Annotated in this window: 113 protein-coding genes, 4 tRNA genes and 3 rRNA genes (2 of these 120 cut by a window edge); 30 read left to right on the forward strand and 90 right to left on the reverse strand. The window is 63.7% G+C overall.

The window, feature by feature from the left end:
* The 6 genes from WNM05_RS20635 to WNM05_RS20660 form a co-directional block, all read left to right on the forward strand.
* Positions 1-1,123, forward strand: partial view of a hypothetical protein gene (locus WNM05_RS20635; RefSeq protein WP_434630490.1) — the 3' portion only. The gene continues 698 nt to the left of window position 1, outside the view; 1,123 of the gene's 1,821 nt are visible here — the last part of the coding sequence; its start codon lies beyond the left edge, outside the window; the stop codon is at positions 1,121-1,123.
* Positions 1,123-1,473, forward strand: a complete 351-nt coding sequence (locus WNM05_RS20640; protein ID WP_434630492.1) for a type IV pilus modification PilV family protein — start codon at positions 1,123-1,125, stop codon at positions 1,471-1,473. Before WNM05_RS20635 ends, WNM05_RS20640 begins: the two co-directional genes overlap by 1 nt.
* Before the next feature lie 96 nt (positions 1,474-1,569).
* Positions 1,570-2,586 carry a ubiquinone anaerobic biosynthesis protein UbiU gene (ubiU, locus tag WNM05_RS20645; protein WP_434630495.1) on the forward strand — a complete coding sequence of 339 codons (1,017 nt, stop codon included), beginning with the start codon at positions 1,570-1,572 and terminating at the stop codon, positions 2,584-2,586.
* A 2-nt stretch (positions 2,587-2,588) separates the two neighbouring features.
* Positions 2,589-3,536 (forward strand): U32 family peptidase, encoded by a 948-nt coding sequence (locus WNM05_RS20650; protein ID WP_434630497.1) that lies wholly within the window; start codon positions 2,589-2,591, stop codon positions 3,534-3,536.
* Entirely contained in the window at positions 3,523-3,951 is a 429-nt protein-coding gene (gene ubiT / locus WNM05_RS20655; RefSeq protein ID WP_434630500.1) for a ubiquinone anaerobic biosynthesis accessory factor UbiT, read from the forward strand. The genes WNM05_RS20650 and ubiT overlap by 14 nt, the downstream gene beginning before the upstream one ends.
* Positions 3,952-4,032: 81 nt before the next feature.
* On the forward strand, positions 4,033-4,788 hold the full coding sequence (locus WNM05_RS20660; RefSeq protein WP_434630504.1) for a GGDEF domain-containing protein: 756 nt from the start codon (positions 4,033-4,035) through the stop codon (positions 4,786-4,788).
* 49 nt (positions 4,789-4,837) lie between these two features.
* Here WNM05_RS20660 and WNM05_RS20665 read toward each other — a convergent pair whose 3' ends face one another.
* Entirely contained in the window at positions 4,838-5,809 is a 972-nt protein-coding gene (locus WNM05_RS20665) for a LysR family transcriptional regulator (RefSeq protein ID WP_434630506.1), read from the reverse strand.
* A gap of 739 nt (positions 5,810-6,548) precedes the next feature.
* On the opposite strand from WNM05_RS20665, the gene WNM05_RS20670 reads away from it, so the two are divergent.
* On the forward strand, positions 6,549-7,346 hold the full coding sequence (locus tag WNM05_RS20670; RefSeq protein WP_434630509.1) for a LuxR family transcriptional regulator: 798 nt from the start codon (positions 6,549-6,551) through the stop codon (positions 7,344-7,346).
* Here WNM05_RS20670 and WNM05_RS20675 read toward each other — a convergent pair.
* Positions 7,267-7,920, reverse strand: a complete 654-nt coding sequence (locus WNM05_RS20675) for an acyl-homoserine-lactone synthase (RefSeq protein WP_434630512.1) — start codon at positions 7,918-7,920, stop codon at positions 7,267-7,269. The genes WNM05_RS20670 and WNM05_RS20675 overlap by 80 nt on opposite strands.
* 241 nt (positions 7,921-8,161) lie before the next feature.
* Here WNM05_RS20675 and WNM05_RS20680 point away from each other — a divergent pair, with 241 nt between their 5' ends.
* Positions 8,162-9,517 carry an aldehyde dehydrogenase family protein gene (locus tag WNM05_RS20680; protein WP_434630514.1) on the forward strand — a complete coding sequence of 452 codons (1,356 nt, stop codon included), beginning with the start codon at positions 8,162-8,164 and terminating at the stop codon, positions 9,515-9,517.
* A gap of 35 nt (positions 9,518-9,552) precedes the next feature.
* On the opposite strand, the gene WNM05_RS20685 is transcribed toward WNM05_RS20680, so the two are convergent.
* The 3 genes from WNM05_RS20685 to WNM05_RS20695 form a co-directional block, all read right to left on the reverse strand.
* Positions 9,553-10,998, reverse strand: a complete 1,446-nt coding sequence (locus tag WNM05_RS20685) for a hypothetical protein (protein ID WP_434630516.1) — start codon at positions 10,996-10,998, stop codon at positions 9,553-9,555.
* A 74-nt stretch (positions 10,999-11,072) separates the two neighbouring features.
* A complete protein-coding gene (locus WNM05_RS20690) occupies positions 11,073-11,810 on the reverse strand; it encodes a GNAT family N-acetyltransferase (RefSeq protein ID WP_434630518.1) in 738 nt (245 codons plus the stop codon).
* Positions 11,800-12,192, reverse strand: coding sequence for a rhodanese-like domain-containing protein (locus WNM05_RS20695; protein ID WP_434630520.1), 393 nt, complete (start codon positions 12,190-12,192; stop codon positions 11,800-11,802). The genes WNM05_RS20690 and WNM05_RS20695 overlap by 11 nt, the downstream gene beginning before the upstream one ends.
* A gap of 94 nt (positions 12,193-12,286) precedes the next feature.
* Here WNM05_RS20695 and WNM05_RS20700 point away from each other — a divergent pair, with 94 nt between their 5' ends.
* Both WNM05_RS20700 and WNM05_RS20705 read left to right on the forward strand, forming a co-directional pair.
* Positions 12,287-13,741 (forward strand): PLP-dependent aminotransferase family protein, encoded by a 1,455-nt coding sequence (locus tag WNM05_RS20700; protein WP_434630523.1) that lies wholly within the window; start codon positions 12,287-12,289, stop codon positions 13,739-13,741.
* Positions 13,738-14,238, forward strand: coding sequence for a DUF523 domain-containing protein (locus WNM05_RS20705; RefSeq protein WP_434630525.1), 501 nt, complete (start codon positions 13,738-13,740; stop codon positions 14,236-14,238). The genes WNM05_RS20700 and WNM05_RS20705 overlap by 4 nt, the downstream gene beginning before the upstream one ends.
* Before the next feature lie 124 nt (positions 14,239-14,362).
* Here WNM05_RS20705 and rrf read toward each other — a convergent pair.
* From rrf to WNM05_RS20730, 5 genes are all read right to left on the reverse strand, one after another.
* A 5S ribosomal RNA gene (gene rrf, locus WNM05_RS20710) occupies positions 14,363-14,477 on the reverse strand.
* Positions 14,478-14,631: 154 nt separating this feature from the next.
* Positions 14,632-17,520 (reverse strand): 23S ribosomal RNA (locus WNM05_RS20715).
* A 254-nt stretch (positions 17,521-17,774) separates the two neighbouring features.
* Positions 17,775-17,850 (reverse strand) — tRNA-Ala (locus WNM05_RS20720).
* A 122-nt stretch (positions 17,851-17,972) separates the two neighbouring features.
* Positions 17,973-18,049 (reverse strand) — tRNA-Ile (locus WNM05_RS20725).
* Between the two features lie 192 nt (positions 18,050-18,241).
* Positions 18,242-19,777 (reverse strand): 16S ribosomal RNA (locus WNM05_RS20730).
* The 16S, 23S and 5S rRNA genes sit together here with 2 tRNA genes alongside, the layout of an rRNA operon.
* Positions 19,778-20,168: 391 nt before the next feature.
* On the opposite strand from WNM05_RS20730, the gene WNM05_RS20735 reads away from it, so the two are divergent.
* Complete coding sequence (locus tag WNM05_RS20735; RefSeq protein WP_214756824.1) at positions 20,169-20,804, forward strand: pyrimidine 5'-nucleotidase; 636 nt, start codon at positions 20,169-20,171, stop codon at positions 20,802-20,804.
* A gap of 68 nt (positions 20,805-20,872) precedes the next feature.
* Here the strand turns inward: WNM05_RS20735 and WNM05_RS20740 are convergent, their stop codons facing one another.
* The 5 genes from WNM05_RS20740 to WNM05_RS20760 all read right to left on the reverse strand — a co-directional run bounded on the left by WNM05_RS20740 (position 20,873) and on the right by WNM05_RS20760 (position 25,939).
* A complete protein-coding gene (locus WNM05_RS20740; protein WP_434630527.1) occupies positions 20,873-21,937 on the reverse strand; it encodes an ABC transporter substrate-binding protein in 1,065 nt (354 codons plus the stop codon).
* A 161-nt stretch (positions 21,938-22,098) separates the two neighbouring features.
* Positions 22,099-22,893 carry an ABC transporter permease gene (locus WNM05_RS20745; protein WP_434630529.1) on the reverse strand — a complete coding sequence of 265 codons (795 nt, stop codon included), beginning with the start codon at positions 22,891-22,893 and terminating at the stop codon, positions 22,099-22,101.
* Entirely contained in the window at positions 22,886-23,779 is an 894-nt protein-coding gene (locus tag WNM05_RS20750) for an ABC transporter permease (RefSeq protein ID WP_434630531.1), read from the reverse strand. Before WNM05_RS20750 ends, WNM05_RS20745 begins: the two co-directional genes overlap by 8 nt.
* A gap of 3 nt (positions 23,780-23,782) precedes the next feature.
* Positions 23,783-24,868: an ABC transporter ATP-binding protein gene (locus WNM05_RS20755; RefSeq protein ID WP_434630533.1), complete on the reverse strand. Its 1,086-nt coding sequence runs from the start codon at positions 24,866-24,868 to the stop codon at positions 23,783-23,785.
* Between the two features lie 459 nt (positions 24,869-25,327).
* Complete coding sequence (locus WNM05_RS20760; RefSeq protein WP_434630536.1) at positions 25,328-25,939, reverse strand: OmpW/AlkL family protein; 612 nt, start codon at positions 25,937-25,939, stop codon at positions 25,328-25,330.
* Between the two features lie 142 nt (positions 25,940-26,081).
* Here WNM05_RS20760 and ubiD point away from each other — a divergent pair, with 142 nt between their 5' ends.
* Entirely contained in the window at positions 26,082-27,557 is a 1,476-nt protein-coding gene (gene ubiD / locus WNM05_RS20765) for a 4-hydroxy-3-polyprenylbenzoate decarboxylase (protein WP_434630539.1), read from the forward strand.
* Between the two features lie 42 nt (positions 27,558-27,599).
* On the opposite strand, the gene WNM05_RS20770 is transcribed toward ubiD, so the two are convergent.
* The 5 genes from WNM05_RS20770 to WNM05_RS20790 form a co-directional block, all read right to left on the reverse strand.
* Entirely contained in the window at positions 27,600-28,184 is a 585-nt protein-coding gene (locus WNM05_RS20770) for a HutD/Ves family protein (RefSeq protein ID WP_434630542.1), read from the reverse strand.
* A gap of 64 nt (positions 28,185-28,248) precedes the next feature.
* A complete protein-coding gene (locus WNM05_RS20775; protein ID WP_434630545.1) occupies positions 28,249-28,557 on the reverse strand; it encodes a hypothetical protein in 309 nt (102 codons plus the stop codon).
* On the reverse strand, positions 28,554-30,299 hold the full coding sequence (locus WNM05_RS20780) for a M30 family zinc metallopeptidase (protein ID WP_434630548.1): 1,746 nt from the start codon (positions 30,297-30,299) through the stop codon (positions 28,554-28,556). Before WNM05_RS20780 ends, WNM05_RS20775 begins: the two co-directional genes overlap by 4 nt.
* Before the next feature lie 239 nt (positions 30,300-30,538).
* On the reverse strand, positions 30,539-30,853 hold the full coding sequence (locus WNM05_RS20785; protein ID WP_434630551.1) for a hypothetical protein: 315 nt from the start codon (positions 30,851-30,853) through the stop codon (positions 30,539-30,541).
* Positions 30,850-32,571 carry a hypothetical protein gene (locus tag WNM05_RS20790; protein WP_434630554.1) on the reverse strand — a complete coding sequence of 574 codons (1,722 nt, stop codon included), beginning with the start codon at positions 32,569-32,571 and terminating at the stop codon, positions 30,850-30,852. The genes WNM05_RS20785 and WNM05_RS20790 overlap by 4 nt, the downstream gene beginning before the upstream one ends.
* A gap of 176 nt (positions 32,572-32,747) precedes the next feature.
* Between WNM05_RS20790 and WNM05_RS20795 the strand changes: the two genes are divergently transcribed.
* Entirely contained in the window at positions 32,748-33,107 is a 360-nt protein-coding gene (locus WNM05_RS20795; protein WP_434630557.1) for a 50S ribosome-binding protein YggL, read from the forward strand.
* A 101-nt stretch (positions 33,108-33,208) separates the two neighbouring features.
* Here WNM05_RS20795 and WNM05_RS20800 read toward each other — a convergent pair whose 3' ends face one another.
* From WNM05_RS20800 to WNM05_RS20830, 7 genes are all read right to left on the reverse strand, one after another.
* Complete coding sequence (locus tag WNM05_RS20800; protein WP_434630560.1) at positions 33,209-33,787, reverse strand: YdcF family protein; 579 nt, start codon at positions 33,785-33,787, stop codon at positions 33,209-33,211.
* Between the two features lie 111 nt (positions 33,788-33,898).
* The gene (locus WNM05_RS20805; protein ID WP_434630563.1) at positions 33,899-34,138 is read right to left on the reverse strand and encodes a DUF2164 domain-containing protein; all 240 of its coding nucleotides are present in this window, start codon (positions 34,136-34,138) and stop codon (positions 33,899-33,901) included.
* A gap of 80 nt (positions 34,139-34,218) precedes the next feature.
* Complete coding sequence (locus tag WNM05_RS20810) at positions 34,219-35,211, reverse strand: hypothetical protein (RefSeq protein ID WP_434630564.1); 993 nt, start codon at positions 35,209-35,211, stop codon at positions 34,219-34,221.
* Between the two features lie 175 nt (positions 35,212-35,386).
* Positions 35,387-36,385, reverse strand: coding sequence for a hypothetical protein (locus WNM05_RS20815; protein ID WP_434630567.1), 999 nt, complete (start codon positions 36,383-36,385; stop codon positions 35,387-35,389).
* Between the two features lie 172 nt (positions 36,386-36,557).
* Positions 36,558-36,917 carry a hypothetical protein gene (locus WNM05_RS20820; protein ID WP_434630570.1) on the reverse strand — a complete coding sequence of 120 codons (360 nt, stop codon included), beginning with the start codon at positions 36,915-36,917 and terminating at the stop codon, positions 36,558-36,560.
* Between the two features lie 131 nt (positions 36,918-37,048).
* Positions 37,049-38,452, reverse strand: a complete 1,404-nt coding sequence (aspA, locus tag WNM05_RS20825; RefSeq protein ID WP_434630573.1) for an aspartate ammonia-lyase — start codon at positions 38,450-38,452, stop codon at positions 37,049-37,051.
* Between the two features lie 282 nt (positions 38,453-38,734).
* A complete protein-coding gene (locus tag WNM05_RS20830; RefSeq protein ID WP_434630575.1) occupies positions 38,735-39,643 on the reverse strand; it encodes a LysR substrate-binding domain-containing protein in 909 nt (302 codons plus the stop codon).
* Positions 39,644-39,749: 106 nt separating this feature from the next.
* Between WNM05_RS20830 and WNM05_RS20835 the strand changes: the two genes are divergently transcribed.
* Positions 39,750-40,301 (forward strand): hypothetical protein, encoded by a 552-nt coding sequence (locus WNM05_RS20835; RefSeq protein ID WP_434630577.1) that lies wholly within the window; start codon positions 39,750-39,752, stop codon positions 40,299-40,301.
* A gap of 33 nt (positions 40,302-40,334) precedes the next feature.
* On the opposite strand, the gene WNM05_RS20840 is transcribed toward WNM05_RS20835, so the two are convergent.
* The 19 genes from WNM05_RS20840 to WNM05_RS20930 form a co-directional block, all read right to left on the reverse strand.
* Entirely contained in the window at positions 40,335-42,215 is a 1,881-nt protein-coding gene (locus tag WNM05_RS20840; protein ID WP_434635177.1) for a polysaccharide biosynthesis protein, read from the reverse strand.
* 2 nt (positions 42,216-42,217) lie between these two features.
* Complete coding sequence (locus WNM05_RS20845) at positions 42,218-42,685, reverse strand: GNAT family N-acetyltransferase (protein ID WP_434630580.1); 468 nt, start codon at positions 42,683-42,685, stop codon at positions 42,218-42,220.
* Entirely contained in the window at positions 42,682-43,350 is a 669-nt protein-coding gene (locus tag WNM05_RS20850) for a sugar transferase (RefSeq protein WP_434630582.1), read from the reverse strand. Before WNM05_RS20850 ends, WNM05_RS20845 begins: the two co-directional genes overlap by 4 nt.
* Positions 43,347-44,510, reverse strand: a complete 1,164-nt coding sequence (locus WNM05_RS20855; protein WP_434630585.1) for a DegT/DnrJ/EryC1/StrS family aminotransferase — start codon at positions 44,508-44,510, stop codon at positions 43,347-43,349. The genes WNM05_RS20850 and WNM05_RS20855 overlap by 4 nt, the downstream gene beginning before the upstream one ends.
* Before the next feature lie 159 nt (positions 44,511-44,669).
* Positions 44,670-45,899: a glycosyltransferase family 4 protein gene (locus tag WNM05_RS20860; RefSeq protein WP_434630587.1), complete on the reverse strand. Its 1,230-nt coding sequence runs from the start codon at positions 45,897-45,899 to the stop codon at positions 44,670-44,672.
* Positions 45,900-45,913: 14 nt separating this feature from the next.
* Positions 45,914-46,381: a hypothetical protein gene (locus tag WNM05_RS20865; protein WP_434630590.1), complete on the reverse strand. Its 468-nt coding sequence runs from the start codon at positions 46,379-46,381 to the stop codon at positions 45,914-45,916.
* A complete protein-coding gene (locus tag WNM05_RS20870; protein ID WP_434630592.1) occupies positions 46,382-46,807 on the reverse strand; it encodes a hypothetical protein in 426 nt (141 codons plus the stop codon). It abuts the gene before it with no gap.
* Positions 46,804-47,913 carry a glycosyltransferase family 4 protein gene (locus WNM05_RS20875; protein ID WP_434630595.1) on the reverse strand — a complete coding sequence of 370 codons (1,110 nt, stop codon included), beginning with the start codon at positions 47,911-47,913 and terminating at the stop codon, positions 46,804-46,806. Before WNM05_RS20875 ends, WNM05_RS20870 begins: the two co-directional genes overlap by 4 nt.
* Positions 47,914-47,917: 4 nt before the next feature.
* Positions 47,918-49,000 carry a glycosyltransferase family 4 protein gene (locus WNM05_RS20880; protein WP_434630598.1) on the reverse strand — a complete coding sequence of 361 codons (1,083 nt, stop codon included), beginning with the start codon at positions 48,998-49,000 and terminating at the stop codon, positions 47,918-47,920.
* Positions 48,993-49,574 carry an acyltransferase gene (locus WNM05_RS20885; RefSeq protein ID WP_434630600.1) on the reverse strand — a complete coding sequence of 194 codons (582 nt, stop codon included), beginning with the start codon at positions 49,572-49,574 and terminating at the stop codon, positions 48,993-48,995. Before WNM05_RS20885 ends, WNM05_RS20880 begins: the two co-directional genes overlap by 8 nt.
* Complete coding sequence (locus WNM05_RS20890) at positions 49,571-50,833, reverse strand: lipopolysaccharide biosynthesis protein (RefSeq protein ID WP_434630603.1); 1,263 nt, start codon at positions 50,831-50,833, stop codon at positions 49,571-49,573. Before WNM05_RS20890 ends, WNM05_RS20885 begins: the two co-directional genes overlap by 4 nt.
* Positions 50,834-50,846: 13 nt before the next feature.
* On the reverse strand, positions 50,847-51,944 hold the full coding sequence (locus tag WNM05_RS20895) for a DegT/DnrJ/EryC1/StrS family aminotransferase (protein ID WP_434630605.1): 1,098 nt from the start codon (positions 51,942-51,944) through the stop codon (positions 50,847-50,849).
* Positions 51,945-52,042: 98 nt separating this feature from the next.
* The gene (locus WNM05_RS20900) at positions 52,043-52,621 is read right to left on the reverse strand and encodes an acyltransferase (protein WP_434630607.1); all 579 of its coding nucleotides are present in this window, start codon (positions 52,619-52,621) and stop codon (positions 52,043-52,045) included.
* A 17-nt stretch (positions 52,622-52,638) separates the two neighbouring features.
* Positions 52,639-53,175 (reverse strand): DUF4337 domain-containing protein, encoded by a 537-nt coding sequence (locus WNM05_RS20905; protein ID WP_434630613.1) that lies wholly within the window; start codon positions 53,173-53,175, stop codon positions 52,639-52,641.
* 57 nt (positions 53,176-53,232) lie between these two features.
* Positions 53,233-54,297, reverse strand: a complete 1,065-nt coding sequence (locus WNM05_RS20910; protein WP_434630616.1) for a Gfo/Idh/MocA family protein — start codon at positions 54,295-54,297, stop codon at positions 53,233-53,235.
* A gap of 161 nt (positions 54,298-54,458) precedes the next feature.
* On the reverse strand, positions 54,459-55,763 hold the full coding sequence (locus tag WNM05_RS20915) for a nucleotide sugar dehydrogenase (RefSeq protein ID WP_434635179.1): 1,305 nt from the start codon (positions 55,761-55,763) through the stop codon (positions 54,459-54,461).
* 170 nt (positions 55,764-55,933) lie between these two features.
* On the reverse strand, positions 55,934-56,677 hold the full coding sequence (locus tag WNM05_RS20920; protein ID WP_434635180.1) for a polyamine aminopropyltransferase: 744 nt from the start codon (positions 56,675-56,677) through the stop codon (positions 55,934-55,936).
* A 46-nt stretch (positions 56,678-56,723) separates the two neighbouring features.
* Positions 56,724-57,689, reverse strand: coding sequence for a tRNA 2-thiocytidine(32) synthetase TtcA (ttcA, locus tag WNM05_RS20925; protein ID WP_434630619.1), 966 nt, complete (start codon positions 57,687-57,689; stop codon positions 56,724-56,726).
* An 87-nt stretch (positions 57,690-57,776) separates the two neighbouring features.
* Positions 57,777-58,535, reverse strand: coding sequence for a pteridine reductase (locus tag WNM05_RS20930; RefSeq protein WP_434630622.1), 759 nt, complete (start codon positions 58,533-58,535; stop codon positions 57,777-57,779).
* Between the two features lie 86 nt (positions 58,536-58,621).
* Between WNM05_RS20930 and WNM05_RS20935 the strand changes: the two genes are divergently transcribed.
* From WNM05_RS20935 to WNM05_RS20950, 4 genes are all read left to right on the forward strand, one after another.
* Complete coding sequence (locus WNM05_RS20935) at positions 58,622-59,779, forward strand: class I SAM-dependent methyltransferase (protein ID WP_434630625.1); 1,158 nt, start codon at positions 58,622-58,624, stop codon at positions 59,777-59,779.
* A 78-nt stretch (positions 59,780-59,857) separates the two neighbouring features.
* Positions 59,858-59,934: transfer RNA gene (locus tag WNM05_RS20940), tRNA-Met, on the forward strand.
* A gap of 35 nt (positions 59,935-59,969) precedes the next feature.
* Positions 59,970-60,046: transfer RNA gene (locus tag WNM05_RS20945), tRNA-Met, on the forward strand.
* Between the two features lie 92 nt (positions 60,047-60,138).
* A complete protein-coding gene (locus WNM05_RS20950) occupies positions 60,139-61,830 on the forward strand; it encodes a diguanylate cyclase (RefSeq protein WP_434630628.1) in 1,692 nt (563 codons plus the stop codon).
* A 12-nt stretch (positions 61,831-61,842) separates the two neighbouring features.
* Here the strand turns inward: WNM05_RS20950 and WNM05_RS20955 are convergent, their stop codons facing one another.
* From WNM05_RS20955 to WNM05_RS20975, 5 genes are all read right to left on the reverse strand, one after another.
* On the reverse strand, positions 61,843-63,483 hold the full coding sequence (locus WNM05_RS20955; RefSeq protein WP_434630631.1) for an acyl-CoA dehydrogenase family protein: 1,641 nt from the start codon (positions 63,481-63,483) through the stop codon (positions 61,843-61,845).
* Between the two features lie 112 nt (positions 63,484-63,595).
* The gene (locus tag WNM05_RS20960) at positions 63,596-64,456 is read right to left on the reverse strand and encodes an AraC family transcriptional regulator (protein WP_434630634.1); all 861 of its coding nucleotides are present in this window, start codon (positions 64,454-64,456) and stop codon (positions 63,596-63,598) included.
* 116 nt (positions 64,457-64,572) lie between these two features.
* A complete protein-coding gene (locus WNM05_RS20965; RefSeq protein WP_434630637.1) occupies positions 64,573-66,270 on the reverse strand; it encodes a hydrogenase maturation protein in 1,698 nt (565 codons plus the stop codon).
* 208 nt (positions 66,271-66,478) lie between these two features.
* Positions 66,479-68,083: a glucosaminidase domain-containing protein gene (locus WNM05_RS20970; RefSeq protein ID WP_434630640.1), complete on the reverse strand. Its 1,605-nt coding sequence runs from the start codon at positions 68,081-68,083 to the stop codon at positions 66,479-66,481.
* 38 nt (positions 68,084-68,121) lie between these two features.
* Positions 68,122-68,733 carry a hypothetical protein gene (locus WNM05_RS20975; RefSeq protein WP_434630642.1) on the reverse strand — a complete coding sequence of 204 codons (612 nt, stop codon included), beginning with the start codon at positions 68,731-68,733 and terminating at the stop codon, positions 68,122-68,124.
* A 174-nt stretch (positions 68,734-68,907) separates the two neighbouring features.
* Between WNM05_RS20975 and WNM05_RS20980 the strand changes: the two genes are divergently transcribed.
* The 10 genes from WNM05_RS20980 to lnt all read left to right on the forward strand — a co-directional run bounded on the left by WNM05_RS20980 (position 68,908) and on the right by lnt (position 77,790).
* On the forward strand, positions 68,908-69,609 hold the full coding sequence (locus WNM05_RS20980; protein WP_434630645.1) for a S4 domain-containing protein: 702 nt from the start codon (positions 68,908-68,910) through the stop codon (positions 69,607-69,609).
* A gap of 147 nt (positions 69,610-69,756) precedes the next feature.
* Entirely contained in the window at positions 69,757-70,962 is a 1,206-nt protein-coding gene (locus WNM05_RS20985; RefSeq protein WP_434630647.1) for a cation:proton antiporter domain-containing protein, read from the forward strand.
* A gap of 60 nt (positions 70,963-71,022) precedes the next feature.
* Entirely contained in the window at positions 71,023-71,403 is a 381-nt protein-coding gene (locus WNM05_RS20990) for a hypothetical protein (RefSeq protein ID WP_434630650.1), read from the forward strand.
* Positions 71,404-71,434: 31 nt separating this feature from the next.
* Positions 71,435-72,769: a tRNA (N6-isopentenyl adenosine(37)-C2)-methylthiotransferase MiaB gene (miaB, locus tag WNM05_RS20995; protein ID WP_434630653.1), complete on the forward strand. Its 1,335-nt coding sequence runs from the start codon at positions 71,435-71,437 to the stop codon at positions 72,767-72,769.
* Positions 72,770-72,848: 79 nt separating this feature from the next.
* Positions 72,849-73,136 carry a YciI family protein gene (locus tag WNM05_RS21000; RefSeq protein WP_434630656.1) on the forward strand — a complete coding sequence of 96 codons (288 nt, stop codon included), beginning with the start codon at positions 72,849-72,851 and terminating at the stop codon, positions 73,134-73,136.
* Positions 73,133-73,804 carry an HAD family hydrolase gene (locus WNM05_RS21005; protein ID WP_434630658.1) on the forward strand — a complete coding sequence of 224 codons (672 nt, stop codon included), beginning with the start codon at positions 73,133-73,135 and terminating at the stop codon, positions 73,802-73,804. Before WNM05_RS21000 ends, WNM05_RS21005 begins: the two co-directional genes overlap by 4 nt.
* Positions 73,801-74,766, forward strand: a complete 966-nt coding sequence (locus tag WNM05_RS21010) for a PhoH family protein (protein WP_434630661.1) — start codon at positions 73,801-73,803, stop codon at positions 74,764-74,766. The genes WNM05_RS21005 and WNM05_RS21010 overlap by 4 nt, the downstream gene beginning before the upstream one ends.
* Positions 74,747-75,253: an rRNA maturation RNase YbeY gene (gene ybeY / locus WNM05_RS21015; protein WP_434630664.1), complete on the forward strand. Its 507-nt coding sequence runs from the start codon at positions 74,747-74,749 to the stop codon at positions 75,251-75,253. Before WNM05_RS21010 ends, ybeY begins: the two co-directional genes overlap by 20 nt.
* A gap of 3 nt (positions 75,254-75,256) precedes the next feature.
* Positions 75,257-76,108 (forward strand): HlyC/CorC family transporter, encoded by an 852-nt coding sequence (locus WNM05_RS21020; protein WP_434630666.1) that lies wholly within the window; start codon positions 75,257-75,259, stop codon positions 76,106-76,108.
* Between the two features lie 191 nt (positions 76,109-76,299).
* Complete coding sequence (gene lnt / locus WNM05_RS21025) at positions 76,300-77,790, forward strand: apolipoprotein N-acyltransferase (protein ID WP_434630669.1); 1,491 nt, start codon at positions 76,300-76,302, stop codon at positions 77,788-77,790.
* A 61-nt stretch (positions 77,791-77,851) separates the two neighbouring features.
* On the opposite strand, the gene WNM05_RS21030 is transcribed toward lnt, so the two are convergent.
* Both WNM05_RS21030 and WNM05_RS21035 read right to left on the reverse strand, forming a co-directional pair.
* A complete protein-coding gene (locus WNM05_RS21030; protein WP_434630672.1) occupies positions 77,852-79,495 on the reverse strand; it encodes a methyl-accepting chemotaxis protein in 1,644 nt (547 codons plus the stop codon).
* 169 nt (positions 79,496-79,664) lie between these two features.
* A complete protein-coding gene (locus WNM05_RS21035) occupies positions 79,665-81,542 on the reverse strand; it encodes a methyl-accepting chemotaxis protein (protein WP_434630675.1) in 1,878 nt (625 codons plus the stop codon).
* A gap of 401 nt (positions 81,543-81,943) precedes the next feature.
* Between WNM05_RS21035 and WNM05_RS21040 the strand changes: the two genes are divergently transcribed.
* Both WNM05_RS21040 and WNM05_RS21045 read left to right on the forward strand, forming a co-directional pair.
* On the forward strand, positions 81,944-82,741 hold the full coding sequence (locus WNM05_RS21040; protein WP_434630678.1) for an MOSC domain-containing protein: 798 nt from the start codon (positions 81,944-81,946) through the stop codon (positions 82,739-82,741).
* Between the two features lie 33 nt (positions 82,742-82,774).
* Positions 82,775-83,689 (forward strand): glutaminase, encoded by a 915-nt coding sequence (locus WNM05_RS21045; protein ID WP_434630681.1) that lies wholly within the window; start codon positions 82,775-82,777, stop codon positions 83,687-83,689.
* 96 nt (positions 83,690-83,785) lie between these two features.
* On the opposite strand, the gene rplQ is transcribed toward WNM05_RS21045, so the two are convergent.
* The 37 genes from rplQ to rplJ all read right to left on the reverse strand — a co-directional run.
* Positions 83,786-84,181 (reverse strand): 50S ribosomal protein L17, encoded by a 396-nt coding sequence (rplQ, locus tag WNM05_RS21050; RefSeq protein ID WP_434630684.1) that lies wholly within the window; start codon positions 84,179-84,181, stop codon positions 83,786-83,788.
* A 24-nt stretch (positions 84,182-84,205) separates the two neighbouring features.
* Positions 84,206-85,189, reverse strand: a complete 984-nt coding sequence (locus WNM05_RS21055) for a DNA-directed RNA polymerase subunit alpha (protein WP_434630687.1) — start codon at positions 85,187-85,189, stop codon at positions 84,206-84,208.
* Between the two features lie 23 nt (positions 85,190-85,212).
* Complete coding sequence (gene rpsD, locus WNM05_RS21060) at positions 85,213-85,833, reverse strand: 30S ribosomal protein S4 (protein ID WP_114061424.1); 621 nt, start codon at positions 85,831-85,833, stop codon at positions 85,213-85,215.
* Positions 85,834-85,851: 18 nt separating this feature from the next.
* Entirely contained in the window at positions 85,852-86,247 is a 396-nt protein-coding gene (gene rpsK, locus WNM05_RS21065) for a 30S ribosomal protein S11 (RefSeq protein WP_011137709.1), read from the reverse strand.
* Between the two features lie 17 nt (positions 86,248-86,264).
* Positions 86,265-86,627: a 30S ribosomal protein S13 gene (gene rpsM / locus WNM05_RS21070; RefSeq protein ID WP_434630693.1), complete on the reverse strand. Its 363-nt coding sequence runs from the start codon at positions 86,625-86,627 to the stop codon at positions 86,265-86,267.
* A gap of 70 nt (positions 86,628-86,697) precedes the next feature.
* Positions 86,698-86,811 carry a 50S ribosomal protein L36 gene (rpmJ, locus tag WNM05_RS21075; protein WP_434630696.1) on the reverse strand — a complete coding sequence of 38 codons (114 nt, stop codon included), beginning with the start codon at positions 86,809-86,811 and terminating at the stop codon, positions 86,698-86,700.
* 36 nt (positions 86,812-86,847) lie between these two features.
* Positions 86,848-87,066: a translation initiation factor IF-1 gene (gene infA / locus WNM05_RS21080; protein WP_434630699.1), complete on the reverse strand. Its 219-nt coding sequence runs from the start codon at positions 87,064-87,066 to the stop codon at positions 86,848-86,850.
* Positions 87,067-87,089: 23 nt separating this feature from the next.
* Positions 87,090-88,409: a preprotein translocase subunit SecY gene (gene secY, locus WNM05_RS21085; protein ID WP_434630702.1), complete on the reverse strand. Its 1,320-nt coding sequence runs from the start codon at positions 88,407-88,409 to the stop codon at positions 87,090-87,092.
* Positions 88,410-88,420: 11 nt separating this feature from the next.
* Positions 88,421-88,852, reverse strand: coding sequence for a 50S ribosomal protein L15 (gene rplO, locus WNM05_RS21090; protein ID WP_434630705.1), 432 nt, complete (start codon positions 88,850-88,852; stop codon positions 88,421-88,423).
* A 3-nt stretch (positions 88,853-88,855) separates the two neighbouring features.
* The gene (gene rpmD, locus WNM05_RS21095; RefSeq protein WP_011137715.1) at positions 88,856-89,041 is read right to left on the reverse strand and encodes a 50S ribosomal protein L30; all 186 of its coding nucleotides are present in this window, start codon (positions 89,039-89,041) and stop codon (positions 88,856-88,858) included.
* A complete protein-coding gene (rpsE, locus tag WNM05_RS21100) occupies positions 89,034-89,552 on the reverse strand; it encodes a 30S ribosomal protein S5 (RefSeq protein ID WP_434630710.1) in 519 nt (172 codons plus the stop codon). The genes rpmD and rpsE overlap by 8 nt, the downstream gene beginning before the upstream one ends.
* Before the next feature lie 13 nt (positions 89,553-89,565).
* Entirely contained in the window at positions 89,566-89,919 is a 354-nt protein-coding gene (rplR, locus tag WNM05_RS21105) for a 50S ribosomal protein L18 (RefSeq protein ID WP_101709788.1), read from the reverse strand.
* Between the two features lie 13 nt (positions 89,920-89,932).
* Positions 89,933-90,466: a 50S ribosomal protein L6 gene (gene rplF, locus WNM05_RS21110; RefSeq protein ID WP_434630713.1), complete on the reverse strand. Its 534-nt coding sequence runs from the start codon at positions 90,464-90,466 to the stop codon at positions 89,933-89,935.
* A 9-nt stretch (positions 90,467-90,475) separates the two neighbouring features.
* The gene (gene rpsH, locus WNM05_RS21115) at positions 90,476-90,871 is read right to left on the reverse strand and encodes a 30S ribosomal protein S8 (protein WP_101709790.1); all 396 of its coding nucleotides are present in this window, start codon (positions 90,869-90,871) and stop codon (positions 90,476-90,478) included.
* 14 nt (positions 90,872-90,885) lie between these two features.
* Positions 90,886-91,191: a 30S ribosomal protein S14 gene (gene rpsN, locus WNM05_RS21120; protein ID WP_434630716.1), complete on the reverse strand. Its 306-nt coding sequence runs from the start codon at positions 91,189-91,191 to the stop codon at positions 90,886-90,888.
* A gap of 4 nt (positions 91,192-91,195) precedes the next feature.
* A complete protein-coding gene (rplE, locus tag WNM05_RS21125; RefSeq protein ID WP_434630719.1) occupies positions 91,196-91,735 on the reverse strand; it encodes a 50S ribosomal protein L5 in 540 nt (179 codons plus the stop codon).
* 9 nt (positions 91,736-91,744) lie between these two features.
* A complete protein-coding gene (rplX, locus tag WNM05_RS21130) occupies positions 91,745-92,059 on the reverse strand; it encodes a 50S ribosomal protein L24 (protein WP_043579388.1) in 315 nt (104 codons plus the stop codon).
* 9 nt (positions 92,060-92,068) lie between these two features.
* Positions 92,069-92,437, reverse strand: a complete 369-nt coding sequence (gene rplN, locus WNM05_RS21135; RefSeq protein WP_043579386.1) for a 50S ribosomal protein L14 — start codon at positions 92,435-92,437, stop codon at positions 92,069-92,071.
* A 203-nt stretch (positions 92,438-92,640) separates the two neighbouring features.
* Complete coding sequence (gene rpsQ, locus WNM05_RS21140) at positions 92,641-92,904, reverse strand: 30S ribosomal protein S17 (RefSeq protein ID WP_021478361.1); 264 nt, start codon at positions 92,902-92,904, stop codon at positions 92,641-92,643.
* Position 92,905: 1 nt separating this feature from the next.
* A complete protein-coding gene (rpmC, locus tag WNM05_RS21145) occupies positions 92,906-93,094 on the reverse strand; it encodes a 50S ribosomal protein L29 (protein ID WP_011137725.1) in 189 nt (62 codons plus the stop codon).
* On the reverse strand, positions 93,094-93,510 hold the full coding sequence (gene rplP / locus WNM05_RS21150) for a 50S ribosomal protein L16 (protein ID WP_011137726.1): 417 nt from the start codon (positions 93,508-93,510) through the stop codon (positions 93,094-93,096). The genes rpmC and rplP overlap by 1 nt, the downstream gene beginning before the upstream one ends.
* Positions 93,494-94,195 carry a 30S ribosomal protein S3 gene (rpsC, locus tag WNM05_RS21155; RefSeq protein WP_103317548.1) on the reverse strand — a complete coding sequence of 234 codons (702 nt, stop codon included), beginning with the start codon at positions 94,193-94,195 and terminating at the stop codon, positions 93,494-93,496. Before rpsC ends, rplP begins: the two co-directional genes overlap by 17 nt.
* Positions 94,196-94,205: 10 nt before the next feature.
* Positions 94,206-94,535 carry a 50S ribosomal protein L22 gene (rplV, locus tag WNM05_RS21160; protein ID WP_021478358.1) on the reverse strand — a complete coding sequence of 110 codons (330 nt, stop codon included), beginning with the start codon at positions 94,533-94,535 and terminating at the stop codon, positions 94,206-94,208.
* Between the two features lie 9 nt (positions 94,536-94,544).
* On the reverse strand, positions 94,545-94,823 hold the full coding sequence (gene rpsS, locus WNM05_RS21165; protein WP_011137729.1) for a 30S ribosomal protein S19: 279 nt from the start codon (positions 94,821-94,823) through the stop codon (positions 94,545-94,547).
* A 6-nt stretch (positions 94,824-94,829) separates the two neighbouring features.
* Positions 94,830-95,663 carry a 50S ribosomal protein L2 gene (gene rplB, locus WNM05_RS21170; RefSeq protein ID WP_011137730.1) on the reverse strand — a complete coding sequence of 278 codons (834 nt, stop codon included), beginning with the start codon at positions 95,661-95,663 and terminating at the stop codon, positions 94,830-94,832.
* Between the two features lie 11 nt (positions 95,664-95,674).
* Positions 95,675-95,983: a 50S ribosomal protein L23 gene (gene rplW / locus WNM05_RS21175; protein ID WP_254299340.1), complete on the reverse strand. Its 309-nt coding sequence runs from the start codon at positions 95,981-95,983 to the stop codon at positions 95,675-95,677.
* On the reverse strand, positions 95,980-96,600 hold the full coding sequence (gene rplD, locus WNM05_RS21180; RefSeq protein ID WP_434630729.1) for a 50S ribosomal protein L4: 621 nt from the start codon (positions 96,598-96,600) through the stop codon (positions 95,980-95,982). Before rplD ends, rplW begins: the two co-directional genes overlap by 4 nt.
* Complete coding sequence (gene rplC, locus WNM05_RS21185) at positions 96,600-97,244, reverse strand: 50S ribosomal protein L3 (RefSeq protein ID WP_101709796.1); 645 nt, start codon at positions 97,242-97,244, stop codon at positions 96,600-96,602. Before rplC ends, rplD begins: the two co-directional genes overlap by 1 nt.
* A 158-nt stretch (positions 97,245-97,402) precedes the next feature.
* Positions 97,403-97,714, reverse strand: a complete 312-nt coding sequence (rpsJ, locus tag WNM05_RS21190) for a 30S ribosomal protein S10 (protein ID WP_011137734.1) — start codon at positions 97,712-97,714, stop codon at positions 97,403-97,405.
* A gap of 18 nt (positions 97,715-97,732) precedes the next feature.
* Positions 97,733-98,923 (reverse strand): elongation factor Tu, encoded by a 1,191-nt coding sequence (tuf, locus tag WNM05_RS21195; RefSeq protein WP_434630733.1) that lies wholly within the window; start codon positions 98,921-98,923, stop codon positions 97,733-97,735.
* A 78-nt stretch (positions 98,924-99,001) separates the two neighbouring features.
* Positions 99,002-101,098, reverse strand: a complete 2,097-nt coding sequence (gene fusA, locus WNM05_RS21200; RefSeq protein ID WP_434630736.1) for an elongation factor G — start codon at positions 101,096-101,098, stop codon at positions 99,002-99,004.
* Between the two features lie 27 nt (positions 101,099-101,125).
* Entirely contained in the window at positions 101,126-101,596 is a 471-nt protein-coding gene (gene rpsG, locus WNM05_RS21205; protein ID WP_011137737.1) for a 30S ribosomal protein S7, read from the reverse strand.
* A 111-nt stretch (positions 101,597-101,707) separates the two neighbouring features.
* A complete protein-coding gene (rpsL, locus tag WNM05_RS21210) occupies positions 101,708-102,079 on the reverse strand; it encodes a 30S ribosomal protein S12 (RefSeq protein ID WP_011137738.1) in 372 nt (123 codons plus the stop codon).
* A 165-nt stretch (positions 102,080-102,244) separates the two neighbouring features.
* The gene (rpoC, locus tag WNM05_RS21215; RefSeq protein ID WP_434630739.1) at positions 102,245-106,435 is read right to left on the reverse strand and encodes a DNA-directed RNA polymerase subunit beta'; all 4,191 of its coding nucleotides are present in this window, start codon (positions 106,433-106,435) and stop codon (positions 102,245-102,247) included.
* 56 nt (positions 106,436-106,491) lie between these two features.
* Positions 106,492-110,664: a DNA-directed RNA polymerase subunit beta gene (gene rpoB / locus WNM05_RS21220; protein WP_434630742.1), complete on the reverse strand. Its 4,173-nt coding sequence runs from the start codon at positions 110,662-110,664 to the stop codon at positions 106,492-106,494.
* Between the two features lie 154 nt (positions 110,665-110,818).
* Complete coding sequence (rplL, locus tag WNM05_RS21225; protein WP_021479137.1) at positions 110,819-111,190, reverse strand: 50S ribosomal protein L7/L12; 372 nt, start codon at positions 111,188-111,190, stop codon at positions 110,819-110,821.
* 36 nt (positions 111,191-111,226) lie between these two features.
* A protein-coding gene (rplJ, locus tag WNM05_RS21230) for a 50S ribosomal protein L10 (protein WP_434630746.1) crosses the window boundary here: on the reverse strand, positions 111,227-111,578 show its 3' portion. Its footprint extends 146 nt past the window's final position; the window shows 352 of its 498 coding nt (coding positions 147-498); its start codon lies beyond the right edge, outside the window; it ends in the stop codon at positions 111,227-111,229.

The raw sequence follows: 111,578 nt of genomic DNA on the forward strand, positions 1-111,578 counted from the left end.
TGCGGTGGCGCGGGCCGAGGTCAAGGGCGACGTCGACATCGCGATGGGCGGCGCCCGATTCGGCGAGCTCTACACCGAGGGCTCGGTGCGCGTCCGCCAGATGGGCGGCATGGCCAGGCTGAACGCCGAGCGCGATGTCGACATCGAGGGCTGGGGCGCGCCGGTCAGCGGCGTCGTCGGAGGGCGCACCAGCTACAATCGCGGCAATCCCGACATGCGCATCGCGATAGACCCGCAGCTGAAACTGCGGCTGGAGCCGGTGCCTCGGGTCCAGGTGAAACGGCCTCGCATCGACGCCTACGACTACCGCGGCGAGGCCCATTACCTGTTCCGACGCGACGCCGCCGGCCGGATCGAAGTCGTCGTGCGCAAGATCCACGGCCTGAACGACGGCGTCTATCGGCTTGGGCTGTCGCCGGACGGCCAGCAGGCCAACTATCTGTGCCGCGATACCGACAGCCAGGGCCGTTGCCACCGCGGCGAGCCGGCGCAGCCCATCTGCCACGGCTATTCGCCGCAGAACGACTGCTTCGCCGGCAGCCGGCCCGGCCTGTGGAAACTGGGCGGCACGACGATGGCGCCGGGCGTGCTGTGGTTCGACGGCGACCTGGAAGTCGGCAACGGCAGCTACCACAACAGCTTCATCGCCAGCGGCAATATCTCGACCAGCGGCCAGCACGAGAGCTATGCCGTCAACTACGCCGGCCTCGTCGGCGTCTGCAACAACGCCGGCTTCCCCACCCTGTATCCGGAAGACTACTGCCGGCAGGGCCTGTTCAAGCCGCGGCCGATAGGCAACGCCGTGCTGCTGGCCGGCGGCTACGTCGGCGGCCGCTTCCAGGGCGGCAACATCACGCTGGGCGTGTCCACCAAGGTCTACGGCAACGTCTGGGCCGGCAATATGCTGTTCTCGGCCGGCGCCACCACGATACACGGCTACGTCAGCGCGGTGCTGCAGGGCGGCGGCGGACAGCCTCACCGCTGGGGAGGCAGCACCACGATAGACCTGCGCGAGCTGCCCGAATCCTTCCATCCCGACAGCGGCTCCGGCGACCAAGACGGCGGCCAGCCGCGCGGCCTGGCGCCGCTGCCGTACAGCTGGATGGACAGCGGAGCCGGCTGATGGAACGCCAGACCGGCTTCACCTTGCTGGAAATGATGATCAGCCTGCTGGTGCTGGCAATCGGCGTGCTCGGCCTGCTGGGACTGCAGACCGAGCTGCTGCACAGCCAGTTCGCCGCCAACGACTACAACACCGCCACCAATCTCGCGCAGTCGGCGCTGGAGCAGCGCCACCACGGTCCCGCCGGCGAGTGCGACCATGCCGGCTACGCGCCGGCGGCCGCCAGCGGCACGCTGGCGCGCTTCCAGTGCCGCAGCAGCGTCGCCAGCGGCACCGCCAATGTCGACGTGCGATGGGTGGACAGCCAGGGCGAAACCAATGTGCTGAGCCTGAGCGCGCCGGAGCGCTGAGCGTCTCGCGTCTTGGCCGGGCCCGTTGACCCAGCGCAATGGCCGCCTCGCCGCCCTCTGCTACTGTCTGCGCATTGACATTCCCCCCGACCTCCGATGCCAGCCAGACAGCAATTGCCGGAACTGGTGTGCCCGGCGGGCAGCCTGCCCGCGCTCAAGGCCGCCGTCGACAACGGCGCCGACACCGTCTACTTCGGCCTGAAGAACGACACCAACGCCCGCAACTTCGCCGGCCTCAATTTCGACGACCACACCGCCCGCGTCGGCATACGCTACGCCCGCGACCGCGGCCGGCAGGTGCTGCTGGCGATCAATACCTACGCCCAGGGCGGCGACACCGCCCTCTGGCGGCGCGCGGTGGACCAGGCCGCCGATCTCGGCGTCGACGCGGTCATCCTGGCCGATATCGGCCTGCTCGACTACGCCAGCCGCCGACATCCCGGCCTGCGGCTGCACCTGTCGGTGCAAGGTTCGGCCACCAGCCACGAGGCCATCCGGCTGATGCACGAACAGTTCGGCATCCGCCGCGCCGTGCTGCCGCGGGTGCTGACACTGGAACAGGTGCGCCAGGTGATCGCGCACAGCCCGGTCGAGATCGAGGTATTCGGTTTCGGCAGCCTGTGCGTGATGGCCGAGGGACGCTGCCTGCTGTCCAGCTACGCCACCGGAGAATCGCCGAACGGCCACGGCGTCTGCTCGCCGGCCAAGTTCGTCGAGTGGCGCAACACCCCGGACGGCCTGGACGCGCGGCTGGCCGGCATCCTGATCGACCGCTACGACCACGATCAACCCGCCGGTTATCCGACGCTGTGCAAGGGCCGCTTCGACGTCCAGGGCGACACTTATTATGCGCTGGAGGAGCCGACCAGCCTCAATGTGCTGGCCGTGTTGCCGCAGTTGCTGGCAATCGGCGTTTCCGCGATCAAGGTGGAAGGACGCCAGCGCAGTCCGGCCTATGTCGCCCAGGTGACGCGCGCGCTGCGCCAGGCGCTGGACGCCGCCGGACGAGACGGCGAACGCTACCGGCCGTCGCCGGAATGGCAACAGGCGCTGTCCAGGGTGGCCGAAGGCTGCCAGCAGACGCTGGGCGCCTACGACCGCCCGTGGAAATGACCATGGCCGAGGATGACCGCATGACCCCGATACCGCTTAAACTGTCGCTCGGCCCGCTACTGTTCTTCTGGCCGCGCGAGCAAGTGCTGCGTTTCTACGCCGACGCCGCCGACTGGCCGCTGGACACCATCTATCTCGGCGAGACCGTGTGCGGCCGCCGCCAGCTGCTGCGCAGCGGCGACTGGATCGCGCTGGCCGCCGAACTGGCCGCCGCCGGCCGCGAAGCCGTACTGTCGTGCCAGGCGCTGATCGAAAGCGAATCCGATCTCAAACGCGTGCGCAAGCTGGTCGACAACGGCCAGCTCGCCATCGAGGCCAACGACCTCGGCGCCGTCCGGCTCGCCCGCGACAAGCGGCTGCCCTTCGTCGCCGGCCACCATCTGAACCTTTACAATACCGACGCGCTGGCTGTGATGCGCGGGCTCGGCGCCCGCCGCTGGCTGCCGCCGCTGGAAATGAGCCGCGACACGCTGGCCGCGCTGCTGGCCGAGGCCGGCCGCCGCGGCCTGGACGTCGAGACCGAGGTGTTCGCCTGGGGACGGTTGCCGCTGGCCCTGTCCTCGCGCTGCTTCACCGCGCGCCATTACCGGCTGGGCAAGGACGACTGCCAGTTCCGCTGCCTCGAGCACCCGGACGGCCTGCGCCTCGCCACCCGGGACGGCCGGGGCTTTCTCGCCATCAACGGCATACAGACGCTGTCCGACGGCTGCCAGGCCCTGCTGCCCCACCTGGACGACATCGCCGCCATCGGCGCCGACCGCGTGCGCATCAGCCCCCAATCCGGGGACACCGGCGCCGTGGTCAGGGCTTTCCGCCAGCGACTGGACGGCGCGCCGGCGGCGGAACTGCTGTCCGGCCTGCGCCCCGGCGCGCCCGGCGAACTGGTCGACGGCTACTGGCGCGGCCGGGCCGGCATCCATGGACTGGAGAACGACGATGCGCGTCCCTGACTTCGCCCTGCCCGCCGCCGCGGCCCGCCTGCTGTCCCGGCTGCCGGCCTCCCCGCCCAGCCGCCTGCTCGCCGCCGCGCTGAACCGCCTCGTCGGCAGCCGCGCGCTGCCGGCCGACGCCTCCCAGCTGGCCGGCAAACGCCTGGCGCTGCAGCTGCGCGACGCCGGCCTGACGCTATGCCTAGCCGTCGACGAGAGCGGCTTTCGCGCCGGCGACGGCCAGGCCGATCTGCGGCTGTCGGCCAACTGCGCCGACTTCGCCCGCCTGCTCTTGCGCGAGGAGGATCCGGACACGCTGTTCTTCCAACGCCGCCTCGTCATAGAAGGCGACACCGAACTGGGCCTGCTGGTCAAGAACCTGCTCGACAGCGTCGACTGGAGCCAGATGCCGCTGGCGCGACTCTTGGTCAGCTGAGACGCTGCCGGGCGGCGCTCCGCTTGCCCAGCCCCCCGCGATGGACTAGCAATGAAGCTGGACCTATCGCGGATGGGGAGCATGAGAAACTACTGGCCGTTCAGCACGCGCCGCATCCGGATCGAACTGGCCCTGATCGCCTTGTTCAATCTGGCCAGCTTCCTGCTGTTCGTACACTTCGAGCTGTTCGACAAACTGGACGACTGGTTCCATCTGCATCCGGACAGCTCGCTGGACGAGGTGCTGCTGATCGGCTTCACGCTGGCGCTGTCCATGTCGCTGTTCGCCGTCCGCAGGCTGCGCGAGGCGCGTGGCCTGTTGCGGGCACTGCGCCGCCAGGCCGAACGCGACGACGTCACCGGCCTGGCCAACCGCCGCCGCGCCAATCAGGCGCTGCAAAGGGAGACCGAGCGCAGCTGCCGCTCCGGCCGGCGCTACTCGGTGCTGCTGATCGATCTCGACCACTTCAAGAGCATCAACGACCGGCACGGCCACCAGGTAGGCGACGCCGTGCTGCAACGCTTCGGCAAGGTGTTGCAGAAGCGCGCGCGCCAGCTGGATACGGTGGCGCGCTGGGGCGGCGAGGAATTCATCGTCGTCTGCCCCGAAACCGAGCTGAGCGGCGCGCTGGCGCTGGCCGAGAACATCCGCCAGCTGCTGCTGGAAACCGACTTCTCCCCGGCCTCCGCCGTCACCGCCAGCATAGGTGTCGCCACCCTCGCCGACGACGACACGCCGGACAGCCTGGTCCACCGCGCCGACATGTGCCTGTACGCCGCCAAGCAGGCCGGCCGCAACCAGGTCGTCGGCGATGCCGGCGCCGCCTCGCCGCCATGAGAAAAGGCCGGCTGTTCGGCCGGCCCTTCCCTTCTCGCTCCAGGCGGAATCAGACCACGCCGACGCCCTGCTGCAGCGCGTTGCGCTTGGCGCTCAGATCGAGTCCGGGCAGATCGGCCATGATGTCCGGATGATCGGCCAGCTTCTCCACGACGAAATCGACGAACACGCGGGTGCGCGGCGCGATGTGGTCGCGGTGCGGGAAGCAGATGTAGATCGACCGCTCCAGCGACACCATGTCGGTCAGCACCGGCTCCAGCTCGCCGCTGCGGATCAGGTGGACCACCTCGTGGCCGGGCAGTTGCGCCACGCCCATGCCGAGGCGCGCCAGTTCGGCTACCGCCTCCATATCGTTCAGCGTGTAGGTGCCGTTCACCTCCAGCGGAATGCGTTCGCCCTTGCGGTCGAATTCCCACTTGAACAAGCGCCCGGACGTCGGGAACTGGAAGTTGATGCAGTCGTAGCCGCCAAGCTCCTCCGGCGACGACGGCCGGCCGTGGCGGTCCCAGTAATCGGGCGAGGCCACCACGTAGAGCGGCATCTGAGCCAGATTACGCGCCACCATCCGGCTGTCCGGCATCATGCCGGTGCGCACGCCGACGTCGTAGCCGTCCTCGATCAGATCGCTGAAATGGTCGTCCAGGCCGAAGAACACCCGCACCTTCGGATAGCGTTCGCAGAATTCCCCCATGATGGGCAGGATGAAGCGGCGGCCGAATGAATTGGGCATGCTGACGCGCAGATGGCCGGCCGGCTCGTCGCGGCTGGCCTTCAGCTGGTTGATCGCGGAATCCAGATTGTTGACTGGACCGCGGCACTGCGCGTAGAAGCGGCGACCATCCTCGGTCAGCGTCAGCTGGCGGGTGGTGCGGTTGAACAGGCGTACTTCCAGTTCCTGCTCCAGGCGGGCGATGCTCTGGCTGATCGCGGCCGGCGATACGCCGAGCTTGCGTGCGGCGTCCGAGAAGCTGCCGTTTTCAGCCGTGGTCATGAAGACCATCAGTGCTTTTAAGGTATCCATAAGCGGGGCGATTCCTGAACTGGCATGATTGCGCATCCGGCAAGTCCGTCAGACCAGACCACAAGCACAACCGTTCACAGGATTGAATGTATTCTATTTAAAAAGCTTACATCAATCCTGCACAGTATTGAAGGTTACATTTAAAAAACCGTTATTTCGACTCCGGCTGCGCCATCCACAAATCTCACTTCCCCAACTCGTCCGGCCGGGGACGGCACCCTGTCGCCGCCCTCCCCTGCCTGCCTTAATCTTTTTTATGCAAGGTAATTATGCGCTTTAAAGCGTTTACTTGCCAGAATTTATTAGCTTTTACTTACAATTTATGCCATTTGACTGGCGCAGGAATGCGACACACCCGCATTGCCATCAATAAATGGCGGCTTTCCCGATCAGACTATAAACCCAATGACGCATATAAATTAACAAGCACTAATAGATAACGGAAAATATCGTATCGGAGAATATCAAACCATTCGACTTTTTCAGAATCAAAATCACTGACAAAAGTCAAACCATTTTGCACGCTAGCATGTTTCCATTTGTAAAAAGTGAATTTATGACAAATAAAATGATGAATTATCAGTAATTTTCCTAAGATTCTCGGCTGTACAAATTTGGTATACTCAAGGACACAAAAAACAACAATGCATATAGCCTTTCTCATACCGGGCCTTACATGCAACAAGCATGTAAGCTACTATCTGCGTGTGTAACCCACCAAACCAAGGAAGCCCCGCTCATGGTGATCTCGAAACCCATCAGTGCAAGACCGCTCCCCGCCGGCCTCACCGCGTCGCAGCAATGGACATTGCTGGAGTGGATCCACATGGCCGGGCACATCGAGACCGAAAACGAGCTGAAGGCCTTTCTCGACACGGTCTTGGCGCAAGCGCCGTCCGACCGCATCGTGCTGGCGCTGGGCAGGCTCAACCATCAGAACCAGATCCAGCGCCTGGAGCGGGTCCTCAACGTCAGCTATCCGACCGAATGGCTGGACCAGTACATGAAGGAAAACTACGCGCAACACGATCCCATCATGCGCATCCATGTCGGTCAGGGGCCGGTCATGTGGGAAGAACGCTTCAGCCGGGCGAAGGGTTCCGAGGAGAAGCGCTTCATCGCCGAGGCGGCGATGAACGGCATGGGCAACGGCGTGACCTTCAGCGCCGCGTCCGAACGCAATAATATAGGCAGCATCCTGTCCATCGCCGGACGCGAGCCCAGTCGCAACGCCGCGCTGGTCGCCATGCTGAACTGCCTGACTCCGCACCTGCATCAGGCGGCCATCCGCATCTCCAATCTGCCGCCGGCCTCGCCGAGCAATATGCCGCTGTCGCAACGCGAATACGATATTTTCCATTGGATGAGCCGCGGCAAGACCAACTGGGAGATCGCCACCATCCTCGACATCAGCGAGAGGACGGTGAAGTTTCACGTCGCCAACGTGATCCGCAAACTCAATGCGAATAATCGTACTCACGCCATTGTTCTGGGCATGCATCTGGCAATGCAACCCGCGACCGTAGCGAACGAATGACCTCCGGTTTCATCTCGCTCCAGTCGAAATAGCCGGCCATAGACAGTACCCCGCCTTCCAGCGCGCGCGGCACGCCGACCGGCCTGACCGGCAAGCCCATCGATGCCAGCCGCCGGTACATGCAAGGCTCGACCACGAAATACATCCAGCGGATGCCGTTCCATTCCGCCCACTGCCATAGGCTGCAATACAGCAATCGGGACGCCGAAGCCGTCAATCGCCCCCCCAGGCCCGCCACATCTACGGCAAAGCGCGAGACTTCGGCGCTGGATTCCCCCTTTCGCAAAACCTCGTCCGGGATCAGCAAGCGGGAAAAGTCCTTTTCCAGCATGAAACGCTCGGTTCCCGGCGTAAAACGGACGGAGCCGACCACCCGCCCGTCCCGACACATCGCCAGATTGTCCGAGATGCCGTCGTACTCGTCGCAATCCAGTCCGCTGGGACATGTCGGCAACCAGCCAAGGTTTTCCCTGAATATCCGATGCCGGAACGCCAGCAAATCCGTGGGATCGTCTCCGCTCCCAATGCGCTCGAGCACCATACCGTCCAAAGACAACGGGTAGAACTTTTTCACTGCGGCCTCCTGTTTTGCTTGTGGTTTAGGCAGGAGGAAATGTAAAACTAGTACGAAAGGCCTGAATCTGTCATATCGGACAGTTTTTCATATTAACAAACAATCTATTATGAAAAATTGTACGACCGGCACCAAGCCATCCCCCATCGCCCGGCCATGAACGCTGTTCGGTCAGCGCGCCAAGCCCGCCCTCTCGCCGGCATTTTTTGTTACATTTGGATATTTGTCTCCGCCTGAAACCATGACCGCCTTTACCAGCTGCAACCCCGCCACCGGAGAAGTCTGTTTCACCCGCCCGGCCTGGAGCGCCGCCGCCCTGGCGCACAGCCTGGCCGCGCTGCGCGCCGCGCAACACCGCTGGGCGGCGCTGACGGTGGAGGCGCGCGCCGACCGGCTGCTGGTTCTGGCCGATGAGCTGGCGCGGCAACGCGAAACGCTGGCCGGCCTGATCACGCTGGAGGTCGGCAAGCGCACCGGCGAGTGCCTGGCCGAAATCGACAAATCGGTCCAACTGATCCGTTACTACGCCGAACTGGCGCCGGAGCTGCTGCAGGCGCTGCAGATCTCCACCCAGGCCAGCCGCAGCGGCGTCGCATTCGAACCGCTCGGCCTGGTACTGGCGGTCATGCCGTGGAACTACCCGATCTGGCAGGTGCTGCGCTTCGCCATCCCCGCACTGATGTCCGGCAACGGCTGCCTGGTCAAACCCGCCCCGTCGGTGCCGCAATGCAGCCAGTTGCTTCTGGACATCGTACGTCAGGCAGGCCTGGACGTGTTGGACATGGCCTGGATAGAAACCGATCTGGTGGAAGAGGCGATACGCAGCAGCGACGCCGTCGCCTTCACCGGCTCCACCCATACCGGCAGGGTCATCGCCTCGCTGGCCGGCCGGCATCTGAAGAAAACCGTGCTGGAACTCGGTGGCAGCAATCCCTTCATCGTGCTGGCCGACGCCGATATCGAGGCGGCCGCCCGCGACGCTGCCCACTCGCGCTTCCGCGACGCCGGCCAGAGCTGCAACGCCGCCAAGCGGATGATAGTCGTGCCGGAAATCGCCGACGCCTTCGTCGCCGCCTTCTGCGCCGAGGCCGCCGGACTGCGCGCCGGCGATCCGCGCGACCCGGCCACCACGCTGTCGCCGCTGACACGCGCCGATCTGCGCGAAGCGCTGCACGCCCAGGTGCTGGACGCCTGCCACCACGGCGCGGAACTGAAGCTCGGCGGCAAAATGCCGCATACGCCGGGCTTCTTCTATCCTGCCACGGTGCTCGACCATGTCAATCCGGACTGCCGTCTCTACCACGAGGAGGTGTTCGGACCGGTGGCCAGCATCCTGCGCGCCGCCGACGAGGCCGACGCGGTCCGCCTGGCCAACGACACGCCGTTCGGACTCGGCGCCAGCGTCTACAGCGCCGACAATGATCGCGCCTGGGCCTTGGCTCGCCAGATCGAAGCCGGCAGCGTGTTCATCAACCGCCATACCAGTTCCGATCTGCGGCTGCCGTTCGGCGGGGTCAAGGCCTCCGGCTACGGCCGCGAACTGTCCGAGTTCGGCCTGTATGAATTCGTCAACATCAAGACCTACTGGCAGAAATGAACAAGGGGCCGACAGGCCCCTTGTGTTTGAACGGCTCAGTGCAGCCGCGCGACGGTCTGCGACAGCGGAATGCCGGCCTCCCGCAGACAATCGGCCAGATCGCGCCAGGACGCGTCGCGGTCCGGCGCCACGTCCGGCACGACCAGCCACGGGACCCGCGCCGCGATCTCATCGTTGCCCTTGATCCGCAGCCCCACTTCATAGCCCTGGATTTCCGGCTGGTACTCGGCCACCGCCTCCAGCTTGTCGATGCCGCCCTGGCCGGTAGCCAGCAAGGCCACGGAAATGCCCAGCCGCTTGCGGTTCCAGGCGCGCATGCCGCTGGACAGCGCCTCCCACCAGGGCAGCGGCGCGAACAACTCGGCCTCGCCGTACTCCATTTCGGCGGCGATCGCCTGCTGCACCAGCGGCATCGCCGAATCCAGCGCACGTCGCGCGAGCCTGCGCGCCTTGTCCGGCGGCAAAGCGCCGCGCTCGACCAGGAACGGAATCCAGCTCATCACCAGCTGCGGCTCGCTGGTCTTGCGCGCCGCCTCGTAAGTGGCTCGCGACGACTCGGGATCCAGCGGCGCAAAATCGCAGCCGGCATCCATCACCGGCGCCAGCTGCACCAGATCCTGGCAGGCGCGCTCGTTCAGCATGTCTATCGTGAACAGCGTCGGCGAAATCCACAGAACCGACTTCTCCGGCACCTCCAGCGCGTCGGCCAGCGCCACCTCCAGCGACTCCAGCCGCGGGAAATGCCACCACACGCCGCCCTGGCTGCGCGAAAAGGCGAACGGCAGCGCCCACAGTTCGAACGACATCACCGTGCCGTCTTGGCGGAACACCTCGGGGAAGGCCACCGCGTCGCGCGCGCTGTGCACCAGCAACTCGCGCGCGGCCGGCTCGGCCCCCAGCGCCAGTTGCGACTCGGTGAACACCGCCTGGTCGCCGGCCATCAACGCCATCTGCACCGCGGCCGCCAGCTGAACCACCTCCATCGGCTTGCCGACGGCCTGTCGGGCCTTGTCGACCAGCCGCTCGATCGCCTGCTGGCGCTCGGCCGGCGGCAGCGGCTTGGTCGGACCGGTACGCATCTCGCGCGGCTCCGGACCGGCGGCGTCGCGATCGACATAAGCCTGGTGCAGACGCTGGTAGGCCTGCACCGCCTCGTCGCAAATCTGTTGCAACTCGCCGACGCTGGGCTCGATCTCGTCGTAGAAGTTGAAGTCGAACAGTCTCAGTCGCAGATTGCAGACATAGACCGTGATGTTCTCCGCCTCGTCGTACAGCACCGCGCTGGCCAGGCCGTCGCGCTCGCGGCCGGCGAAGTCGGTGTCGTCATTGCCGATCAGCCTGCAGACGAAGGCCGGGGACTCGGTATGCACCACGTATTCGGCGCCTTCCAGCCCCTGCTCGTCGACGGCGTCGCCGAAGATGAAGCGGTTGGGCAAAAAAGGTTCGCCGCGGATACGGGCATTGCGTGGCAGGGATTTCATCAGGCAGCACTATAACGATTACAGGCATCTATTGTAGCGCCCCCCATCGTCGGCTAGAAGCGCTGCCGCGCAATTTACTCCGGCAATGCGGCAAAGCGCGTCAACGGCTTGCGCTGGCGGCCGTCCGCGTCGAAATTATCGGGGAGCAGCCAAGCCTCCAATGCCTGCCGCCGCGCCGGCCACTCCCCATCGATGATGGAGAACCAGGCGGTGTCGCGATTGCGCCCCTTGTTGACCCTGGCCTGGCGGAACAATCCCTCGAAAGTGAAACCCAGCCGCAAGGCCGCCTTCACCGAAGGCGCGTTCTGCGCGTCGCACTTCCATTCGTAACGGCGGTAACCCAGCTCGAAAGCGTTGCGCATCATCAGATACATCGCCTCGGTGGCCAGGCGGCTGCGCTGCAGGCGGGGCGAGAAATTGAGAAAACCCACCTCGATGCTGCCGTCGGCCGGCGCGATGCGCAGATAGCTGGCCAGCCCGATCGCCGCGCCGTCGCTCTGATCGACGATGGCGTAAAACTGCGGATCGTCGTTCCCGGCATTGGCCCCCACCCAGTCCAGCCAGTCGCCCAGGCTGGCAAACGGGCCATGGCCGAGATAGGTCCAGTTGGCTCCGCCCGGCAACTGGTGCAAGGCATCGAACAATTGCGAGCCATGGCGCTCCGCGCTCAACGGCTCCACGCGGCAATAGCGGCCTTCCAGTGCCTCGCGCGGCGGATGGCTCGCGCCTTGCCAGTCTACCGGCATGCCCACCATCTGGCCGTTCGCGTTCGACTCCGCCGGAAGAGCCAATGCCTTCCAATCAGCACGCATCGCACACCTCCTTGCCGCAAGCGGCCTCGCGGGTCGTCGCGTAGCCATCGCGCTTCCACCAGTCCAGCCCCCCCTGCAGTTCCTTGACCTTGAAGCCCAGCTTCGTCAGCTTCAACGCGCCCTTGGTCGAAGCGTTGCAGCCTATGCCGTCGCAGAACGCCACCAGCGTGACGTCGCGCGGCAGATCCGCGGTGCTCTCCACCGTCATCAGCCGGTGCGGCCGGCTCTGCGCGCCGGGTATCGTCTCCTGATCGTAAGCAGCGACGCTGCGGGTATCGATCAGCAACAGCGAGCGATCGCCTTCGGCAAGCGCCTGAGCGACGTCGGCCGCGTCTATCTCGTAGGCCAGCTTGGCCTCATAAAATTCCTGTTGGCTGATCATCGCCGCCCTCCCTTGTCCATGTCGGAATACTGGTATGCTAAGCGGAAAGTCATCACCCAAACAGCGCCACTTTATCTATTTTGATGGAACCACTTTGAATCACGACTGGATAGTCGCCTATCTGCAGCCCCGGCTGCTGCGGAACGACGGCGAGCATCTGTCCCGGCAGCTCTACCGCCAGCTGCGCGAACTGATACGCCAGCGCCGGCTGGCCGGCGGCAGCGCCTTGCCGTCCAGCCGCACCCTGGCGCAAACGCTGAAGCTGGGACGCAACACCGTGCTCTCCGCCTACGACCAGCTGGCGGCAGAAGGCTATCTGGAAAGCCGCCACGGCTCCGGCACCTATGTCTGCGACGCCTTTGCAGACGACCCGGCCCATTCGCCCCGGACCGATGCGCCGGCGCGCCGGCTTTCCCTCCGGGGGCGGCGGCTGGCGGAGGCCAGCCGCCTGCCCGCCGGCAGGCTAGGCGCCTTCGTGCCGGGCCAGCCGGAATTGACGCTGTTTCCCCACAAGCAATGGCAGCAATGCCTGAACAGGCGGCAACGGGGCGCTCCTCTGGCTTGGTTGCACTACCAGCACCAGGGCGGCTTGCCGGCATTGCGCGGCGCGCTGAGCCAGTACCTGCATCTGACCCGGTCGGTCCGCTGCGAGCCGGAGCAGCTGCTCATCGTTCCCGGCGCCCAAAGCGCGCTGACGCTGCTGGCCCAATTGCTGGCCGAACCCGGCGACACCGCCTGGATCGAGGAACCGGGCTATACCGGGGCGCAAGCCGCGATGCTGGCCGCCGGACTGCGCTGCCGTGGCATCCGCGTCGATGGACAGGGCCTGTGCCCGGATCCGGATGCGACGCCTCCGCGCATCATCTACGCCACGCCTGCCCATCAATACCCGACCGGCGCGGTGATGGGCCTGTCTCGCCGACTGGAGTTGCTGGCGCTGGCCCGCCGTCACGACAGTTGGATCGTAGAGGACGATTACGACGGCGAGTTCTGCTACACCTCGGCGCCTCTGGCCGCGCTGCAAAGCCTGGATCGCGATGGACGCGTGATCTATCTCGGCACCTTCAGCAAGGTGATGTTCCCCGGACTGAAGCTGGCCTATCTGGTGCTGCCGCCGGAACTGGTCGATCCCTATCGCCGCTGTCAGGCCAGGCTGCAGGGAGAAGGCAGTTATCTGCAACAGGCCGCGGTGGCGGACTTCATCGAGCAAGGCCATTTCGCCCGCCACATCCGCCATATGCGCGAGCTTTACCAGCGACGCCAGCTGCTGCTGCGGCATGCGGCGGCGCAATATCTCGGAGATGCGATGCCGCTGCATGGCGGAGACGCCGGCATGCACCTGCTGGCGGCATTGCCGGACGGTTTCGACGAATGGGAACTGCAGACCGCCGCGGCTGAGCAAGAGCTCTGGCTGCGTCCGCTGGCCCGCCATTTCCTGGAAACGCCGTATCGCAACGGGCTGGTGCTCGGCTACGCCGGCATAGAAGACCACGCGCTGCGCCCGGCCGTGCAACAATTGGCGGACTTGCTGGAAACGAGGCTCAAATGAAGAAACCGACACTGCTGGTCAGCGCCTGCCTGCTGGGACAGCCGGTACGCTACGACGGCCGATCGAAACCGGTGTCGGGGCCGGACTGGGAGGCGCTCGGCCAGCGCTTCGAACTGATCCCGGCCTGCCCGGAATGCATCGGGGGCCTGCCGACGCCCCGGCCCGCGGCGGAGATCGCCGGCGGAGACGGAAATGACGTGCTGGCGGGCTCGGCCCGCGTATGGAGCGCCGCCGGAGACGATGTGACGCCGGCCTTCATCGACGGTGCGCGGCGGACGCTGGAAATCGCCGCCGAACATCGCTGCGCTGCGGCCCTGCTGAAGGCCAACAGCCCCTCCTGCGGCAATCGCCGGATTTACGACGGTAGCTTTTCGTCCACGTTGCGGGAAGGCAGGGGCGTCGCAGCCAGCCTGCTGGAACGGCATGGCATACCGGTCTGGAACGAAGAGGAAGTCGACGCGCTGCTCGAGGCCGGCGATCGCCCGATGCCAGGATAGTCCCGTAAGCCTTCAACAAACGACAAAGCCCCGCCGGATACCCGGCGGGGCTTGTGTTTGGGGCGCGGCGCGGCCCTCCAATGCACAAAGCCCAGCTCGTCTGAGCTGGGCTTCGTTATCGGGCGTCTGGCGGTGTCCTACTTTCACATGGCGAATGCCACACTATCATCGGCGCTAAGGCGTTTCACGGTCCTGTTCGGGATGGGAAGGCGTGGGACCACCTCGCTATGGCCACCAGACATAAACTGGTACAAACTCAAGAAGCCTGAATCAAAGCATCGCCCTGATTCTCGAATATTCGGTATCTGATCGTGTCGCACACACACTCTATCTCGCGTCTCGGCTGCTGAACGAATCTCAGATTCGCACGCTATCCCAAGCCACTCAAATGATAGGATCAAGCCTCACGAGCAATTAGTATCGGTTAGCTTCACGCCTCACAGCGCTTCCACACCCGACCTATCAACGTCCTGGTCTCGAACGACTCTTCAGGGAGGTCAAGCCTCCAGGGAAGTCTCATCTTCAGGCAAGTTTCCCGCTTAGATGCTTTCAGCGGTTATCTCTTCCGAACTTAGCTACCCGGCGATGCCACTGGCGTGACAACCGGTACACCAGAGGTTCGTCCACTCCGGTCCTCTCGTACTAGGAGCAGCCCCCGTCAAACTTCCAACGCCCACTGCAGATAGGGACCAAACTGTCTCACGACGTTTTGAACCCAGCTCACGTACCACTTTAAATGGCGAACAGCCATACCCTTGGGACCGGCTACAGCCCCAGGATGTGATGAGCCGACATCGAGGTGCCAAACACCGCCGTCGATGTGAACTCTTGGGCGGTATCAGCCTGTTATCCCCGGAGTACCTTTTATCCGTTGAGCGATGGCCCTTCCATTCAGAACCACCGGATCACTATGTCCTGCTTTCGCACCTGCTCGACTTGTCGGTCTCGCAGTTAAGCTACCTTTTGCCATTGCACTATCAGCACGATTTCCGACCGTACCTAGGTAACCTTCGAACTCCTCCGTTACACTTTGGGAGGAGACCGCCCCAGTCAAACTGCCTACCATGCACTGTCCCCAATCCGGATCACGGACCAAGGTTAGAACCTCAAACACACCAGGGTGGTATTTCAAGGTCGGCTCCACTGAAACTAGCGTCTCAGCTTCAAAGCCTCCCACCTATCCTACACAAGTCTGTTCAAAGTCCAATGCAAAGCTACAGTAAAGGTTCACGGGGTCTTTCCGTCTAGCAGCGGGGAGATTGCATCTTCACAAACACTTCAACTTCGCTGAGTCTCAGGAGGAGACAGTGTGGCCATCGTTACGCCATTCGTGCGGGTCGGAACTTACCCGACAAGGAATTTCGCTACCTTAGGACCGTTATAGTTACGGCCGCCGTTTACCGGGGCTTCGATCAAGAGCTTGCACCCCATCACTTAACCTTCCGGCACCGGGCAGGCGTCACACCGTATACGTCCACTTTCGTGTTGGCACAGTGCTGTGTTTTTGTTAAACAGTCGCAGCCACCGATTCTCTGCGACCTGTCGAAGCTTCAGACGCGAAGTCCTACACCTCAACAGGCATACCTTCTCCCGAAGTTACGGTATCAATTTGCCGAGTTCCTTCTCCTGAGTTCTCTCAAGCGCCTTAGAATTCTCATCCTGCCCACCTGTGTCGGTTTGCGGTACGGTTCTTATGTAGCTGAAGCTTAGTGGCTTTTCCTGGAAGCGTGGTATCAGTCACTTCGGGTCCGTAGACCCTCGTTATCACGTCTCGGCCTTAAGGAGAGGCGGATTTGCCTACCTCTCCAGCCTACCGGCTTGAACAGACACTTCCAACCGTCTGCTGACCTAACCTTCTCCGTCCCCACATCGCACTACATAAAAGTACGGGAATTTTAACCCGTTTCCCATCGACTACGCTTTTCAGCCTCGCCTTAGGGGCCGACTCACCCTACGCCGATGAACGTTGCGTAGGAAACCTTGGGCTTTCGGCGAGCGGGCTTTTCACCCGCTTTATCGCTACTCATGTCAGCATTCGCACTTCTGATATCTCCAGCATCCCTTACGAGACACCTTCACAGACCTACAGAACGCTCCCCTACCACGCACAGTAAACTGTGCATCCGCAGCTTCGGTTATCAGTTTGAGCCCCGTTACATCTTCCGCGCAGGACGACTCGACCAGTGAGCTATTACGCTTTCTTTAAATGATGGCTGCTTCTAAGCCAACATCCTGGCTGTCTAGGCCTTCCCACTTCGTTTACCACTTAACTGATCATTTGGGACCTTAGCTGGCGGTCTGGGTTGTTTCCCTCTTGACGATGGACGTTAGCACCCACCGTCTGTCTCCCATGCTCGCACTTTCCGGTATTCAGAGTTTGCCATGGTTTGGTAAATCGCAATGACCCCCTAGCCATAACAGTGCTTTACCCCCGGAAGTGATACATGAGGCACTACCTAAATAGTTTTCGGGGAGAACCAGCTATCTCCGAGTTTGTTTAGCCTTTCACCCCTATCCACAGCTCATCCCCTAGTTTTGCAACACTAGTGGGTTCGGACCTCCAGTGCGTGTTACCGCACCTTCATCCTGGCCATGGATAGATCACTCGGTTTCGGGTCTACGCCCAGCAACTCAATCGCCCTATTCGGACTCGGTTTCCCTACGCCTCCCCTATTCGGTTAAGCTTGCTACTGAACGTAAGTCGCTGACCCATTATACAAAAGGTACGCAGTCACGGAACAAGTCCGCTCCCACTGTTTGTATGCATCCGGTTTCAGGTTCTATTTCACTCCCCTCCCGGGGTTCTTTTCGCCTTTCCCTCACGGTACTGGTTCACTATCGGTCGATCACGAGTATTTAGCCTTGGAGGATGGTCCCCCCATCTTCAGACAGGATTTCGCGTGTCCCGCCCTACTTCTCGTATGCCTAGTTCTTGCGATGCGTTTTCGTGTACGGGGCTATCACCCACTACGGCTGGACTTTCCATTCCATTCCACTAACGCAACTCATAACACATACAGGCTGTTCCGCGTTCGCTCGCCACTACTTACGGAATCTCGGTTGATTTCTATTCCTCGAGTTACTTAGATGTTTCAGTTCACTCGGTTCGCCTCCACTGACCTATGGATTCAGTCAGGGATCTCCTTGCGGAGGGGTTTCCCCATTCGGACATCGCGGGATCAAAGCTCTATTGCCAGCTCCCCCGCGCTTTTCGCAGGCTTACACGTCCTTCATCGCCTGTGATCGCCAAGGCATCCACCAGATGCACTTAGTCGCTTGACCCTATCATTTCAGTAACCTAGATCACCAAAACGACAGAGAGTGTTTGTGCGACGACTGCACCGCCCCTTTTGATATGGCGCCGCAGCCTTAGATACAATCAAATACCCAAGATGACGATTCATTCAACAGAAGAGTTAACTCCTGCTGTTTGTCTCGCCGTCTTATATATTCGGCTTCTTCAGTTTGTTAAAGATCGGGCGTTTCAACAACGCAAACAGAATCAAACTTTTCAATTCGATTTTGTTTGCGGCGTATGGTGGAGGATGACGGGATCGAACCGACGACCCCCTGCTTGCAAAGCAGGTGCTCTCCCAACTGAGCTAATCCCCCTCTTTTTGTCCCATGCTGCGTTGCTCCGTCGCTCGTGTACATCTGTACACGTCGCGCCCTCGCGCCTTGCCTGGCACAAAAATGGCTTTCTGTAGTACTCATCAGAACACCCAGAGTGTAACTGGTGGGTCTGGTAGGACTCGAACCTACGACCCCTGCGTTATCAACACAGTGCTCTAACCAGCTGAGCTACAAACCCAGTTGACTTATGAAGTCGTGGCATCCACAACTTCATTTTGATCAAAACCAAGCGAATCAAGGCGGAAGGCGACGACGTGTACATCCAGTACACGAGGAGCTTTCCAACGCAGAGTCGCGCCGGTTTTCATCAAAATGCCCTTAACTTGAATAACCGATAGGCTGTAAGTACTTGGCAATCGCCATTCTCTAGAAAGGAGGTGATCCAGCCGCAGGTTCCCCTACGGCTACCTTGTTACGACTTCACCCCAGTCATGAATCCCACCGTGGTAAGCGGCCTCCTTGCGGTTAGCCTACCCACTTCTGGTGAAACTCACTCCCATGGTGTGACGGGCGGTGTGTACAAGACCCGGGAACGTATTCACCGCAGCATGCTGATCTGCGATTACTAGCGATTCCGACTTCACGCACTCGAGTTGCAGAGTGCGATCCGGACTACGATCGGTTTTCTGAGATTAGCTCCACCTCGCGGCTTGGCAACCCTCTGTACCGACCATTGTATGACGTGTGAAGCCCTGCTCATAAGGGCCATGAGGACTTGACGTCATCCCCACCTTCCTCCGGTTTGTCACCGGCAGTCTCATTAGAGTGCCCAACCAAATGATGGCAACTAATGACAAGGGTTGCGCTCGTTGCGGGACTTAACCCAACATCTCACGACACGAGCTGACGACAGCCATGCAGCACCTGTGTTACGGCTCCCTTTCGGGCACCAAGCCATCTCTGGCAAGTTCCGTACATGTCAAGAGCAGGTAAGGTTTTTCGCGTTGCATCGAATTAATCCACATCATCCACCGCTTGTGCGGGTCCCCGTCAATTCCTTTGAGTTTTAACCTTGCGGCCGTACTCCCCAGGCGGTCAATTTCACGCGTTAGCTACGCTACCAAGGATTCAAACCCCCAACAGCTAATTGACATCGTTTAGGGCGTGGACTACCAGGGTATCTAATCCTGTTTGCTCCCCACGCTTTCGTGCATGAGCGTCAGTGTCATCCCAGGGGGCTGCCTTCGCCATCGGTATTCCTCCACATCTCTACGCATTTCACTGCTACACGTGGAATTCTACCCCCCTCTGACGCACTCTAGTCGTGCAGTCTCCAATGCCGTTCCCAGGTTGAGCCCGGGGCTTTCACATCAGACTTGCACAACCGCCTGCGCACGCTTTACGCCCAGTAATTCCGATTAACGCTCGCACCCTACGTATTACCGCGGCTGCTGGCACGTAGTTAGCCGGTGCTTATTCTTCAGGTACTGTCATCCCCCAAGGGTATTAACCCTGGGGATTTCCTCCCTGACAAAAGTCCTTTACAACCCGAAGGCCTTCTTCAGACACGCGGCATGGCTGGATCAGGCTTGCGCCCATTGTCCAAAATTCCCCACTGCTGCCTCCCGTAGGAGTCTGGGCCGTGTCTCAGTCCCAGTGTGGCGGATCATCCTCTCAGACCCGCTACTGATCGTCGCCTTGGTGAGCCTTTACCTCCCCAACTAGCTAATCAGACATCGGCTGCTCGTATAACGTGAGGCCTTACGGTCCCCCACTTTCCCCCTCAGGGCGTATGCGGTATTAATCCGGCTTTCGCCGAGCTATCCCCCATTACACGGTACATTCCGATGCATTACTCACCCGTTCGCCACTCGTCAGCGGTGCAAGCACCCTGTTACCGTTCGACTTGCATGTGTAAAGCATGCCGCCAGCGTTCAATCTGAGCCAGGATCAAACTCTTCAGTTCAATCTCATAGCAATTTCTGGCACGCAAGTTCAAAGAAATAACTGGTATTTCCTATCTCTTGCAGTGCAAGTGTCGGCTTTCGCCAAGCACTTACACCTATCGGTTATTCGTTCTGTTAAAGAGCGGTGCCGATCGCTGCGTCGTCTTCGTCGGGAACCGTTTCGTTTCCGTCGTTTCGTTCGCTGCGTCAGCTGAGGAGGCGAACTATACCGGCCGCACCCAGGGCCGTCAACACCTTTCTGCAAAGAAAATGAAAAAATCTGGTCAAGCCACTGTAAACCGCTGATAACAATAGAAACAGGCTTTTCATACCCGATGAACGGCTTCCACTAGCCTGTTCGCCGCCGCGAATGGATAATCTGCGGTCCCACCTTTTCATGCAGTTTCGAACGTGAACCACAAGACCTGGATCTTCGACCTCGACGACACCCTGCACTACGCCAGCGGCGGCATCTTCGACCATATCAACACGCTGATGACCGAATACATGGTGCGCCACCTCGGCGTGGACGAGGTGGAAGCCTGCGCGCTGCGCTCGCGCTATTGGGCGCAGTACGGCGCGACCATGCACGGCCTGTCCACCCATCACGGCATCGACCCGCAGCAGTTCCTGATCGAAACCCACCCGGTGGAGATTCTGGAGCAATGGCTGCAATTCGAAGACCGGCTGGCCGAAAGCCTGAGCGCCTTACCCGGCCGCAAGATCATTCTGTCCAACGGACCGCAGCATTACGTGGAAGGCATACTGCAGCGGATGCGCATACAGCACCATTTCGAATCGGTATACGGCGTGGAGCGGCTTAACTATGTGCCCAAGCCCCACCTCGACGCCTTTCATACCGTCCTGGCCCGCGAAGGCCTGGATCCCGCCCACTGCATCATGGTGGAGGATTCGCTGCCGAATCTGCTGACGGCGAAGGAGCTGGGCATGACGACGATCTGGGTAAGCCGCGAGCCGCGCAAGCCGGCCCACGTCGATCACCGCATCGAGAAGATCAGCCAATTGCTGCGGCTGCATCTGGACTAGGCCGGAACACATATATAGGAAAAGGCCGGGAAGCTTCCCGGCCTTTTTCTTGGATCGAACGGATCCGCTTACTTCAGCTTGATCTCGGACCACACCTTGTTCAGCTCTCGTCTGTCCTTGGCGTTCAGATCGCGCAGCTGCTGCAGACGCGGCAGGTCGGTGCTGGTCGGGAAGATCGCCGGGATCTTGGTCAGCTCGGTCTTGACGAACTTGCCGGCGGCGGCGTTCGGATTGCCGTTGCCCATCTCGTTGGTCAGGCCGGCCGCATTCTTGCCATCCATCATGAAGTTGATGAACTTGTAGGCCAGGTCCTTGCGCGGCGCGTCCTTCAACACCACGAAGTTGTCCAGCGACAGCGTGTTGCCTTCCTTCTGCAGGCTGAAGTTCAGCGCGAAGCTGCGCTTGGCCTTCTTGGCGTCCTGCTGGGCCTGGAACATATCGTTGGAGTAGCCGAAGGCGACATAGATGTTGCCGACGGTCAGTTCCTTGATGTAGGACTGGTTGTTGAAGGCGGCCCAGTACGGCTTGGCCTTCAGGATCACGTCGCGGGCGGCTTTCCAGTCGGCCGGATTGGTGGAGTTGGCCGGCTTGCCCAGATACATCAGCGCGGCGGCGACCAGCTCGCGCTGCGAATCCAGCACGGTGATCTTGCCCTTGATCTTGGCCAGCAGCGCCGGATCGAAGATCAGCGCCCAGCTGTTCACCTTGTCGGCCAAGCCCAGTTGCTTCAGCTTGGTCTCGTTGTAGCCGATCAGCGTGGTGGTGAAGGCATACGGGGTGGAGTACTTGTTGCCCTTGTCGAAGAAACTGTTCAGGTAGCCCGGGTTCAGGTTCTTGAAATTGGGCAGCTGGGCCTTGTCCAGCGGCTGGGCCTTGCCCTGCTTGATCAGCGCGTCGACGGCGAAACCGGTCGGCACCACGATGTCGTAGCCCTTGGCGCCGGCGGCCAGCTTGGCCAGCAGTTCCTCGTTGTCGCCGTAGTAGTCCTGCACCAGCTTGCACTTGCAATAGGCCTCGAAATTCTTGGCCGCGCTCTCGGACAGATAGTTGTTCCAGTTATAGAGATGCAGCTCGTCGGCGGCGAATGCCTGGGTGGAGGCCGCCAGCGCCAGCAGCGCGAGGATCTTCTTCATTTCGTTTCCTTTGTATTGCACAGCTTGGTGGTACTACGGGAAAACCGGGAGACACCCCTAGAGTCGCCCGGGTCCGGCGGCGACGGCAAGGCATTATGCTGCAACGCAAAACGCCTTGCCGCCGGATCGGCCTTTCGGCCGGGCGGCTCTCGCCGCCCTGTTCAACCGTTGGCGCGCAGCGCGCTCGGCGACACCTTGGACGCGATGACGATCAAGGCCAGCGTCAACAGCATCAGCAAGGACGACACCGCGTTCACCTCCGGCGTCACCGCGATCTTGATCATCGAGTAGATCTCCAGCGGCAGCATGCTGGCGCCGGCGCCGGCGGTGAAGAAGGTGATCACGAAGTCGTCGATGGACAGCGTGAACGCCATCAGCGCGCCGGCGATGATGCCGGGCTTGATCACCGGCAGCGTGATCAGTCGGAAAGCCTGGAACGGCGTGGCGCCCAGATCGCGCGCCGCCTCCACCAGGCTGTCGTCCATGCCCTGCATGCGCGCCCTCACCACGATGGCGACGAAGCCGATGCAGAAGGCGATGTGCGACAGCAGGATGGTGACGAAGCCCAGTTCCAGGATGCCGATCAGCTGGTTGACGATGACGAAGAAGATCACCAGCGACACCCCCATCAGCAGCTCGGGGATGGCGATCGGCGTCAGCACCAGGAAGGGCAGCAGCCTGAGCTTGTACTTATGCAGCGCGATGCCGGCCAGCGTGCCGAGTATCGTGGAGAAGAAGCTGGCGATGATGCCGATCAGCAGCGAGTTGCCGGCCGCGGTCAGCATCTTCTCGTTGTGGAACAGCTTCTGGTACCACTTCAGCGTGAAGCCGACCCATTCGGCGTTCAGGCGCGAGTCATTGAACGAGTACAGCACCACGATGACCAGCGGCAAGTACAGGAACAGATAGGTGACGATGGCCGAAGCCCACAGCCATTTCGATTGTTTCTTAGCCACGCGCCTTCCCCTTTCTGGCCACCACGGCCCCGATCGCGGCGATCAGCAGCACGCCGCCGGTCAGCATGATGGACAGCACCGAGCCGAACGGCCAGTCGCGGGTGTCGAGTATCTGCTGCTTGATCAGATTGCCTATCATGATGGACTCGGTGCCGCCGAGGATGTCCGGGATCGCGAACATGCCCAGGGCCGGGATGAACACCAGCGCCGAGCCGGCGAACACGCCGGGCAGGCTCAGCGGCCAGGTGACGCGCCAGAAGCGCTGCCAGGCGTTGGCGCCCAGATCCTGGGCGGCGTCGAGCAAGGCCATGTCGTGCTTTTCCAGATTGGCATACAGCGGCAGCACCATGAAGGGCAGATGCACGTAGACCAGGCCGACGATCACCGCGAACGAGGTGAACAACAGCCGCACCGGCTCGAAGCCCAGCGTGGTCAGCACCAGGTTCAGCGCCTTGGTGAACGCCGACTGCGGCCCCAGGATGATCATCCACGCGTAGATACGGATCAGGAAGTTGGACCAGAACGGCAGGATCACCAAGAGCAGCATCAGGTCGCGGTACTTCTTGCCGGAGCGGGCGATCAGCCAGGCCAGCGGGTAGGCCATCAACAGGCAGACCACGGTGGTGGTCAGCGCGTAGCCGGCAGACTTGGCGAACAGCTCGAGATACAGCGGCTCCTCCACCAGGCGGTGGAAGTTGTCCAGCGTCAGCTGCCAGACGCGCTGGCCGTCCTCGATGGTGAACAGCGGCGCCAGGCCGCCGTAGTCGCCGGGCTGGCGGAACGCGGCCACCAGCATGATCAGCGACGGGATCAGGAAGAACAATACCAGATACAGCAAGGGGGGCCAGGACAGCGCCCACTTGCCGAAACGATCACGCATCGCCATCGCTTACTCCGTCAGGAAGCTGCCGGCGTCGAAACGCCAGGCGATCTCGACCACGTCGCCGTCGTCGAAGAACTTGGCCACGCCGGGAATGTTGTTGGGCTGCATCGCCTCCACCAGCACGCCGTCGGCCACCTCCACCACGTAGAGGGTGACGTCGCCGAGGTACAGGCAGTCGTGGACGCGGCCCTTGAAATAGGCCTCGTCCGGCAGATCAGGCAATTCCTTGTCCAGTTTCACCTTCTCCGGCCGCAGCGCCAGCCAGCCCTGCTGGCCTTCCTTGGCTCCCGGCACCGCCTGGCACTTGACGTCGCCGCAGCCTTTCAACGCCACGGTCATGGTGTCGCCGTGCAGCGCCTTGACCGTGCCTTCCAGCACATTGCACTGGCCGAGGAAGTCGGCGACGAAGCGGTTCTTCGGATAGCTGTACAGCTTCTCCGGCGCGTCCAGCTGCTCCACCTTGCCGTGGCTCATCACCGCGATGCGGTGCGACAGCGCCAGCGCCTCGCCCTGGTCGTGGGTGACGTAGACGAAGGTGATGCCCACTTCCTTCTGCAGATTGATCAGCTCGATCTGCATTTCCTCGCGCAGCTTGGCGTCGAGCGCGGACAGCGGCTCATCCAGCAGCAGCAGGCGCGGACGGTCCACCAGCGCGCGGGCGATGGCCACGCGTTGGCGTTGGCCGCCGGACATCTCGTGAGGATAGCGGTCGCCGAACTGGGTCAGGCGCACGTCCTCCAGCAGCTCGTCCACCTGGGCGGCGATCTTGCGCTTGTCCCACTTGGCCATTTTCAGCGGGAAGGCGATGTTCTCGCGCACCGTCATGTGGGGGAACAGCGCGTAGCTCTGGAACACGGTATGCACCGGACGCTTCTCCGGCGCCACCTGCGACATGTCCTGGCCGTCGAGCAGGATCTGGCCGGCGTCCGGCTGTTCGAAACCGGCCAGCATGCGCAGCAAGGTGGTCTTGCCGCAGCCCGACGGTCCCAGCAGGGTGAAGAACTCGCCCGCCTCGACCGACAGGCTGACGTCGTTGACAGCCGTGTAGTCGCCGAAGCGTTTGACCACGTTTTTGATTTCCAGGAGAGCCATGGATCTTCCCCGCCACGAAAAAGGGCGCCATTTTAACAAAAAAACAACTTTCGGGGCCGCGGAAATCCCTTGTAAATTCAAGACCTCAGCACACTTTTCCGGTCAGCTCCGCCCACAAGTCAGGCCGGCAGGATAAGTTGCTCTTTTCACTGAAAAAAACCCGCGCCCCCCATCTTTTTACGGACGCGGAAAACTTCGAATGGTTCGCATGGAAATGATGCATTTTGACAACAGACTTGTCTGAAAAGGGACGATCGATGTCGCCAAGCGCCTCTTTTCATGTCGCCGACGCGACAAATGCGCCGTATCTACGGCAGCGGCCTTGCCCATGCCCGGCCCCGGACACCGGCCAGCATTGGCGACTTCCCCCGCAATGTCAACATCATCAATCGTTTACATTCCGCCACAATGCAAAAGGACGCCCGTAGGCGTCCTCGCATGGCCGATGGCGGGGCCGGATCAGAACTTGGTGCCGACACCGATGCCGAAGACCCACGGATCGATATGCAGCGTGCCCAGCTTCGCGCCGCCCAGCTTGTCGGCGCTGACGTCGGTCTGGATCCACAGCTTCTTCACGTCCACGTTGAAGAACCAGTTCTTGTTGATCGCGTAGTCGGCGCCGATCTGCAATGCCGGGCCGAAGCTGTTGCTCTTCACGCTCAACGGCGTGCCCAGCGCGCTCAGGCCCGTGCTGTAGAAGCGGGTGTAGTTGATGCCGGCGCCGACGTACGGACGGAAAGTCGCTTCCGGCGCGAAGTGGTATTGCACGGTCAGTGTCGGCGGCACCACGGACGCTTTGCCGATGTCGGCGCCGTTGGCGGTGATCTTGTGGCGGGACGTGCCCAGGATCAGTTCGGCGCCGATATTGTTGGTGATCATGTAGGTGAAGTCGATTTCCGGCACCGTCGCGCTCTTGGCGTCGACATCCAGCCCCGGCACCAGGCCGGAATTGCTCCAGCTGGCCGACGGAGCGACGTTGATCACGCGGAAACGTGCCAGAATGTCGCCTTGGGCGGCGAACGCGCCGGCGGACAGCATGCCGATCATGGCGGCGAGTGCGAGCTTCTTCATTTCTGTTCTCCAATGGGTAGGTAATGCCGCCATAAACCATGCCGGCGTTGACAGCCAGGCACGCCGGCAGTAGCGTGCGACGTCCGCAGGCAGATTATCCAAGCCCTACCTCTCACACTTTGCGTCAGATCATGAAACAGTCATGAAATATGCCGATCTACGGGAATTCATCGCCCAACTTGAACAAAAACAGCTGCTGAAGCGCATCAAGACGCCGGTATCGCCGCATCTGGAGATGACCGAAATCGGCGACCGCGTGCTGAAGGCCGGCGGCCCTGCGCTGCTGTTCGAACAGCCGGTCCACGACGGCCGCCGCTACGACTTTCCGGTGCTGGCCAATCTGTTCGGCACGCCGGAGCGCGTGGCGATGGGCATGGGCGCCGAAGACGTGATGCAGCTCAGGGAGATAGGCAAGACCCTCGCCTATCTGAAGGAGCCGGAGCCGCCGAGGGGCCTGAAGGACGCCTGGGACAAGCTGCCGCTGTTGAAGCAGGTGCTGGCCATGGCGCCCAAGGAGGTGAAAAAAGCGCCATGCCAGGACATCGTCTGGGAAGGCGAGGCGGTGGACCTCGGCAAGCTGCCTATCCAGCATTGCTGGCCCGGCGACGCCGCCCCGCTGATCACCTGGGGCCTGACCGTCACCCGCGGCCCGAACAAGAAGCGGCAGAACCTGGGCATCTACCGCCAGCAGGTCATAGGGAAAAACCGCGTGATCATGCGCTGGCTGGCCCACCGAGGCGGCGCGCTCGATTACCGCGAATTCCGCCAGCGTAACCCCGACGCGCCCTATCCGGTGGCGGTGGTGCTGGGCTGCGACCCGGCGACGATACTGGGCGCGGTGACCCCGGTGCCCGACACGCTGTCCGAATACCAGTTCGCCGGCCTGTTGCGCGGCTCCCGCACCGAGCTGGTCAAGTGCCTGGGCTCGGACCTGCAAGTGCCGGCCCGCGCCGAGATCGTGCTGGAGGGACATATCCATCCGGACGACATGGCGATGGAAGGCCCGTACGGCGACCACACCGGCTACTACAACGAGCAGGACAGCTTCCCGGTGCTGACGATAGACCGGATCACGATGCGCGAGAATCCGATCTACCACAGCACCTACACCGGCAAGCCGCCGGATGAGCCGGCGATACTGGGCGTGGCGCTGAACGAGGTCTTCGTGCCGATACTGCAGAAGCAGTTCCCGGAAATCGTCGACTTCTACCTGCCGCCGGAAGGCTGCAGCTACCGGATGGCCATCGTCAGCATCAAGAAGCAGTATCCCGGCCACGCCAAACGGGTGATGATGGGCTGCTGGAGCTTTCTGCGCCAGTTCATGTACACCAAGTTCATCGTGGTGGTGGACGACGACGTGAACACCCGCGACTGGAAGGAAGTGATCTGGGCGATCACCACCCGGATGGACCCGGTGCGCGACACCACGCTGATCGACCACACGCCGATCGACTACCTGGACTTCGCCAGCCCGATCTCCGGCCTCGGCGGCAAGATGGGCCTGGACGCCACCAACAAGATGCCCGGCGAGACCAACCGCGAATGGGGCACGCCCATCGTGATGGACGACGCGGTCAAACAACGCGTCGACTCGCTGTGGAGCGAACTCGGGCTGTAAACCGCGCCGTCCAGACAAAAGCCAGGCGGACGCCTGGCTTTTTTACATCCGTCCGTCAGCCCGATCGAAGCGCGTGACCCGCGCCAGCCAGGCCACCGCCTCCCCGTCCGCCCGCAGCGCGACGCTCTCGCTCTCCAGCAGCAGCAGGCCGCCCGGCGGCAACGCTTCATCGCCGCGCGCCCATTCCCCCCGCTGCAGATACAGCAGGACCAGGTCGCCGGCTTCCAGCCTCACGGTCTCCCCATCGGCCGGCGTCAATCGCTCCAGCTCGCCGCGCCCCCAGTCCCGCGCCAGCATCAGGTTGCAGTCGCGCAGCGCGCCGCCCAGCAGGCGGCACCGGACGTCGATCTCGCCGGGGAAGGCCGCCACCCGGCCCGGCGCGTCCAGCATCAGCCGGCGACCGTCGGCCAGGCTCAGCGCCATGCCCTCGCCCTCCAGCAGGCCCAGCAGCCGATCGACGCCGGCGAAACGGGAAAACGGCCCGCCTTCGGCCACCGTGGCGACGGACATCCTGAGCGCGAACGCGCCGCTCCTCTCCGGATGGGGCAAGCGGAACAGCTCCAGGGTGCGGCCGCCGCCGTTGGCCCACGGCATGTCGATGAAACTTCGCCTATCCACTACCCGCATGCCGCCTCCAAAAAAACGCCCATCCGGCATGATGCCGGATGGGCGTTCCGCTGAACAGCCGCGCTCAGCGCTCGGCTTCGGCCTGTTGCAATATCACTTCCCTGCCGTAGACCGGACTGTCGGCATAGCCGGCCGCCCGGTAGCGGATTTCATGGCCCAGTTGGCGGCGCAGCCGCTTCAGCGCCGCCTGGTCCAGGCCCTTGCCCGCCTCGGCCGGGCGTATCGCCAACACCGCGCCGTCGCCGCGCTCTATCCCCAGCTTGACCAGCGGATAGGCGCCGACCTCCACCAGCACGCCCTTTTCCCAGGGCGGCGCCGCCATCGCCAGCAGCGAGGGCAGCAGGACCAGCAGCCACGACGCGCGCCGGATCACGGCTTCACCAGCAGCAGATGGCTGTTGGCCGGCACGGTGATCCGGGCCGCGCCGCGCGACACGGACAAGGCCTGGCGCCAGGTTTCCTGGCTGCTGTCGCCGCGCCAGCCCACCTCGGACGCCTGGAAGCGCACCGCCGGCAGCTGCAGCGTCTTGCCGGCCGGGAAGTACTGGTTGGCCGGCAGCGTGACGGTCTTGGCCGGGAAGCCGAAGCCCGCGACGTCCTGGCTGTAGGCGCCCAGCGCCAGCGTGGTGGTCAGCCGTTGCAGCAGGCCGCTGTAATCGCCGCCGCCGACCGCGCGCAGCCCATCGTTCAGGGCCTTCTCCCCCTTGCTCGGTCCGGTCACCCACGGCTTCATCACGGCGGGACCGAACTGGTGCAGCATCTGCATGCCCAGCGCCAGCGCCTTCGGGTAGCAGGTGTAGTCGTCGGCGGCGACGCTCCAGCCCTTCAGATTGCACGCCGGCTTGGCCAGGAACTGCTCGAAGTCGCCGCGCGGACGCAGGTCAGGATGCGAGTTGGCGTCGCGGCCGCGGCCGCCGGTATAGGTGTCGGCCGATACCAGATAGCCCATGGTCTGCGCCGCCAGCTCGTTCTCCCACACCGTGGTCGGCGCCGAACCCGGCTTCTGGCGCAGGATCTTGTTGTAAGCGTACAGCACATGCAGGTATTCGTGCGCCATCGTCGACAGCGCCAGGCTGGGGCCGTTGTCCTTCATCGACCAGTTGCCCGGGCTGTCTGCCTTGGCGAAGGTGTCCAGGTCGACGAAGGTCACCAGCGCCTGGTTGCTCTTGCCGATCACGTCGGCGCAGTCGGCATCGCCCTGGCACATCGTCGCCGCCGCCGAGGCCAGCAGCGCATTGGTCCAGCGCACGTAGCCGAGCAGCCGGCTGCCGCTGGTGCTGGCCGGATCGTTGAGCCGGCTCAGCACCAGGTGCACGTCCTTGGTGTCGCCGGGCAGGGCCAGGCTGCGCCAGCTCGGGTGGATGTCATTGCCCCAGGGCTCGCTGACCACGCTGGCCTCCAGCGGATAGACGCTGTTCGCGAAACGCTCGGCCAAGGCGTCGGCCTGGGCGTTGTCGACGCTCACATCCAGGCCGCTCTGGCCCCAGACATAGACCTTGCCGCCTCCGTTGGGCAGATCGCGCACCGCCTTCAAGGTCGTGGGGCTGTCGCCGTCCATATCGTGCCAGGTGCGCGCGTCGCCCAGCGCGTAGACCTGCTGCTGCAGCGCCGCCTGCGCGCCGCTCAGTCTGGCCGAATGCTGCAGTTGCAGGCGCTGCAGCGCGCCGTTGCCGTTGTTCTTCGCCACCGCGTTGAGCACCGCCTGGCTTTCGGCTTCCAGGCGGTCCGCCACTGCGCGGTCGGCGCCGCGCAGGCCGTTGCCGGACAGGCGGAACTGGGTGGAGGTGTCGCCGCCGCTGACGCGGACGAACTCGGCCTGCCAGGCCGACGTCACCGGCCCGGTCAGCTGCAGGGTCTGATCGCGGCCGCTGGTATTGCTGTAGCGGTAGATGGACCCCGATGCCGCGCCGCCGGCGCTGGCCGGCAGCTTGCAGCTGACGCCGGCGCAATCGAGCGAGCCGACTTCGGCGCCGCCGGCGCCGCGTTGCGCCGATGCTTTCGCCGATGCATTGCCCGATCCGCCATCGGCGGACGAGCCGCTTCCGCCGCCGCCGCATGCGGTCAGCAGCGCGCTCATGATCACGGAAGCCAGAACTGTCTTGTTGATCTCTTTCATCACTTTGTCGTCTTTTTTTGGTTAATTTATAAGCAGAATCTTGATATTAGCCACACGACATAAGTGAGTACAATGTCAATTTATTACAATTAAAAGTCAGCCGGATACCGTCGCCCAGGCGGCGGAAAACTTCCCTTATCTGCATCGGCCAGCCTTCCGGGCAAGGGTCTTCCCGCCGTTCGCGATAAAAAAAGCCCGGCGTCCGAAGACGCCGGGCCTGGCGCGGAAACAAGCGCCGATTACCGTTCCAGCTCCATCTGGCTCAGCACCACCGAGGGACCGTCCAAGCGGCTCTCCACGATGCGCAAGGCGCGAAAACGCACTTTGTCGCCGGCTCTGGCCGCGAACTTGTCCAATTGACGCTGATCGAGCGCGCCGGCCTCGTTGCCGGACGCTATCGTCAGCAACGCGCCGTCGCTGCGCTGTATCGCCAGCCGGTTGAACGGCACATTGCCTACGCTGACCAACCGGCCGTGTTCCCACGGCACGCTGGCCATGCCCAGCGACGCCAGCAGCCCCAGGACGGCGAGGCCGCCCGCCAGCGGCCGCCTCATCGCTTCACCAGGCTCAGCCGCGAATTGGCCGGCACGGTGATCGTCACCTGGCCGCCGATCGGCGCCAGGCTCAGGCGGTAGGCTTCCTGCGCCGGATCGGACGACAGCTGGACCTCGCCCGGGCTGATCTGGACCTGCGGCAGGGCAATGGTCTTGCCGCCCGGGAAGTAACGGCTGGCCGGCAAGCTCAGCTGCTTGGCCGGGAAACCGTAGCCGGTCGGCCACGAAGCGAAGTCCGCCAGCGCCAGGCTGGTATACAGCTGCTGCATCAGGCTGCCGTAGTCGCCGCCGCCGACTGCGGCCAAGCCGTCGTCCAGGGCCCGCTCGCCGACGTTCGAGCCGGTCACCCACGGCTTCATCACGCCTGCGCCGAACTGGTGCAGCATCAGCATGCCGGTCGCCAGCGCCTTCGGATAGCAGGTGGTGCCGACACTGTCGCCGCTCATCGCCGACCAGCGCTTCAGATTGCAGGCCGGCTGGGCCAGGAACTGGCTGAAGTCGCCGCCGACACGCAGGTCCGGATGCGAATTCGCGTTATCGCCGCGGCCGCCCTGGTAAGTGTCGGCCGCCACCAGATAACCCATGGTCTGCGCCGCCAGCTCGTTTTCCCAGGTGGTCGTTTTCGTCGCCCCCGCGATGCGGCGGAACACCTTGTTGTAGCCGTACAGCAGGTGCTGGTACTCATGGCCCAGCGTCGACAGCGCCAACGCCGGCCCCTTGCCGTTCTGGCTCCAGTTCACCCCGTCGTCGGCCGCCACCAGCGTGTCGACGTTGAGGAAGGTCACCAGCGCCTCGTTGCTGTTGGTGAACACGCTGCAATCGGTCTTGCTGCAGGATGGATCGGACGCCCCGGACTTCAGCAGGGCGTTGGGCGGATAGACATAGCCCAGCAGGCCCTTGAAGGCGCTGGCCGGCTGGTTCAGCTGCGCCAGCACCAGGTGCACGTCCTTGGTGCCGGCATCCAGCGTGACGCCCTGCCAAGACGGATGGACCGGCCCCCAGGGCTCGCTGATCACCGCGGCCTCGATCGGGTACACGCTGTTGGCGAAGCGCTCGGCCAGGAAGGCCGCCTGTTGGGCCGTCACCGCGGCCGCGTCGTTTTGCGCCCAGACATAGACGGTGCCGCCGCTGGGCAGCGCGTAGCTGGCCTTCATCGTGGTACTCAAGGTGCGATTGCCTATGCTGTCGTACCATTGGCGGCTGTCGTTGACCGCATAGTAGCGCGCAGCCGCGGCGGCCCGTTTTTCGACGCGCATCCGCGCCTGCGCCCGGCCGGCGATCTGGCCGTAGGCGGCGGCGTGGTCGTAAAACTGCTGCATCTTCTGTTCCAGCGCCGCCTCGGCCGCGGCGTCGGTGCCGCGCGCGCCGCCGCCTACGCGGCCATAGCCCAGAATGTCGCTGTCGACCTGGGTCACCACCGCGTTCCAGCTGGCGGTCAGCGGGCCGTTGACGGTCAGTTGCATGTCCTGGCTGGTATTGTTCTGCAACTGGTATACCTTGCCGACCGCGTCGGAAACAGCGCTGGCCGGCAGCGCGCAGACGCCGGACTGGCAGCTCAGATCACCGGTGATGGCCGGTTTCGACGGCGCGCTCGGCGGATCCACTTGGACCGTCTGGTTGCCGGAGGGGCTGGAAGAGGAGCCGCCGCCGCCGCCGCAGGCGGACAACAGCGCGGCCATCACGGACAGCGCGATGATATTTTGCTTTTTGCTCAACATTTTATTACTCAACTGTAAATTCAACGGCAAACTTGTAAATAAATAATTGATATCGACAAGGATAGAGACCGCCACACGGTCTCGTCAATTTACCTGCCGTTTGCCGTCCCGCCCGTTTTCCAGACACCCGCCCCGGCCCCTGCTATCATCCGTCTGTTCAGTAACAAGGATCTATCATGGCTTTTCTCCGCAACCCCAACTCCGCCCAACGCCTGAAGCGGCTGAATGCCCGCCAGCGCAAGAAAATGCGCGTAGGCGAATTCCGCGAGCTGGGCTTTCATCTGGTGGCCGAGCTGCGTGACGGCGCCGACGCCGACGCGCTGCTGGACGGCTGGCTGACCCGCTTCGACGAAGCCGGCATCAGTTTCGGCGGCCATTTCGACGGCAAGAACCGGCTGGAAGGCGTGGCCTTCCCGGTCAGCGGCAACCAGATCACCGAAGCGCTGCGCGGCGAGCTGGTCGCCTGGCTGCAGGCCCGCGAAGAAGTGCAGTCGCTGGAGGCCAGCGAACTGATCGATCTGTGGCACGCCGCCTGAGGCCTGTCCCTGGATGCGAAAAAGCCGGCGCTTGCCGGCTTTTTTCTTGCCCATTCGACTTATCCACAGCAAACCGCCGAACGGAATTTTATCCACATGCGTCAGGACAACTGGCGGAATACGCGGTAGCCGACGTAGAGCCAGGTCTCGCGGGCGAGGAAGCGCGACCAGCTGGACAGCGTCCGGAAGCGGCTGGACTGCGTCGGCGCCGGATAGGCGCGCAGGCCCAGATCGTTGGCCATCAGCACCGCGCGGCGCATGTGCAGCGGATCGCTGACCAGCAGGTAGGAACGGATGCCGAACGGTCCGCCCAGATCCCGGGCGTTGGACAGGTTCTGCCAGGTGGTGCGCGACTGGTTCTCCACCAGCATCGCCGTCATCGGCACGCCCTGCCGGGCGGCGAACTCGCGGCCGACGTCGGCCTCGGCCGGATAACCCGGCTCCGGCGTGCCGCCGGTGAACACGATCCAGCGCACCTTGCCGCTCTGGTACAGCTTGACCGCGTGGTTGATGCGCTCGCGGAACACCGGCGAGGGCTTGCTGCCCCAGGCCGCCGCCCCCAGCACCAGCGCGGCGTCGGCGCCCGAATCGGCGTCGCCGCCGCCGTAGTCGACGATGGTCCAGGCCACATAGGCGAAGCCGAGCACCACCATCAGCACGGCCAGCAGGAAGCCTTTCATCATCAATCGCAAATAGAGCATCGGCACAGCGGCATCATGGACTAGGGAAGATCGATTGTAACCGCAATCGCCGGCGTAGGCAGCCCGCCTTCGCCCGGATGTCGCGCGTCGCTACTGTTCCAGTTCCCAGATCGCGGCCTGCAGGCTTTCCATGCGCGCCTGCAAGGCGGTCTGGGCATCGTGCAGCGCCTTGTTGTAGATGTCGCGCCCTATCCTCTCGGCAACGAAATCGAGCAGGAAGCGAGCGTCGAAACTGCCGATTTCCAGCCCGAGCTGATCCGCCAGATAGCCTTGCACTTGCGGCGCCAGCTGCTGCAGTTGCTGTTCGCTGAGGAGGGATTGGTTCGCCATCGTCGCGTCCGGATGTGAGAAGAAGGCGATTATGGCGCAATCGCCGCTCCGCGCGATAGCCGCGCGGAGCGAAAGGCCGTTCAGGGGATACGGCAACCCGGATTGCCGGTCGGGCAGCGCCATTGCCAGTCCACGCCTATGCGCTCGGTCAGCTTGACCGAGAACGCCATCGCCGGGGACGACAGCGAAATCGTCACCACATCGCTGGAGAAGTCCGATGAACGCGGTTCGCTGGTGCCCGGCACCACCCGCAGCGCGATCGGGCTGCCGAGCTGTATGCTCAGCTGGCTGTTGCCCAGCAGATAGGCGAAATTATCCTGGATATACTGGCCCAGCGGGAAACTGCCGCCGCCCGGCAGCGTCACCACCTTGCCCGGCGGCACCAGCCGGCCCAAGCCCTTGAGCATGTTCTGATCGGGCTTGTACAGCAGCGCGTCCTTCACCTGGGCCAGGCCGGCCTGCAGATTCTGCTGGATGGTGCCGTCTATCTTGCCCTCGGCCTTGCCTATCAGCATGTCGCCCACCACGGGCAATATCCAGCTCAGATTGGAATCGCAGTCGGTGGAGGAGTTGGTGGTCGCCGTCATTCCGGTCTTGCCGTCGGCCATATTGCCGTTAGCCGTGCCGTACTGGGCGGTGATGACGATATTGCTCAGCGTCAGCGTGTTGGTGCAGCTGTAGCTGATCACGCCCCATTTATGGCCGGAATACTGGCTGCGCACCTGGTAGCCGAGGCCGGACAGGCTGATGTAGGCGACGCCGCTGGCGTCCGGGCGTATCGTCACCTGCGCGTTGCCGCTGACCGTCCCGCCGAGGAAGGTGGCGCCGTTCTGCGTCACCAGCTGCGACACCCGTCCGTTCAAGCCTTGCTGCAGGTTATAGGGCACGCTCAGCAACTCGCCGGCCACCTGTCTCAGCGGCCCCATCGCCTTGGCGTCCTCGCTATAGCTCAGCGCGCCGCCGCCATAGCCGACCGTCGCCAGATACTGGTCCGAAATCACTTTCGGCGCCCAGTCCGCTTGCGCGCTGCCGGCGGCAAGCAGTCCCGCCAGAAAAATCGCCCTGCTCATCATGATTGATGTCCTCTTCGTGGGATAGGTGGAATATCGCGGCAGCGAAATTCCATTGCCATATTATCCCAATAGCATTTTCCGTGAAAGACACTTCCGATGATTTGCAGCCAGCCGGCTGTCCGCCCCCTCACGGCAGCCGGCACGGCTCGCTTGCCCATGGCCGCAGAATGCCGGCTCAGGGCTCCTGACAGATCACATCCGGATTGCGGGGATCGCACTGCGGGTTCCAGCTCCAGCTCAGCGCCTGCTCCTCGTTGACCTTCAGCCCCAGCGAAAAGGCCGGAGACGACAGCGATAGATTCAGCAGTTCGCTCGTCGCATTGGAATACATGCCCGGGTCCTGGCTCACCGGCTGAACCTGCAGGTAATTGCCCAGACGCAGCGTGATCTGGCTATTGCCGAGCAGATAGCGGAAGTTGTCCTGCACATAGCGCCCGACCGGGAAGGTCCGGCCATCCGGCAAGGCGATCACCTTGTCGGCCGGGACCAGCTTGTTCAAGCCGCTCAGCAGGTTCTGCCCCGGCTTGTACAGCAGCGCATCCTTCACCTGGCCCAGGCTGGCCTGCACACCGTTCTGGATCGCGCTGTCTATCTTGCCTTCGGCCTTGTTGATCAGCACGTCGCCGACCAGCGGCAGCATCCAGCTCAGATTCGAATCGCAGTCGGTGGAAGAGGATGTCGTCGCCGTCATGCCGGCCTTGCCCGCGGCCATGCTGCCGTCGGCGGTGCCATACTGGGCGGTAAGGACGATATTGCTCAGCGTCAGGGTATTGGTGCAACTGTAGTTGATCACCCCGAGCTTGCGGCCGGCGTACCGGTTGCGCACCTGGTAATTGAGCCCGGACAGGCTGATGTAGGCGACGCCGCTGGCGTCCGGTCGTATCGTCACCTGCGCGTTGCCGCTGATCGTCCCGCCGAGGAAGGTGGCGCCGTTCTGCGTCACCAGCTGCGCCACCCGTCCGTTCAGTCCCTGTTGCAGGGAGGACGGCACCTTCATCAGATCCGACACGACCTGCCAGACCGGCCCGCCTTTGCTGGCGTCTTCACGGTAACTGAGCGCGCCGCCGCCATAGCTGAGCGTGGTCGCGAATTGGTCAGAAGTGACTCGGGGGGTCCAGTCCGCTTGCGCGCTGCCGGCGGCAAGCAGGATGGCGACAGATACGATCGAGCGCATGACATTCCTTTGTTTGGCCAGCCATCTCCGGTATTGCGACGCGTCGCGCAGTGGCTGGAATCTGCCGACTGTCCTAGTGTGGCCGGCCAGATTAATGCATCGATCAGTTAATTACAATGGCATAAATTGCGCGCCATGCCGCTCGCTTGACGCGGTTCGCCGATCGCTTGCGCTATAACCGCGACCACTCGCGGCCCAATTGCAGCCAGCCTTGTTGCAAGGCTTGCTGGCTGCGTCGCAGGCAGTCCCGCCATCGGTCGTCGCCGCCGGCCGGCTGCGGCAGGTGCAGGCAGATCTGCTCCAGCCATGCGAAACGCGCCGGACAGCTGTCATGACACAGCGCGATGCCGTCGGCGCAGCCGCGCCGGACCAGCCGTTCCAGCTTGTCCGGCAGCGGCGCCGGTCCCAGGCAGACGCGGGCGCCGTAGAACAGGCTGGAGCGCCAGAAACGTTGTTGGCAACGCCAGCCGTCCAGCAGGCAGGACCAGCTGCTGGCGGGAAACTCCGTGCACCACCATATCGTGTGCTTCATCTCGCCCTCGTTTTGTGCACTGCACAATACGTTATATCCGCTGATGGACGCCACCGCCAGCCGCTTGTGAGCGCGGATAAAAAAACCGGCGCACGCGGCGCCGGCACAGACGGTCAGACTCGGGAAATCGTTTACAAGGTCACCCAGCGCGGCCGGGTCAGCATATCGGGTTGCAGGATGTCGTCCAGTTGCTCGCGGCTCAGCAGGCCGTGGGCCAGCACCACCTCGGCGACGCTGCTGCCGCTGGCGTGGGCCTCGGCGGCGACGCGGGTGGCGGCCTCGTAGCCGATCACCGGATTCAGCGCGGTGACCAGGCCTATCGAGCTCTCGACGCTCAGGCGCAGCCGCTCGCGGTTGGCGGTGATGCCCTTGACGCAGTGCTCGGTCAGCGTGTCGCAGGCGTTGGCCAGGTGGCCGGCGCTGCGGAACAGGCTGTAGGCGATCACCGGCTCGAAGGCGTTCAGCTGCAGCTGGCCGGCCTCGGCCGCCATGGTGATGGTGACGTCGTTGCCGATGACTTCATACGCCACCTGGCTGACCACTTCCGGGATCACCGGGTTGACCTTGCCCGGCATGATGGACGAGCCCGCCTGGCGCGCAGGCAGATTGATCTCGCCGAAGCCTGCGCGCGGGCCGGACGACAGCAGGCGCAGGTCGTTGCAGGTCTTGGACAGTTTGACCGCCGCGCGCTTGATCACGCCGGACAGCTGGACGAAGGCGCCGCAGTCCTGGGTGGCCTCGATCAGGTTGGGCGCGGTGATCAGCTGGCTGCCCACCAGCTCGGACAGATGCAGGCACACCAGCTTGGCGTAGTCCGGGTGGGCGGTGATGCCGGTGCCGATCGCGGTGGCGCCGAGGTTGATCTCCAGCATCAGCGCGCCGGCTTCCTTCAGGCGCTGCTCGTCCTCGCCCAGCATCACGGCGTAGGTCTGGAACTCCTGACCCAGCGTCATCGGCACCGCGTCCTGCAGCTGGGTGCGGCCCATCTTCAGCACGTCCTTGAATTCCTCGGCCTTGTCCTCGAAGGCCTTGCGCAGCGCCTCCATCCGCGACACCAGCTTCAGCACGCCCCAGAAGGCGGCCAGCCGCAGCGCGGTCGGATAGACGTCGTTGGTGCTCTGGCACAGGTTGACGTGCTCGTTCGGATGCAGGTGCTGGTACTCTCCCTTGGCGTGGCCCAGCAGCTCCAGCGCGCGGTTGGCGATCACCTCGTTGGCGTTCATATTCGTCGAGGTGCCCGCGCCGCCCTGGATCACGTCGACGACGAACTGCTCGTGCAGCTTGCCGGCGCGGATTTCCTCGCAAGCGTCGACGATGGCCTGGGCCAGCTTGGGATCCAGGATGCCGAGATCGCGGTTGGCCTGCGCCGCCGCCTGCTTGATAGAGGCCAGCGCGCGGATCAGGTCGCCGTAGCCGGCTATGGTCTGGCCGGTGATAGGGAAGTTTTCGATGGCGCGCAGCGTGTGCACGCCCCAGTAGGCATCGGCCGGCACATCGCGGTTGCCGAGCAGGTCGTGTTCGATACGGGTGGACATCTGGCGGAGCTCCTCAGGACGGCCGCCATGCGCGGCCAGGAATGCTCGGCACTGTATGCCTGCCCCGCAGCCCTGGCCAATTCCGAATCGAGATGGGGTCATGCAAGAAATGCATAACCTTGCTCCAACCTTGTCCGACGCGGCTTGCCTTAGAGCCTGTCCAAAGGCTGGCGAGCTAAGGCGAGACAAGGCGAAAACAGCTGAAGAAGCGGAGTGTACATACGGTACATGGGCATTCTGAAGCGGTTTTCAACGCAGTATCGCCGACGCGCAGCAGACTTCTTAGACCTCCGGGTAACGCTCGGCCAGGTAGTCCCACAGGTCTTCCAGCGCCGCGCGGCCGCGGCGGTGGTCGCAATACAGCCTGACCTCCATCTCCACGCTCCATTCGTCGCCGCCGGCCGCCGCCAGACGGCCGGCCTCGCATTCGGCCGCCACCGAACTCTCCGGCAGAAAGGCCAGACCGTGGCCGGCCAGCGCCATCTGCTTCAGACCCTCGGCCATATCGGTCTCGTAGCGCAGCGACAGATGGGCCGGCTCCGGCCCGCCGACCAGCAAGAGATCGCTCATCAGCCGGAAATAGGCGTTGCTGGCGTAGCCGAGGAAGGGCAGCGGCGCGTCGGCGCTGCCGGGCAGCAGGTAACGCGCCTCTCCGCCGTCGGCCGGCGCGTACGGCCTCAGCCGCTCGGCGCCCAGCCGCAGGCCGCCATAGCGGGCCTCGTTCAGGTCCACCGGCTGCTTCGGATGGTGGTAGCACATCAACAGATCGCTGCCGCCCTCGACGAAGGCCAGCACCGCGTCATGGACGTTGCTGGCCTGGAGGCGACAGGACAGCTTGCCGAAGCCGGCCTCGACCTCGGTCAGCCATCTGGGGAAATAGGAGAAGGACAGCGTGTGCGGCACCGCGAACTGCAGCGTGCCCTGCGGCAGCGGCTGCAGGCCTCGCAGCATCGTGCGGGTGGTGTTCAGCTGGGCCAGCAGCGGCACCGCCTGCTCGCGCAGCAGCTTGCCGGCGGCGGTGAGCCTGGTCGGATAGGTGGTGCGGTCTATCAGGTCGGCGCCCAGCCAGCTCTCCAGCGCGCGTATGCGACGCGAGAACGCCGGCTGCGTCAGGTGGCGCAGTTCGGCCGAGCGGGTGAAGCTGCCGGTGTCGGCCAATACCAGGAAGTCTTCCAGCCAGCGGGTTTCCATAGCCTTCGTCCGGATTCGGGATGCCCGATCTTAACACCGGCGCGGCACTTTCCGACTCGGCGCCGCTCTATCTCCGGGTATCCGCTGGCTCCCTTCCTATGCCGACATGAACGCCTCCGCCATTCTCAGTCCCCCCGCCCGCCAGAAGGGCCGCGCGCTGGCCATCGCCGCCAGCGCGCTGCTGCATCTGCTGGCGCTGCTGGCATTGCCGGCCGCGATGCGCGGCTCGCCGCCATCCGGCGCCCAGCCGCCGGTCAGGACCCTGCCGATCTCCGTCAGCCTGATTCCATCGATCCCGCCGCGCACGGCGCCTTCCGCCGCGCCGGTCCGCGGCGCGGCGAAACGGGCACAGGCCGCCGCATCGCCGTCGCGCCCCGGCTCCCACGCCCAGCTCCCCGCCGGCAAGCGGGCAGCCAGCGCCGGCGCCGGCGAAACCCGGCTGACGATCGAGGGCCTGCGCCAGCAGATGCGCCGGCTCGCGCCGGAAGATCCGAACGCCAGGCCGTTGCCGGAAAATCCGGAAAAAGCCAGGCTGGCGCGCGGCATCGACCGGGCAGAGCGCGCAGACTGCAAGCACGCCTACGCCGGCCTGGGCCTGCTGGCCGCGCCGATGCTGCTGAAGGACGCCTTCGATAAAGACAACGGCTGCAAGTGGTGACTTGCAGCCGTTGAGCGCCGGGACGGGGAACCGTCAGCCCTGCAGCGTCACCCAGTCCTGGGTGGCCTCGGCGGCCTGGAACTCGTGCACCGCCTCCTGCATCAGCGCAAACGCCGCCGGCGCGTCCAGGCGCCGGCAGGCGTCGGACAGGCGCGCCAGCAGCGAAGCCATCTCGTCCTCCGACAGATGGTATTCCTGCGCGCGCATGATGCGGGCGTGGTCGGTCGGCAGCACCGTGTCGCCGATCAGCAATTCCTCGTACAGCTTCTCGCCGGGCCTGAGGCCGGTGATGCGGATCTCGATGTCGCCGCCCGGCTGGCTGTCGTCCCTCACCTCCAGCCCCGACAGGTGCACCATGCGCCGCGCCAGGTCTATGATCCGCACCGGTTCTCCCATGTCCAGCACGAACACGTCGCCGCCGTCGCCCATCGCGCCTGCCTGTATCACCAGCTGCGCCGCCTCCGGTATCGTCATGAAGTAGCGGGTGATGTCGGCGTGGGTCAGCGTGATCGGACCGCCGGCCTTGATCTGGCGGCGGAACAGCGGCACGACGGAGCCGGAGCTGCCCAGCACGTTGCCGAAGCGCACCATGACGAAGCGGGTGCCGCTGCCGCGCGCGTGGCGGGTCTGCAGCGTCAGTTCGGCCAACCGCTTGGTCGCGCCCATCACATTGGTCGGCCGCACCGCCTTGTCGGTGGAGATCAGCACGAAGGTGTCGACGCCGCAGTCCTCGGCCGCGCGGGCCGTCGTATCGGTGCCGAAGGCGTTGTTGACGATGCCGGCCACCGGATTGTGCTCGACCATAGGCACGTGCTTGTAGGCGGCGGCGTGGTAGACGGTCTCGACGCGGAAGGCGCGCATCGCCTGGACCAGGCGCTCGTAGTCGGTGACCGAGCCCAATAGCGGCGTGCGCGGTATCTGCGGCGCCAGCTGCGCCAGCTCCTGGTCTATGCTGTACAGCGCGAACTCGGACAGCTCGAACAGCACGATGCGCGCCGGGCGGTTCTTGACGATCTGGCGCGCCAGCTCGGAGCCTATCGAGCCGCCGGCGCCGGTCACCATCACCACCTTGCCCTTGATGTTGCGCGCCAGCAGCTCGGCCTTGGGCGGCACCGGATCGCGGCCCAGCAGGTCTTCGATCTCGACCTCCTTCAGCTCTTCGACCCGCGCCTCGCCGGACACCAGGTCGGCCATGCCGGGCAGGCGCTTGATCGGCACCCTCAGCTTTTCCAGCGCTTCCAGTATCTCGCGCTGGCGGCCTCGTCCCACCGACGGCATCGCCAGCAGGATGCACTTGGCCCCGGTGTCCTTGACCAGGGCCGGCAGCGCTTCCGGCGCGTGGACCGCGACGCCTCGGTAGGTACGGCGATGCAGATCCGGATTGTCGTCGACGAAGGCCATGGGCCGGTATTCGCGGCCGGCCTGCAAGGCCAGCATCAGCTGCACGCCGGCCTGGCCGGCGCCGTAGATGATGACCGGATCGCGCGGCGCCTCGGTGGCGTCTATCCGCCGCACCAGGCCGCGCAGCAGGAAGCGGCTGCCGCCGATATAGGCCATCGCGAACACCCAGAAGATGACCACCGAGGCGCGCGGCATCGCCCAGATGTGGAACATCTGTATCACGGCCTGCAAGACCAGCACCGACAGGGTCACTCCCGAAAACACGGTGAGTATGATCTTGTCGTCCAGATACTTCAGCACCGCGCGGTACAGGCCCAGCTTGATGAAGATCGGAATCGCCCACAAGGGCGGCACGATGAAGATCCACAGATGCGGGTTGAGCTTCGGGTCCCAATAGCCGCCCAGGCGCAGGAACACCGCGCTCGACAGCGCCAGCGGCAGCAAGAGCGCGTCCATCAGCGCCAGCATCGCCATCTTGTTGTGGCGGGAAAAGGCCAGCAGTTTTTCAAGCATCGTCATTCTTTCGTATCCGGCAGCAGCTGGTACACGGCGTCCGGACAGCATTCCTCGTTATCGCGGCCGTCGCCCAGGCTCTGCAGTTCAAACCCCTGCGCCTCGTAGAAGCGGCGCGCCCCTTCGTTGGCCTGGAACACGTGCAGCCGACAGGCAGGCGCCGGCCGGGACAACGCCCGCTCCAGCAGCGCGCGGCCCGCGCCGGCCCCCCGACGTCGGGCCTCAATATAAAGCTGGTCCAGCCACAACACGCCATCTTGCATCGAAGATGCGACGAATCCGAAGATCTCGCCGTCCCGCTCGGCCAGCCAGACGCCGCCCGCCGGCAGCAGCGCGTCGGCGAACCACGCCCGTACCGCCTCGTCCGCGTGGACCAGCGGCGCATACGGCATCTCGCGGCGGCAGGCCAGATAAATGTCCGCCAGCGCGTCGGCATCGGCGGATTCGGCGGCACGGATGGAGAAGGTCATCGGCTGACGATCTTCATCAAGGTGGCGACGATGATGCGGATGTCTTCCCACAGGCTGTGCGTTTCGGCGTAGCGGACGTAATAGCCCAGCTTCTCCGGCAGCACCTCGTCGATATAGGCGCGCTCCGGGTCGGCGGCGCGGCCCAGTATCTCGTTCTCGTCTATCATCCGGATCGACGCCCAGTCCGTGATGCCGGGGCGCACCGACAGCACCACGTCCTTCACCTCGGCCGGGTAGTGCGCCACGTATTTCGGCACCTCCGGCCGTGGACCGACCAGGCTCATGTCGCCGAACAGCACGTCGATCAGCTGCGGCAACTCGTCCAGCTTGGTCTTGCGCAGCAGCCGGCCGGCGCCGGTGATCCGGCTGTCGGCGCCGACGGTCAGCTGGCCCTGACGCTCGGTGTCCACCTGCATCGTGCGGAACTTGTGGATGCGGAACAGCGTGCCGCCCCGCCCCACCCGCACCTGGCGGAAGAACACCGGCCCCGGCGAATCCAGCTTCACCCACAGCGCCACAGCCAGGAGCGGCAGCGCCAGCGCGGCCAGGCCCGCCGACGAAGCGACGATGTCGAACGCGCGCTTCAACAAGCGCGAGCCGTGGCGGCGCGGCCGGCAGCACGGCGGCAGCAGCGCGTCGCCGTTGTTGTCGCCCGGCTGGCTCATGCGGACAGGATCTCGCGGACCGCGGCGATCACGCGGCTCTGGTCGTCGTCGGTCATCCGGGTGTACAGCGGCAGCGTCACTTCGGCCTCGAAAGCGGCATCGGCCACCGGGAATTGCTCGCGCGTCAGCTGGTAGCCGTCGCGCCATACCGGCTGGCGGTGCAGCGGGATGAAGTGCACCGAGCAGCCGATGCCCTTCTCCGCCATCCGAGCGATGAAGTCGTCGCGCGACACCCCGGCCTCCGGCTTGATCCGCACCGGGTACAGGTGCCAGGCGTGGTTGCTGCCCTCGTCCTTGGGACGCGCCGGCAGGATCAGCGGCAGATCGGCCAGCTCGCGGTCGAAGCGCCGCGCCATGATCTCGCGCTTTTCATAAAAGCCGCGGATCTTCTTCAGCTGATGGATGCCCATCGCCGCGGCGGTGTCCGGCATATTGTACTTGTAGCCCGGCGCGACCACTTCGTAGAACCAGGCCGGCGTCTTGGACACGTAGCGGTCGAAGGCGTCGCGGCTGATGCCGTGCAGGCGCATCACCTTGCAGCGGGCGATGATGTCCTTGTTCTTCGACACCACCATGCCGCCCTCTCCGGTGGTCATGGTCTTGTTGGCGTAGAAGCTGAACACGGTGACGTCGGAATCCAGCGTGCCGACCAGCCTGCCCTTGTAATAGGTGGGCATCGCGTGGGCGGCGTCCTCGACGATCTTCAGGCCATGCTCGCGGGCGATGGCGACGATCTCGTCCATGTCGCAGGCCAGACCGGCGAAGTGCACCGGGATGATGGCCTTCGTCTTGTCGGTGATCGCCGCGCGGATCGCGTCCGGACGGATGTTGAACGTCGCCGCGTCGACGTCGACGCAGACCGGGTGCGCGCCGAGGTAGCGCACCACTTCGGCGGTGGCGGTGAAGGTGTAGGACGGCACGATCACCTCGTCGCCGTCCTTGACGCCTATCGCCTCCAACGCCAGGTGCAGGCCGGCGGTGGCCGAATTGACCGCGATCGCCTCGACGCCGTCGCCGAGGAAGGCGGCGAAATCGGCCTCGAACTGCTTGGTCTTCGGACCGGTGGTCACCCAGCCGGAACGCAGCGCGTCGACCACTTCGTTGATCTCTTCCTCGCCGATATCCGGCAAGGCGAACGGCAGGAACTTTGTTTCGCTCATTTCTCGGTCTCTCGTCTTTGCGCGGCCATCGTCGGCCGCCGTCAATGTTCCACGCGGCGCGCCATCGCGCGCGCCGCTTTCAAAATCGTCGGTCCGCCGGCGGGACGCCGGCCCAAGGGGAGCGCTCCGCCCCGACCATAGCGGACTTCCGCTCCGCGGTTACGGTCGCACCGCCGCGAGGAAGCGCCGCGCCAGCACCGCGTAATCGTGGTTGGCCAGCACATAGGCCTTGCCGGCCGCGCCCATCGCCTCGCGCTCGGCCAGCGGCAGCACCGCCATGCGCTTGACCGCGTCGGCGATCACGGCCGGGTCTTCCACGCCTATGCTCAGGCCCGCGCCGGCGTCCTTCACCATATCGTTGCCGGCCTCCACCGAGTGGATCACCGGCTTGCCCGCCATCATGTAATCGAACAGCTTGTTCGGATTGATGCCGAAGCGGTAGATAGGCAGCTTGCGCCAGCCTATGTACAGCGCGTCGCACTCGGCCAGGAAGGCGGGCACGCTACGCTTGGCGATGGACGGCAGGAACATCACGTTGTCCAGCTTCAGCTCCGCGGCGCGCGCCACCAGCGCTGCCTTGTCCGGACCATCGCCGACCAGCACGAAAGTCACCGGCGCGTCGCGCATCAAGGCCGCGGCTTCCAGCAGATAATCCAGCGCGTTGGCCAGGCCGTGGCCGCCGGCGTAGCCGACGATGAAGCGGCCATGCGACTTGAGCTCCGCCAGCCGCATCCGGTGCTCCGCCGACAGCGGCAGCGCCTCGCCCTGCCATTCGCCCACGTCCACGCCATTGGGAATCACCGCGTATTTCTCCGGCGCCATGCCGTGCGCCATCATGTAGTCCCTGGCGCAGGGCAGCATCGACACCACGGTGTCGGCGCGCCTGTAGCCGAAATCCTCGGCCCATTGCAGCAGGCGGATGAACGGGTGCTTGGGCGACATGCCGCCGACCTCCACCGGCGTCAGCGGCCACAGGTCGTGCACCTCGTAGACCAGCCGGGCGCCGGTCTTGCCGGCGATCCAGGCCGCCGGCACCGTGTCCAGCGGATAAGTCGACGAGGCGATCACCACGTCCGGCTTCCATTCCTTCAGATAGCGGCGCGACAGGCCCATCACGCGGGCGAGGAAGCTGAAGATGTTCAGTACCCGGCCGACGCCGTTGCCGCTGTACGGCCGCGTCCTGCACCAGGTGTAGCGGATGCCGTCGATGTCCTCGTCGCGGTACTTGCCGTCGACTTGCGGATGGGTCTGGCGCAGGTGCGACACGTCGGCCGCCAGCATGTTCACTTCGTGCCCGGCCTGCACCCATTCCCGCGCCAGGTAGTAGGGGCGGAATTCCATGCCGTGGCGCGGGCTGCCGGCGTAGTGGTTGATGTAGAGAATGCGCACTTTATTCGATTTCTTCAATTCACCGGAGCCGCGTCCAAATAACGCTTCTCCATTTTTTTCCATTCGCCGATCGCCAACAAGCCGCCCAGAACCAACGACAATGCCAGCACGCCGGCCAGACCGTCTCGGATGATATGGCCTGTCTGCGTCGAAATGTCGATGATCAGGAAGGCGCAGATCGGCTGCGAATAGCCAAACAGGCCGACGGTGGCGTCGTAGCGCCAGGACGGCCACTTGCGGAACCGCGGCCAGCAATCAAGCGGACGGTTGCGAATTCGCCTCAATGACGTCAACGAAACGATCAGCCACATCATCGCCAGCCAGTAAACCGGCCACTCTCCGCCTGGCAGGCCGGGATACAAATGATAGTGGAGCAGACATAGCAGGCCGGCCATAGCCGGCGTCCTTATCCAGGTGGGCACACCGCCCAGCGATCGCCATTGAGCTTTCAGCAGCGCGTTCCGAACCATGCCGATGGACACCTATCTATCCTCCTCTCGGCCTTCGCTCGCCAGCTGCTTCCACCGGCTGTTGGCGAATACGCCGCCGAGGACAGGCCAGAACAGCAGCGCAGGCCCCATTGCCAGCGCTGGCTTGCCTTGTACCACCGACGACATGCCGAACACGAACAGAGTCAGCGGAACACCGCGGCCCAGTACGCCGTAAATCACGATGAAGCGCAATTTGCCTCGGGATCGCAACGTCGGCCAGCCATCGCGCGCCACGACCCTGCCCAGCCAGACCTTGTTCAACCACAGAGGCAGCAGCAACAGCATGGCCAGCACCAGATGGACAACCGCCGCCAGCGGCGTGGCCGGGATGCCTGCCATGGATCGATTCAGCTGGAACAGCAGCAGCGCGGCCAGCAGCACCAGCAGCAGGGGAATCAGGACGGCGCGCGGTCTCACCGGACGCTTCCTTCCAACTGGCGATACAGCTCGACCAGCTTGTCGGCCTCGGCCGCCCAGCTGTATTTGCCCAGCACCGCCCGCTTGCCGGCTTCGCCGAGCTCGCGCATCCGCGCCTCGTCTCCCAGCAGCGCGTTGATGGCGGCGGCGATGGCGGCGGCATCCTGCGGATCGACCAGCACGCCGCAGCCGGCGTCGGCCACGATCTCGCGCCAGACCGGGAAGTCGCTGGCGATCACCGGCATGCCGGCGGCCATGTATTCGAACAGCTTGATCGGCAGCGCGTCGACGTAGTTGGGCGTCGGGAACAGCGTCACCAGGCCGATCTTGCTTCTGGCCAGCACCTCGGCCACGCCCTTGCGGTCCAGCACGCCCAGATCGTTGACGCGCGCCCAGCCGGGCTCGGCCATCACCTTGGCCCTGAGGTCGCTCTCGCTCCATGGGCCGGCCAGATTCAGCCGGGTCGAGGTGTCCGGCAGCGCGGCGACGATGGGCTCGATGCCGCGTATGCGGCTGATGCCGCCGATATAGCAGACCTCGTTGCGGCGGCTTTCCCACGGCGTGTCGCGGACCAGCTCTTCCAGTATCGGGAAATTGCAGACGTCCAGCGCCCTGGCGCCCAGCTTTTCGAAACGCTTGCGGATGTGCGGCGTCGAGGTGACGACGGCGTCGAAACGGCGCGCGGCCCAGTCCTCCAGCGTCTCGAAGCCGCCGGACACCAGCGGGCGCACGGCGCCCGGTATCCAGTGCTTGGCCAGGATCTGGCGCGGCACGTCCTCGTGCACGTCGTACACCACCTTGATGCCGGCCTGCTTCAGGCGCACGCCGGCGGGAATCAGCTCCGGATCGTGGAAATGCACCACATCCGGCCGCAGCTTCAAAGCCGCCTGGTAGACGCGCTTGACGGTGCCTGTCATCCGCGACAGCCGTCCGCCGGTCTTCGGGCCGACGTCGTGTATGCGGACGCCGCCCCGTATCTCCTCGCCCTGGCCGTCGGCGACGATCAGCGTCACCTCATGGCCGGCCGCCGCCAGCGAGCAGCACTCCTTGACGAAGATGCGGATGTCGTGGCGCGGGTGGGCGGAAGTCAGGTGGGCTATTTTCATCTGTTCAAACCTTTCGCGCGGCCAGTTCGCCGATCAAGTCGGCGAAACCGGCCATATTGGCCCGGTGCAGCGCCTTGGCCGCCACCAGGCCGCGGTTCATCTCGGCGGTGCGCTGCAGGGCAGCGTCGTCTTCGGCCAGCGCCATCGCGCGGCACAGCTCGGGTCCCAGCCGGCCGACATCCTCGGCGATCACGCCGTTCAGGCCGTCTATCGCCCATTCGCCGTTGGCCGGCAGATTGGACAGCAGCGGCAGGCAGCCGTGCCCCATCGCCTCCAGCAGGCTGATGCTGGTGGCGTCCGAGCGCGGCACGCTGACGAAGACCCGCGATTCTTCGTACAGCCGGCCCAGCGTGGCGCTGTCGACGAAACCGGCGAATTCGACGCGCTTCAGACCCAGCGAGGCCGCCAGCCGTTTCAGATTCTCGGTCTCGCCGCCGCTGGCGGCGACGACCAGGTTCCAGTCGGCGAAACGGCCGCTGTTCTCCACCTCGGCCCAACCCTTGAGGATGGCGTCTATTCGATACAGCGGCTTGTGCAGCCGGCAGGACAGCAACTGCTTCTTCTTCGCTTCTATCGCCGGCTCCGGCGGCAGCGCGTCTATGCCGTAATTGAGCAGCGCGATCCGGCAGTCGCCGGCCAGCTCGCGGATTTTCGCCGCCATGTACAGCGAGTCCGACGTGATCGCGGCGGCGGCCTTCAGATTGCCGCGCACCATCGCGCGCATCAGCCGGCTGCGGTCCGGCAGCAACAGCACGTCCGAGCCCCAGGCGGTCAGCAGCATCGGTACCGGCGAGCCGGCCAGCGCGCGCCGGGCGTGCCAGGCCACGCTGTTGGCCTGGTGGACGTGGACGACGTCGGGCCGCACATCGGCGATCCAGGCCTTCAGCCGGCCCGCGGTGGACAGCGCCTTCAGGCCGAAATCGACGCGCAGCTCGCCCTTCAGATTGGCGGGTCGCCGCTCGGCCGGCACTTCGCCGTTGCAGGCCAGGTACAGTTCGTCGACATGCGGCGCGATGCCGGCCAGGAAGCGCCAGGTATGGATGGAGGCCGAACCCGCCACCAGCAGGCGGGCGATCTTGTCAGTCATTCGCCCAGGCCTCGTACAGCGGATGCAGGTCCGGATGCTGGGCCAGCCATTCGGCGTCGCCGTCCCGGGTGTCGCCGACCACCCGCGCCGGGTTGCCGGCCAGGATGGCGAAATCCGGATATTCGCCGGCCGGCACGAAGCTGTAGGCCGACACCACGCTGCCCTTGCCCAGCGTCACGCCGGGCATCAACACCGAGTGCGGGCCGACGAAGCTGTACGGCCCCAGCCGGGTCGGCTTTTTCAGATAACCGGCGTGGTTGTTCCGCGTCAGGTATTCGCGGCCGTACAGCCTGATCGCCACGTGGCTGGAATGGGTCAGCAGCGACACGTAGTTGGTGATCTGGCAGCCCTCGCCTATGCACAGCCCGCCGGAGGCGTCGATCAGGTTGAAGTGGCCGATGTAGACATTGTCGTCGACCATCAGCTTGTCTATGTGTTCGATGCGCGTCATGTTGGAGACGCGGGTGCGCCTCAGGAACACGCCGTCGCCGCGATGGAAGCCGTATACCATTCGCGGCCGCACCCATGCCGACAGCCGGAAACGGATACGGCTGAGCAATCCATTCCAATTCATCGTGCCGCCCTATAAAGCCAGGTGAAATAAGCAAGGAAATAGCCGGCCATCACGACCGACACCAGTTGGAAGGTGGCCACCGCATCCTGCCAGAGATGGAAGCCCAACCACATCGATCCGAGGAACAGCACGGCCTGCACCAGGGACAGGAAAAACGCGAAACGCTGCCGGTTGATCACCGGCGGCACCATGCCAAGCGGCGAGGCGACGAAGTGGAACAGGATGAACAGCGACATCGCCTCGGCGTAGCGGCCGGCCTCGGACCAGCTGTTGCCGAACACCAGCGTGAACAACGGTTCACCGAAGATCTGGATCACCAGGAAGGGAAACAGCGCCATGCCGAACAGCGTCAGCATCATCTTGCGCAGTATCGGCCGCAAGGGCTTGCCCAGATTGCGCGCCTCGGCCAGCTCGCGGTAGGCGACCTGCGCCACCGCCTGGCCGATGAAGGCGGCCGGCAGCTTCAGCACCCGCATCATCAGGCCATACATGCCGACGGCGGCGGTGCCGGCCAGCACCGTCAGGGCCACCAGCGTCGCCGAGTCCAGCAAGGCGGTGCTCAGCGCGTGGGGCGCGTTGATGCGCGGAAACTCGATATAGGCGGCGGCGGCTTCCCGCATGCCCTGGCGGCTGACATCGCGTCGCCAGGCGAAACGGGCCTTGAGATCGGCCCAGGCCTGGGCCAGCAACGAGGCCGCCTGCCCGGCCAGCTGGCCGAGAATCAGGCCGCCGGCGCCGGCGCCCAGCCAGCCGGCCAGCACCTGGGTGCCGGCGATGCCGAAGGACTGCGTCATCCGGCCGTGGGCGTTGGCCTGGTAGCGGCGATGGCGGTTGTTCCAATTGGTCCAGGCCTGCATCAGGCCGGCCAGCAGCACCGACAGCGGCAGCAGCGCCAGCCAAGGCTCCAGCTCCGGCGCCCCCAGGTGGGAGGCGATGTGCGAATGGCCGCCCATCAGCACCACCAGCGCGATCAGCAGGGCCAGTGCGCCGGCGCACAGCATGGACAAGCCCATCAGGTTGCTGGCGCGCTTCTCGTCGGCCGGCAGCACGATGGCCATTTCATAACGGGCGGTGGCCAGCACCGCCAGCGTCGACATCCACGACACGTAGACGGTCTGGATGCCGACCTCGTGCGGGTTGTACAGCCGCGTGATCAGCGGCGACGCCAACAGCGGCACCACCTGGGCCACGGCGGCGCCGGTGACCAGGGTGATGACGTGGCGGACGAAGCCGCTCTTGGGCACGCGCAGCGACGACAACGACACCATCCCGTCAGCCCAGTGCCTTCTTCACCGCGGCGACGATCTCGTCTTGCGCGGATTCGGACAGGAAAGGATGCATGGGCAGACTCATCACCCGGCGGCCGGCGGCCTCGGACAACGGGAAGCTGCCTTCGCCCAGGCCCAGGTGGGCGAAGGCCGGCTGCAGGTGCAGCGGGATCGGGTAGTGGACGGCGGTCGGCACGCCCAGCTCCTTCAGCCGGGCCTGCACCGCTTCGCGTTCGTCGACCTCGATGGTGTACTGCGCGTAGACGTGGGTGTTGCCGGCGCCGATCACCGGCACGCGGGCCACGTCCTTCAACAATTCGCTGTAACGGGCGCCGATGCGCTCGCGCGCGGCGACCTCGTCGGCAAAACTGGGCAGCTTGGCCAGCAGCACCGCGGCCTGTATCGTGTCCAGGCGGCCGTTCAGACCGATGATGGGGTGGTGGTAGCGGCGGTCCTGGCCGTGCACGCGGATTTCGCGGATCTTCTTGGCCAGCGCGTCGTCGCTGGTGAACACCGCCCCGCCGTCGCCGTAGCAGCCCAAGGGCTTGCTCGGGAAGAAGCTGGTGCAGCCTATCGTCGACAGGTTGCCGGACTTCTTGCCGTTCTGGCTGGCGCCGAAGCTCTGCGCGCCGTCTTCTATCACCGGAATGCCATGCTTGTCGGCGATGGCGTTGATCGCGGCGAAATCCGCCGCCTGGCCGTACAGGCTGACCGGCATGATGGCGCGGGTCCTGGCCGTGATCGCCGCTTCCAGCCGGTTCGGGTCCAGGTTGTAGCTGACCGGGTCGATGTCGACGAACACCGGCTTGGCGCCCAATAGCGCGATCATCTCGCCGGTGGCGATGAAGGTGAACGGCGTGGTGATCACCTCGTCGCCGGGGCCTATGCCCAGCGCCATCATCGCGATCAGCAGCGCCTTGGTGCCGTCGCAGACGCCGATCGCGTGTCGGGCGCCGGTGTAGGCGGCCAGGCCGTCCTCCAGTTCCTTCACCTCCGGCCCCATGATGTACTGGCCGTGGTCCAGCACCGCGTGGATGCGGGCGTCGATATCGGCTTTCAGATGCTGGTACTGCGCTTTCAGATCAATGAACTGGATGGACATGAGAGGATGGACCCCAAATCGATATTTTGAAAAATTCACCCGGCGGCGGCGCACCGCGGACGGCGGCGAGACCGCCGGGACAAGAGGCGCCGGGCGGCTTATCCGCCGCTGCCTATCGGCGTGCAGTGATTGCCGCCGACTTCGTAATGAATGCCGCAGGTCGGGCAGGAATGGGTGCCGATGTCATTGGACAGCCGTTCGCCGCACGAGCACATCCAGCCCAGCCGCCGGGCCGGCGCGCCGACCATCAGCGCGTAGGCCGGCACGTCGCGCGTGACCACGGCACCGGCGCCGATGAAGGCGTACTCACCCACCGTGTGGCCGCAGACGATGGTGGCGTTGGCGCCTATCGACGCCCCCTTCTTCACCACGGTGCGGCGGTACTCGTTCTTGCGGTTGACGTGGCTGCGCGGATTGTTGACGTTGGTGAACACCATGGACGGGCCGCAGAACACGTCGTCCTCCAGCGTCACCGCGTCGTAGATCGACACATTGTTCTGCACCTTGACGTTGTCGCCGATCAGCACGTCGTTGCCGACGAACACGTTCTGGCCGAAGGAGCAGCCCTTGCCGATCTTGGCCCCGCCGCAGATGTGCACCCAGTGCCAGACGCGGGTGCCGGCGCCTATCGTCGCGCCGTCGTCTACGATGGCGCTGGGGTGGACGGTGTATTCCATGCTGGGTAGCCTTTGCTTCAGAAAAACAGGAAAAAGCCGTCGGCGAAGTACAAGAGGCCGAGGGCGCCGATGGGCAAGGCGGCGTACCAGATGCGCTGGCGCTTGAACAGGCCGGCGATCGACGACACCAGGATGGCCACCTGCAGGAAGATCACCGCCATGCCGAACGGTTTGCCCTGCCGCTGCGCCTGGTTGCGCTCGTCCTCCAGCGCCCGCGCGGTCTTCTCGATCTGCTTGCGCTCCGCGCCGTAGCGCTCGGCGCGGGCCGCCGCCTGCGCTATCGCCGCCTGGTAGCGCTGGCGCTGCGCCGCCGGCGCGCCGGCCGGCAGATTGTCCAGCTCGAACCGCAGCCGGTCGCGCTCCATCTCGTACAGATTGCCCTTGATCCCCTTGGCCTGATAATAGGCCCATTGATCCGACGCCTGCGACTGGGCGATGACGCTGCGGGTGGAATAGCCGCCGCCCTTGAAGGTCGACAGCGTGGCGCACACCGCCAGGATGACGGTGGTCAGCGCCAGATAATTCAGCCAGGGTTCTTTCTTGTCTTCTGCCATATCTGACGTGTATCTGCGTAACGAGGCCGGCCTGGAAACAGGCCGGCCGGAAAACCATCAATAATCGAGCGGCAGGCTGACGCGACGGCCGTCGCGGGCCGACAGATACATCGCGATCAGCAGCTCCAGCGACTTCAGGCCCTCGCGGCCGTCGGTCTCCGGCGTCGCCTCGCCGCGCATGGTCTTGATCACGTTGTCGTAGTACAGCGGGTGGCCGAAGCCGTAGACGCTGGTGGTCGCGTAGCTGGCCGCCTTGATGCCCTCGTCCATCTCGTGCGGCTCGGCGAACTCCCAGTGCTGAATCTCGTTGACGGCCATGCCGCCGACGCGCACCGAGCCCTTCTCGCCGAGGATGGTGATGCTGCCTTCCAGGTTCTTCGGATAGGTCAGCATCGTGACGTTCATGCTGCCCAAGGCGCCCGAGCGCCACTTGACGCTGACGGTGCCGGTGTCTTCCACCTCGATATTGCGCGCCAGCGTGGCGGTGTAGGCCTGCACGCTCTCCACCGGGCCGATCAGCCAGTCCAGCAGGTCGACGTAGTGGCTGGCCTGGTTCATGAAGGCGCCGCCGTCGAACTCCCAGGTGCCGCGCCAGCCGGCCGCGTCGTAATACTCCTGCGGGCGGGTCCAGAACACGTTGACGTTGACCATGTAGATGCGGCCGAAACGCTTCTCCTGCATCGCGCGCTTCAACAGCTGCAAGGTGTCGTTGCGGCGGTTCTGCTTGACGACGAACAGGTATTTCTTCGCCTTGTCGGCGGCCTTCACCATCTCCAGGCCGTCTTCCCAGCGGGTGGCCATCGGCTTCTCGGTCATCACGTGGAAGCCGGCCTCGGAGCATTCGATGCTCTGGGTCGGATGCAGGCCGGACGGCGTGGTCAGGATGACGATGTCGGCGTCGGTCTGCGTCAACATATCGCTCAGGCTGGCGTGGCCGCGGGCGCCGGTGCGCTCGACGGCGGCCTTCAGCGCGGCCGGGTCGATGTCGCAGACGTCGACCAGCTCGGCGCGGTCGGCGTGCTTTTCCAGCGCGCCGAAGTGGTTGTTGGCGATGCGGCCGCAGCCGACCAGGGCGAAACGGATCTTGCGATCGGTGATCGGGGGCAGGTGCAAGGTGTGCATGTTCGGACTCGGATTCCTTCAAAACGCGTGGGCAAATCCGGCGCGGCGCGAATCGATCGATTCGCCCGCGGCGATCTGCCCACCCTAAGCAAGCGCGATGCGCAAGCGCCTGCGCGATACGGCAAGCCGGCGCAACGCCGCATCCGGCGTTGCGTGCCGCGCTATGCCTTGACGATGTGCTCGGCCGGCTCCAGGTACTTGCCGCGGCTGTCGACGATCAGCTGGGCCTTGGCCTTGATCAGCTCGTAGTCGAACTTGTCGTGGTCGGTGGCCAAGAGCACGCAGTCGTAGCTTGCGATGGTCTCGGCGCTCAGCGGCACGCTCTTCAGGTCGAACTTGTGCTCGCGCATCTTCGGGAACACCGGCACGTGCGGATCGCTGTACGCCACTTCGGCGCCCAGGTCGCGCAGCTTCTCCATCAGGAACACCGACGGGCTCTCGCGCATGTCGTCGACGTTCTTCTTGTAGGCGATGCCCAGCACCAGCACGCGGCTGCCGTTGATGGCCTTCTTGCGCAGGTTCAGCGCGGCGGCCACCTTGGCGACCACCCAATCGGGCATATTACTGTTCACTTCGCCGGCCAGCTCGATGAAGCGGGTGTTGACGCCGTATTCGCGCGCCTTCCAGGTCAGGTAGAACGGATCGATAGGAATGCAGTGGCCGCCCAGGCCCGGACCCGGATAGTAGGGCACGAAGCCGAAAGGCTTGGTGGCCGCGGCGCGGATCACCTCATGGATGTCGATGCCCATCTTGTCGGCGACGATCTTCATCTCGTTGACCAGGCCGATATTCACCGCGCGGTGGATGTTCTCCAGCAGCTTGGTCATCTCGGCGGCGCGGGTCGACGACACCGGCACCACCTTGTCGATCACCGCGCTGTACAGCGCGACGCCGATTTCCTGGCAGGCCGGGGTGACGCCGCCGCACACCTTCGGAATGGTGCGGGTGGTGAAGTTCGGGTTGCCCGGATCTTCGCGCTCCGGCGAGAACACCAGGAAGGCGTCGTCGCCGACCTTCAGGCCACGGGACTCCATCCGCGGCAGCAGCTCTTCGTCGGTGGTGCCCGGATAGGTGGTGGACTCCAGCGACACCAGATGGCCTGCGCGCAGATAGGGCACCAGGCTGTCTATGGTGTTCAGCACGAAGCTGAGGTCCGGCTCGCGGTACTTGTTCAGCGGCGTCGGCACACACAGGATCAGCGTGTCGGCTTCGCCGGCGCGCGAGAAGTCGGTGGTGGCCTCGAAGCCGCGGGTCAGCGCGGTGGCGATGCTGTCGGCGGAGATGTGCTCGATATAGCTGTTGCCGGCCATCAGCGCGTCGACCTTGCCCTGGTCGATGTCGAAACCCAGCACCTTGTAGCCGACTTCGGCGAAACGCAGCATCAGCGGCAGGCCGACATAGCCCAGACCCACGATGCCGATCACAGCGGATTTGTCCGCGATACGATTGAGCAGTTGCTGCTTGATCACGATGAAAGTCCCAACAGGATGTAAAAGCTTGAGCGGCAGACGCCCGTCTGCCGCCCGTGTAGTCCGTACTGGCCTACGAATAACTGGCCATTATACGCCGCGTCGCGCCGGTTTTTGGGTAAGCAAACGTAACCGGCGGCCGGAATCCGCAACGGATTCGACCTGCCTCAAACCAGCAGGTGTCCGGCGGTATGCTGATTGGTCTGCTTCAGCCGGTTGACGAACTCGACGAACTCCAGCCCGAAGCGTCCCTCCAGCTCGTCGGCATGCTTCTTCAGCGCGTCCCACTGCGTCAGTTTCGGGCTCTGGCGGAAGGCGATCACCGCGACATTGCCGTGGGTGGCCGCAGGCAGTTCGATCACCCGCCCCTCGAAAACGTTCAACAAGCGCTCGATGAAGGCCTGGTAGCGCTTGTCGCCGCTCCACCAGTTGGTGACGAACACCCCCTGCGGACTCAGCGCGCGCTTGCAGTCCTCGAAGAAATCCTCGGTGGTCAGCGCGTCGACGATCTGCAGGCCGTCGAAGCCGTCGACCAGGATGGCGTCGGTCGAGCCGCGGAAGATCTTCACGTAGTCGGCGCCGTCGGCCTCGACGATCTCGAAGAAATCGCCCTCCTCCGGCAGCTGGAAGAAGGCGCGCGCCACCGCGATCACCTGCGGATTGATGTCCACCGCGACACTGACGGCGTCCGGCAGGTACTCGTCGATGAAGCGGGCGAAGGAGCCGCCGCCGAGGCCGATCTGCAGGATGTGCTGCGGATTGTCGTTCCACAGCAGAAAACCCATCATCGCGCGGCTGTAGCTGAGCACCAGGTCCGCCGGATCGTCGAGGTCCATCGAGCTCTGTATCGTCTCCGAACCCAGGTGCAGCGAGCGGATATTGCCCTCTTCCGAGATCTCCACTTCCGGCATCGCCTCCACCGCCGGCCGCACGCGGCGGCGGAACGGATGCAGGGCCCTACGCGCCACAGCCGGTCTCCTTGGCGCGGGAGTCGAGTATGCTGATCGTGCGCTTCGGCTCCGCCTCGGCCGCGTCGTCCGCATCCGGCGCCGGATCGCGGAACGCTTCCTTGTCGAAGGCGGTGTCGCCGCCGTCGAACGGCGCGTCGCCGGTCTTCAAGGACGCGAAGTCGTACAGCCTGGTGTCGGCCAGATGCGACGGGACGACATTCTGCAGCGCGCGGAACATGCTCTCGACGCGGCCGGGGAAGCGCTTGTCCCAGTCGTTGACCATATCCTTGACCACCTGGCGCTGCAGATTGGGCTGCGAGCCGCACAGATTGCACGGGATGATAGGGAAGGCTTTCCAATCGGCGTAGCGGATGATGTCCTTCTCGCGGCAGTAGGCCAGCGGGCGGATCACCATGTGGCGGCCGTCGTCGGACACCAGCTTCGGCGGCATCGCCTTCATCTTGCCGCCGTAGAACATGTTCAGGAACAGCGTGTGCAGGATGTCGTCGCGGTGGTGGCCCAGCGCGATCTTGGTCGCGCCCAGCTCGTCGGCGACGCGGTACAGGATGCCGCGGCGCAGCCGCGAGCACAGGCTGCAGGTGGTCTTGCCCTCGGGCACCAGCCGCTTGACGATGGAGTAGGTGTCTTCCTCGACGATGCGGTACTCGACGCCGATCGATTCCAGGTACTGCGGCAGCACGTGCTCCGGGAAGCCCGGCTGCTTCTGGTCCAGGTTGACGGCGACGATGGAGAAATTGATCGGCGCCGACTTCTGCAAGCCCAGCAGGATGTCCAGCAGGGTATAGCTGTCCTTGCCGCCTGACAGGCAGACCATCACCCGGTCGCCTTCTTCGATCATGTTGAAATCATTGATGGCGTCACCGACGTGGTGGCGCAGGCGCTTGGCCAGTTTGTTGCCTTCAAACGCGGCCTTCTTGGCCTTGTCGTCGAGCGCGGCGTTCTGTTCGGACATGGGGTACGGCTAAGAAATTGAAAAACAGGCGATTTTACCGTTTCCCGCCGCCGAAATCCACGTCGGCGGCGATTTTGCCTCCGCCGGCTACAGCACGATGCTGCGGCCGCCGTCCACCGCCAGTATCTGGCCGGTGACATAGCTCGCGTCCAGCAACAGAAAAGCCACCGCGCGGGCGATGTCCTCCGGCACGCCGGTGCGCTGCAGCGGTATCGTCGCCTCTATCCTGGCCCGCGCGTCCGGGCCGAACTCCTCGGCGTCCTCCGGCCACAGATTGACGCCCGGCGCCACGCCGTTGACGCGTACCGCCGGCGCCAGCTCTATCGCCAGGCTGCGTATCAGCTGGGCATGGCCGGCCTTGGCCAGGTTGTACACCACGTGGCGCGCCATCGGCCGCTCGGCGTGGATGTCGGCGATGCCGACGATGGCGCCGCCGCGGCGCGTCAGCTCCGGCGCCAGCGCCTGGCTCAACAGCAGCGGCGCCTTCAGATTGCTGCCCATCAGATCGTGCCAGGCCGCCTCGTCTATCCGGCCGATCTCGGTCGGAAAGAAGCTGGAGGCGTTGTTGACCAGGCCGTCCAGCCGGCCGAAGGCCGCCAGCGCCGACTCCGCCAGCGCCGGCAGCGCGGCGGCGTCCAGCAGATCGGCCCGGACCAGCTTGACGCTGTCCGGCCGCGCCGCGTTCAATTCCGCGGCCAGCGCTTCGGCGTCGGCGCGCGAGCCGCGGTAATGCAAAACCAGCCGCAGGCCGCGCGCGTGCAGCAGCCGGGCGATGCCGGCGCCGACGCGACGCGCCGCGCCGGTAATCAGCGCCACGCGCTCGTCTTCTTGTCGCTCTGTTAGCATTGCTTCCTCGAATCGAATTCCGTCGCCCCTTCACGGGCGCGGCGCTTTGCACCACAATCGCGCCACATTGTAGCAGGACGACAGCCATGACCACCCTACCCGCCGCCAGCCCCGAGGCGCTGGCCGTCAGCCAGGCCCTGTGCGGCCGCATCAGCCAGACCATCGCCGAAGCCGGAGGCTGGATACCGTTTTCGCATTATATGGAACTGGCATTATACGCGCCCGGCATGGGATATTACGCCGCCGGCAGCCGCAAGCTCGGCGAGGACGGCGATTTCGTCACCGCGCCGGAGTTGACGCCGCTGTTCGGCCGGGCGCTGGCGCGCCAGCTGGCCGAGCTGCTGCCGCAGACGGCCGGCGTCGTCTACGAATTCGGCGCCGGCACCGGCAAGCTGGCGATAGACCTGCTGGCCGAGCTGGAGGCGCTGGGCCGCCTGCCGCGGAAGTACGTGATCCTGGACCTGTCGCCGGACCTGATGGAACGCCAGCGCGAGAATATCGGCGCCGCGCTGCCCCACCTGGCGGACCGGGTCGAATGGGCGTCGCGGATGCCGGACGCGATGGACGGCATCGTCATCGGCAACGAGCTTTTGGATGCGATGCCGTGCGAGATGGTGTTCCGCGACGAAGACCGCGCGCTGCGCCGGCGCGGCGTGACGGTGCGCGACGGCGCCCTATGCTACGAGGACCGCGACTTCGACGACGCCGAACTGGCCGGGTTGGCCGCGCGACTGGTACCGGACATCCCGCGCTACGAAACCGAGATCAGCCTCGCCAACCGCGGCTTCATCGCCAGCGTCGCCGGCGCGCTGACCCGCGGCGCGGTGCTGATGATAGATTACGGCCACGCCGCCTCCGAGTACTACCACCCGGAACGCAGCATGGGCACGCTGCTGGGCCACTACCGCCACCACACGGTGCAGGACCCGTTCTACCTGCCCGGCCTGATGGACCTGACCTGCCACGTGGACTTCAGCGCCGTCGCCCAGAGCGGCATAGACGCCGGCCTGGACCTGATAGGCTATGCCAACCAGGCCCAGTTCCTGCTGAACTGCGGCCTGGTCGAGCTGCTGCAAGCGTTCGACCCGAACGACGTCAAGACCTATCTGCCGGTGGCCAAGGCCGCGCAGCGGCTGCTGTCGCCGCAGGAAATGGGCGAAACCTTCAAGGCGATAGGCTTCGGTCGCGGCGTCTCGATAGACTGGCTGGGCTTCGCCCGCGGAGACCGCTGTTACACGCTGTGAACGCGGGCGCAAAATGAAGTTGACAGGTCCGATCCGGCTGCGTATAGTTCGCGACTCGGTGCAACGCATCGAAAACGTGGCGAATTAGCTCAGTCGGTTAGAGCGACGGAATCATAATCCGCAGGTCCGGGGTTCGAGTCCCTGATTCGCCACCACAGTTTGACGAGAATGCGCGCAAGCGGGTTCTCACGGCGAATTAGCTCAGTCGGTTAGAGCGACGGAATCATAATCCGCAGGTCCGGGGTTCGAGTCCCTGATTCGCCACCAATACCAGAAAGGCCAACCTCCGCGGTTGGCCTTTTTGCTTTTCCCGCCCCGGACATATAATCGGTTCACCCACCACTCGGACAACGCCCGATATGTCGCTCTCCCGCATCGCCTGGCCCGGCAGCTTCCGACTCCGGCTGGCCGTCCTGTTCGGCGGACTGTTCCTGTTCTCCGCCCTGCTGGGCGCGCTGGGCCTGGACCGCATGCTGTCCGACCGCATGCTGCAGGATCAGGGCGAAACGCTGCACAGCCTGGCCAGCAACATCGCCAAGGCGATAGGCGACAATCTGCACGAGCGCCACCGCGAAGTGATCCTGCTGGCGCAGACGCCGACCTATGTCCGCACGCCGCTGGACGGCCCCGAGTTGCGACAGAGCCTGGAGCGCACCAAGCGCGCCTATCGCTACTACGCCTGGATAGGCGTCACCGACACCAGCGGCAAGATACGCTCCGCCACCGGCGGCATGCTGGAAGGCCAGAGCGCCGCCAAGCGGCCCTGGTTCATCCATGGCCAGCATGCGCCATTCATCGGCGACATCCACCAGGCGGTCCTGCTGTCCAAGCTGATGAAGTCGCCGACGACCGGCGGCGAGCCGCTGCGTTTCGTCGACTTCGCCTCGCCGATCTACGACCAGGCCGGCAAACTGCGCGGCGTGCTGGCCACCCACGCGCTGTGGGACTGGGTGGTGGAGACGATACGCGGGCGGCTGCCGGACAATGCGGGCCAGAGCGGCCTGCAGGCCTTCATCGTCGATGCCGGCAACAATATGCTGTCGCCGTTCGAGGCGGTGGGCCGGGTGAAGCCGCCGGCGCCGCTGACCGCCGGTCAGTCGTTCCGGCTCGGCGCCTGGCCCGACGGCGGCGACTACCTGTACAGCGAGGCGCAAATCCAGGAAGAGGGGCTGAGCTGGCGCGTGATCATCCGCCAGCCGCGGCAACAGGCGCTGGCCGCGCTGAATCAGCTGCGCACCGCGCTGATGCTGCTGGGCCTGGCCGCCTCGCTGCTGCTGATGGCCGCGGTCTACCGGCTGGCCGCCGCCTTCAGCCGCCCGCTGGAACAGCTGGCCGGCATCGCCGAACGGATAGGCGGCGGCGACGAGGACACGGGCTGGACCGTGCATACCGGCACGCAGGAATTGCGGCAGCTGTCCGAGGCGATGCGCAATATGACCTCCACGCTGCTGACCCGCAAACGGGAACTGACCGACATCAACGCGAGCCTGGAACGGATGGTGGAGGAGCGCACCGAGGAATTGCGCGAAGCCAACGTCTCGCTGGCGCACAAGGCGACCCGGCTGGAACAGCTGGCGCGCAGCGACGCGCTGACCGGACTGAACAACCGGATGGCCGCCGCCGAGCAGCTGGAGCGCGAGCAGCTGCGCTTCCAGCGCAGCGGCGCCGCCTATTCGGTGCTGATGCTGGACATAGACCATTTCAAGCGCGTCAACGACGGCCACGGCCACGACGCCGGCGACCAGGTCCTGCGGCATGTCGCCGCGCTGCTGCGGCAATCGGCGCGCGCCACCGACTTCATCGCCCGCTACGGCGGCGAGGAGTTCCTGCTGCTGCTGCCCGGAACCGGCCTGGACGGCGCGGTCCTGGTCGCCGAAAAGATACGCGCCGCCGTCGAAGCCTCGGAGGCGCCCGCCGTCGGCCGGGTGACGATCAGCGCCGGCGCCGCCACCATCGCAGACGAAGACGCCTCGTACGACGACGCGGTCCGGCGCGCCGACCAGGCGCTGTACCGGGCCAAGGCCGGCGGCCGCAACCGGGTCGAGTCGTAGAACGACGGGCGCTCAGGCCGGCAGCGCCCTCTGCAGCAAGTCGTCCAGCCGCAGCCCCGTCGCGTCCAGCGCGCCGACGACGCCGCCCCAGCGCGCGTCGGCCAGCCGGCTGGCGATGAAACCGTCGGCCACCGCCTCCGGCGCCCGCTCCCTCAGCAGGCAGCCCTGGGCCGTCAGGGCCAGCTGCTGGGCGAGACGGCGCCCCTGGATCTCCCGCTGCGGCGGCGGCAAGGACGCCAGCGCCGCCAAGTCGGCCAGCGCGGCGCGCAGACGCCCGTCGTCGCCGGCCATGACGGCCAGCTCGCCCAACAGGCTTTGCCAGGCCTCGGGCTCGCGCAGCAAGGCCCGCAGCACGTCCAGACACATCACATTGCCCGAGCCTTCCCAGATCGAGTTGACCGGCGCCTCGCGGAACAGCCGCGCGATCGGCCCGGCGTCGACATAGCCGTTGCCGCCGAAGACCTCCATCGCCTCGCCGGCCAGCTCCACCGCGCGCTTGCACACCCAGAACTTGGCGGCCGGCGTGACGATGCGCTTCCAGGCCGGCTCGTCGCGCTCGAAACCCTCGGCCAGCCGGGCCGCCAAGCACAAGGCCGCCTCGCTCTCCAACGCCAGGTCGGCCAGCACCGCCCGCATCAGCGGCTGCTCGGCCAAGCGCTTGCCGAAGGCGACGCGCTGGCGCGTATAGGCGACGGCCTGGACCAGGCCCTGGCGGATCAGCGCCGCGCTGCCGATCACGCAGTTGAGCCGGGTATGGGTGGCCATCTCGATAATGGTGGGAATGCCGCGGCCGGCCTCGCCGATCAGCACACCCCAGGCGTCCTGCAGCTCGACTTCGCTGCTGGCGTTGCTGCGGTTGCCGACCTTGTCCTTCAAACGCTGTATCGCCACCGCGTTGCGACTGCCGTCCGGCCGCCAGCGCGGCACATAGAAGCAGGAAGGACCGCCGTCGGGCGTCCGCGCGACGAGCAGATGGGCGTCGCTGGTCGGCGCCGAGAAAAACCATTTGTGGCCGCGCAGCAGATATTCTCCGCCCCGGCCGCCCGCCGCCAGCGGCGCCGCCTCCGTGGTGTTGGCGCGGACGTCGGAGCCGCCCTGCTTCTCGGTCATGCCCATGCCCAGCCAGATCGAAGACTTGCGCTCGACCGGCAGATCGCTCGGGTCGTGCTCGCGGCTGGACAGCTTGTCGCCCAGCTGCGCCCACAGCGCCGGCTCCCGCCGCAGCAGCGGAATCGCCGCCTGCGTCATCGTCGCCGGACACAGCGTGCCGGCCTCGACCTGGCCGTGCAGATAGAAGCCGGCCAGGAAGGCGGTCCAGCGGCCGGACCGCTCGCTGTCGAACGGCAGCGACACCAGCCCCTGATCCCGGTACAGCGCCAGCAGCCGGTGCCAGGACGGGTGGAAATCGACGCGGTCCATGCGCCGGCCGCGCCGGTCGAAGGCCGCCAGCTGCGGCGGGCAGCGGTTGGCCTGTTCGGCCAGCTCGAAAGTCTCGCCCCGGCCCAGCCGCTCGCCGTACGCGGCCAGCCACGTTTCGGCCCAGCCGGCGCCGGCACGCGCCAGCGCCTCGCGCAGCGCCGCGTCGCTCAGGAACAGGTTGTAATCCTGCAACTCGTCGTACTGGTTGCTCACCTCGTGGGTCTGCCAGATCATGCGCGCCGCTCCCGGATGACGGCGCCGCCGGGCGGCGGCGCTCAAATGGACGTTTGCTTGACCCGTACAGCTTAGCGGATCGCGCTCCCCCCCGCAGCCGGTCCAAAGCGCATCAGCGCAAGGGCAGGTGGACGTCGGTCAGCAGCAGATGCTCCGGCGTGTCGCTGGCCAGGTTCAGGTAGTGGAAATAGACCGGAAAATCGCGCAGCGCCTCGCCGCTGGCCGGCAACCATTCCCGGTACAGATACCAGACGGTCTCGCCTATCTTGTGGTGCGATCCCCGGTGGCGCGCCACCGCGCAGCGGCCGCCCGGGATCTCTTTGGCGATCACGCCCTGAGGATTGGCCGGCACCGGCGCGGCGACGCTGCCGCAGATGTCGAAGCGGAAGCGCTCCGGCTCGGCGGTTTCCGGATTGTCGTAGGCGATGCCGTAGGTCCGGCTCCCGGCGACCGGCGACAAACCGCTTTGCTTGCGCCATTCGATGAAGCGCTGCGCGCTGTCGTTGACCCGGTCCGGCGGTCCCAGATGCTCCAGCGCCGCGACCCTCTCGGGCTCGACCGTGACGATTCTGACTTCCATGTCTTCCATCCTTTCGCTGACGGGAGGCGTCATCCGCGCATGCCAGCCCGGCCAGTCCGGACGGCGCCGGAACTGGCTGGGCGATTGGCCCAGCGCTTGCCGGAAAGCGCGCGAAAACGACTCGGGATTGTCGAAACCGCAGTCCAGCGCGATCTCGGTGATCTTGCGCCCGGGCTGGAAAGCCAGCCAGTAGGACGCCTGCCGCAGCCGCTGCATCAGGATGTAGCGAGCCACGCCGACGCCGAGATAGGCCGAGAACTGTCGGTGGAAATGGAAGCGCGAGAAATGGGCCAGCTGGCTGAGCCGCTCGACGTCCAGCGGCTGGTCCAGATGGCTGGCGATGTAATCCAGCACTTTTTCGAAACGCCGCGCATAGCGGTCCGCCTTGTCCATGCTCGTCCTCCATGGCGGCCACTATGCCGGAACCGGCGGCCCGGTTCTTGACGCGGCTTGCTCTGATTCGCGCCGGCGGCAAGCCCGCCGCCGGCCGCACCAGTATACCCGGCCGGCTAGTCCGCCGCGCCGGCCCACGGCGCGATCAACCGTGCCGGCGTGCAGCAGGCCGGGCGCTTCAGCACGAAGTCGCGGCAGCGCTCGGCGAAGCGACTGCGGTTTTCCAGCATGTCCAGCCGCATCTCGGCCAGCTCGACCTTGCGGCATTGCTCCAGCTGGCGCGGATCGAGACCCTGCTTGGCCTGCCAGCGCTCCGGCCAGGCCGCGCGCGCCTGACGCGCCGTCAGCAGCAGCCAGCTGCCGAACTGGCCGGCGTCGCGCGGACCGATGTCCTGCACCATGCCCAGCCGCCAGGCCTGCCTCGCGCCTATCGGCAGGCAGTCGCCGACCAGCCGCGCGGCCGCCTCGCCGCCGGTCGCGCGCGGCAGCGTGTAAGTCCAGTACTCCGAACCGTACAGGCCCATGGTCTGGTAATGCGGATTGAACACCACGCCCTGGCGCGCCAGCACCACGTCGGCGGCCAGCGCCAGCATCACGCCGCCGGCGCCGGCGTTGCCGGCGACGCCGGCCACCGTCAGTTGAGGCGCGGTCAGGATTTCCAGGCAGACGTCGTCTATCGCCTGGATGTTCCGCCAGGCCTCGGCCGCCGGATCGGCCGCCGCCTGGATCACGTTCAGGTGGATGCCGTTGCAGAAGCTGCCCCGGCCGCTGCGCAGCAGCAGCGTATCGGTATCCTGGCGCTTGGCCCAGCGCAGGGCCCGCTGCAGCCGCCTGCATTGCTCGGTGCTGAACGCGCCGTTGTAGAGCTCGAAGGTCAGCTCGCCGACCCGGCCGACCTGGCGGTAGCGAATCGGCTGGTAGGCCTCCTCGCAGTGCGGATCGGTGTCCACCGCCCACTCCAGCGACGGCGTCTGCTCCAGCAGGCCGGCCAGCACATGGCGCGCCGGCTGCTTGAACGTTTCCTCGCCGGCCTCGGGCCGCCGCCTCAGCGAACCTATCCACAGGCTGGCGTCGCCGGTGCCGACCAGCACCGCGTCGTCGTGCGTGGCCAGGATCCGTCCCGGCTCGCCGATGCGGTAGTCCGGATGGGCGTCGTACAGGTAGTAGCGGCCGCCGGCCAGTTCGGCCAGCACGCCGGGCTGGCCGTCGGCGGCGTCGATGCGGCGCTTGATCGCGACGGCCGGCTCGTTCCAGTCGAAAGCGCGGTCGACCTGGCGCATATTCGGCTGCAGGCGCCCGCGCACCGCCTTGTCGGCGTAGTCGACCGGCTGCGGCCGGTAGCCGCCGACGAATTTCTCCACCACGTCGCGTATGCAATACATCGCCGCGTCGCTGACCGGTCCGTTGTACAGCTCGGACTTGCGGATGTCGGGCGGCATGTCGAACTCGCGGCTGGACCACACCGGGCCGGCGTCCATCTCCTCCACCGCCTGCAAGGCGGTGACGCCCCAGACCTTCTCCTCCCGGCTGATCGCCCAATCCAGCGCCGACGCGCCGCGGTCGCCGACGATGCCGGGGTGGACGATCACCACCGGGAAGGGGCTGTCGCGCCACAGCTCCGCCGGCACCCTGTCCTTCAGAAAAGGGCAGATCACCAGATCCGGCCGTGCCTCGCGCACCCGCCGGATGACGTCGTCGGCGCCGCTGAACAGCACCACGCTGGGCTCGTGGCCCGATTCGCGCAATTCCAGCCAGGCGCGCTGGCTCAAACCATTGAAGGCGGTGGACAACAAAACGATTCTCAAGGCTTGCACTGCTTTTCCCCCATGAAATGAACGGCTTAGAGGGCGGCAATGCTACGCGTCCGAATAATAATGGCATTTGACTTGAACCAATACTCAAGCCAACGGCATGGGTGACGTGTCAAAAAGGACAGGTTGTCATCAGGCAAAAAAACGCCCGTCGGCGACATGCCGACGGGCCAGGAGGGTAGAGAAAGATGAAAAGCGGACGGACGGCCCGTTACATCCCCATCGCCGGCTGCCGGCTGCGCGCCGCTTGCTGCGCCTGGGGTTTGGCCGGCTCCTGGCCGGCTTCGGGCGCGGCCGCCAGTTGGGCGATGGAATGGTGGGCGGCCTGCACGATGGCGTCCTTCAGCTCCACCGCCGCGTGCTGCACCTTGTTGGCCGCGTTCTTGCACAGCATGCTGATCTTGCCCGGATCGGCGGCGTTCACCACCGCCGCCTCGGCCTTGGCCATGCCCTTCTTCCAGCCCTCCACCGCCAGCGCGGCGCCCAGATTGTCGATATGGTGGGCGCCCAGGTCCTTCAGCCTGCCGTCGCGTTGCTGCAGTTCCTTCACCCGGTCTATCGCCTGATCGAGCAGGCTCTGCTTGCCGGCCGACAGGCCGGCCTGCTGCTGATGGGCCGCCTGCAGCGCCTCCGGCTTGAAGAATTCCTCCTTGGGCCGCAGCGCGCCCAGCAAGGGCTGCTTCGCCCAGTACGGATTGGTGCTCAGATTGACTTCGGCCGGCCCGGTCGAGGTCTGCGAGCCGAAGAATAGCTGCTCGCCCTTCTCGTTGCGGCCCTTGTAGATCGCGACATGCTGGCCGCCTTCGCCCTTGAACATCAGGATGTCGCCCGGCTTCAGGTCGTCCTTGCTCTGGATCAGATCGAAGTGCTTCTTCGCGTAGCCGGTCAGATTGGCGTCGGGATGCTTGCCGCCATGTCCGCCGTTGAACAGCGTATGGGTGGTGAAGCCCTCGGCGGTCGGAAACTTGTCGGTCACCCGGGTGCCGCCCAGCTGCAGGCTGCGCCACACCAGCGAAGAGCAATCGACACCCTTCTTGCCATCGTTGTCCAGATCCTGCTCGTAGCGGCTGCCGTCTATGCGGTTGCCGCTCTTCTTGCTGGCCAGCCGGCCGGCCATGTCGGCGCGGCCGTATTCGAAGCTGCCGTCGCCGAAATGCGCCAGCGTCGCGTTGACCATGCGCGTGCCGGCGTCGGCGCCGGCGGCCGGCTTCGCGCCGGTTTCGGCCTGCCGGGGCGCTTGCGGCGGGGCCGGCTGTGCCGGGACAGCTTGCGCCGTCGGCGCCACGGCCTGCGCCCCGGCCTCCGGATGCGCCTTGCGGGCCTCGGCGAGCGCGCGGCGCATCGTCGGACCATGGAACAGCTCGATCATGCTGGCTGCGTAGTTCTCGGCGGTGGCGTAACCGCCTTTTTGCAAGGCATGGGCCTCCTTGGCCAGGTCGCCCTTAACGCCCTCGTTCAACAGACCCGCCTTCGCATAGCGTTCGCTGTTTTGCAGCAGGCGCATCCGGTCCTCCAGCGAAGCCGCCACCGACGGATAGACGCGGAAGGCGTCGTCGACCCAGACTTTCTTGCCGTGCTGCTTTTCCCAGACGTGGTAGACCTTGGAATCGCCTTTCCACGACGCGCCGGCCTTGATATTGAAGACATTGTTACTGCCGGGCAGGACCTTCTCGCCCCAGCCGGTCTCCTGGGCGGCCTGGGCCAGGATCAGCTCCCAGGACATGCCGGTCTTGCGCGACGCCTCCCGCGCCGCCGGATACAGGGAAACGATGAAATTGATCTTGTCCTGCGTGGTGTAGTTCTTCTTTTCAGCCATCACGGTTTCCTTACTGAATCAATCAGAATCAATCGCGCTCACTTGAGCACGGCCAGGTCCGGCGTCAGCCGGACGGCGAAAGGCTTGCCCTTGCTGCCTCCCAGGGCATCCGGGTACACCTTGCCGCTGACCACCAGACGTCCGGCCGCGTCCAGCGCGAACCCCGCCTTGCCTCTTTCGACCCTAGCCACGCCGAAGTTCTGTCCGGCGTAGCGCACCGGCAGCATCACCCGCTTGACCAGGCGACCGCGCTCGATGCGGTCGACAAACAGCAGCACCCGCTTATCGCTGACGAAAGAGCTGGTATCCAACTCCTCCACCGCGTACCAGACCGAACCGAGCTGCAGGCAGCCGACGGCGCTGGCGTCGCTGTAATCCGGATCCGGCAACGGCAGCTTGACGCGCTGCCGGACCGTGCCGCCCCGTTTCATCAGCAGGACCGCGCGGCCGTCGACGCCGTCTATGGTTTCGCCGCCGGCCACGCAGACGCTGCCGTCGGCCAGCGGCGTCTGCCGGCTGGCGGTGAACACGGCGTCCGCCTCATCGTCCTGCTCCGCGGCCGCATGCTGCGCGCCCAGGCTTCCGGCCACCGCCAGGCCGATCAACAAACAGGTCCTGGACCACGCCAGCCATCCCTTGTCCGCACGCATACTCGCTCCTGAAAATGTTTTACTATGATGCATATTATATCAAATATTTTTTAAGGCAAGCGACCGTCGAAAATACACCGCGGCATGCAAGCGCCCAGGCGATGGACAGCGCGGTATTTGTCAGCGCCGCGGCGGCAAACGATAATCGCCGGCGACAAACCGAAGGATGTGCCAATGGATGATACGAACGTGCGCCTGTCCAAGCGCATGGTGGAACTGGGACTGTGCTCGCGGCGCGAGGCCGATGCCTGCATCGAGCAGGGCCTGGTAAAGGTGGACGGCAAAGTGGTCGATACGCTGGGCGCGCGGGTGCGGCCGGAGCAGCAGATCACCCTGGCCGGCAAACCGCAGGCCCTGGCGACGCTGCCGGTGACCATGCTGCTGAACCGCCCGGCAGGCGACGACGCGCCGCCGGCCCAGCTGCTGGGACCGGACAGCCGCTCGCCGCAGGATGGCGCGGAGCAGCTCTGGCTGGCCCGCCACCGCCAGCACCTGACCGCCGTCGGCGCCGTGGACGAGCGTTGCCACGGCCTGGTGGTGCTGACCCAGGACAAAAAGCTGCCGCGCCGCCTGGCCGAGTGCGAAATGGAATTCCTGCTGCAGGTCGATCGCGCGCCGGCCGCCGACGAGCTGAAAACGCGCGCCGCCGCGATCCGCCTGGGCGGCAAGCCGCTGCGACAGTGCAAGATCAGCCGCCAGGGCGACCATCAGCTGCGCTGCGCGGTGTACGCGCCGCAGTCGGGCCTGTTCGACGAAATCTGCCGTCAGCTCGGCGTCGGCTTCCAGAGCGCACGCTGCATTCGCGTCGGCCGGCTGGCGCTGGCCGGCCTGCAGCCGGGACAATGGCGCTATCTGCAGCCGTTCGAGCGCTTCTGATCCAAAGTCTTTTCGCGGCGGCGGCCAGGGCAAGCGCCGTCGCCTCGCGCCAGAATGAAGGCTGAATAGAAAAATCAGATTGATCGGAACTCGATTGTCCGATACTCCGTCTCTATATCATTCAGCCATTCAACCGGAATTCCGCCCATGCACCACGACACCCCCTTGATCACCACCATCGTCGGCGGCCTGGTCTTCGCCTTCGCGCTCGGCGCGCTGGCGCTGCGCCTCAGACTGCCGCCGCTGGTGGGCTATCTGTGCGCCGGCATCCTGGTCGGCCCGTTCACGCCGGGCTTCCAGGCCGATACCGCGCTGGCGCCGCAGTTGGCGGAGCTGGGGGTGATCCTGCTGATGTTCGGCGTCGGCCAGCATTTCTCGATCAAGGACTTGATGGCGGTGAAGACCATCGCCGTGCCGGGCGCGCTGGTGCAGATCGCGGTGGCGACGCTGCTGGGCATGGGCCTGTCCCATTTCCTCGGTTGGCCGCTGGGCGAGGGCGTGGTGTTCGGCCTGGCGCTGTCGGTGGCCAGCACCGTGGTGTTGCTGCGCGCGCTGGAGGAATACGGCTGGCTGGACAGCGAGGACGGCAAGGTGGCGGTCGGCTGGCTGGTGGTCGAAGACCTGGTGATGGTGCTGACGCTGGTGCTGCTGCCGGCCTTCGCCGGCGCGCTGGGCGGCGGCCAGGCGGTGCCGTCGCTGTCCGAACTGGGCTGGATGCTGGCGCTGACCGTCGCCAAGGTGGCGGCCTTCGTCGCCCTGATGCTGATCGTCGGCCGCCGCTTCATTCCGTGGATGCTGGAGCGCATCGTCCATACCGGCAGCCGCGAACTGTTCCGGCTCGGCGTGCTGGCCACCGCGCTCGGCGTCGCCTACGGCGCGACCCAGCTGTTCCAGATCTCGTTCGCGCTGGGCGCCTTCTTCGCCGGCATGGTGATGGCGGAGTCGCCGTTCAGCCACCGCGCCGCCGAGGAATCGCTGCCGCTGCGCGAAGCGTTCGCCGTGCTGTTCTTCGTGTCGGTCGGCATGCTGCTGGACCCGGAAGTGCTGCTGAAGGACACCATGGTGGTGCTGGCCACCGTGCTGATCATCGTCGTCGGCAAGTCGGCCGCCGCCTACGGCATCGTCCGCATGTTCCGCCGCGGCCACCACACCAGCCTGCGCATCGCCGCCAGCCTGGCGCAGATAGGCGAATTCTCGTTCATCCTGGCCGGGCTGGGCATGTCGCTGGGCCTGCTCAGCGGGCGCGGCCAGGCGCTGATCCTGGCCGGCGCCATCGTTTCCATCCTGCTGAACCCGATGATGTTCGCGCTGGCCGAGCGCTACGGCCGGCGCGAGGCCCCGGCCATGCCGTAAACATTTGGCCGGCTCGCCGGCCGGCTATGATAGAATCGCGCGCAACGCGTTCAATTTGCTATGAAAAAATCCATCGCCACGCTATGTCTGCTCTGTCTGGCCCTGCCTGCCGCGGCCGGCCGCCTGCTGCCCGACGGTCTGGTGATGGGCAAGCTGGCCGACGTCGACGATGCCGGTATCGAATTCGTCCGCGCCGATCGCACGCTGTTGCAGCGGCTGTCGGCGCTGATCGCCATCGAGCCGCAGCATTTCGCGCTGTCCCCCGGCCTGCGCGTCTTCGACGAGCACAACCGCTTCCTGCTGAGCGGACAATTGAACGCCCTGAAAGGCCGCACCATAGGCGTGACCTTCGATCAGCAAGGCAATATCAACCGAATCTGGGTGCTGGGCGGCGACGAAGTCGAGACACAGCGCCAGCGCCAGACCCGGATCCAACCCTGAAACCGAATACCAGCTGGAAAACCGAGTAGCAATGAAGAAGGTATACATCAAGACCTTCGGCTGCCAGATGAACGAGTACGATTCCGACAAGATGGCGGACGTGCTGGGCAGCGCCGAAGGCATGGTCAAGACGGACAATCCGGAAGAAGCCGACGTCATCCTGTTCAACACCTGTAGCGTGCGGGAAAAGGCCCAGGAGAAGGTATTCTCCGACCTCGGCCGCATTCGCCCGCTGAAGGAAGCCAATCCCGACCTGATCATCGGCGTCGGCGGCTGCGTGGCCAGCCAGGAGGGCGAGGCCATCGTCAAGCGCGCGCCCTTCGTCGACGTGGTGTTCGGCCCGCAGACGCTGCACCGGCTGCCGGACCTGATCCAGAGCCGACAGGCCAGCGGCCGCTCGCAGGTGGACATCTCCTTCCCCGAGATCGAGAAGTTCGACCACATCCCGCCGGCCAAGGTCGACGGCGGCGCCGCCTTCGTCTCCATCATGGAGGGCTGTTCCAAGTACTGCTCGTTCTGCGTGGTGCCGTACACCCGCGGCGAGGAAGTGTCGCGCCCGTTCGAGGACGTGCTGACCGAGATCGCCGGCCTCGCCGCCCAGGGCGTCAAGGAAATCACGCTGCTGGGTCAGAACGTCAACGCCTACCGCGGCCTGATGAGCGACGGCGAGATCGCCGACTTCGCGCTTCTCCTGGAATACGTGCACGAAGTGCCTGGCGTGGAGCGCATCCGCTTCACCACCAGCCACCCGCGCGAATTCAGCCAGCGCATCATAGACTGCTACGCCAAGCTGCCTAAGCTGGTCTCCCACCTGCACCTGCCGGTGCAATCGGGCTCGGACCGCGTGCTGATGGCGATGAAGCGCGGCTACACCGGCCTGGAATACAAGTCCATCATCCGCAAGCTGCGCGCGATCCGGCCCGATCTGTGCCTGTCGTCGGACTTCATCGTCGGCTTCCCGGGCGAGACCGAGGCCGACTTCGAGCAGACGCTGAAACTGGTCCGCGACTGCCAATTCGACTTCAGCTTCGTCTTCATCTACAGCCCGCGGCCGGGCACGCCGGCGTCCAATCTGCCGGACGACACGCCGCACTCGGAGAAGGTGCGCCGGCTGGAGGCGCTGAACGAGGTGATAGAGGCCAACGGCTACGCGATCAACCAGTCCATGGTCGGCACCGTGCAGCGCGTGCTGGTCGAGAACGTGTCGAAAAAGGACGCGGCGATGCTGGCGGCGCGCACCGCCAACAACCGCGTCGTCAACTTCGCCGGCCATCCGCGCCTGCTGGGCCGGACGATAGACGTCAGGATCACCGCCGCCTTCCCGCATTCGCTGGCCGGCGAGGTGGTGACCGGCGAGAGCGCCTGACCGTGCGACGGGCCGGGTCGCTATGCAATGCGAATGGCGCGGCGTATGCTGGCCCGGTTCCCACACGGAGGATGGAAGAATGTTCGTAGTGTCGCTGACTTACATCGCCCCGCTGTCCGACGTCGACGCCTTGCTGGACGCCCACGTCGTCTGGCTGAAGCAGGCCTACGCCGACGGCGTCTTCCTGGCTTCCGGCCGCAAGATGCCGCGCGACGGCGGCCTGATCCTCGCGCGCGGCGAACGCGCCGCGCTGGAGGCCCGGCTGGCCGAGGATCCGTTCGCCCGGGGCGGCGTCGCCCGCTACGACATCATCGAGTTCGTGCCCAGCATGACCGCCGCCGGGCTGGAAAGTCTGAAGGACGCATGAAGGCGAACGGCATCAAGGCCCTGCTGCTGGACCTGGACGACACGCTGTTCGACGACGGCCATGCCACCCTGCAGGCGTTTTCCGTCTTCATCGGGCCCCATGCCGCCCGCTTTTCCGAATCCGAGGCCGAGCTGTTCGCGCGCTGGCGCGCCTGCGTCGACCGCCACTGGCGGCGTTTCGAGGCCGGCGAGCTGACGATGGCGCAACAGCGCCACGAGCGGCTGCGCGACTTCCTCGGCCTGCCGCACATCGCCGAAGACGAGGCCGCGCGCCTGTTCCAGCCGTATATGGACGCCTACCGCAGCAACCGGAGGCTGACCCCCGGCGCGGCGGCCTTTCTCGACGCCACCGCCCACCTGATCCGCATCGTCGTCAGCAACGGCGGCACCGAGCAGCAGCGGGCCAAGCTGGCGCATCTGGGCATCGCCCACCATTTCCGCCACGTCGTCACCATAGACGATGCCGGCGCGGCCAAGCCGGACCCGCGCATCTTCCGCCACGCGCTGGCGCTGGAAAACCTCGCGCCCGAACATTGCCTGATGGTCGGCGACGACCTGGAGCGCGACATCGCGCCGGCGCGCCGGCTGGGCATGGCCGTCTGCCATGTTTCGCACGGCAGGCACGCCGCCGTTTTTCAACAGTTAAGCCAACAATTGCAAAACGCATGAGCACAAGCGAATCCCTCAGCTTCAACCCGGTCGACAACGACAGGCTGGCCCGCCTGTGCGGTCCGCTGGACGAAAACCTGAAACAGATAGAAACCGGACTGGACGTGGTCATCCAGCGCCGCGGCGAGGCCTTCCGCGTCCAGGGCGCGGCCGCCAAGGCCGCGGTGGAGGCGCTGACCCGGCTGTATCTGCAGGCCGACAAGCAGGACATCTCGATAGACGATGTGCAGCTGTCGCTGGTGGAATTGCGCCAGCAGCAACCGACGGCCGAGCAGGAGGAGTCGCCGGTGCTGGCGACGCGCCGCGGCGACCTCAGGGGCCGCACGCCCAACCAGGCGCGCTACATCAAGGCGATACAACAGCACGACGTCACCTTCGGCATCGGCCCGGCCGGCACCGGCAAGACCTATCTGGCCGTCGCCTGCGCGGTGGACGCGATGGAGCGCGACGCCGTCAAGCGCATCGTGCTGGTGCGCCCGGCGGTGGAGGCCGGCGAGAAGCTGGGCTTCCTGCCCGGCGACCTGGCGCAGAAGGTGGACCCGTATCTGCGGCCGCTGTACGACGCGCTGTACGATCTGATGGGCTTCGACCGCGTGACCCGGCTGTTCGAGAAGAACCTGATCGAGATCGCGCCGCTGGCCTATATGCGCGGCCGCACGCTGAACCACGCCTTCATCATCCTGGACGAGGCGCAGAACACCACGCCGGAGCAGATGAAGATGTTCCTGACCCGGATAGGCTTCGGCTCCAAGGCCGTGATCACCGGCGACGTCACCCAGATCGACCTGGCCCGCCACCAGAAAAGCGGCCTCGTCGAGGTCGAACGGATACTGGACCGCGTGCGCGGCATCCATTTCCACCATTTCAACAGCAACGACGTGGTGCGCCATCCGCTGGTGCAGAAAATCGTCGACGCCTACGACCAATACCAAAGCAAGCAAGATGAAAAAAGCCAAGCGTAACCCGCTGCTGGCCCGCCTCGCGGCGCGGCTGGAACTGAGCCTGGACGTGCGCAGCGACGCCGCCTCCCTGCCCGAGCCGGCGCTGATCCGCCGCGCCTGCCAGGCCGCACTGCGGCGCGAGGTCAAGCAGGCCCAGGTCAGCATCGTCATCGTCGACGCCGCTGAAGGCCGTCAGCTGAACAACGATTACCGCGGCAAGGATTATGCGACCAACGTCCTCAGCTTCGCGCTGAACGAGGGCGAGCCGGTCGCCGGCCTGCCGCTGTTCGGCGACCTGGTGCTTTGCGCGCCGGTGGTGGAGAAGGAAGCCGCCGAGCAAAACAAGGACCTGATGGCGCACTACGCCCACCTGCTGGTGCACGGCATGCTGCACCTGCAGGGCTTCGACCACGAAGAGGACGACGAGGCCGAAGCGATGGAAGCGCTTGAAACTGTCATCGTTCAGCAGCTAGGATATCCCGATCCCTACCACGAGGAGCACATCTAAGAAATGGAAGACCCCAGTAAACCGCGGCCCAGCTGGCTTGAACGCCTGTCCACCATGCTGATGCGCGAGCCGGAAGACCGCGAGGAGTTGATCGAACTGCTGCACAACGCCTTCGAGCGCAATCTGCTCGATGCCGAGGCCCTCGGCATGATAGAAGGCGTGCTGGAAGTGAGCGAGCTGACCGTCCGCGACGTGATGATCCCGCGCAGCCAGATGCACGTGCTGAACATCGACGACCCGATAGACCGCTTCCTGCCGACGGTGATCGACTCCGGCCACTCGCGCTTTCCGGTGATAGGCGAAAGCAAGGATGACGTTCAGGGCATCCTGCTGGCCAAGGAATTGCTGCGCTACTTCCATGCGCCCGCCACCTTCAATCTGAAGACCGTCCTGCGTCCGGCCGTCTTCGTGCCGGAATCCAAGCCGCTCAACGTGCTGCTGCGCGACTTTCGCGCCACCCACAACCATATGGCGGTGGTGGTCGACGAGTACGGCGGCGTCTGCGGCCTGGTCACCATCGAGGACGTGATCGAACAGATCGTCGGCGACATCGAGGACGAGTACGACATCGACGATGACGAGGACGACATCGTTCCGGTCCGCGGCCACGAACGCTACCGCGTCAAGGCCCTGACCGAGATAGAGGACTTCAACCACTATTTCGGCACCGACTACGCCGACGACGACGTCGACACCGTCGGCGGCCTGGTGATCTCGCTGACCGGCCATCTGCCGAAGCGCGGCGAGAAGATAGAAGCCGCCGGCCTGCGCTTCACCGTGCTGCGCGCCGACAGCCGCCGCCTCGACACCCTGCTGGTCGAACGCATCCGGCTCGCCGCCGACACCGCCGAATAATTCCCCGTCCTTTGGAGATGAGCGCGCAAAGGCAGGCGAGCAGGGCCGCAGATCGTACACCCGGTACGGCGGGGCCCCGCGCGGCGAAGCCGGCAAGACCATCACGCCAAATGGAATGGGAATAAGGCCTATGCTGAAATACGGCCGGCTCCCGGGCCGGCCGCCTGGCCCACATCGATACAAGCTGCACCATGCGAATCCTGATCCTGCTCCTGGCCGCCGCGCTGACCGGCGCCCTCACCCTGTTTGCCTTCGCGCCGTACCGGCTATGGTGGCTGATGCCGCTCTGCCTCGCCGCGCTGATCGAGCTGACCCAGCGCGAGCCCAGACGCGCGTTCTGGATTGGCTATGCCTGGGGTCTGGGCGCCTACGTCAGCAACTTCCGCTGGATCTACTCCAGCCTGCACGACATCGCCGGCCTGCCGGCCTGGATCGCTGCGCCGCTGGTGCTGTTGCTGCCGGCCTATCTGGCGCTGTATCCGGGCCTGGCCACCTGGATCGCCTGCCGCATCGATCCGCGTCCCGGCCTGCGCTGGCTGCTGGCCTTCCCCGCCGCCTGGGAAATGGGGGAATGGCTGCGCGGCTGGGTGATGACCGGCTTCCCCTGGGCCGCCGCCGGCTATTCGCAGATCACAGAAAGCCCGCTGGCCGGCTACGCGCCGGTCGGCGGCATCCACCTGGTCAGCTATCTGGTGGCCCTGTCGGCCGGCGCGCTGGTCATGCTGGCCCGCGCCGGCATGCGGCAGCGGCTGGCCATCGCGCTCGCCGCGGCGCTGGTCTGGGGCAGCGGCTTCTGGCTACGCGACATCGAGTGGACCGCGCCGCTCGGCAAGCCGATCAGCGTGGCGCTGGGCCAGGGCAATATCGCCCAGGAGATGAAGTGGTCGCCGGAAAACCTGGAAAACTCGCTGCTGACCTATTACCGCCAGGTGGCGATGACCCGCGCCGACCTGATGATATTGCCGGAAACCGCGCTGCCGCTGTTCCTGGACGACCTGCCGTCCGGTTATCTATCGATGATGCGCGGCGAGGCGTCGCGCTCCGGCATGGCGCTGGCCAGCGGCGTGCCGCGCCGCACCAACGACGGCCGCGGCTATCTGAACGCGGTGGTCGCGCTGTCCGACCCCAAGATGCCGTACTACGCCAAGGACCATCTGGTGCCCTTCGGCGAATTCGTGCCGCTGCCCGGCCTGATAGGCTGGATCTACCAGCATATGGACATGCCGCTGTCCGGCTTCAGCCGCGGCGGCGCCGAGCAGCCGCCGCTGACGCTGGGCGCCCACAAGGTGGCGTTCAACGTCTGCTACGAGGATAGCTTCGGCGAGGAGTTGATCGGCCCGGCGGCGCGGGCCGACATGCTGGCCAATGTCAGCAATCTGGCCTGGTTCGGCAAGAGCGAGGCGATGAGCCAGCACCTGCAGCTGTCGCAGGCGCGCGCGCTGGAAACCGGCCGCTACGTGCTGCGCGCCACCAATACCGGCATGACCGCCATCATCCGTCCGGACGGCGAAATCTCGGCGGTCGCCGCGCCGTTCACCGCCCAGGTGCTGACCGGATTCGCCCAGGGCCGCCAGGGAATGACGCCGTATATGCGCGTCGGCAATCTGCCGGTGGTCGTCGGCTGCGCCGTCCTGCTGCTGCTGTCGCTGCTGGCCGGCTGGCGCCGCCGCGGCCGACACTAGCCGCAGCCGATGGCAAAAGGCCCGGCGCGCGCCGGGCCCCGCCTTCGGCGAAAACCGCCGATTACGCCCGCACCGAGAAACGCGACACCAGCTGCCGCAGATTGACGGCCAACTGGTTCATATTGTCTATCGCCCTCGAGGCCGACTGCGACGCCGAGGCGTTGCTGCTGGCGCTGTGGGCGATCTGCTCGACGTGCTGGGCGATGGCCTGGCTGGCCGCGCTCTGTTCCTGCAGCGCGTGGGAAATATCGCCGATCACGGCGACCACGCCGCTGGCGCTGTCCTGGATGCGGGCGATCTCGGAGCCGGCCTGCTCGGCCAGGTCCAAGCCGGCCTTCACCCGCTCCACCGCCTCCTCCATGCTGTGGCGGGAATGCTCGGCGCCCTGCTGCACATCCTGGATCATGCTGGCGATTTCCTGCGTCGCCTGCGCGGTGCGCTCGGACAGCTTGCGCACCTCGTCCGCCACCACGGCGAAACCGCGGCCCATCTCGCCGGCGCGCGCCGCCTCGATCGCCGCATTCAAGGCCAAGAGATTGGTCTGATCGGCGATATCGCGTATCACCTGCATGATGCTGGAAATCGTCTGGGTCTTGTCGGCCAGGCTGGTGATGATGCCCGAAGTCTGGTCGACGGCCTCGTTGATGCGGCGCATCTCGCCGACCGCCTCGGCGATCACCGCGCCGCCGTTCCTCGACAAGGTGCCGGACTCGTTGGCCAGTTGCCGCGCATCCTGCGAACGGTCGGAAATGTGGTTGACGCTGACCGTCAGCTGCTCGATGGACGCCGCCATCGCCGTGGCCGCCGCGCTCTGCTGCTCCGAGCCCCGCCCCACCGCCTCGGCCTCGCCGGTCACCTCGCCGCTGACCTTGGACAGCTGTCTGGCGCCGTCGACGATATCGCGCACCAGCCGCTCCAGCTCGACCTGCATCGCGCCGACCGCCGCCATCAGGCTGTCCGTGTCGCCGGGCCGCACCGCCACCGCCTCGCCCAGCTGGCCGGCGGCGATGCGCTTGACCACCGCCACCGTCTCCTGCGGATCGGCGCCCAGCTGGCCCATCACATTGCGCAATATCATGCCTCCCATTCCCAGGAGCACCAGCAGCGCCGCCGCCATCACGCCGCCCAGCCACAGCAGCTCGCGGTGGAAGGCCGCGGCAACATCGTCCAGATAGATGCCGGTGCCGACTATCCAGTGCCAGCGCGGCGTGGTGGTGACATAGGAAAGCTTGGGCTGGGGCTTGTCGAAGCCCGGCTTGCTCCACACGTATTCGCCGTAGCCGCCGCCGCCCGGAGACGAGATCGCGTCCTGGAACAACGTCTTCAGCTCGACGCCGTTCGGATCCTTGACGCCGGCCAGGTTCTTGCCGATCAGCTCCGGCTTGGCGCCGTGGGCCACATAATTCCAGTCGGAATCGTAGGCGAAGAAGTAATCGGCTTTTTCGTAGTGCATCGAACTGATCGCCTTCGACAGCGTGCGCTTGGCGTCCGCCTCGCTGATCTTGCCGTCCGCCACCAGCTTCTCGTAACTGGAGACCAGACCCACTACGCTCTGCACCAGATTGCGCACCTTGTCCTGCCTGTCCTGCAACATCAACTGGCGCTGGTTGTACACCGAGACCACGCCCAGGCCGCACACCGTCACGGCCACCAAGGCCATCAGGCCGATCAACCGGGCCTTCAGGCTCAAACCTGCCTTCGTCATTTCCCGCTCCTTCCCCAACCCGCACGTATTCGTGCTTGTTTTGATAGTCCATCCACAGAGTTATTCTAGAAACCGGCCCCCTGTCCCGCCACGCCGTTTTAAGCTCCCGGCCCGGCGGATCGCGGGCATGAAAAAGCCCGGGCAGGCCGGGCTGTTTGGATCGCCGTGATCAGACGCGGAAGCTGGAGAACAGCTGTCGCATGCTGCTGGCCGATTGCGACAGGTCGGACAGCGTGTCGCGCACCGTCTGCAAGGCGCCGTCGCTGTCGACGATGCGGCCGTTGATCTGCTCGGTGCTCTGCGCGATCAGCGTCGTGGCCTTGTGCTGCTCGCTGGTCGACAGCGTGATCTCGTTCATCTTCGCCATCACCTCCTGCATCGCCTGCTGGATCTGCTCGATGCGCTCGACCGCGCTCTGCGTCAGTTCGACGCCGCCGTCGACCGAGCTGACGGTGCGCTGCATATTGTTGACCGCCTGGCTGGTCTCCTCGCGTATCGTGCTGACCATGCCGGAAATCTCCACCGTCGCCTGTCCGGTGCGTTCGGCCAGCTTGCGCACCTCGTCGGCGACGACGGCGAAGCCGCGGCCCATCTCGCCGGCGCGCGCCGCCTCGATCGCCGCGTTCAGCGCCAACAGATTGGTCTGATCGGCGATGTCCTTGATCACATTGGTGATGCCGCTGATCTGCTGCGAACGCTGATCCAGCGAGGACAGCATGGTGGACAAGCCCTTCACCGCATCCACCGTGCTGTTCATCTCGTTGGAAATGCGCAGCATGCCGCTGGCGCTGTCGCTGGACACTTCGCCGGTATGGGTGACCAGCGTGTCCGCCTCGCGGGCCGCGTCGGCGATATGGGAGATGCTGACGGTGATCTCCTCCAGCGTCGCGGCGTTGGAGCTGGACACGTCGGCGATCTGCCGCGAGTCGTGGGCCACCTTGTCCACCGTATGCGTCACGCTCTCGACGCCGCCGGTGACGCGCTCGGCCTCCTCCTTCACCGCGATGAACATCTTCTGCAGCTGTCCGATGAAACGGTTGAAGGCGGTGGCGGTCTCGGCGATCTCGTCCTGGCCGGTCACCTGGATGCGGCGGGTCAGGTCGCCCTCGCCCTGCGAGATTTCCAGCATCGCGTTACGCAGGCGGCCCAGGCCGGCCAGCATCTTGCTCAGCATCACGCTGGCGACCGGAATCAGGATCAGCACGCACAAGGCGCCGATGCCGATCACGGTCAGCAGCAGCGTGTTCAGCGGGCCGGTCACCACCGACTCGTCGGTCACCACGCCCAGCAGCCAGTTGGTGCCTTCGACAGGCTGGACTTCGATCAACTTGCTTTCGCCCCCGATGCTGACTTCCTGCATCGTGGTATCCGTCGCCAGCTTCGTCAGGCGGTCGCCGGTCAGCTCCGGCACCTTCTCGGACAGCGGCTTCAGCGTCAGGCTGGCGTCCGGGTGGGCGATGACCTTGCCGCTCTTGTCCACCAGGAAGGCGTAGCCGTTGCCGCGCAGCTTGACCGACAACACCGTCTTGACCAGATCGTCGATGAAGATGTCGCCGCCGACGACGGCCTTCAGCCCGGTTCCGTCCTTGACCGGCGACACGAAGGTCACCACCAGCTTCTTGGTGTCGAAATCGACATAGGGGTCGGACACGCCGGGGTTGCCGCTGGCCGCCGCCTGCTGGTACCACGGCCGCGCGACCGGGTCGTAGCCCTGCGGCTGCGGCTTCATGTCGGAACGTATCATCACATGGTCGGCGGTGCCGATGTACATCATGTCGAAACCGCCGCCCTGGCTCATCCGGGCCAGGGTCTGCCTCGGGTCCGGCGTGCCGACCAGCGGATTGCCCGCGATCACCACGCCGACCTTGCTCTTGTACCAACTGCTCACCAGGGCCGAATAGCCCTTGGAGGTCCCACCCAATTCGTTGTCGACGCCCCGGACGATTTCATTCCGCATCTGGCCATAGACCAGCACGGTAATCACCATGCCCAGCAAGACCAGCAGCAGGGCAATAAAAGCAATCAGCTTGACACGCAAAGAGCGCATTCTCGTTCTCCTCATCCCCAATCACATGCGACGCCATCACAGCCGAAAGCGCGCTGTGTCAGGCACTGTTATCATGTATGTCACTACATCCGGTTTAGTCCGTATCGCCACAAAGCTCAACGGACAATTCCGTTTTGCTTCAACTATCTTCCAGGCATAAGCGATCAGGATTTGATCGCCGTCACGCCATCCCCAAGCGGACATCCGAACAATCGGACAATATGCTGCCGACACAACAATTTAAATTGCCCCCCGAATATATGCAATGGCGCACTTACAAATTCCATCGGAATCTAATCGCGATTTTGGTTAACGATGGTGTCGCGGCGCGCCTTCCCGCGCTGTTCCCGCCGCCGGGCCGGTGTTAGCATTCTGCAGACTCATCCTCCACGGAGTGCGCAATGCAGTTGACCGCGATGTTCGTCCATCCGCTGAAATCCGCCCGCGGCATAGCTTTCGACCGCGCCTACGCCGGCCCGCTCGGGCTGCTGCACGACCGCGAATGGCTGCTGGCGACGCCGGACGGCAATCAGATCACCGCGCGCAGCCACCCCCAGCTGCTCAGGGTCGCCGTCGAACTGCTGCCCGGAGGCATGCTGCTGCGCTATCCCGGCAAGCCGCCGATCTGCGCGCTGGCGACCGCGTTCACGCGCCCCCACCCGGCCCAGGTCTGGAAAGACAGCTTCGAGGCCTGGCACGGCGACGAGAGGCTGGACGCCTGGTTCGCCGACATCGTCGGCGGCGACTGCCGGCTGCTGTGGCTGGGCGCCCGCTCCCGGCGCGTCTTCAAGCACGGGGAGGACGGCATGAGCTTCGCCGACGGCTATCCCTTCCTGCTGGTCAACCAGGCCTCGCTGGACGACTTGAACCGCCAGCTGGAGCAGCCGGTCGCGCTGCGCAACTTCCGTCCGAATCTGGTGGTCGCCGGCGACTACCCGTGGATGGAGGACGAATGGAAGGCGATCCGCATCGGCGACATCGAATTCGAGGTGATGAAGCCGTGCACCCGCTGCGTGCTGACCACCGTCGATCCGGATCTGGGCGAGAAACGCGCCGACGGCGAGCCGCTGCGCACCCTGGTGCGCACCCGCCGGCTGGACGACGGCGTCTGCTTCGGCGTCAATCTGCGCGCCCGCAACGCCGGCGTGCTGACGCTCGGCGCGCCGCTCGAGGTGCTGGAGGAGCGCTACAGCTTCTAGACTGGGCCTCGCCGCCGTGCTTACAATCGCTGAATGAATCTGCAAGCACTCATTGAAGATATCCGGCAGCAGGTACTGCCGTTCTACGACCAGGGGCGGGTCGCCGATTACATCCCGGCGCTGGCGGCGGTGCCGCCGCGCCAATTCGGCTTCGCCATCGCCGCGCTCGACGGCGGCGAATACGCCTGCGGCGACGCCGACACGCCTTTCTCCATCCAGAGCATCAGCAAGGCCTTCATGCTGGCCTTGACGCTGCAAGCCGACGGCGAGGAGTTGTGGCGCCACGTCGGCAAGGAACCGTCCGGCAATCCGTTCAACTCCCTGGTACAGCTCGAATACGAGCACGGCATCCCGCGCAATCCCTTCATCAACGCTGGCGCCCTGGCCGTCACCGACCGCGCGATCGGCCATTTCGGCGACGCCCACGCGCGGCTGCTCGCCTGGCTGCGCGACGAGGCCGGCAATCCGGGCCTGAGCGCCGACGCGGCCATCGCCGCGTCCGAACGCGAGCACGGCGACCGCAACGCGGCGCTGGCCCACTTCATGAAGAGCTACGGCAATCTCGACCAGCCGGTGGCGACGGTGCTCGGCCAGTACTTCGACAACTGCAGCATCGCGATGAGCTGCCGCGAGCTGGCGCGCGCCGGCCTGTTCCTGGCCAATCACGGCCTGTCGCCGCAGACCTCCAGACAGTACCTGACGCGCAGCCAGGCCAAACAGGTGAATGCCGTCATGCTGACCTGCGGCACCTACGACGCCGCCGGCGAATTCGCCTACCGCGTCGGCCTGCCGGTGAAGAGCGGCGTCGGCGGCGGGCTGCTGGCGGTGATACCCGGCAAGATGAGCATCGCGGTATGGAGCCCTCAGCTCGATACCCGCGGCAACTCGGTACTGGGCCTGGAAGCCTTGGACCGCTTCACCACTCGCACCGGCTTGTCGATCTTCTGAGCGCGGCAAAGCCGGGCCCGCTGACGCCGGCCCGGCTTTTTCCGACATGAAAAAAGCCAGCTCCTGGGAGCTGGCTTTTTCTTTCAACTTCGTCGATTACTCGGCGGAGTCGTCTTCAACTGCAACGGCATCTTCCGGACGGTCCACCAGCTCCACCAGAGCCATCGGGGCGTTGTCGCCCTTGCGGAAACCGTACTTCAGGATGCGCACGTAACCGCCATTGCGGGTAGCGTAGCGCGCGCCGAGCACGTCGAAGAGTTTAACCACGATATCGCGGTCACGGGTGCGGTCGAACGCCAGACGACGGTTGGCGAGAGACGGCTTTTTGCCGAGCGTGATGAGCGGCTCGGCCACACGACGCAGTTCCTTGGCCTTCGGCAGCGTGGTCACGATAGCTTCGTGCTTCAGCAGCGAGTTGGCCATGTTACGCAGCATCGCCAGACGATGGCTGGTCGTGCGGTTCAGTTTACGATTACTGTAACGATGACGCATTGTTAATGTCCTTTAGTCTCAAACTTACGGCTTTTCCAGACCAGCCGGAGGCCAGTTCTCGAGCTTCATGCCGAGAGTCAGGCCCTTGGAAGCGAGAACTTCCTTGATCTCGTTCAGCGACTTGCGGCCGAGGTTCGGAGTCTTCAGAAGCTCGGTTTCGGTACGCTGGATCAGATCGCCGATGTAATAAATGTTCTCTGCTTTCAGGCAGTTGGCCGAACGAACCGTCAGTTCAAGATCGTCTACCGGACGCAGCAGGATCGGATCGATCGGCGGCGCCTTTTCAACGACTTCTTCAACCGCTGTGCCCTGGAGGTCGGCAAAGATCGACAGCTGATCCATCAGGATGCGGGCCGCGTTGCGCACGGCCTGCTCCGGCTCGATCACGCCGTTGGTCTCGATATCGAGCACCAGGCGGTCGAGGTCGGTACGCTGTTCCACACGGGCGCTTTCCACAGCGAAGCTCACGCGGCGAACCGGCGAGAAGGAAGCGTCCAGTTGGATGGTACCGATGGAACGGTTGTCGTCATGGCTGGAGCGAGTGGACACCGGCTGATAGCCGCGGCCCTTCTCGATCTTGACCTCCATGTCGATCTTGCCGCCGGAGGAGAGGTGACAAATCACGTGTTCCGGATTGATCACTTCCACATCATGCGGCAGCTCGATATCGCTAGCCAAGACAGCGCCCTCGCCATCCTTTTTCAAGGTCAGCACGACACTGTCGCGACCATGCAGCTTAAGCACTACGCCCTTGAGGTTGAGGAGGATGTCGACGACATCCTCGCGCACGCCATCAAGCGCGGAATACTCATGCAAAACGCCAGCGATAGTCACTTCGGTCGGAGCGTAGCCCGGCATCGACGACAGCAGAATGCGACGCAGCGAATTGCCCAGGGTATGGGCGTAGCCGCGCTCGAACGGCTCCATCGACACGCGAGCGTGAGTGGCGGAAACCGGCTGTACGTCGATCAGACGAGGTTTCAGAAATTCCGAAGCGCTGTTTTGCATAGTCATTCCCTAAGAGCTAGCGATTACTTGGAGTAGAATTCCACAACGAGTTGTTCGTTGATATCGCTAGACAGTTCGGAACGTTCCGGAGCGGATTTGAAAGTGCCTTCCATCTTCTTGGAGTCAACCAGGACCCAAGACGGGAAGCCGCCTTGCTCGGCCAGCGCCAGACCTTCGACGATACGAGCCTGCTTCTTGGCCTTCTCGCGGACGGACACTACGTCACCGGCTTTAACCTGGTAGGACGGAATGTTCACAACCTGGCCGTTCACAACGATAGCCTTGTGGCTCACCAGCTGGCGCGCTTCGGCGCGAGTGGAGCCAAAGCCCATGCGATATACAACATTGTCCAGGCGGGACTCAAGCAGCTTCAGCAGGTTTTCACCCGTGGAGCCCTTGCGACGCACAGCTTCCGCAAAGTAGTTGCGGAACTGACGCTCGAGTACGCCGTAGATGCGGCGGATTTTCTGCTTTTCACGCAGCTGGACGCCGTAGTCAGACAGGCGGCCGCGACGGGCGCCATGCTGGCCAGGAGCAGCATCCAGTTTGCATTTGGAATCCAGTGCACGACGCGCGCTCTTCAGGAAAAGGTCGGTGCCTTCACGACGAGCGAGCTTGCACTTCGGGCCAATATAACGTGCCATGTTCTCACACTCTCCGAATTAGATACGACGTTTTTTGGGCGGACGGCAACCGTTGTGCGGTACCGGCGTCACGTCGGAGATGCTGGTGATCTTGAAACCCAGCGAGTTGAGTGCGCGAACAGCGGATTCACGACCCGGGCCCGGGCCTTTGATACGAACTTCGAGGTTCTTCACACCATATTCTTGGGCAACTTTACCAGCGTGCTCTGCAGCTACCTGAGCGGCAAAGGGTGTACTCTTGCGCGAGCCCTTAAAACCAGCGCCGCCAGAGGTAGCCCAAGACAGTGCATTGCCTTGACGGTCGGTGATAGTGATGATGGTGTTGTTGAACGAAGCGTGCACGTGCACGATACCTTCGCTAACAGACTTGCGCACTTTTTTACGTACACGGACAGCTGTGTTTGCTTTAGCCATTATCTGTGTTCCTTAGTTTACTTCTTGCCGGCGATCGCCTTGCGCGGACCCTTGCGGGTACGAGCATTGGTGCGAGTGCGCTGACCGCGGCACGGCAGGCCACGACGATGGCGGAAGCCGCGGTAGCAGCCCATGTCCATCAAACGCTTGATGCTCATGGTGATTTCGCGACGCAGGTCACCTTCAACGGTGAACTTCGCAACTTGATCACGCAGAGCTTCCATTTCAGCTTCAGTCAGGTCCTTCACCTTGGTGGAGGGACTCACGCTGGCTGCAGCACAGATTTGCTGCGCGCGAGTCTGACCGACGCCGAAAATTGCCTGCAGGCCGATAACGGCATGCGCATGATTGGGGATGTTTACCCCTGCAATACGGGCCATACTCTTTCCTTAAGCCTTAAGACCTTGAAAAGTTTGCGATTGTATCACGCAAATCCTGGTCTAACAAATGTTAGCCTTGTTTTTGCTTGTGACGCGGCTCGGTGCAGATCACGCGAACCACGCCCTTGCGGCGAATAAGTTTGCAATTGCGGCAAATTGGCTTTACCGAGGGCTTTACTACCATGGTCAAATCCTTTCAAATCCCAAAACAACAAATGCGTTACTTCGCACGGAACACAATGCGCGCACGGGACAGATCGTATGGAGTCAACTCCACAGTCACCTTGTCGCCGGGCAGGATGCGGATGTAGTGCATCCGCATCTTCCCGGAGATATGCCCCAGTACCACATGTCCATTTTCGAGCTTGATCCGGAAAGTCGCGCTGGGCAAATTTTCCAGGATCTCGCCTTGCATCTGGATAGTGTCTTCCTTAGCCATATAACCCAGTGTCAGCTCGTGTGTCAGCGGGTGAGGGCGTTGCCTTTGAAGTTGGCCTTCTTCAGCAAGCTCTCGTACTGATGCGACAGCACGTAGGACTGCACCTGCGCCATGAAGTCCATCGTCACCACCACGATGATCAGCAGCGACGTACCGCCGAAGTAGAACGGCACGTTCCACTTCAGGATCAGGAACTCCGGCAGCAGACAGACCAGCGTGATGTAGATCGCACCGATCAGCGTCAGCCGCAGGATGATCTTCTCGATGTAACGAGAAGTCTGCTCACCTGGACGGATGCCCGGGATGAACGCCCCGCTCTTCTTCAGATTGTCCGCCGTCTCCTTCGGGTTGAAGACCAACGCCGTGTAGAAGTAGCAGAAGAAGATGATCGCCGCCGCGTACAGCAGCACATAGATCGGCTGGCCCGGGTGCAGCTTGTCAGCCACGCCCTTCAGCCACGACATGTGCTCGCCCTGACCGAACCAGCCGAGAACGGTGGCCGGGAACAGGATGATGCTGGAGGCGAAGATCGGGGGAATCACCCCCGCCATGTTGAGCTTGAGCGGCAAATGCGTGCTCTGGCCCTGCATGACGCGGTTGCCGACCTGACGCTTCGCGTAGTTCACCAGGACCTTACGCTGGCCACGCTCTGCGTAGACCACCAGGAAAGTCACCAGGATCACCCCGACAAACAACAGGATGGCAAACAAAATGGGCAAAGAGCCCTGACTGGTCAGAGTCAGGGTCTTACCGATCGCAGCCGGAACACCCGCGGCGATACCCGCGCAGATGATCAGCGAGATACCGTTGCCGATACCGCGCTCGGTGATCTGTTCACCCAACCACATCAGGAACATGGTCCCGGTGACCAGAGACACCACGGTCGTCAGGTAAAACTCCCACTGAGCAGTCATCACCAGGTTAGGCTGCTTGTACAACATCACCGCGATGCCGAAACTTTGGAAAGTCGCGAGCCCCACGGTGGCGTAACGCGTGTACTGGGTTATCTTGCGACGTCCCGCATCGCCTTCCTTCTTCAACTGCTTCAGGCTGGGGAGAACCTCGGCCGCAAGCTGCAGAATGATGGAAGCCGAGATGTACGGCATGATGCCCAGGGCAAATACCGTAAACCTCGAGAGGGCACCGCCCGAGAACATGTTGAACATGTCGAGCAGGCCCGTCTGCGATGTGTGGAACAACTTCGCTAGTTCGGCAGGGTTGATACCCGGGACCGGAATATGGGCGCCGATACGATAAACGATCAGCGCGCCGATCAGGAACCAGATTCTACGCTTCAGATCACCAAACTTATTGGCATTGGCCACTAGAGAAGTATTCGCCACAAATTTATGCCTTATTCAATGCTGCCGCCGGCAGCCTCGATGGCAGCGCGGGCGCCAGCGGTAACGCTGATACCACGCAGTTTGACCGCGCGCTCAACCTTACCGGACAGGACCACCTTGGCAACTTGTGCCTGGGCAGCAACCAGACCGGCTTGCTTGAGAGCCAGCAGATCGATTTCGTCGACCGGCAGCAGGTTCAGTTCGGACAGGCGAACTTCGCATACGAAGCGAGCCGTCAGAGACTTGAAGCCACGCTTCGGCAGGCGACGTTGCAGCGGCATTTGACCGCCTTCGAAGCCTACCTTGTGGAAGCCACCTGCGCGGCTCTTCTGACCCTTGTGGCCGCGGCCGCAAGTCTTGCCCAGGCCGGAACCGATGCCACGGCCGACACGGCGCTTGGCATGCTTGGCGCCGTCACCCGGTTGGATGGTGTTCAGCAGCATCTCTTAGCCCTCGAATTTGAGCAGGTAGCTGATCTTGTTGATCATGCCACGGTTTTCAGGGGTATCGAGCACTTCAACGGTCTGACGGATCTTTTTCAGACCCAGACCACGGGCGCAGGCCTTGTGAGACTCCAGGCGACCGATCAGGCTCTTTACCAGAGTGACCTTGACAGTCTTGGCGTTACTCATGACCCACCCCCAGGATGTCCTCGACGCTCAGGCCACGCTTGGCGGCGATTTGCGACGGGGTGTTGATGTTGCTCAGGCCGTTCAGGGTCGCGCGCACCACGTTGTACGGGTTCGTCGAGCCGTGAATCTTGGCCGAAACATTGTGAACACCCATTGCATCAAAGATCGCGCGCATCGGGCCGCCGGCCTTCACGCCGGTACCTTCTTTGGCCGGCTGGATGAAGACGGTGGTCGCGCCGTGCTTGCCGATGACGGTATGCTGCAGCGTGCCGCCCTTCAGCGGGATCTTAACCAGGTTGTGACGGGCTTGTTCCATCGCCTTTTGAACAGCGACCGGAACTTCCTTGGAACGGCCCTTACCCATGCCGATACCGCCGTTGCCATCGCCAACCACGGTCAGGGCGGAGAAAGCCATGATACGGCCGCCCTTGACCACTTTGGTGACGCGGTTGACGCTGATCATCTTCTCGACCAGACCGTCGCCGCGATCTTCCATTTCGTGCTTAGCCATTCTTTACTCCGAATTAGAATACGAGGCCGTGTTCGCGAGCGGCGTCAGCCAGTGCCTTCATGCGACCGTGGTATTTGAAACCGGAGCGGTCGAAAGCAACTTTCTCGATGCCTGCGGCTTTTGCCTTCTCGGCAATGCGCTTGCCGATCACGGCAGCAGCTGCCACGTTGCCACCATTGGCCATCTCAGCGCGGACGTCGGCTTCCAGCGAAGAAGCGCTGGCCAGTACCTTGTTGCCGGTCTCGTCGATGATCTGGGCGTAAATGTGGCTATTGGTGCGGTACACAGTGAGACGCACCATCTTGAGCTCCGCGATCCGGGCACGGGTTTTACGTGCGCGGCGGAGTCGAGCTTGTTTCTTGTCCATGTCAGTGCCTCAGTTACTTCTTCTTGGTTTCTTTCAGAACCACAACCTCGTCGGCGTAGCGAACACCCTTGCCCTTGTAAGGCTCCGGCGAACGGTAAGCGCGAATCTCGGCTGCGATCTGGCCCACGAGCTGCTTGTCAGCGCCCTTGACCAGGATCTCGGTCTGAGTCGGGGTCTCAACTTTGATGCCAGCGGGCATCTTGTGAGCCACCGGGTGCGAGAAACCCAGAGACAGGTTCAGGGTATCGCCTTGGGCTTGGGCACGATAGCCCACGCCGACCAGCTGCAGCTTCTTCTCGAAGCCCTTCGATACGCCGTTCACCATATTGTTCAGCAGCGCGCGCAGGGTGCCGGACATGGCACGAGCGAACTTGCTGTCATTCTTGGCGGCGAAAGTCAGCTGGCCGTTGTCCAGCTTCACTTCCACGTCGTTAGACAGAGCGGTGCTCAGGGAGCCCAGGGCGCCCTTCACAGTCACGTCTGCAGCGCCGAACTTCACTTCGACGCCGGCCGGGATGATTACCGGATTCTTAGCTACGCGAGACATTTGACCCCCTTAAGCCACGACGCAGAGCAGCTCGCCACCGATACCGGTGGTGCGTGCCTTGCGATCAGTCATGATGCCTTGGGAAGTGGACAGGATCGCCACGCCCAGACCGTTCATGACCTTCGGGATTTCGGTGGAGCCCTTGTACACGCGCAGGCCAGGACGGGATACGCGCTCGATGCGCTCGATCACCGGACGGCCAGCGTAGTACTTGAGCTGGATATCGAGAACAGGCTTCTTGGCCTCGCCGGCGACGGCGAAGTCCTCGATGTAGCCTTCTTCTTTCAGCACCTGCGCCAGCGCAACCTTCAGCTTCGAGGACGGCATGGAAACTGCCACCTTGGAAGCGCGTTGGCCGTTGCGGATGCGGGTCAACATATCGGAAATAGGATCGTGCATGCTCATTTATGTGTCTCCTATTACCAGCTGGCCTTCACAACACCCGGAATCTCACCCTTCATGGCGATCTCACGCAGCTTGTTGCGACCCAAACCGAATTTACGGAATACACCACGCGGACGACCGGTGATGGCGCAGCGGTTACGCTGACGCACCGGGGAGGCGTTGCGCGGCAGTTGCTGCAGTTGCAGGCGGGCGGCGAAACGCTCTTCTTCCGAGAGGTTCTGGTTGTTGATGGTGGCGATCAGGGCCTCACGCTTGGCGGAAAACTTTTCAGCCAGCTTGACGCGCTTCTCTTCACGGTTAATCAGTGCAAGTCGTGCCATGTGCTTAACCCTTGAACGGGAACTTGAACGCGGCCAGCAGTGCGCGGGCCTCTTCGTCAGTCTTCGCCGTAGTGGTGACAGTGATGTTCATACCACGCAGAGCATCGATCTTGTCGTACTCGATTTCCGGGAAGATGATCTGTTCTTTGACGCCCATGTTGTAGTTGCCGCGGCCATCGAAGGACTTGGCAGACACACCACGGAAGTCGCGAACGCGCGGCAGCGCGATGGTCACCAGGCGGTCCAGGAACTCGTACATGCGTTCGCGACGCAGAGTTACCTTGCAACCTACCGGGTAGTGATCGCGGATCTTGAAGCCGGCGATGGACTTGCGAGCGGTGGTGACAACCGGCTTCTGGCCGGCGATCTTTTCCAGGTCGCCCACGGCGAATTCCATTACCTTTTTATCGGCAACGGCTTCGCCCACGCCCATGTTCACGGTGATCTTCTCGATACGCGGAACTTGCATGATCGACTTGTAGCCGAACTGTTTCATCAGTTCCGGCACTACGCTGTCTTTGTAGAAATCGTAGAGACGTGCCATGTTTGCTCCTTAGGCGCCGATAACTTCGCCGCTGGACTTGAACACGCGCACCTTGCGGCCGTCTTCAAGAACCTTGAAGCCCACGCGGTCAGCCTTTTGGCTTGCCGGATTGAAAATCGCGACGTTCGAGGCGTCCACAGGCATGGTTTTTTCAACGATGCCGCCGGCCACGCCACGTACCGGATTCGGTTTCTGGTGCTTCTTGGCGACATTGACGCCTTCGACGACCAGTTTCTCGTCCAGAACACGCAGGACAGTGCCGCGCTTACCCTTGTCTTTGCCGGTGATTACTACGACTTCATCACCCTTGCGAATCTTGCGCATGTGACCTCCTTACAGAACTTCAGGAGCCAGCGAAACGATCTTCATGAAGCGTTCGGTACGCAGTTCACGCGTAACGGGCCCGAAGATACGAGTGCCGATCGGCTCAAGCTTGTTGTTGAGCAGAACGGCAGCGTTGCTGTCAAACTTGATCAAAGAGCCATCGGGACGGCGCACGCCTTTGGCAGTGCGTACCACGACCGCATTGTAGACGTCGCCTTTTTTGACGCGACCACGCGGAGCGGCATCCTTGATGCTCACCTTGATGATGTCACCTACGCTAGCATAGCGACGCTTGGAGCCACCCAGCACTTTGATGCACATAACGTGACGCGCACCAGTGTTGTCAGCGACCTCAAGCATGGTCTGCATTTGGATCATTTGATGATTACCTTTCTAATCCAACTTTATCCGTCACTTTCACCTGCCGGTTTCTCGCATAAGAGCAAGACCAAACAGACGAAACGCCACAGACGACCTGTGGCGTGTCAAACGGCCAGTTTTGGACCCCGTAAGGGCGGAACTCCTGCATGGAAGATGCAGGAGATGGCCATTATACAGAGGACCGAAGCCCTCTGCAAGCTTTACACCTGGCGAGATTTCTCAACCAGGCCAGTTACCACCCACGACTTGGTCTTCGAGAGCGGGCGGGACTCACTGATGATCACCAGATCGCCTGCCTTGAACTCGTTGTTTTCGTCGTGCGCGTGGAACTTCTTCGAGCGACGGATAATCTTGCCGTAGATCGGGTGCTTAACCTTGCGCTCGACCAGAACGGTTACAGTCTTATCCATCTTGTCGCTGACCACAACGCCGGTCAGCGTACGTACTACCTTGGTTTCGCTCATCTTAAACTGCCTTTTCTTTCAGAACGGTACGGACGCGAGCGATATCGCGGCGCACTTTCTTCAGTTCAGAGGTCTTGGCGAGTTGCTGAGTAGCGTGCTGCATGCGCAGCGCAAACTGGGCCTTCAGCAGGCTCAGCAGTTCCGCCTTCAGCTCGTCAACAGTTTTGGCTTTCAGTTCGGACGCTTTCATTACTGACCTACCTGTTTGGTTACGAACACAGTGGCGATCGGCAGCTTAGCTGCGGCCAGACGGAAAGCTTCGCGAGCGAGTTCCTCGGATACGCCATCCATTTCGTACAGCATCTTGCCAGGCTGGATTTCAGCCACGTAGTACTCCGGAGAGCCCTTACCCCCGCCCATACGGACTTCGGCAGGCTTGGAGGTGATCGGCTTGTCCGGGAAGATACGGATCCAGATGCGACCGCCACGCTTGATGTGACGGGTCATCGCGCGACGCGCAGCTTCAATCTGGCGCGCGGTCAGGCGACCACGACCAATAGCCTTCAGACCGAAATCGCCAAAGCTCACCTTGTTGCCACGAGTGGCGATACCGGTGTTACGGCCTTTGTGCTGTTTGCGGTACTTGAGTCTAGTTGGCTGCAGCATTGCGGGCACCCTTTCTCATTTTCTTCTCGGGAGCTGCCGGCGTAGCCACAACTTGGCCCGGCTTCAGCTCGCCTTTGTACACCCATACCTTGATGCCGATGATACCGTAGGTGGTCTTGGCTTCGGAGGTAGCGTAGTCCACGTCGGCGCGCAGGGTATGCAGCGGCACGCGGCCTTCGCGGTACCATTCGCTACGCGCGATGTCGATGCCGTTCAGGCGGCCGGACGACATGATCTTGATGCCTTCGGCACCCAGACGCATGGCGTTCTGCATGGCGCGCTTCATGGCGCGACGGAACATCACGCGCTTCTCCAGCTGGGAAGCGATGCCGTCGGCGATGATTTGCGCGTCCAGTTCCGGCTTGCGAACTTCTTCGATGTTCACGTGGACCGGAACGCCCAGGCGCTTTTGCAGTTCTTGCTTCAGAACTTCAATGTCTTCGCCCTTCTTGCCGATCACGACACCCGGACGGGCGCTGTGAATGGTGATGCGGGCGGACTTGGCCGGACGCTCGATGGTTACGCGGCCAACCGAAGCATGACCCAGACGCTTCTTCAGGAATTCGCGAACTTCGATATCCTGCTTCAGCATTTCCGGGAAGTTCTGCGAGGACGCGAACCACTTGGAAGACCAGTTTTTGTTGACGGCAAGACGGAATCCCGTCGGATGAATCTTCTGACCCATTTCTTACCCCTTAATTGCCAACGGTCAAGGAAATGTGGCAGGTCTGCTTTTCGATGCGGTTACCACGACCCTTAGCACGGGCAGTGAAACGCTTCAGACTAGCGCCCTTGTCAACGAAGATGCTGGTGACACGCAGGGTGTCGATGTCAGCGCCTTCGTTGTGCTCGGCGTTAGCGATGGCAGATTCCAGCACTTTCTTGATGATTACCGCGCCCTTCTTCGGGGAGAAGGCCAGGATATTCAGCGCCTGGGCCACGGATTGACCACGGACCAGATCGGCTACCAGACGGCACTTTTGGGCCGACAGGCGAACACTTTTCAGATTTGCAGATACTCTCATCGCTTCACCTTACTTCTTCTTCGCCTTCTTGTCGGCAGCGTGGCCTTTGAAGGTGCGAGTCAGCGAGAATTCACCCAGTTTGTGGCCGACCATGTTTTCAGAAACATAGACGGGAACGTGAGTGCGACCGTTGTGTACAGCGATGGTCAGACCAATGAAGTCCGGCAGGATGGTCGAACGACGCGACCAGGTCTTGATCGGACGCTTGTCGCTGGTTGCCCGTACCGCATCCACCTTCTTCAGGAGGTGCAGATCGACGAACGGGCCTTTTTTCTGCGAACGTGCCATTGTCAATTACCCTTTGTTGGAATAGCGACGGCGTACGATCATGTTGTCGGTACGCTTGTTGCGACGGGTACGGAAGCCCTTAGCCGGGGTGCCCCACGGGCTAACCGGTACGCGACCTTCGCCAGTGCGGCCTTCACCACCACCGTGCGGGTGGTCGATCGGGTTCATCGCCGTACCGCGAACGGTCGGACGAATACCGCGCCAACGGGTTGCGCCAGCCTTGCCCAGCTTGCGCAGGGAGTGCTCTTCGTTACCCACTTCGCCAACGGTCGCACGGCAATCGACGTGCACCAGGCGGATCTCGCCGGAGCGCAGACGCAGTTGAGCGTACACGCCTTCACGAGCCAGCAGCATTGCAGAAGCGCCAGCGGAACGAACCATCTGAGCGCCCTTGCCGGGTTGCATTTCCACGCAGTGGATAGTGGTACCCACCGGGATGTTGCGGATCGGCAGAGCGTTACCGGCCTTGATCGGAGCCTCGGAACCGGACAGCAGCACGGCGCCAACCTTCACGCCACGCGGGGCGATGATGTAGCGACGTTCGCCGTCGGCGTAGCACAACAGGGCGATGTGAGCGGTGCGGTTCGGATCGTATTCGATGCGTTCCACTTTCGCCGGGATGCCATCCTTGTTGCGACGGAAGTCGATCAGACGGTAGTGCTTCTTGTGGCCACCACCGCGATGACGCGTGGTGATGTGGCCATTGTGGTTACGGCCACCGGTCGAGTTCTTCTTCTCAACCAGGGCAGCGTGCGGAGCGCCTTTGTGCAGGTCAGGGTTTACTACCTTGACGACGGCACGACGGCCCGCGGAAGTCGGTTTTACCTTAACGATAGGCATGCTCTATCTCCTTACTCCGCCGCGGCCGGGGTAGCGGTCAGATCGATTTCTTGACCTTCGACCAGGCTAACGTAGGCCTTCTTCCAGTCACTGCGACGACCGATGCTACGGCCGAAACGCTTAACCTTGCCCTTGACGTTCACAGTGGACACGCCATCAACTTTGACGTTGAACAGCATTTCCACGGCAGCCTTGATTTCCGGCTTGGTCGCGTCCTTGGCAACGCGGAACGCCATTTGCTGGTTCTTCTCAGCAATCATGGTGCTCTTTTCGGAAACAATAGGAGCAAGGATTACTTGCAACAGACGTTCTTGGTTCATGCCCACTGCTCCTCCAGTTGCTTCACGGCGTCGCGGGTGATCACGGTCTTCTTGAAGCGCAGCAGGCTGTACGGATCAGCTTGTTGAGCTTCGATAACCAGCACGTTCGGCAGGTTACGCGAAGAGAGATAGAGGTTCTCGCTCAGTTCACCGGTGATGAACAGGGCTTGTTCCAGACCCATCGGCTGAACGGTGCCAACGAATTCCTTGGTCTTCGGGCTGTTGATCGACAGCTCGTCAACCACGATCAGACGCTCGTCACGCACCAGTTGGGACAGGATGGCGGCCATACCGGCGCGGAACATCTTGCGGTTAACCTTCTGGGTGAAGTTCTCGTCCGGCTTGTTCGGGAAGGCACGGCCACCACCACGACGGTTCGGGGTGGAAGTCATACCGGCACGAGCGTTACCAGTGCCCTTCTGACGGAACGGCTTCTTGGTCGAGTGCTTCACTTCGGCACGAGTCAGCTGGGCGCGGTTGCCGCTACGAGCGTTCGCCAGGAACGCGGTAACAACCTGGTGCACCAGAGCTTCGTTGTAGTCGCGGCCGAACAGAGCGTCGGACACTTGCAGGCTACCAACAGCCTTGCCTTGGGTATTGATTACATTCAATTCCATCACGCACCCGCTTTCACGCTAGGACGCACAACGACGTCGCCGTTCTTGGCACCCGGGACTGCGCCCTTGACCAGGATCAGCTGACGCTCGGCGTCGATACGAACGATCTCGAGGCACTGAACCGTGCTCTTGACGTTACCGTACTGACCAGCCATGCGCTTACCCGGGAAAACGCGACCCGGATCCTGCGCCTGACCGATGGAACCCGGCGTATTGTGCGAACGCGAGTTACCATGCGAAGCACGGTTGGAAGAGAAGTTGTGACGCTTGATCACACCGGAGAAGCCCTTACCCTTGGAGGTACCGGTGATGTCCACCAGCTGACCAACGGAGAAGGTTTCAACAGCGACGGCATCGCCCAGCTTGAAGTTGGCGACAGCTTCGGCCGACAGAGCGAACTCCACCAGAACCTCACCTGCTTCAACGCCAGCCTTGGCGAAGTGGCCAGCTGCAGCCTTGTTGACACGATTGGCCTTCTTGGAGCCAAAAGTCACCTGAACGGCATTGTAGCCGTCGGTTTCTGCAGTTTTGATTTGCGTGACGCGGTTAGCGGACATGTCCAGCACAGTTACCGGGATGGTTGCGCCATCTTCGGCAAAAATGCGGGTCATGCCGACTTTGCGACCGACAAGACCTAAACTCATGTTTATTTCCTTTTTCAGGCGCCGATTGCGATTGACCGGCATAAAAAACACGACATAAAAAACAAAAGCGAACTCGCCAAAATGGCGAGTCCGCTAATGTATCACAGAAAATTCAAGCATCGCAAGCACTTAGCTCGCGACACTCGTCTCCTCAGCGATTATTGCAGCTTGATTTCCACATCCACACCGGCCGGCAGGTCGAGCTTCATCAGCGCGTCGACGGTCTTGTCGGTCGGGTCTACGATGTCCATCAGACGCAGGTGAGTGCGGATTTCCAGCTGGTCGCGGGAAGTCTTGTTCACGTGCGGGGAACGCAGAACGTTGAAACGCTCGATCTTGGTCGGCAGCGGAACCGGGCCCTTGACGACGGCGCCGGTACGCTTGGCGGTTTCAACGATTTCCTGAGCGGAACGGTCGATCAGGTTGTAATCGAACGCCTTCAGGCGGATGCGGATCTTTTGGCTAGACATGAGAAATCTCCGCTTCCGTTACTTGATGATCTTGGCAACGACGCCGGCGCCGACGGTACGGCCGCCTTCGCGGATAGCGAAGCGCAGACCTTCTTCCATCGCGATCGGAGCGATCAGGGCAACGGTGATTTCAACGTTGTCGCCCGGCATTACCATTTCCACGCCTTCGGCCAGCGTGATCGCGCCGGTCACGTCGGTCGTACGGAAGTAGAACTGCGGACGGTAGTTCGCGAAGAACGGGGTGTGACGGCCACCTTCGTCCTTGGACAGAACGTATACGGATGCAGCGAAGTCGGTGTGCGGGGTGATCGAACCCGGCTTCGACAGAACCTGGCCACGCTCCACGTCTTCACGCTTGGTGCCGCGCAGCAGCACGCCAACGTTGTCGCCGGCTTGACCTTGGTCCAGCAGCTTGCGGAACATTTCCACGCCGGTGCAGGTGGTCTTCACGGTAGCCTTCAGGCCCACGATTTCCAGCTCTTCGCCGACCTTCACGATGCCGCGCTCAACGCGACCGGTCACCACGGTGCCACGGCCCGAGATCGAGAACACGTCTTCGATCGGCAGCAGGAACGGCTTGTCGATGGCGCGTTCCGGCGTCGGGATGTAGCTGTCCAGCGCGTCGGCCAGACGGAAGATCGACGGTTCGCCCATTTCGGACTGGTCGCCTTCCAGCGCCAGACGAGCGGAGCCGGTCACGATCGGGGTGTCGTCGCCCGGGAAGTCGTAGGAAGACAGCAGATCGCGCACTTCCATTTCCACCAGTTCCAGCAGCTCGGCGTCGTCAACCAGGTCAGCCTTGTTCAGGTAGACGATGATGTACGGAACGCCAACCTGACGGGACAGCAGGATGTGTTCGCGGGTTTGCGGCATCGGACCGTCAGCGGCCGAGCACACCAGGATCGCGCCGTCCATCTGAGCCGCGCCGGTGATCATGTTCTTCACATAGTCGGCGTGACCCGGGCAGTCTACGTGAGCGTAGTGGCGGGATTCGGTTTCGTATTCAACGTGCGCGGTATTGATGGTGATACCGCGGGCCTTTTCTTCCGGCGCGCTGTCGATCTGGGAGTAGTCCTTGGCTTCGCCACCGAACTTCTTCGACAGAATGGTGGTGATAGCGGCGGTCAGGGTGGTCTTACCGTGGTCCACGTGACCGATGGTGCCTACGTTTACGTGCGGTTTGGTCCGCTCAAACTTTTCTTTTGCCATTTTGCAAAAATCCTTAATTAAAGAACATTAGATCGGGGCGGCCGGACTCGTTGAAGAGACCGGCCAGCCCAGCGCGCATTACTTCTTGGCGGCCATTACGGCTTCGGCGACGTGCTTCGGAGCCTCGGAGTAGTGCTTGAACTCCATCGAGTAGGTCGCACGACCCTGAGTAGCCGAACGCAGGTCGGTCGAGTAACCGAACATCTCGGCCAGCGGTACTTCGGCCTTGATCTTCTTGCCACCCAGGCCGTCGTCGTCCATACCTTGGACCATGCCGCGGCGACGGTTCAGGTCGCCCATCACATCGCCCATGTACTCTTCCGGCGTTTCCACTTCCACGGCCATCATCGGCTCGAGGATGCACGGACCGGCGCGGCGCATGGCTTCCTTGAATGCCAGCGAACCTGCCAGTTCGAACGCGATCTGCGAGGAGTCGACGTCGTGGTAGGAACCGAAGGTCAGGCGCACGGTCACGTCCACCACCGGGAAGCCGGCCAGGATGCCGTTGCCCAGGGTGTTCTGGATACCCTTATCCACCGACGGGATGAATTCGCGCGGAATCACGCCGCCCTTGATCTCGTCGAAGAACTTGTAGCCGTTGCCTTCGCCGGACGGTTCCAGCGTGATCACGGCGTGGCCGTACTGACCCTTACCACCGGACTGTTTGACGTGCTTGCCTTCGACGTCGGTAACGGTCTTGGTGATGGTTTCGCGGTAGGCCACTTGCGGCGCGCCGACGTTGGCTTCAACGCCGAATTCGCGCTTCATGCGGTCAACCAGGATTTCCAGGTGCAGCTCGCCCATGCCGGAGATGATGGTCTGGCCGGATTCTTCGTCGGTACGCACGCGGAACGACGGGTCTTCCTTGGCCAGGCGGTTCAGGGCAACGCCCATCTTCTCCTGGTCGGCCTTGGTCTTCGGCTCGACGGCAACGTGGATCACCGGATCCGGGAACTCCATGCGCTCCAGGATGATTTCCGCGTCAACGGCGCACAGGGTTTCACCGGTGGTGACTTCCTTCAGGCCGATGGCGGCGGCGATGTCGCCGGCGCGCACTTCGTCGATTTCCTTACGGTCGTTGGCGTGCATCTGCACGATACGGCCGATACGTTCCTTCTTGCCCTTGACCGAGTTCAGCACGGTGTCGCCGGACTTCACCACGCCGGAGTAGACGCGGAAGAAGGTCAGCTGGCCCACGTACGGGTCGTTCATCAGCTTGAACGCCAGAGCCGAGAACGGCTCGTCGTCGGAAGCGTGACGCTCGGCTTCAACGCCGTCGGTTTCGCCCTTGATCGCCGGCACTTCGGTCGGCGACGGCAGCAGTTCGATCACGGCGTCCAGCATGCGCTGAACACCCTTGTTCTTGAACGCGGAACCGCACAGCATCGGCTGGATTTCGCACTTCAGGGTACGCTCGCGCAGGCCGGCGATGATTTCTTCCTCGGACAGCGTTTCGCCGCCCAGGTACTTGTCCATCATCTCGTCGCTGACTTCGGCAGCGGCTTCGACCATCTTCTCGCGCCATTCTTCGGCCACGGAAACCAGGTCGGCCGGGATGTCGCCATATTCGAACTTCATGCCCTGAGAGGCTTCGTCCCAAATGATGGCCTTCATCTTCAGCAGATCGACAACGCCGGTGAAACCGTCTTCGGCGCCGATCGGCACCACGATGGGCACCGGATTGCCGCGCAGGCGGGTCTTCACCTGTTCCACGGCGCGGAAGAAGTTGGCGCCTTGACGGTCCATCTTGTTCACGAACGCGATACGCGGAACCTTGTACTTGTTAGCCTGACGCCATACGGTCTCAGACTGCGGCTGCACGCCGCCCACGGCGCAGTACACCATCACGGCGCCGTCCAGAACACGCATGGAACGCTCTACCTCGATGGTAAAGTCCACGTGACCCGGGGTGTCGATGATGTTGAAGCGGTGCTCCGGGAACTGCATGGCCATACCTTTCCAGAAGGTAGTGGTCGCAGCGGAGGTGATCGTGATGCCACGCTCCTGTTCCTGCTCCATCCAGTCCATGGTGGCGGCGCCATCATGCACTTCACCGATTTTGTGGTTTACACCGGTGTAAAACAGAATGCGCTCGGTAGTCGTCGTCTTACCGGCGTCGATGTGAGCGGAGATACCGATGTTACGGTAACGCTCAATGGGGGTTTTCCTTGCCACGGCTTACACCTTAATAATTGGTAAAGCTTAGAAACGGAAGTGCGAGAAGGCCTTGTTGGCTTCTGCCATGCGGTGCACTTCGTCACGCTTCTTCATAGCGCCGCCACGACCTTCGGCCGCGTCGATCAGCTCACCAGCCAGGCGCAGATCCATGGACTTTTCGCCGCGCTTGCGAGCGGCATCGCGCAGCCAGCGCATGGCCAGGGCCATACGACGGGACGGGCGGACTTCAACAGGAACTTGATAGTTTGCACCGCCTACACGGCGGCTCTTCACTTCCACCACCGGCTTGGCGTTGGACAGTGCGGTGTTGAACACTTCGATAGCGTTCTTACCGGTTTTCTTTTCGATCTGTTCCAGGGCACCATAGATGATGCGCTCTGCAACGGACTTCTTGCCGTCGATCATGACAACGTTCATGAACTTGGACAGATCTTGGGAACCGAACTTCGGATCCGGCAGAATTTCACGCTTGGGGACTTCTCTGCGACGTGGCATGTCACTTCCTTAAAATATTCAGTTGAGCTCTATTCGCTCATGACTACCCAATGGAGCAGTCACTTACTAGACGACCCTGAGTGTTATCAGGCCGCCTTCAAAACATCCCGATTACTTGGGACGCTTGGCGCCGTACTTGGAGCGAGCTTGCTTACGGTCTTTAACGCCTGCGGTATCCAGGGAACCGCGCACGGTGTGGTAACGCACACCCGGCAAGTCCTTCACACGACCGCCGCGGATCAGCACGACCGAGTGTTCCTGCAGGTTGTGGCCTTCACCGCCGATGTACGAAATGACTTCGAAACCGTTGGTCAGACGAACCTTGCACACTTTACGCAGAGCCGAGTTCGGCTTCTTCGGAGTGGTGGTGTAAACACGGGTGCACACGCCACGCTTCTGCGGGCAGGCTTCCAGCGCAGGCACCTTGCTCTTCGCCGTGATGGCGACGCGGCCCTTGCGAACGAGTTGGTTAATGGTTGGCATTTACTATCAGTTCCTAGTTGAAGCTTCCCGGAAGCAACACGCCTCCAGAAAGGACGGAGGATTATATTTTAGTCAACGCCCAAGCGTCAAATAAAAAACGCCGCCCCGCCAACGTTAACCGTTGATGGAGCAGCGTTTTTTCAACAGATGGCCGCTAGGCCCTGCTTATTCGTCGCTTTCCAGCGCGGCCGGGGCCGGATCGAACAGCTGCGATTCGGCAGCGTCCAGACCCAGGTTCTGGCGACGGCGGGTGCGATGGTAGGCGAGACCGGTACCGGCCGGGATCAGACGGCCGACGATCACGTTTTCCTTCAGACCGCGCAGATCGTCGCGCTTGCCCATGATCGCCGCTTCGGTCAGCACGCGCGTGGTTTCCTGGAAGGAAGCCGCGGAGATGAACGAGTCGGTCGACAGCGAGGCCTTGGTGATGCCCAGCAGCACGTTTTCGTACTGCGCCGGCTCCTTGTCCTCGGCCATCATCTTGTCGTTCATTTCCAACACGTCGGCGCGTTCCACCTGCTCGCCCTGGATGAATTCGGTATCGCCGCTGTCGGAGATCACGACACGACGCAGCATCTGGCGGATGATCACCTCGATGTGCTTGTCGTTGATCTTCACGCCCTGCAGACGGTACACCTCCTGCACCTCTTGAACGATGTAGCGGGCCAGCGCCTCGATGCCCTGCAGACGCAGGATGTCGTGCGGATCGACCGGACCGTCGACGATGGATTCGCCGCGGTTCACCACCTGACCGTCGTGGACCAGCACGTGCTTGTCCTTCGGAATCAGGTTCTCGTAGCCGTTGCCTTCCAGATCGGTGATGATCAGGCGCTGCTTGCCCTTGGTGTCCTTGCCGAACGATACGGTACCGGTCACCTCGGCCAGCATGCCGGCATCCTTCGGCGAACGGGCTTCGAACAGCTCGGCCACGCGCGGCAGACCACCGGTAATGTCGCGGGTCTTCGACGATTCCTGCGGGATGCGGGCCAGCACTTCGCCCTTGCCCACGTCCTGGCCGTCGCGCACGGTGATGATGGCGCCGACCTGGAAGGTGATCGATACCGACGCGTCGGAACCGGCCAGCTTCACTTCGTTGCCGTTGTCGTCGAGCAGCTTCACCAGCGGACGCAGCATCTTGGACTGCGAACCGGCGCGGCGCTTCGGATCGATGACCACCAGCGTCGACAGGCCGGTCACTTCGTCGGTCTGCTTCGCTACGGTGTTGCCCTCTTCCACGTTCTCGAACTTCACGCGGCCGGCGTACTCGGTGATGATCGGACGGGTGTGCGGATCCCAGGTGGCCAGTACCGCGCCCGCCTTGATCTGCAGACCGTCGGTCACCATCAGGGTCGCGCCGTACGGCACCTTGTGACGCTCGCGCTCACGGCCCATGTCGTCGTGGATCACCACTTCGCCGGAGCGGGTGATGACGATCAGCTCGCCCTTGGTGTTGGCCACGTAGCGCATCTGGCTGGAGAAGCGCACGGTGCCGTTGGACTTGCCTTCCACCTGGCTGGCGGCGGCGTTTCGCGACGCCGCGCCACCGATGTGGAAGGTACGCATCGTCAGCTGGGTGCCCGGTTCGCCGATGGACTGGGCGGCGATCACGCCGATCGCCTCGCCGGCGTTGACGCGCTTGCCGCGCGCCAGGTCGCGACCGTAGCACTTCGCGCACAGGCCGTAACGGGTGTCGCAAGTGATCGCGGTACGGACCTTGACCTCGTCGATGCCGAGGTTGTCGACCTGGTCGACCAGATGCTCGTCCAGCAGCGTGCCGGCCTCGATCACGGTTTCGCCGGTGGACGGATCCACCACGTCGATCGCGGTCACGCGGCCCAGGATGCGGTCGCGCAGCGCTTCGATGACGTCGCCGCCCTGCAGCACCGCCTTCATCGTGAAGCCGTTGCTGGTGCCGCAATCGTCCTCGACCACCACCAGATCCTGGGTCACGTCGACCAGGCGACGGGTCAGGTAACCGGAGTTCGCGGTCTTCAAGGCGGTATCCGCCAGACCCTTACGGGCGCCGTGAGTCGAGATGAAGTACTGCAGTACCGTCAGGCCTTCGCGGAAGTTGGCGGTAATCGGCGTCTCGATAATCGAGCCGTCCGGCTTGGCCATCAGACCCCGCATGCCGGCCAGCTGCTTGATCTGGGCTGCGGAACCCCGCGCGCCCGAGTCGGCCATCATGTAAATGGAGTTGAAGGATTCCTGATCGACTTCCTTGCCTTCGCGGTCCAGCACCTTCTGCTTGGACAGCTCGTCCATCATCGCCTTGGCGATCTTGTCGCCGGTGCGGCCCCAGATGTCCACTACCTTGTTGTAGCGTTCGCCCTGGGTCACCAGACCTTGACGATACTGTTCCTCGATCTCCTTGACTTCCTTGTTCGCCTCGCCCAGCAGCTCGACCTTCTTGGCCGGGATCTGCATGTCGTCGACGCAGATGGAGATGCCGCCGCGGGTCGAGTAGGCGAAACCGGTGTACATCAGCTGGTCGGCGAAGATCACGGTGTCGCGGATGCCGCAGCGGCGGAACGACACGTTGATCAGCTTGGAGATTTCCTTCTTCTTCAGCGCCTTGTTGATGTGCTCGAACGGCAGGCCCTTCGGAAGGATATCGGACAGAATCGCGCGGCCGACGGTGGTGTCGTAACGCTTGATCACCGGCTGGAACTCGCCCTGCTCGTCCTTTTCCCATTCCTTCAGGCGGACGGTGATGCGGGTGGCCAGTTCGACCTGACGGGTTTCGTAGGCGCGATGCACTTCCTTGGTGTCGGCGAACACCATGCCTTCGCCCTTGCCGTTCACCTTGTCGCGGGTCATGTAGTACAGACCCAGCACGATATCCTGCGACGGAACGATGATAGGCTCGCCGTTGGCCGGGGACAGCACGTTGTTGGTGGCCAGCATCAGCGTGCGGGCTTCCATCTGCGCTTCCAGCGACAGCGGGACGTGGACGGCCATCTGGTCGCCGTCGAAGTCGGCGTTGAACGCCGCGCAGACCAGCGGGTGCAGCTGGATGGCCTTGCCTTCGATCAGCACCGGCTCGAACGCCTGGATGCCCAGACGGTGCAGCGTCGGCGCGCGGTTCAGCAGCACCGGATGCTCACGGATCACGTCTTCCAGGATGTCCCAGACTTCCGGCACTTCCTGCTCGACCAGCTTCTTGGCCGCCTTGATGGTGGACGCCAGGCCCATCACTTCCAGCTTGTGGAAGATGAACGGCTTGAACAGTTCCAGCGCCATCTTCTTCGGCAGGCCGCACTGATGCAGACGCAGGGTCGGGCCCACGGTGATCACCGAACGGCCGGAGTAGTCGACGCGCTTGCCCAGCAGGTTCTGACGGAAGCGGCCGCCCTTGCCCTTGATCATGTCGGCCAGCGACTTCAGCGGACGCTTGTTGGCGCCGGTCATCGCCTTGCCGCGACGGCCGTTGTCCAGCAGCGAGTCAACCGATTCCTGCAGCATGCGCTTCTCGTTGCGCACGATGATGTCCGGCGCGCGCAGCTCCAGCAGGCGCTTCAGACGGTTGTTACGGTTGATGACGCGGCGGTACAGGTCGTTCAGGTCGGAGGTCGCGAAGCGGCCGCCGTCCAGCGGCACCAGCGGACGCAGCTCCGGCGGCAGCACCGGCAGCACGTCCAGGATCATCCATTCCGGCTTCATGCCGGAACGCTGGAACGCCTCCAGCACCTTCAGGCGCTTGGCGATCTTCTTGATCTTGGTGTCGGAATTGGTCGACTCCAGCTCGCGGCGCAGGCCTTCGATCTCGGCGTCCAGGTCCAGCTTCTTCAGCAGCTCCTTGACGGCCTCGGCGCCCATCATCGCGACGAACTCTTCGCCGTACTGGTCTTCCTTGTCCAGGAAGTCCTCTTCGGTCAAGAGCTGGCGATACTGCATCGGGGTCATGCCCGGATCGGTCACGACGAACGCTTCGAAGTACAGCACGCGCTCGATGTCGCGCAGCGTCATGTCCAGCACCATGCCCAGACGCGACGGCAGCGACTTCAGGAACCAGATGTGCGCGGTCGGGCTGGCCAGCTCGATGTGGCCCATGCGCTCGCGGCGCACCTTGGACAGCGTCACTTCGACGCCGCACTTCTCGCAGATCACGCCACGATGCTTCAGGCGCTTGTACTTGCCGCACAAGCACTCGTAGTCCTTCACCGGGCCGAAGATGCGGGCGCAGAACAGGCCGTCGCGCTCCGGCTTGAAGGTACGGTAGTTGATGGTTTCCGGCTTCTTCACTTCGCCATAAGACCAGGAACGGATCTTGTCAGGCGAGGCGATGCCGATCTTGATCGCATCAAACTCTTCTTCTTGCGTAACTTGCTTAAAGAGATCGAGCAAAGCTTTCATTGCGTCTCCAGTCAGGGGACAGGCGCGGCGGCGTTCCGCCGCGCCGTATTACCCAATCAATAACGTTCCAGATCCATGTCGAGGCCCAGCGAGCGGATTTCCTTCACCAATACGTTGAAGGATTCCGGCATGCCGGCGTCGATCTTGTGCTCGCCCTTGACGATGTTCTCGTAGACCTTGGTACGACCGGTCACATCGTCCGACTTCACCGTCAGCATTTCCTGCAGCGTATAGGCGGCACCGTAGGCTTCCAGCGCCCACACTTCCATCTCACCGAAACGCTGGCCGCCGAACTGGGCTTTACCACCCAGCGGCTGCTGGGTCACCAGCGAGTACGGACCGGTGGAGCGGGCGTGCATCTTGTCGTCGACCAGGTGGTGCAGCTTCAGGTAGTGCATCACACCCACGGTGACCTTGCGGTCGAAGGCTTCGCCGGAGCGGCCGTCGAACAGGGTCATCTGGGTCTTGGACTCGTTGAAGCCCATCTTTTCCGTCAGCTCGTCGCCGTCCGGGTAGGCCAGATCCAGCATGTGCTTGATCTCGGCCTCCTTGGCGCCGTCGAACACCGGCGTCGCGAAGGTCATGCCCTTGCTCAGGTTCTGAGCCAGTTGCAGCACGTCGGCGTCGGACAGCGCGGCGATTTCCTCCGGCTTGCCGGTTTCGTTGTAGATACGCTCCAGGTAGGCGCGGATCTCGGCGGTGGACTGCTCGCGGATCATGCGGTTGACGCGCTCGCCTATGCCCTTGGCGGCCCAGCCCAGGTGCACTTCCAGGATCTGGCCGATGTTCATACGCGACGGTACGCCCAGCGGGTTCAGCACGATGTCGACCGGACGGCCGTCGCCCATGTACGGCATGTCTTCGATCGGCAGGATGCGGGAAACCACGCCCTTGTTACCGTGACGGCCGGCCATCTTGTCGCCGGCCTGCAGGCGGCGCTTGACGGCCAGGTAGACCTTGACCATCTTCTGCACGCCCGGCGGCAGCTCGTCGCCCTGGGTCAGCTTGCGCTTCTTGTCTTCGAACTTCAGGTCGAATTCTTCGCGCTTCTGCGCCAGGCTTTCCTTGATCAGCTCCAGCTGCTTGGCGATGTCCTCATCGGCCATGCGGATGTCGAACCAGTCGTGCTTGGTCGGCAGACCGCTCAGGTATTCCTGATCGATCACGGTGCCCTTGGCCAGACGCTTCGGACCGCCGTTGGCGGCCTTGCCGACGATCAGACGCTCGATACGGCTGAAGGCGTCGTTGTCGAAAATGCGCAGCTGGTCGTTCAGGTCCAGGCGATAACGCTTCAGCTCGGAGTCGATGATGGACTGGGCGCGCTTGTCGCGCTCGATGCCTTCGCGAGTGAACACCTGCACGTCGATGACGGTGCCGACGGTGCCGGTCGGCACGCGCAGCGAGGTATCCTTCACGTCGGAAGCCTTCTCGCCGAAGATCGCGCGCAGCAGCTTCTCTTCCGGCGTCAGCTGGGTTTCGCCCTTAGGCGTCACCTTGCCCACCAGCACGTCTCCCGCCTCAACCTCCGCACCGATGTATACGATGCCGGATTCATCCAGACGGCCGGCCATGCGCTCGGACAGGTTCGGGATGTCGCGGGTGATTTCCTCCGGTCCCAGCTTGGTGTCGCGGGCGACCACGGACAGCTCTTCGATATGGATCGAGGTGTAGCGGTCTTCGGCGACCAGCTTCTCCGAGATCAGGATCGAGTCTTCGTAGTTGTAACCGTTCCACGGCATGAACGCGATGGTCATGTTCTGACCCAGCGCCAATTCGCCCAGGTCGGTGGAGGCGCCGTCGGCCACCACGTCGCCGCGCGCGATGTGGTCGCCCACTTTCACGATCGGACGCTGGTTGATGTTGGTGTTCTGGTTGGAACGGGTGAACTTGGTCAGGTTGTAGATGTCCACGCCCACTTCGCCGGCGGTCGCTTCCTCATCGTTGACGCGGACCACCACGCGGCCGGCGTCGACATAGTCGACCACGCCGCCGCGACGGGCGACCACGGTGGTGCCGGAGTCGACGGCGACGGAGCGCTCGATGCCGGTGCCGACGAAGGCTTTTTCCGGACGCAGGCAAGGCACGGCCTGACGTTGCATGTTGGCGCCCATCAGCGCGCGGTTCGCGTCGTCATGCTCCAGGAACGGAATCAGCGAGGCGGCCACGGACACCACCTGGCCGGTAGCCACGTCCATGTACTGCACGCGGTCCGGCGTCGCCAGAATGGTTTCGCCCTTCTCGCGGCAGGTCACCAGCTCGTCGATCAGCGCGCCTTCGTCGCTCAGCTCGGCGTTGGCCTGGGCGATGACGTAGCGGCCTTCCTCGATCGCGGACAGGTAGTCGATCTCGTTGGTCACCTTGCCGTCCACGACTTTGCGGTACGGGGTTTCCAGGAAGCCGAACTCGTTGGTGCGCGCGAAGACGGACAGCGAATTGATCAGACCGATGTTCGGACCTTCAGGCGTTTCGATCGGGCACACGCGGCCGTAGTGGGTCGGGTGCACGTCGCGCACTTCGAAGCCGGCGCGCTCGCGGGTCAGACCGCCCGGGCCAAGAGCCGATACGCGGCGCTTGTGGGTGATTTCCGACAGCGGGTTGGTCTGGTCCATGAACTGGGACAGCTGCGAGGAACCGAAGAATTCCTTGATCGCGGCCGACACCGGCTTGGCATTGATCAGATCGTGCGGCATCAGGTTGTCGGACTCGGCCTGATTCAGGCGTTCCTTGACCGCGCGCTCGACGCGCACCAGACCGGCGCGGAACTGGTTTTCCGCCAGCTCGCCGACCGAACGCACGCGACGGTTGCCCAGGTGATCGATGTCGTCCACTTCGCCGCGGCCGTTGCGCAGCTCGGTCAGGATGGCGATGACCGAGACGATGTCCTCGGTCGACAGCGTGCCGTCCATCACGTCGCGGCGCGGCGCGAACTTGTCGCCGATCAGCGACTTGAACCACTCGGGAGTCTTGTCGTCGAACTTGTACTGATAGGTGCGGGAGCTGAACTTCATCCGGCCCACGCGCGACAGGTCGTAGGTCTCTTCGCTGAAGAACAGGCGCTGGAACAGCGCTTCCACCGCGTCTTCGGTCGGCGGTTCGCCCGGACGCATCATGCGGTAGATCGCGACGCGAGCCTGGGTCTGATCCAGGATGTCGTCGGTGCGCAGCGTCTGCGAGATGTAGGCGCCCTGGTCCAGATCGTTGGTGAACAGCACGTCGACCTGGTCGATCTCGGCCAGCGCCAGCTTGGCCAGCACTTCCTCGGTCACTTCGTCGTTGGCGCGCGAGATCACCTCACCGGTGTTCTGGTTGACCACGTTGTGCGCCAGCATCTTGCCCAGCAGCGCGTCGGCCGGCACTTCGATGCGGTCCAGCTCGGCGGTCTGGATGTCGCGGATGTGCTTGGCGGTGATCCGCTTGTCCTTGGCGACGATCAGCTTGCCGTCGGCGGCCACGATGTCGAACTTGGCGACTTCGCCCTTCAGACGCTCCGGCACGACGCGCATGAACACGCCGCCCTTGGTCAGGTAGAAGGTGTCGAAGCTGTAGAACTCGGACAGGATCTCTTCGTTGCTGTAGCCCAGGGCCTTCAGCAGGATGGTCACCGGCATCTTGCGGCGACGGTCGATACGGAAGTACAGCAGGTCCTTCGGATCGAACTCGAAGTCCAGCCAGGAGCCGCGGTAAGGAATCACGCGGGCGGAGAACAGCAGCTTGCCGGACGAGTGCGTCTTGCCGCGGTCGTGTTCGAAGAACACGCCCGGGGAACGGTGCAGCTGGGAGACGATGACGCGCTCGGTACCGTTGATGATGAAGGAGCCGTTGGTGGTCATCAGCGGAATCTCGCCCATGTACACCTCGTTCTCGCGCACTTCCTTCACGACCGGCTTGGACGACTCCTTGTCGAAGATCGTCAGACGGATGCGCGCGCGCAGCGGCGCGGCGAACGTGATGCCGCGCAGCTGACATTCCTGCACGTCGAACGGAGGCTCGCCCAGGATGTAATGGGCAAAGTCGAGGCGAGCATAGCCGTTATGGCTGATGATCGGGAAGATCGACTTGAACGCAGCCTGAAGACCCACATCCTTGCGCTCATCCAGCGGCGTACCCAGCTGGAGAAATTCGGTGTAGGAATCAATCTGGGTCGCCAACAGGAATGGGACGTCGAGAACACTGGCACGTTTCGCAAAGCTCTTACGAATACGTTTCTTCTCAGTAAACGAATAACTCATAGAGTCTCCATCGAGGTGGGTGGCGCAAGAAACCAAAAGTCAGCAGCCACGCCAAGTATATTGCTGGCTTTTACCTTCTTCGTTTCCGCCAACTACAAGCGCAATAAGGCTGGCGGATTTCTCCGCCAGCCTCACCTTCTTTTTTCAAAGAAGATTATTTGATTTCAGCCTTGGCACCGGCTTCGGTCAGTTGCTTCAGGATGTCTTCGGCTTCAGCCTTGGACACGCCTTCCTTCACGTTCTTCGGAGCGCCGTCGACCATGTCCTTGGCTTCCTTCAGGCCCAGGCCGGTGATCGCGCGAACAACCTTGATCACGCCAACCTTGTTGTCGCCAGCGGCGGACAGGACAACGTCGAACTCGGTCTTTTCTTCAGCAGCGGCAGCGCCGGCGCCGGCCGGGCCAGCAACAGCTACAGCAGCGGCGGAAACGCCGAACTTCTCTTCGAACGCCTTAACCAGGTCGTTCAGTTCCATCACGGTCAGACCAGCAACGGCCTCGAGGATGTCTTCTTTGGTGATTGCCATGTGAAAATCTCCTGAATTCTATAAGAATCAAATAAGTTAAGCGGCTTCGGCTTGCTTCTTGTCGGACAGGGCGGCCAGTGCGCGGGCGAAGCCAGCGACCGGAGCCTGCATAACGTACAGAAGCTTGGACAGCAGTTCTTCGCGGCTCGGGATGGACGCCAGCTCAGCAACCTGAGCAGCGGACAGTACCTTGCCTTCGTAGGAACCTGCCTTCACGACGATCTTGTCGTCAGCCTTGGCAAATTGATGCAGCACCTTGGCAGCAGCTACCGGGTCGGCGGAAATGCCGTAAACCAGCGGACCGACCATTTGGTCAGCCAGGCCGGCAAACGGAGTGCCTTCCACAGCGCGACGCACCAGCGTGTTCTTCAGAACGCGCAGGTAGACG

This window comes from Chromobacterium sp. CV08 (genome assembly GCF_051129845.1).
Taxonomy (GTDB): Bacteria; Pseudomonadota; Gammaproteobacteria; order Burkholderiales; family Chromobacteriaceae; genus Chromobacterium.

What these genes read in the sequence shown, in the direction of transcription:
- WNM05_RS20790 (WP_434630554.1), bottom strand. Translation starts at nt 32,571, where the DNA reads ATGTTGAGCAAAAAGCAAAATATCATCGCGCTGTCCGTGATGGCCGCG.
- rpsD (WP_114061424.1), bottom strand. Translation starts at nt 85,833, where the DNA reads ATGGCACGTTATATTGGCCCGAAGTGCAAGCTCGCTCGTCGTGAAGGC.
- rpoB (WP_434630742.1), bottom strand. Translation starts at nt 110,664, where the DNA reads ATGAGTTATTCGTTTACTGAGAAGAAACGTATTCGTAAGAGCTTTGCG.
- aspA (WP_434630573.1), bottom strand. Translation starts at nt 38,452, where the DNA reads ATGTCCACCCGTATCGAACACGACCTGCTCGGCAACCGCGATGTGCCG.
- rpmC (WP_011137725.1), bottom strand. Translation starts at nt 93,094, where the DNA reads ATGAAAGCGTCCGAACTGAAAGCCAAAACTGTTGACGAGCTGAAGGCG.
- WNM05_RS20840 (WP_434635177.1), bottom strand. Translation starts at nt 42,215, where the DNA reads ATGCTTGAAAAACTGCTGGCCTTTTCCCGCCACAACAAGATGGCGATG.
- ubiU (WP_434630495.1), top strand. Translation starts at nt 1,570, where the DNA reads ATGCCAGCCAGACAGCAATTGCCGGAACTGGTGTGCCCGGCGGGCAGC.
- WNM05_RS20845 (WP_434630580.1), bottom strand. Translation starts at nt 42,685, where the DNA reads ATGACCTTCTCCATCCGTGCCGCCGAATCCGCCGATGCCGACGCGCTG.
- infA (WP_434630699.1), bottom strand. Translation starts at nt 87,066, where the DNA reads ATGGCTAAGGAAGACACTATCCAGATGCAAGGCGAGATCCTGGAAAAT.
- rpsM (WP_434630693.1), bottom strand. Translation starts at nt 86,627, where the DNA reads ATGGCCCGTATTGCAGGGGTAAACATCCCCAATCATGCGCATGCCGTT.
- WNM05_RS20900 (WP_434630607.1), bottom strand. Translation starts at nt 52,621, where the DNA reads ATGGAATACACCGTCCACCCCAGCGCCATCGTAGACGACGGCGCGACG.
- WNM05_RS20835 (WP_434630577.1), top strand. Translation starts at nt 39,750, where the DNA reads ATGAACGCCTCCGCCATTCTCAGTCCCCCCGCCCGCCAGAAGGGCCGC.
- rplX (WP_043579388.1), bottom strand. Translation starts at nt 92,059, where the DNA reads ATGCGCAAGATTCGCAAGGGTGATGAAGTCGTAGTAATCACCGGCAAA.
- rpoC (WP_434630739.1), bottom strand. Translation starts at nt 106,435, where the DNA reads ATGAAAGCTTTGCTCGATCTCTTTAAGCAAGTTACGCAAGAAGAAGAG.
- rpsQ (WP_021478361.1), bottom strand. Translation starts at nt 92,904, where the DNA reads ATGAGCGAAACCAAGGTAGTACGTACGCTGACCGGCGTTGTGGTCAGC.
- WNM05_RS20970 (WP_434630640.1), bottom strand. Translation starts at nt 68,083, where the DNA reads ATGGCTGAAAAGAAGAACTACACCACGCAGGACAAGATCAATTTCATC.
- rpsS (WP_011137729.1), bottom strand. Translation starts at nt 94,823, where the DNA reads ATGGCACGTTCGCAGAAAAAAGGCCCGTTCGTCGATCTGCACCTCCTG.
- WNM05_RS20960 (WP_434630634.1), bottom strand. Translation starts at nt 64,456, where the DNA reads ATGGACAAGGCGGACCGCTATGCGCGGCGTTTCGAAAAAGTGCTGGAT.
- WNM05_RS20895 (WP_434630605.1), bottom strand. Translation starts at nt 51,944, where the DNA reads ATGTCCATCCAGTTCATTGATCTGAAAGCGCAGTACCAGCATCTGAAA.
- rpsJ (WP_011137734.1), bottom strand. Translation starts at nt 97,714, where the DNA reads ATGTCTAGCCAAAAGATCCGCATCCGCCTGAAGGCGTTCGATTACAAC.
- WNM05_RS20670 (WP_434630509.1), top strand. Translation starts at nt 6,549, where the DNA reads ATGGTGATCTCGAAACCCATCAGTGCAAGACCGCTCCCCGCCGGCCTC.
- WNM05_RS20800 (WP_434630560.1), bottom strand. Translation starts at nt 33,787, where the DNA reads ATGAAAGGCTTCCTGCTGGCCGTGCTGATGGTGGTGCTCGGCTTCGCC.
- WNM05_RS21045 (WP_434630681.1), top strand. Translation starts at nt 82,775, where the DNA reads ATGAATCTGCAAGCACTCATTGAAGATATCCGGCAGCAGGTACTGCCG.
- WNM05_RS20875 (WP_434630595.1), bottom strand. Translation starts at nt 47,913, where the DNA reads ATGAAAATAGCCCACCTGACTTCCGCCCACCCGCGCCACGACATCCGC.
- WNM05_RS20750 (WP_434630531.1), bottom strand. Translation starts at nt 23,779, where the DNA reads ATGGCGATGCGTGATCGTTTCGGCAAGTGGGCGCTGTCCTGGCCCCCC.
- WNM05_RS20650 (WP_434630497.1), top strand. Translation starts at nt 2,589, where the DNA reads ATGGCCGAGGATGACCGCATGACCCCGATACCGCTTAAACTGTCGCTC.
- rplE (WP_434630719.1), bottom strand. Translation starts at nt 91,735, where the DNA reads ATGGCACGTCTCTACGATTTCTACAAAGACAGCGTAGTGCCGGAACTG.
- rplB (WP_011137730.1), bottom strand. Translation starts at nt 95,663, where the DNA reads ATGCCTATCGTTAAGGTAAAACCGACTTCCGCGGGCCGTCGTGCCGTC.
- WNM05_RS20955 (WP_434630631.1), bottom strand. Translation starts at nt 63,483, where the DNA reads ATGATCTGGCAGACCCACGAGGTGAGCAACCAGTACGACGAGTTGCAG.
- WNM05_RS20885 (WP_434630600.1), bottom strand. Translation starts at nt 49,574, where the DNA reads ATGAATTGGAATGGATTGCTCAGCCGTATCCGTTTCCGGCTGTCGGCA.
- WNM05_RS20820 (WP_434630570.1), bottom strand. Translation starts at nt 36,917, where the DNA reads ATGAAGCACACGATATGGTGGTGCACGGAGTTTCCCGCCAGCAGCTGG.
- WNM05_RS20805 (WP_434630563.1), bottom strand. Translation starts at nt 34,138, where the DNA reads ATGGCGAACCAATCCCTCCTCAGCGAACAGCAACTGCAGCAGCTGGCG.
- WNM05_RS20690 (WP_434630518.1), bottom strand. Translation starts at nt 11,810, where the DNA reads ATGCGTGCTGATTGGAAGGCATTGGCTCTTCCGGCGGAGTCGAACGCG.
- WNM05_RS20880 (WP_434630598.1), bottom strand. Translation starts at nt 49,000, where the DNA reads ATGACTGACAAGATCGCCCGCCTGCTGGTGGCGGGTTCGGCCTCCATC.
- WNM05_RS20850 (WP_434630582.1), bottom strand. Translation starts at nt 43,350, where the DNA reads ATGAGCCAGCCGGGCGACAACAACGGCGACGCGCTGCTGCCGCCGTGC.
- rplP (WP_011137726.1), bottom strand. Translation starts at nt 93,510, where the DNA reads ATGCTGCAGCCAACTAGACTCAAGTACCGCAAACAGCACAAAGGCCGT.
- WNM05_RS20950 (WP_434630628.1), top strand. Translation starts at nt 60,139, where the DNA reads ATGTCGCTCTCCCGCATCGCCTGGCCCGGCAGCTTCCGACTCCGGCTG.
- rpsL (WP_011137738.1), bottom strand. Translation starts at nt 102,079, where the DNA reads ATGCCAACCATTAACCAACTCGTTCGCAAGGGCCGCGTCGCCATCACG.
- tuf (WP_434630733.1), bottom strand. Translation starts at nt 98,923, where the DNA reads ATGGCAAAAGAAAAGTTTGAGCGGACCAAACCGCACGTAAACGTAGGC.
- WNM05_RS20740 (WP_434630527.1), bottom strand. Translation starts at nt 21,937, where the DNA reads ATGAAGAAGATCCTCGCGCTGCTGGCGCTGGCGGCCTCCACCCAGGCA.
- WNM05_RS20810 (WP_434630564.1), bottom strand. Translation starts at nt 35,211, where the DNA reads ATGATGAGCAGGGCGATTTTTCTGGCGGGACTGCTTGCCGCCGGCAGC.
- WNM05_RS20755 (WP_434630533.1), bottom strand. Translation starts at nt 24,868, where the DNA reads ATGGCTCTCCTGGAAATCAAAAACGTGGTCAAACGCTTCGGCGACTAC.
- WNM05_RS20920 (WP_434635180.1), bottom strand. Translation starts at nt 56,677, where the DNA reads ATGCCGGAAGTGGAGATCTCGGAAGAGGGCAATATCCGCTCGCTGCAC.
- rpmD (WP_011137715.1), bottom strand. Translation starts at nt 89,041, where the DNA reads ATGAGTAACGCCAAGACTGTCAAGGTCACTCTGGTAAAGAGCCTGATC.
- WNM05_RS20695 (WP_434630520.1), bottom strand. Translation starts at nt 12,192, where the DNA reads ATGATCAGCCAACAGGAATTTTATGAGGCCAAGCTGGCCTACGAGATA.
- WNM05_RS20910 (WP_434630616.1), bottom strand. Translation starts at nt 54,297, where the DNA reads ATGCACACCTTGCACCTGCCCCCGATCACCGATCGCAAGATCCGTTTC.
- WNM05_RS21010 (WP_434630661.1), top strand. Translation starts at nt 73,801, where the DNA reads ATGAGCACAAGCGAATCCCTCAGCTTCAACCCGGTCGACAACGACAGG.
- WNM05_RS20855 (WP_434630585.1), bottom strand. Translation starts at nt 44,510, where the DNA reads ATGAGCGAAACAAAGTTCCTGCCGTTCGCCTTGCCGGATATCGGCGAG.
- WNM05_RS20935 (WP_434630625.1), top strand. Translation starts at nt 58,622, where the DNA reads ATGACCACCCTACCCGCCGCCAGCCCCGAGGCGCTGGCCGTCAGCCAG.
- ttcA (WP_434630619.1), bottom strand. Translation starts at nt 57,689, where the DNA reads ATGTCCGAACAGAACGCCGCGCTCGACGACAAGGCCAAGAAGGCCGCG.
- rpmJ (WP_434630696.1), bottom strand. Translation starts at nt 86,811, where the DNA reads ATGGTAGTAAAGCCCTCGGTAAAGCCAATTTGCCGCAATTGCAAACTT.
- WNM05_RS20770 (WP_434630542.1), bottom strand. Translation starts at nt 28,184, where the DNA reads ATGCGGGTAGTGGATAGGCGAAGTTTCATCGACATGCCGTGGGCCAAC.
- WNM05_RS21040 (WP_434630678.1), top strand. Translation starts at nt 81,944, where the DNA reads ATGCAGTTGACCGCGATGTTCGTCCATCCGCTGAAATCCGCCCGCGGC.
- WNM05_RS21030 (WP_434630672.1), bottom strand. Translation starts at nt 79,495, where the DNA reads ATGACGAAGGCAGGTTTGAGCCTGAAGGCCCGGTTGATCGGCCTGATG.
- WNM05_RS20975 (WP_434630642.1), bottom strand. Translation starts at nt 68,733, where the DNA reads ATGCGTGCGGACAAGGGATGGCTGGCGTGGTCCAGGACCTGTTTGTTG.
- WNM05_RS20830 (WP_434630575.1), bottom strand. Translation starts at nt 39,643, where the DNA reads ATGGAAACCCGCTGGCTGGAAGACTTCCTGGTATTGGCCGACACCGGC.
- rpsH (WP_101709790.1), bottom strand. Translation starts at nt 90,871, where the DNA reads ATGAGCATGCACGATCCTATTTCCGATATGTTGACCCGCATCCGCAAC.
- WNM05_RS21020 (WP_434630666.1), top strand. Translation starts at nt 75,257, where the DNA reads ATGGAAGACCCCAGTAAACCGCGGCCCAGCTGGCTTGAACGCCTGTCC.
- rplV (WP_021478358.1), bottom strand. Translation starts at nt 94,535, where the DNA reads ATGAGAGTATCTGCAAATCTGAAAAGTGTTCGCCTGTCGGCCCAAAAG.
- rplL (WP_021479137.1), bottom strand. Translation starts at nt 111,190, where the DNA reads ATGGCAATCACCAAAGAAGACATCCTCGAGGCCGTTGCTGGTCTGACC.
- WNM05_RS21000 (WP_434630656.1), top strand. Translation starts at nt 72,849, where the DNA reads ATGTTCGTAGTGTCGCTGACTTACATCGCCCCGCTGTCCGACGTCGAC.
- WNM05_RS20815 (WP_434630567.1), bottom strand. Translation starts at nt 36,385, where the DNA reads ATGCGCTCGATCGTATCTGTCGCCATCCTGCTTGCCGCCGGCAGCGCG.
- WNM05_RS20760 (WP_434630536.1), bottom strand. Translation starts at nt 25,939, where the DNA reads ATGAAGAAGCTCGCACTCGCCGCCATGATCGGCATGCTGTCCGCCGGC.
- WNM05_RS20795 (WP_434630557.1), top strand. Translation starts at nt 32,748, where the DNA reads ATGGCTTTTCTCCGCAACCCCAACTCCGCCCAACGCCTGAAGCGGCTG.
- rpsE (WP_434630710.1), bottom strand. Translation starts at nt 89,552, where the DNA reads ATGGCTAAGCACGAAATGGAAGATCGCGGCGACGGTCTGGTCGAGAAG.
- WNM05_RS20980 (WP_434630645.1), top strand. Translation starts at nt 68,908, where the DNA reads ATGGATGATACGAACGTGCGCCTGTCCAAGCGCATGGTGGAACTGGGA.
- ubiT (WP_434630500.1), top strand. Translation starts at nt 3,523, where the DNA reads ATGCGCGTCCCTGACTTCGCCCTGCCCGCCGCCGCGGCCCGCCTGCTG.
- rplD (WP_434630729.1), bottom strand. Translation starts at nt 96,600, where the DNA reads ATGGAATTGAATGTAATCAATACCCAAGGCAAGGCTGTTGGTAGCCTG.
- WNM05_RS20905 (WP_434630613.1), bottom strand. Translation starts at nt 53,175, where the DNA reads ATGGCAGAAGACAAGAAAGAACCCTGGCTGAATTATCTGGCGCTGACC.
- WNM05_RS21035 (WP_434630675.1), bottom strand. Translation starts at nt 81,542, where the DNA reads ATGCGCTCTTTGCGTGTCAAGCTGATTGCTTTTATTGCCCTGCTGCTG.
- WNM05_RS20705 (WP_434630525.1), top strand. Translation starts at nt 13,738, where the DNA reads ATGAAGAAACCGACACTGCTGGTCAGCGCCTGCCTGCTGGGACAGCCG.
- WNM05_RS20685 (WP_434630516.1), bottom strand. Translation starts at nt 10,998, where the DNA reads ATGAAATCCCTGCCACGCAATGCCCGTATCCGCGGCGAACCTTTTTTG.
- rplO (WP_434630705.1), bottom strand. Translation starts at nt 88,852, where the DNA reads ATGCTGCTGAACACCATCCAACCGGGTGACGGCGCCAAGCATGCCAAG.
- rplC (WP_101709796.1), bottom strand. Translation starts at nt 97,244, where the DNA reads ATGAGTTTAGGTCTTGTCGGTCGCAAAGTCGGCATGACCCGCATTTTT.
- WNM05_RS21005 (WP_434630658.1), top strand. Translation starts at nt 73,133, where the DNA reads ATGAAGGCGAACGGCATCAAGGCCCTGCTGCTGGACCTGGACGACACG.
- ubiD (WP_434630539.1), top strand. Translation starts at nt 26,082, where the DNA reads ATGAAATATGCCGATCTACGGGAATTCATCGCCCAACTTGAACAAAAA.
- rpsC (WP_103317548.1), bottom strand. Translation starts at nt 94,195, where the DNA reads ATGGGTCAGAAGATTCATCCGACGGGATTCCGTCTTGCCGTCAACAAA.
- rplR (WP_101709788.1), bottom strand. Translation starts at nt 89,919, where the DNA reads ATGGACAAGAAACAAGCTCGACTCCGCCGCGCACGTAAAACCCGTGCC.
- rplF (WP_434630713.1), bottom strand. Translation starts at nt 90,466, where the DNA reads ATGTCTCGCGTAGCTAAGAATCCGGTAATCATCCCGGCCGGCGTCGAA.
- WNM05_RS20660 (WP_434630504.1), top strand. Translation starts at nt 4,033, where the DNA reads ATGAGAAACTACTGGCCGTTCAGCACGCGCCGCATCCGGATCGAACTG.
- WNM05_RS20990 (WP_434630650.1), top strand. Translation starts at nt 71,023, where the DNA reads ATGAAAAAATCCATCGCCACGCTATGTCTGCTCTGTCTGGCCCTGCCT.
- rplW (WP_254299340.1), bottom strand. Translation starts at nt 95,983, where the DNA reads ATGAACCAAGAACGTCTGTTGCAAGTAATCCTTGCTCCTATTGTTTCC.
- rplN (WP_043579386.1), bottom strand. Translation starts at nt 92,437, where the DNA reads ATGATCCAAATGCAGACCATGCTTGAGGTCGCTGACAACACTGGTGCG.
- lnt (WP_434630669.1), top strand. Translation starts at nt 76,300, where the DNA reads ATGCGAATCCTGATCCTGCTCCTGGCCGCCGCGCTGACCGGCGCCCTC.
- ybeY (WP_434630664.1), top strand. Translation starts at nt 74,747, where the DNA reads ATGAAAAAAGCCAAGCGTAACCCGCTGCTGGCCCGCCTCGCGGCGCGG.
- rpsN (WP_434630716.1), bottom strand. Translation starts at nt 91,191, where the DNA reads ATGGCACGACTTGCACTGATTAACCGTGAAGAGAAGCGCGTCAAGCTG.
- WNM05_RS20680 (WP_434630514.1), top strand. Translation starts at nt 8,162, where the DNA reads ATGACCGCCTTTACCAGCTGCAACCCCGCCACCGGAGAAGTCTGTTTC.
- rplQ (WP_434630684.1), bottom strand. Translation starts at nt 84,181, where the DNA reads ATGCGTCATCGTTACAGTAATCGTAAACTGAACCGCACGACCAGCCAT.
- miaB (WP_434630653.1), top strand. Translation starts at nt 71,435, where the DNA reads ATGAAGAAGGTATACATCAAGACCTTCGGCTGCCAGATGAACGAGTAC.
- rpsK (WP_011137709.1), bottom strand. Translation starts at nt 86,247, where the DNA reads ATGGCTAAAGCAAACACAGCTGTCCGTGTACGTAAAAAAGTGCGCAAG.
- rpsG (WP_011137737.1), bottom strand. Translation starts at nt 101,596, where the DNA reads ATGCCACGTCGCAGAGAAGTCCCCAAGCGTGAAATTCTGCCGGATCCG.
- WNM05_RS20985 (WP_434630647.1), top strand. Translation starts at nt 69,757, where the DNA reads ATGCACCACGACACCCCCTTGATCACCACCATCGTCGGCGGCCTGGTC.
- WNM05_RS20780 (WP_434630548.1), bottom strand. Translation starts at nt 30,299, where the DNA reads ATGAAAGAGATCAACAAGACAGTTCTGGCTTCCGTGATCATGAGCGCG.
- WNM05_RS20665 (WP_434630506.1), bottom strand. Translation starts at nt 5,809, where the DNA reads ATGGATACCTTAAAAGCACTGATGGTCTTCATGACCACGGCTGAAAAC.
- WNM05_RS20640 (WP_434630492.1), top strand. Translation starts at nt 1,123, where the DNA reads ATGGAACGCCAGACCGGCTTCACCTTGCTGGAAATGATGATCAGCCTG.
- WNM05_RS20785 (WP_434630551.1), bottom strand. Translation starts at nt 30,853, where the DNA reads ATGAGGCGGCCGCTGGCGGGCGGCCTCGCCGTCCTGGGGCTGCTGGCG.
- WNM05_RS21055 (WP_434630687.1), bottom strand. Translation starts at nt 85,189, where the DNA reads ATGCAAAACAGCGCTTCGGAATTTCTGAAACCTCGTCTGATCGACGTA.
- WNM05_RS20930 (WP_434630622.1), bottom strand. Translation starts at nt 58,535, where the DNA reads ATGCTAACAGAGCGACAAGAAGACGAGCGCGTGGCGCTGATTACCGGC.